This is a genomic window from Azospirillum thiophilum (genome assembly GCF_001305595.1).
GTDB classification, from domain to species: Bacteria; Pseudomonadota; Alphaproteobacteria; order Azospirillales; family Azospirillaceae; genus Azospirillum; species Azospirillum thiophilum.
Genome location: NZ_CP012404.1, coordinates 57,672 through 170,022, shown reverse-complemented (window position 1 = coordinate 170,022; position 112,351 = coordinate 57,672). Strand labels below are relative to the sequence as shown.

Sequence of the window (112,351 nt, the reverse complement as noted above, 5' to 3'; positions counted from 1 at the left end):
CCTTTCGAGGAGACGATGACGCGGCTGGCCGGGCGCTTCGGCACCGCGGCCGGGCGGCTTGGCTATCTGCTCGACCTCGGCGCCAGCCCCTACGGCCGCAGCAAGGTCAGCACCGTCATCCAGCATGTGGCGACAGAACTCAGCCGCGTGAAATCGGCGGCGGAGCTGGCCGCCCCCGGCGTCTCGATGCAGGAGGTGCGCGACGGGCTGGGCCGCCGCCTGCGCGCCGCCGGCATCCCGCGGGCCCTGGCCGACGGGCTGATCGCCAAGATCGCCGCCATCCCCGACGACCAGCGCCTGTCGGTCACCGGCAGCGGCGTACTGGCGGGCCAGCGGCCGGCCACCGGGACCACCCTCGGCACCGCCCCACGCCCGATGGACATGACGGTCGACGCCCACGCGCCGCCCGCACCGCCGATGCCCCGCCTGACGCTGAGCTACCAGGGGCGGACGGTGACGTTGCCGGATGTCGGCGGCGAGGTCGTGATCGGCCGGTCCGCCGACTGCGCCATCGTGCTCGACCATGCCTCCGCCTCGCGCCGGCACGCGGCGGTGCGGATGCAGGGCGGGAACTATGTGCTGGAGGATCTCAGCCGCAACGGCACCCGCGTGGCTCCGCGCGGCGGCGACCAGCGGGTGCTGAAACAGGGGGAGACGGTTCCGCTGGCCGGCCGGGGGGAGATCGTCATCGGCTCCCTCGACCTCGGCGAGCACCCGGCCCGCATCGCCTGGGAGCTGTCGGGGCGGTAACCCCTCAATCGCTTGCCCTCTCAACCTCCGGCGCAGGCCGCCGCCAGCCGGTTTTCCGTCATGCGGTCGTCCAGCATCGCCACCGCCCACACCGCCAGCCCGCCCAGCGCCAGCGCGGCGCCGACCCAGCCGGTGGAGGTCCAGCCCCAGCCGGCGGCGATCGCCATCCCGCCCAGCCACGGCCCCAGCGCATTGGCGGCGTTGAAGGCGCTGTGGTTCAGCGCCGCGGCCAGCGTCTGCGCATCCTCCGCCACGTCCATCAGCCGGGCCTGCAGCGGGGTGCCCAGCCCGCCGCCGCAGCCGATCATGAAGACGACCACCGACACCGCCCAGATGTTGCCGGCGGCGAACGGGTAGAGCGCCAGCGACCCGGCGCTCCACAGCAGCACGGCGGCGACGGTCGGCATCAGGGCGCGGTCGGCGGCCCAGGCGCTGACCAGCGTGCCGACGGTCATGCCGGACCCGAACACCGCCAGCACGACCGGCACCATCGCCGGGGAAACCTGCGTCACCTCCATCAGGGTCGAGGCGACATAGGTGTAGACGGCGAACATCCCGCCGAAGCCGATGGCGCCGATGCCCAGCGTCAGCCAGACCTGCCGCCGCTTCAGGGCGCCCAGTTCGCGCAGCGGGCTGGAGTCCGGGTGCGGCCGGTCCTTGGGGGCGAAGGCTGAGACCAGGGCCACCGTCAGCAGGGCCAGCAGCCCGACGACGCCGAAGCCCCAGCGCCAGCCCAGCGCCTGCCCGATCCAGTTCGCCATCGGCACGCCGACCACGGTCGCCACCGTCAGCCCCAGCATGGTCCGCGCCACCGCCTGCGCGCGGCGCTGCGGCGGCACCAGCGAGGCGGCGACCAGGGCGGCGACACCGAAATAGGCGCCGTGCGGCAGGCCGCTCAGGAAGCGGAAGACCAGCATCCAGCCGTAGGACGGCGAAAAGGCGCTCGCCACGTTGGCGACGGCGAACACCGCCATCAGCCCGATCAGCAGCGTCCGCCGCGACAGCCGCGCCGCCAGCACCGCGATCACCGGCGCCCCCACCACCACGCCCAGCGCATAGGCGCTGATGACATGGCCCGCGGTCGGCTCGTCGATGCCGAGGCCACGGGCGAAATAGGGCAGCAGGCTCATCGTCGCGAACTCGGTCGTTCCGATGGCGAAACCACCCATGGCGAGCGCCAGGAGCACCAGGCCCGGATGGGTGGCCGCACCCTGCCCCGCCGCCTGCTCCTGTGCATGCGTGTTGCCGTGATGGCCGGCCGAAGCCATGGTCGTTTCTCCGCTGTCGCCGCTCGATGATGGGACCCGGCGGACAAGGGAACGGAATGCGGCCGGGGCGAGGTCAGGATATTTGCCGCGGGCATGATGAGGCAATCCGCCGCATGCCGCCAATTCCGCAGGTGCGAGATGAGCAGCGGGCATGGCTCGGCGGCGGATCGCCCGGGTCGGAGCCTCAGCGGCTGACGGTCGCCATCAGCCCGCCGATGCCGACGAAGGTTCCGCCGGTCACCCGGTTGAACCAGCGCCCATGGCGGGAGAGCCAGGGGGCGATGCGCTGGGCGGTGCCGGCCAGCACCAGCTCATAGCAGAATTCCGTGAAGGCGAAGGTGCCGCCCAGCACCGCGAACTGCAGCCAGAAGGAGGCGCCCGGCACCATGAACTGCGGCAGGAAGGCGGCGAAGAAGATCAGCGCCTTGGGATTGGAGACCGCGACCAGGAAGCCCTCGGCGAACAGCCGCAGCGGACCGGTCCGGCCCCCGGCTTCAACGCCGGCGTCGGTGCCCACGGCAGCGGCCGGTGCCCGCCACAGGCGGAAACCGAGATAGACGAGATAGGCCGCGCCGAGCCACTTGGCGATGGTGAAGGCGGTTTCCGACGTTGCCAGCAGCGCGCCCATTCCGGCCAGCGACGCCGCCACCAGCACCAGGAAGCCGCAGACGCCGCCCAGCACGGTGAAGACGGTGCGGGCGAAGCCGAAGCGCACGCCATGGGTCAGCGACAGCAGCCCGTTCGGCCCGGGCGTCACCGACAGGCCGACCGCCGCGATCACGTAAACGATCCAGATTTCCAACGTCACGGCGACCATCCCCATTTGCCGGCCAAACCCGCCCCACTATGGCACCGGCAGGCCCGATCCGCCACTCTCACCCCGGCCCCACCGGAGGGCCGGGAGGCAAAATGGCGGGCGGCGGAACGGAGGGCGGCCCGTCTCCAAGCAGGGCGATCCGGCCGATGCCGGGAAGCTTGACCGCGAGGTCGAGCGGGTCGATGCCGACCGTCAGCCCCAGCAGATTGACCTCCACCCCCTCCTCCCGCGCCAGCAGCAGGCCGGCAAGGCCGAACAGGCTGACCTGCCAGCCGGTGCCGCTCGGCGCCCGCGCGAACAGGCCGGTGCCCAGATAATCCTTGCCGAGCGCCGTTGAGGGCAGGTCGAGCCGCAGCTCCGGCACGGCGCGGGCCACCCAGGCGGCGAAGGTGTTGCTGTTGGGGCCGGGCCAGACCCGGTACTCGCCGGCAAAGGGATAGCTGGCGGCGGCCTCGGCGATCCGCGGGATGGCCGCCGCCGCCGCCGCGCCGCGCAGCTCAGCCAGCACCACCGGCGGGGCGCCGAACCAGCGGCCGTCGGGGTCGCGGTTGCTGACCGACACCGCCGGCAGGCCGCGGTAGGCCCGCCAGCCGATCACCTCGTAGACGGTGTAGCGCCGCTCGCCCGCCGGCTTCACCGCGAACCAGGGGTGCACGCCGAAGGCGCCGCGCCAGGACAGGGCGCGGGCGGCATAGACCTGGACGACCGCCTCGGGCGTCGTCGCCGGATCGGGGGCGAGGCCGACCGGACTGCGGTCGGCCCGGCTCCAGTCCACCGCCAGCGACACGGTTCCCGACGCGACGACGAAGGCCGGCCCGGCGAGCAGCAGGACCAGCGTCAGCAGGCAAACCAGCAGCACCTTCACCACCCCATGCGCCCCGTCCGGCCTCTCTGCCGCATGCTACCACCGCCGGAGCGGATCTCCCGAGCGGATCTCGCCGGCACGCCGCCGGCCGCTCACCCCACCGGCGGCATGCGGTCGATCAGCTTGTCCAGCGTGACCGGGTAGTCGCGCACGCGGATGCCGGTTGCGTTGTGGACCGCATTGGCGATGGCGGCGCCGACGCCGCACAGCCCGAGCTCTCCCACCCCCTTCGCCTTCATCGGCGAGGACATCGGGTCGGTCTCGTCCAGGAAGACCACCTCCTGTTGCGGGATGTCGGCATGGACCGGCACTTCATAGCCGGCAAGGTCGTGGTTGACGAAGAAGCCGGTCCGGGGATCCACCGCCAGCTCCTCCATCAGCGCCGCGCCGACGCCCATGGTCATGGCGCCGATCACCTGGCTGCGCGCCGACAGCGGGTTCAGGATGCGGCCCGCCGCGCAGACGGCCAGCATCCGCCGGACGCGGACCTCCGCCGTCGCGGCATCGACGCCGACCTCGACGAAATGGGCGCCGAAGGTCGATTGCTGGGCCTTCTTCGCGAGGTCGCCATACTCGATGGCGTCCTCGGCCGACAGCCCGCTTTCGCCCGCCGCCTGGGCCAGCGGCACGCTGCGGTTGCCCGACCGCACCAGGCCGTCGGCGAACTCCGCATCGGCCGAGTTGACGCCAAGCGTCCGCGCCACCGCCTCGCGCAGCGTGACGCAGGCGGCATAGACGCCGGCGGTCGAATTGTTGGCGCCCCACTGCCCGCCCGACCCGGCCGACACCGGAAAGCTCGAATCGCCCAGCCGCACCAGCACCTTGTCCAGCCCGACGCCCATCATCTCCGCCGCGGTCTGGGCGATGATGGTGTAGCTGCCGGTGCCGATGTCGGTCATGTCGGTCTCGACCGTCACCACCCCGCGCCTGTCCAGCCGCACCCGCGCCGCCGATTTGGTCAGCAGGTTGTTGCGGAAGGCGGCGGCCATGCCCATGCCTATCAGCCAGCGCCCGTCGCGCACCCGTCCCGGCTCGCCGCTGCGTTTGCTCCAGCCGAAGCGCTCGGCCCCGGTGCGCAGGCACTGCACCAGCTGGCGCTGCGAGAAGGGGCGCTCCGGCTTCTCCGGGTCGACCTGGGTGTCGTTGAGGATGCGGAACTCCACCGGGTCGATCTTCAGCCGCTCCGCCATCTCGTCCATGGCGATTTCCAGCGCCATCAGGCCCGACGCCTCGCCCGGCGCCCGCATGGCGTTGCCTTCCGGCAGGTCGAGATGGGCAAGCCGCGTGCCGGTCAGCCGGTTGGCGCCGGCATAGAGCAGGCGCGTCTGGTCGGTCGCGGTCTCCGGCTTGCCGTCCTCCAGGTTGCCGGACCAGCTTTCATGGGCGATGGCCAGGATCTTTCCGTCCCGTCCGGCGCCGATGCGGATGCGCTGGATCGTCGCCGGCCGGTGGGTGGTGTTGTTCGCGATCATCGGCCGGGGCAGCGCCACCTTGACCGGCCGCCCGGCCGCCCGCGCGCCCAGCGCCGCCAGCAGGATGTCGGCGCGCAGGAACAGCTTGCCGCCAAAGCCGCCGCCGATGAAGGGTGAGATCACGCGGACCTTCTCCTTCGGCATCTCCAGCGTCTCTGCCAGATCGGTCGCCGCCCAGTCGATCATCTGGTTGGAGGTCCACACGGTCAGCCGGTCGCCCTTCCAGGCGGCGATGGTCGCGTGCGGCTCCATCATCGCGTGGCTCTGGTCGGGGGTGGTGTAGGTCTCGTCCAGCTTGACCGCCGCCGCCGCAAAGGCGCCGGCGAAATCGCCGACGGTCGAATCCTCCGTCTTGTGTTCGGCGGAGTCGCCCATGGCCTCCCTGGCATGCGCCAGATCGAAGGCGCCGCCGCCGCTCTCATACTCGATGCGGATGCGCTGCGCCGCGGCCCGCGCCTGCTCGAAGCTCTCGGCCACGACCAGGGCGACCGCCTGATGGTAATGGTCGATCTCCGGCCCGCCCAGCAGCGGGGCGGCATTGCGTTCGGCCTTGCCGAGCTTGCCCGCGGTCCGGTGGGTGACGACGGCCAGCACGCCGGGGGCCGCCTCGGCTTCCTCCACCGACAGGGAGGCGATGCGCCCCTTGCCGATGCCGGCGCCGACCGGATAGCCGTAGGCCTGGTCCGCCACCACGTCGTGGCGTTCATAGGCGTAGGGCGCGGTGCCGGTCGTCTTCAGCGGCCCGTCGATGCGGCTGGTCGGCTTGCCGATCACCGTCAGCCGGTCGATGGGATTGGTGGTGGCGGGGGTGTCGAACTTCATGGCTCAGCCTTTCGCTTCGGCCAGCACCGAGCCGAGCGTGCGCTCGACCAGCGGCAGCTTGAAGGCGTTGTCGTGCGTCGGCTTGGCGCCGGCCAGCAGCTGCGCGGCGACGGCCTTCGCTCCCTTGGGCATCTCGGCCTCCGCCGCCTCGATCCGCCACGGCCTGTGCGCGACGCCGCCCAGCGCAACCCGTCCGCTGCCGTCGGGCTGCACGATGGCGGCGACGGAGACCAGCGCGAAGGCGTAGGAGGCGCGGTCGCGCACCTTGCGGTAGATGTGCCGGCCGCCGGCCGGCCGCGGCAGGGTCACCGCGGTGATCAGCTCGCCCGGCTCCAGCGCCGTCTCGATGTGCGGGGTGTCGCCGGGCAGCCGGTGGAAGTCGGCGATGGGAATGCCGCGGCGGGCGCCGTCGGGCCGCACCGTCTCGACCGTGGCGTCCAGCGCCCGCATCGCCACCGCCATGTCGCTGGGATGGGTGGCGATGCAGGCATCGCTGCCGCCGATCACCGCCAGCTGCCGGCTGAAGCCGCCGATGGCGGCGCAGCCGCTGCCGGGCTGCCGCTTGTTGCAGGGCTGGGCGGTGTCATAGAAATAGGGGCAGCGGGTGCGCTGGAGCAGGTTGCCGGCGGTCGTCGCCTTGTTGCGCAGCTGGCCCGACGCGCCGGCCAGCAAGGCCCGCGACAGCAGGCCATAGTCGCGCCGCACCCGGTCGTCGGCGGCAAGGTCGGTGTTGCGCACCAGCGCGCCGATGCGCAAGTCCCCCTCCGCCGTCGCCTCCACCCTGTCGAGCGACAGGCCGTTCACGTCGATCAGATGGACCGGCGTCTCGATCTCCAGCTTCATCAGGTCGAGCAGGTTGGTGCCGCCGGCGATGAAGCGGGCGCCGGGGGTCCGGGCGGCCGCCGCAGCGGCCTCGGCCGGATCGCGGGCGCGCTCGTAGCTGAAGGGCCTCATGCTTCCCTCCCGGCGACCTCGGTGATCGCGTCGACGATGTTGGAATAGGCGCCGCAGCGGCAGATGTTGCCGCTCATCCGCTCGCGCAGCTCGTCGGCGGTCAGCCGGGGCGCCGCGGTCAGGTCGGCGCTGACATGGCTGGGGATGCCGGCCTCGATCTCCTTCAGCACGGCGACCGCCGAACAGATCTGGCCGGGCGTGCAATAACCGCACTGGTAGCCGTCATGCTTCACGAAGGCGGCCTGCATCGGGTGCAGGCTGTCGGGCATGCCCAGCCCCTCGATGGTGGTGATGCTGTCGCCCTGGTGCATCAGCGCCAGCGACAGGCAGGAATTGATCCGCCGCCCGTCCACCAGCACGGTGCAGGCACCGCACTGCCCATGGTCGCAGCCCTTCTTCGGCCCGTTCACGTGCAGCTGTTCGCGCAGCGCGTCCAGCAGGGTCGTCCGGGTGTCCAGGGTCAGGTCGTGGGGCTCGCTGTTCACCGTGAAGGATACGGTCGAGATCACGGGCGCAAGGTCGGGGGGCGTGGCCTTTTGCGGGACGGCCGCTCCGGCGGGCATCGGAAGGACGCCCGCGGTCAAGGCGGCCGTTGCCGCCGTGCCCATCAGCAGGCCACGCCGCGTCACGTCGAGGTCGCCGGGATGATGCATCGCGTGCCTCCCTCCTGTTCGTCGAAAGTCTGTCGGGAAATCCCGTCGGCCGGGGCGGACATCGTCCGCCGCCGACGCATTCCCAGGCAAACTAAGGCGTCAAGGAGCCCCGATCAGTCCCCCGGCGGAGATGGTGCCCATGATCCACGCTCATGAAACCAAATCGGCTCCGCCACGGTTGTAGGGAGTTCCGCATTTTTTCCGGGCCGCTTCGCCGGTTCAGATGCTGTAGTCGCCCTGCTGCAGGCTCTGGTCCATGGTCAGGGCCGGGGCCGGCTCGTCGCGGCACCAGCCGACGACCTTGGCCGGCACGCCGGCCACCGTGGCGCAGCCGGGGACGTCCTTCAGCACGACGCTGCCGGCGCCGACCTTGGCGCGGGCGCCGATGGTGATGTTGCCCAGCACCTTGGCGCCGGCCGCCAGCAGCACGCCGTCGCGGACCTTGGGATGGCGGTCGCCATGCTCCTTGCCGGTGCCGCCCAGCGTGACGTTCTGCAGGATCGAGACATCGTTGCCGATCACCGCGGTCTCACCGATCACCACGCCGGTGCCATGGTCGATGAAGACTCCGCGCCCGACCGGCACCGCCGGATGGATGTCGACGGCGAAGGCTTCCGACACCCGGCTCTGCAGGAAATGGGCGAGGTCGTGGCGCCCGCCCCGCCACAGCCAATGGCCGACGCGGTGCCATTGCAGGGCGTGGAAGCCCTTGAAGTAGAGGAAGGGCGTCAGGCAGCCGTCGGCCGCCGGGTCGCGCGCCAGGATGGCGGCGAGGTCGGCGGCGGCTGCGTCGACGATGGCCGGGTCGGTCTCCATGGCGTCGCGCACCACGGCTGCCAGCCGGTCCTCCGGCATGGCGCGGTCGGCCAGCTTGCGCACCAGCAGGGCGGCCAGCGCCGGGCCGAAGCCGTCGCGCGCCAGGATCGCGTCGTAGAGGAAGGGCGCCAGCCCGCTTTCCTCCGCCGCGACGCGCACGGCGTCGTCGCGCAGGCGGCGCCACAGCGACTGTTCGACCGTCTCCGCCGGTTCGCGCGTCATGACGTCCAGGCTGTCCATCGCCATCACCCTTTCCAGCAGAAACATCCCGTCCCGCAACCCCCGGCAGACGGCTGCTACTGTGGTGAGGAGCCCCCAGTCCGGTCAAGGCCATTGCCGTCAAGGCTGCCCCCCGCTCCACCGGCCCCCATGGCGTCCTCGACGTGCGACCGCCGGAAGGCCTGGGGCGAGCGGCCCTCGCGCCGGCTGAAGAAGCGGGAGAAATAGGCCGGATCCTCGAAGCCCAGCGCATAGCCGATCTCCGCCATGCCGTGGCCGGTATAGATCAGCGAGCGCTTGGCCTCCAGCATCAGCCGGGCATGGACCAGCTGCAGGGTCGACAGGCCGGTGACGCGGCGGCAGGCGGCGTTCAGCCGGCCGGGCGTGACCCCCAGTGCGGCGGCATAGCGCTCCATCGGCCAATGGTCGCGGAAATGCTCGTCGACCATCGGCCGCAGCCGGGCGAGCAGCCGCAGGTCGGGCGACGGCCCCTGACCATCCCGCCCCCGTTCGGCCACCCCCCGTTCGGCCGCCGACCGCGCCGCCCCCAGCCGCAAGGCGGCGACCAGCATCAGCGTCACATGGGCGGCGATGGCGCTGGCACGGCCAGCATGGTGGGCGCGGAACTCCGCCCTGATGTCGGCGAAGCCGCGGGCCAGCGCCGCCGCCTCGCCGGTGTCCTCCTCCAGGTCCCAGGCCCGCGGCAAGGCCGGCGCGGCGCGCAGGTCGGCCTCCGGCGCGGCGGCCAGCAATCCTGCCAAAAACCCTTCCGACATGGTCAGCACATGCCCGTCGGTGCCGGGATCGAAGCGGAAGCCGTGCACCACCTGCGCCGGCACCAGGATGAAGGCAGGGGCGCGGAACGCCGTTTCCGTGCCGTCCGCGGTCAGCAGCCCGCCGCCGGCGTTGACCAGCAGGGCATGGCTGAGGCCATCGTGCCGGTGGGGCCTGACCTCCCAATTGTGCAAGCGCATCCGCTCCGGGATCGTCTCGATATGGACGAAGCGCAGCTCCGGCACCGCCGGCGGCTCGCCATACAGCCAATAGCGGGGAATGGGTTCGGATGCTTGCAGGCTGTGGGCGGACATCGCACGGGCTCCGGCGGTCTGGCGATGAAAAGTACAAGGCTTTCGCCGCTTCGTCTATGTCCGGCCCTCCGCCCCATGGATTAGCATCACTACGAATGATTGGCGCAACGAACAAAAGCGCCATCCCACGTCCCCGACAGTTCCCCCGAGGAGGGCGAGAGACATGCAGACCACCAAGGCGACCCGGACCCAGGTCGCCATCGTCGGTGCCGGCCCGGCCGGGCTGTTCCTGTCCCACCTGCTGCACCGGCAGGGCATAGAGTCGGTGATCCTGGAGCACCGGACCCGCGAGGAGATCGAGGGCACCATCCGCGCCGGCGTGCTGGAGCAGTGGGTCGTCGACCTGATGAACGGGATGGGGCTCGGCGGGCGCATGATGCGCGAGGGGCATTTCCATTCCGGCATCACGCTGCGCTTCGACCGCCGCAGCCACCACATCGACATGGCGGAGCTGACCGGCGGCAAGCGCGTCACCGTCTATGCCCAGCACGAGGTGATCCGCGACCTCGTCTCCGCCCGGCTGGAGGATGGCGGCAGCATCCTGTTCGGTGTGTCGGACGTGCAGTTCCACGATCTCGACGGCAAGGCGCCGCGCGTGAGTTTCCGCCGCGGCCCTGACGCCCCGCCGGAGGAACTGCGCTGCGACTTCGTCGCCGGCTGCGACGGCTTCCACGGCCCGGCGCGGCAGGCGATCCCCGCCGCCGCCCGCGCCGAATACCAGATCGTCTACCCCTTCGGCTGGCTCGGCATCCTGACCGCGGCACCGCCATCCCACCCCGAGCTGATCTACGCCAACCACGAGCGCGGCTTCGCCCTGCTCAGCACCCGCTCGCCGGAGGTGCAGCGGCTCTACCTCCAGGTCGATCCCCGGGACGACATCGCCAACTGGCCGGACGACCGAATCTGGTCCGAACTGCATCGCCGACTGGAGGAGGATGCCGGCTGGTCGCTGACCGAGGGGGCGATCTTCCAGAAGGGCATCATCGCCATGCGCAGCTTCGTCTGCGAGACGATGCAGCATGGCCGGCTGTTCCTTGCCGGCGACGCCGCCCACATCGTGCCGCCCACCGGCGCCAAGGGGCTGAACCTGGCGGTGGCCGACGTGCTGGTGCTGTCGCGCGCCATCGATGCCTACTACAAGTCCGGCGGCATGGAAGGGCTGGAGGGCTACAGCGCCACCTGCCTGCGCCGCATCTGGAAGGCGGAGCGCTTCTCCTGGTACATGACCACCATGCTGCACCGGAACGAGCAGGACTCGCCGTTCGAGCAGCGCGTGCATCTGGCCGAGCTTGATTATCTCGTCCATTCCCGCGCCGCCATGACCGCGCTGGCCGAGAATTACGTCGGCCTGCCGATGGAGTGAGGAGGTGCGGGCTGCCCCTTCCACAGCCCGGAAATCCCCATCCGCCCACTGGCATCCGCCCCCTTGCCGCGTCATCCTGTCCCCCGACCGACAGCCAGAGGGAAAGCTATCGCGATGAAGCAGGTGATGTTCGTGGAACTCGGCATGGGGGTGGACCTGCACGGGCAGGACGTGACCAAGGCGGCGGTCCGTGCCGTGCGCAACGCCATCGAACGCAACTCGATGCCCGGCATGCGGGCGCTGGTGGACGGCGACACCGGCCGGATGCAGGTGCGCGTCCACCTCGCCGTGCCGGCCGACGCCGACCGGCTGGACCAGGAGGCGGTCAAGGCGGTCTTCCCCTACGGCGCCGTCACCATCCATGTCACCAGCGGCGGCATGCTGGCGCCGAGCGGCATCTTCCTGGCCGACAAGAACGACCGCAACGAGCAGATCTATGTGGTGAACGCCGCCGTGGAGGTCGGCATCTGATTGTTCGGATGCGTCCCCCCCCCTGCTTCAATTTGCTATGCGGTATACGTGATTTCCCAGCTCGCGCGCACCGGATCGTTCCTGAAAACGCCAATTATGGGCGCGTTTTCTTTCCAGCATCTTGCGCAATGAATGGCTTATCCGTTCCCTTCTCCCAATCGGCCAAGTACTCTGCCTTCTTCATATCCACGCTCTGCATGTTTGCCCGAGCCCAATCATGCGAAGCGGGGGTGTTTTCGACCCATGTGCAAGCTTTCAGGTCGCTCTCGAGATCGGAGGACGAAGCGGGAACCGGTTCCAGAGAAAAGCGGGCTTTCCACATTCCGAAGCGTGGAGCAATTCGAGCGTAATAGACTTGATCGGTTGCTAAATCCGCGTCCATGAAGTCGGCCGACTCCCCCACAACCATCAGGCGATGCTTGCCTGCGGGAGTTTCGTAAGCAATTTTCTTCCCGGCAGATACGATACCAATAAACTCTGATTTTCCTGACGTTATGTCATAGACCGACGATTGAATGGCTCCTCCGAACATCGACGGGCGCATCAGGACAAGTGTCGCTGAGTTTTCAGAGGGTTTGGTCGCCGCGACCGGTTCCGATGCATCCCGCATATGCGGACTGGCACAGGCACTGAGCAACAACAGCGTGCTTACTGCCAAGAGCGCCGCACGAAATCTGCTCGCTATCATGGATTTTCCCCACTACCATTATTTTTCACGGGGCCACTGCGTCCGCATAGCTATGGTCTGCAGCGAAGCACCCATAACCCACCGTAAGTGGTAATCCCAAGTAGCGCAACCACGCGGAATCAAGCGCCTGAATCGTGGACGCTCAACGGCCAATCGACGGCCAATCGGCTTGATGATCCCAAACAAACGGATGGTGTTGTTTGTACGTTGGCGGGTCCAGGGCCTCCTGCGGCCTTCGTCAAGCTGCATGTGCAACGATCCGTCGGATGCGCGCCGCCAAGCTGGTTTTTCCGAACTCGGCCGAACTCCGCCGACATATGGGCGGGCTCGAAATTCTAGGCGCGCATCCTGGCCGGCGACACCCCGAACCAGCGCCGGAAGGCGCGGCTGAAGGCGCTGACCTCCGAATAGCCCAGCAGGGCGCCGATGTCGGCGATCGGGACATGGCGCTGGCGGATATGGATCGCCGCCAGATCGCGCCGCACCCTCTCCACCAGATCGGAGAAGCTGAGCCCCTCGTCGGCCAGCCGGCGTTGCAGCGTCCAGCGGGCGATGCCCAGCCGGTCGGCGATGTCCTCAACATGGGGCGGGCCGTCCGGCAGGCAGGCCCGCACCTCCGCCCGCACCCGGTCGAGCAGCGGCGGCGTGCCGGTGCCACGCGCGATGTCGACCAGGGTGCCGCACAGGCCGGTCAGCCGGGCCATGTCGCCGCCGGGCATGCGGCGGTCGAGATGGCGGTCGCGCAGCAGGAGGGCGTTGGTGCGCTGGCCGAAATGGGCCGGGGCGTCGAACAGCGCCTCGTGCTGGCGCCAGCCCTCCGGCCTGGGGTGCTCGAAATGCACCTCCTCCGGCATCCAGCCGGGACCGAGGCAGGCGCGCACCACATTGGCGAACATGCCCATGGTCAGCTCGGCATCCTGCCGCCGCTCGACGATGCCGCCGTCGAGGATGCGGTATTCCAGCCGCAGCAGCTCGCCCTCGCGGACGAAGCGGGTCTCGGTCGCCTGCTGGTGGAAGGGAAACAGCCGGGCCAGATGCTCCAACGCCGCCCCCAGCGTCGGCGCGGCCAGCGCGATGGAGCCGATCAGCCCCAGCATCTCCGGCTGGAACTGGCGGCCGAACAGCAGGCCGAAATTGTCGTTGCCGGTTTCCGCCGCCGCCTCCTCCATCATCGCCACATAGGCGCCGAGGTCGAGCGCCAGCGTCGGCTGGCCCAGCGCCCGCTCCTCCACCCCGGCGCGCAGGAACACCCGGTCGGCGCAGCCGCCCTGCGCGGCGATGAAGCCGGAAACCCCGCAAGCCGCCGCGGCCAGGATGTTGTGCTGCACAGTTCCTGTGCGGCGGTCGGCAGTCTGCCCAATCTTCGGTCGGTGCGGCGTCATGACACAGCCTCTCGCAGCCGGTTTGCCGCAACGCAGCAAACATCATGCCGTTCTCAAGCCTGCCAGAGACCGCTCAGGTCGTGAATTGTACGATATGCCTACGATTCCGGGATGGGCGTGCCGCTGGTATCAGTTGTTGCGGCCGAAGTCGGACCCGCGCGCCGGCTCCTTGAAATAGAACATGTCCCGGTCGAAGGTGACGTCGGTGCGCGGGTTGAGCAGCGCCACCTCGGTGGTCAGTCCCTGGGCATCCAGCACCCGCCATTTGCGCAGCTGGAAGGGGCGGTCCTCGAACACCAGCGTCAGGGTGCCCTTGCCGGGATCCTTGGTTTCCAGCAGGCTGACCTCGATCACGCCGGGGGCCTGGAAGACCTCGGTGACGGTGACGTCGCCCGACAGGCGGATGGTCTTGCGCAGGATGAAGTCGGCGAGCGTCGAACCGATGGGCGCGCTCGACTGCTGGCGCATCTCGCCGTCCCAATAGAAGACGAAGCTGCCGTCGGCGACGATGAAATCCTTCAGCGGCCGGTCATACTCCAGCCGCATCTTTCCCGGCCGCGACAGATAGAAGGTGCCGGTCGCCTGCCGGCCGTTGGGAGCCACCTGCAGGAACTTCGACTGGAGATTGACGATCCCGTTCAGATACTCCTCCACCTTGGCGACGGTGGCCTCGTCCTGCGCCGTCAGCGCGACGGGGACCGCCGGCGCGGCGATCGCGGCGGAGGCGGCGAACACGGCCGGAAGCGTGGCCGCAAGAGGGGCCAGCAGCGCGGCGGACAGCAGGGCGGCGGAAAGGCGGCGAAGCACGGTCTTCATCCTCGGTCTTTCAGGAGCTTCGGTCGTTCGGCGCCCGGATCCCATTGGGCGACGAGGCGGACATAAGGCGTCCGCCCCCCGCTGCCAAGGACCACCGACGGAGATGAGCCGGGGAAGGAAGGATCAGAGCGGCAGCCCGCGGATCATCCGCGGCAGGTCGCCCACCACCCCCATGGCGTGCTTCATGAAGAAGCGCTTGACCGGCGGCAGCCGGTTGATCACCGCCATCCCCAGGTCGCGCGCCAGCTTCACCGGCGGGATGCTGTTGGAGAACAGATGGACCAGCCCGTCGCACACCGCGGCCAGCAGCACGGTGTCGAAGCGGCGCCAGCGCTGGAAGCGCGCCAGCACCTCCGGCCCGCCGACATCCAGCCCCAGCCGGTAGGCGTCGACCACCACCTCGGCCAGCGCCGCCACGTCGCGCATGCCGAGGTTCAGCCCCTGCCCGGCGATCGGGTGGATGGCATGGGCGGCCTCGCCCACCAGCGCCAGCCGGTCGGCGACGAAGCGCTCGGCCAGCAGCACCGACAGCGGCCACGCCTCGCGCCGGGTCAGCAGCGAGATCTCGCCGAGATAGCCGCCGGACCGCCGGGTCAGTTCGTCGATGAACTGGTCCTCGGGCAGCTTCAGGTAGGTGTCGACCAGCGAGGTCTTCTCGCTCCACACGATGGAACAGCGGTTGTCGGTCATCGGCAGCACGGCGAAGGGGCCGTTGGGCAGGAAATGCTCGACCGCGACGCCCTTGTTCGGCTCGGAATGGCGGATGGTGCAGATGATGGCGCTCTGGTCGTAGGACCAGCGCCTCACCTTGATCCCGGCGCTGTCGCGCGCCAGCGACCGCCGGCCGTCGGCGCCGACCAGCAGCCGGCCGCGCACCGTGCGCCCGTCGGCCAGCCGCACCGACACGCCGGTCCGCGTGCGCTCCACCGTGATCGCCTTGGCCGGCGCCAGATGGACCAGCCCCGGCAGCTCGGCCGAGCGGGTGAACAGGGCGCTGCGGATGTCCTTGTTGTCCAGGATCCAGCCGAAGGGCTGGTGCGTGCCCTCCATCGCCAGTTCGGTGTGGTCATAGTGGATGAACAGCGGCGAGAACTGGTCGGCGATGCGGATGTCCAGCATCGGCCCGGCCCGCTCGGCCATGTGGTGCCAGACCCCCGCCGACTCCAGCACCATCTTCGAGGCGTAGGAGATCGCGGTGGTGCGGATGTCGAAGCCGTGGCTCTCCATGCGCTCGGGGCTGTCCTGGTCGATGCAGACCACCGGCACGCCGGCGCTGGCGAGCGCCGCCGCCATGGTCAGCCCGGCCAGACCGCCGCCCAGCACCACGACCTCGGTGGTGATGTCGCCGCCCTGCGGGGGGACGGACGCTTTGCCCGATTCGGTGCCAGATACGGCCATGATGCTCGTTGCCCTCTCGCCTCTGCATGGCGCGGCAGTCAACCGGTCCCGAAAACCGGACGGGTCCGGACCGGGCGGCGCCGCGCGCGATCAAACAATTGTCCCATGGCGGCGTCCTGTCCAGTGTCCTGTCCGGGCGCCGCCCCGGCAACCCGGGCCGGCCATGCCCGACTGGCGGCCGGATGGATCATAAATGGTCGTATTTTAGGCACATGATGGCTTTTTGAGCGCCCAATCAGCAGGCACATCCCGGTTGCCGCGGCGGATTTCAACCGGCACGATTCTTGTAGTCATTGCTTTTTGCGGTCGACGCGAACAGGCTTGGCCATCGGCGGGAGGACGGGACGGCGTTTGGCCGGACCGGAACCGCAACGGGGCGGCCACAGCCTCATCCGCGGCCGGAACAACGCTTTAAGGGGAAGCCACATGAAACTGGTTATGGCCATCATCAAGCCGTTCAAGCTGGACGAAGTGCGCGAGGCGCTGACTTCGCTCGGGATCCAGGGCCTGACCGTCAGCGAGGTCAAGGGCTTCGGCCGCCAGAAGGGCCAGACGGAAATCTACCGCGGCGCCGAATATTCGGTGAGCTTCCTGCCCAAGGTGAAGGTGGAGGTCGCCGTCTCCGACGACCAGTACGAGCAGGTGGTCGAGGCGATCCAGAAGGCCGCCAACACCGGCCGCATCGGCGACGGCAAGATCTTCGTCCTGGAGATCGCGCAGGCCGTGCGCATCCGCACCGGAGAAACCAACTCCGAGGCGCTGTAAGGCCGACGGCGACGGCGGGTCCGCTCCTCATCCGGGCGGGGACGGACCCGGCCGGCGCGCATCCGCGCGCCCGCCGTCCAGGGTCAGCCCGCTGGGGTCAGCCCGCCGCGGCCGGATCGCCTGAAACGGCACCGGGAACGGCAAAGGCATCCGCCGCCAGCGCGCGGGCATAATCGCGCACATCCGCCGGCCAGTCCGCCGTCAGACCATCGAACAGCAAGCGATCGGCCGCATAGAGCGCCCGCACCGCCTCCTCATAGCCCGGCCGGTCGCCGGCCAGGGCCGACATCACGCAATAGGCGGCCTCCTGCGCGCGGCGCATGCGGTCCTTCGCCTCCCCCTCCTTGCGCGCCTCGTCCACCAGCTTGCGCAGCGCCACCGACGCCCCGCCGGGCTGGGCGTTCAGCCAATCCCAATGCCGCGGCAGCAGCGTCACCTCCCGCGCCACCACCCCCAGCTTCGGCCGTCCCGGCCCGCGCGGCGTATGCGGAGCAGCAAGCTCCCCGCCGGTTTCCCGCAAATCCAGATCGACGGCCCGCCCGGTCGCGTCGTCGAAGACCAGGACCAGCGGCCCGTCCGGCTCCGCGGCAAGCGCCGTCCGCAGCGCCCGCGCGACGGACGGCGCATCTCCGGCGGCAAGGCGACGGTCGCCGCGGAAGGCGGTGCAAGGGGTTTCGGCGGTGACGGACATGGGCTGGCCTCCGGTTGTGACGCCGTCTTTTTACCCGGATGAAAACCGGGAGTCAATATCACCCGGATAAAATAAGCCGCCCTGCCGGCCGCGGCCTGTGACCGTTCGGCCACCGGTCCCGCCCGCCGGGTTCTGGGTGCTTGTGCCCCCCGGGCGGCGCCGATAGGATCGGCCGCGCATGAGATGCGGCCGCTCCCCGATTGGCCGGGGCGCGGCATCCGGGGTGGGAAGAGGGTTCCGGTCGTCATGGTCCTTGCCGATTTCAGCGTCAACAGCGGTGCCGTCTTCACCGAGGCGATCGGGAACGACCGGCTCGACCGGCTGACCGATTATCCCTTCACCCGGCTGGCCAACCTGCTGGCGCCGATCACGCCGCGGGCCAACGTCGCCCCGATCCTGCTGACGGTGGGCGAGCCGCAGCACACCCCGCCGGCGATCATCGACGAGACGCTGCGCGCCAACAGCGCCGGCTGGGGCAAATACCCGCCGGTCGGCGGCACGCCGGAATTCCGCGCAGCGGCCGGCGACTGGCTGACCCGCCGCTACGAACTGCCTGCCGGGCTGCTGCATGCCGACAGCTCGATCCTGCCGCTGTCCGGCACGCGCGAGGCGCTGTTCATGCTGGCCCTGCTGGCGGTGCCGACGCAGAAGGCCGGGCGGCAGCCGGCGGTGCTGATGCCCAACCCCTTCTATGCGCCCTACGAGGGGGCGGCGGTGATGGCGGGGGCGGAGCCGGTATTCCTGGCCGCGACGCGCGAGACCGGTTTCCTGCCCGACCTCGACGCCCTGGCGCCGGAGCTGCTGGAGCGCACGGCGCTGTTCTACCTGTGCACGCCCGGCAATCCGCAGGGGGCGGCGGCCACGCCGGCCTATCTCGCCAAGGCGATCGGGCTGGCGCGGCAGTACGGCTTCGTGCTGGCGGTCGACGAATGCTATGCCGAGATCTGGCTGGACGCCCCGCCGGTCGGCGCGCTCCAGGTCGCGGCCGGCATGCCGCAGCAGGACGGCAAGCCCTGGGCCAACCTGCTGGTCTTCCACTCCCTGTCCAAGCGGTCGAGCGCGGCCGGCATGCGCTCCGGCTTCGTCGCCGGCGACCCGGCGCTGATCGGGCGCTTCTCCCGCCTGCGCAGCTACGGCTGCGCCGGCATGCCGCTGCCGATCCTGGCGGCCAGCACCGCGCTGTGGCGCGACGAGGCGCATGTGGAGGAGAACCGCGCCGCCTATCGCGCCAAGTTCGCGGCGGCGGAGGCCGAGCTGGGCGGCCGCTACGGCTATTACCGCCCGGCCGGCGGCTTCTTCCTGTGGCTTGACGTCGGCAACGGCGAGGAGGCGGCCAAGCGGCTGTGGGCGGAGGGGGCGGTCCGCGTGCTGCCCGGCGCCTACCTGTCGCGCAGCAATCCGGGCGAGCCGAACCCCGGCGACGCCTATATCCGCGTGGCGCTGGTCGAGAGCGCCGATACCGTCGCCCAGGCCTGCGCCTCGATCGTCCGCATTCTCGGCTGACCCGATCCAGGTTGGCCCAAGTCCGATTGACCGGCCCGCCCGGTTTTCCGCCCGTCTCCACGGTTTCTGCAGCACGAGGTTCCGTCCCATGGCCCGACCCGCCGGCCCTTCCTCCGCGCGCCCCCGGCCCAGCCTGGGGCGGACCGCCGCCGGCCCACGCAAGGGCGGGTCCCGCGACGGCGGCAAGGAGGCTGGTAAGGAGACGGGCAAGGATCCGGGTCGGGACCGCCTGCGCGCCGGCCGCGGCCGGGCGGAGAAGCCCCCCTTCTTCTCCCCGGCCATGCGCGCCTTCGTCGTCGCCCGCGCCCGCGAGGCGATGGGGTTCGTGCTGGGGCTGTTCGGCCTGCTGCTGATGGTGCTGCTGGGCAGCTACGACCCGCAGGACGCTTCGCTGAACTCGGTCCCCGCCGCATCGGGGGGCACGCACAATCTGTTCGGCACCCCCGGCGCCTATGTCGCCGACCTGCTGATCCAGTCGCTGGGCTGGGCCTCCTTCGTCATCGCGCTGGTGCCGATGTTCTGGGGCTGGCGCCTGGGGGCGCAGCGCCGGCTGGGCAACCCGCTGTTCCGCACCGTGCTGGCGCTGTGGGGCGTGATCCTGGGATCGATGGCGCTGGCCGGCCTGACCGACGCCTCGACCGACCCGCTGGCCCCGCTGCCCGGCGGCAGCATCGGCCAGGTCCTGCTGCGCGGCGTCGGCAACCTGTTCGGGGCGGAACCGATGGTGGCGACCGCCGCCGCGGTCGGTGCCGGGCTGGTGCTGTTCCTGGCCGCCGGCCTGTCGATCGGCGAATGGATCGCCAGCTTCCGCGCGCTCGGCCGCGGCAGCGTGAACGGCGTCCGCCTGATCCGCCAGGGAACCCGCAACGGCATCGACGCCCTGCACCGCCATGGGCGCAACGCGGCGCAGGCCGCGGTGCAGACCGCCTCGATCGCCGTGGACGACGCGCTGCGCGGCGACGGCGCCCCCAAGCGCGACCGGCCCCGCTTCGACGATGCCGTGCGCGTCGACCCGCTCCCCCCCGCCGGCCTCGATGCAAGTCCACCCCCGTCGCCCCCTCCGTCGGCCGGCCCGGCCTCCGCCGGGCAGGGCACCGACAACCGGCCGCTGCGCCCGATCCCGGTCATCGCCCCGCCGAAATCCACCGCGTCCGAACGCGAGGCCGCAAGGACCGACCCGCGCCAGCCTCGGCTGCCGCTGGGCGAGGAGGACGGCCCGCCGGGCTACGAGCTGCCGCCGCTCGACCTGCTGCAGGTACCGCCCGCCGGCATCCGCGGCGAACAGCTCGACGAGACGGCGCTGCAACGCAACGCCGGCCAGCTCGAAGGGGTGCTCGGCGATTTCGGCGTGCGCGGCGAGATCCAGAAGGTCCATCCCGGCCCGGTCGTCACCCTGTACGAGCTGGAGCCGGCGCCCGGCACCAAATCCTCGCGCGTCATCGGCCTGGCCGACGACATCGCCCGCTCGATGAGCGCGGTGTCGGTCCGCGTCGCCGTGGTGCCCGGCCGCAACGTCATCGGCATCGAGCTGCCGAACGCAAAGCGCGAGACCGTGCTGCTGCGCGAGCTGATGGCGGCGGACGGCTTCGACAAGCATGGCGGCAAGCTGGCGCTGGCGCTCGGCAAGGACATCGGCGGCCAGCCGGTGGTCGCCGACCTCGCCCGCTTCCCCCATCTGCTGGTCGCCGGCACCACCGGCTCGGGCAAGTCGGTGGCGATCAACACCATGATCCTGTCGCTGCTCTACCGGCTGCCGCCGGAGCGCTGCCGCTTCATCATGATCGACCCCAAGATGCTGGAACTGTCGGTCTACGAGGGCATCCCCCATCTGCTGACCCCCGTCGTCACCGACCCCAAGAAGGCGGTGGTCGCGCTGAAATGGACGGTGCGGGAGATGGAGGACCGCTACCGCAACATGTCCAAGCTGGGGGTGCGCAACATCGAGGGCTACAACGCCCGCCTGCGCGAGGCGCGCGAGGGCGGCGAATCGCTGACCCGCCGCGTCCAGACCGGCTTCGACCCCGACACCGGCAAGCCGCTGTTCGAGGAACAGCCGCTCGACCTCACCGAGCTGCCCTACATCGTCGTCATCGTCGACGAGATGGCCGACCTGATGCTGGTGGCCGGCAAGGACATCGAGGCGGCGATCCAGCGCCTCGCCCAGATGGCGCGCGCCGCCGGCATCCACCTGATCATGGCGACGCAACGTCCCTCGGTCGACGTCATCACCGGCACCATCAAGGCCAACTTCCCGACCCGCATCAGCTTCCAGGTGACGTCGAAGATCGACAGCCGCACCATCCTGGGCGAACAGGGCGCCGAACAGCTTCTCGGCCAGGGCGACATGCTCTACATGGCCGGCGGCGGCCGCATCACCCGCGTCCACGGCCCCTTCGTCTCCGACCACGAGGTCGAGCAGATCGTCCGCTTCCTCAAGGCGCAGGGCGAGCCCAACTATGTCGACGCCATCCTGGAGGACGAGGAGGGCGGCGAGTCCGTCGACGACGGCGGCCTGCCGGGCTCCGGCGGCGGCTCGGGCGACGACCTCTACGACAAGGCGGTGGCGGTGGTCTGCCGCGAGCGCAAGGCGTCGACCAGCTTCATCCAGCGCCAGCTGCGCATCGGCTACAACTCCGCCGCCCGCCTGATCGAGCGGATGGAGACCGAAGGGGTGGTCAGCAAGCCCAACCACTCCGGCAAACGCGAGGTTCTGGCCCGCAACATCGATGAGTGAGTGTTTTTTCCCGGCCCGTTGACAGCGGCGGGGTGCGGCACCAATATCGGGGGTAGGCGGGCCGGGGACTGCAATTCCCCGGTCCGCCCGCCCGATCTTAGTGCATCAGAAGGTCAAGCAGCCGCTTGACGATCTCCAGCACCAGGATCAGGAGAGTGAGGAAGCGTTCCATCCTCAAACCCTCCGTTCGTGCGGCGGCGATGGCGGCCCTCCCGCCATCGCGTCCGCCCGCGCACTATGGCGCAGGCGGAAACGCCCGAAAACGGGAAATTCATACGGATTTATTCTTTTCCTGATTGCAAGCGGCGCCGTCAGCGCCGCAAGGGCACCAGCGATCCCAGCAGGAACAGCGCCGCCGCGGCCACCACCACGCTCGGCCCGGCCGGCAAATCCCAGTTCAGCGAGGCCAGCAGCCCGGCCACGACCGCCGCCACGCCGATGACCGAAGCCAGCGCCGCCATCGTTTCCGGCGTGCGGGCGAAGCGGCGGGCCGCCGCCGCCGGAATGATCAGCAACGACGTGATCAGCAGGATGCCGACGATCTTCATGGCGATGGCGATCACCAGCGCGATCAGCAGCATGAAGGCCAGCCGCAGGGCGTCGACCGGCATGCCCTCCACCCGCGCCAGATCCTCGTCGACCGTCACCGCCAGCAGCCGGCGCCACAACAGCGCCAGCCCACCCAGCGCCACCGCCCCGCCGCCATAGATCGCCATCAGGTCGCTGCCGGTCACCGACAGGATGTCGCCGAACAGATAGGCCATCAGGTCGATGCGCAGCGTCTCCAGGAAGGCCAGCGTCACCAGCCCCAGCGACAGCGACCCGTGCGACAGGATCCCCAGCAGCGTGTCGGCCGCGAGCGTGCGCCGCCGCTGCAGGGCGACCAGTGCCAAGGCCAGCGCCACGCACACCGCCATCACCCCCACCATCGGGTTGACGCCCAGCAGGAAGCCCAGCGTCACCCCCAGCAGGGCCGAATGGGCCAGCGTGTCGCCGAAATAGGCCATCCGCCGCCACACCACGAAGGAGCCAAGCGGCCCGGCCAGCAGGGCGATGCCGCCGCCGGCCAGCAGCGCGCGAACCACGAAATCATCCATGGCAGCAGCCCCCGTCATGGTCATGCACGACCTTGCCGTCCTCGGCATGGGCGTGGTCGTGGTGGTGCAGGTAGACAGCGAGATCGGCGGCATGGCCGCCGAACAGGGCATGGTATTCCGGATGCCGGCTGACATCCTCCGGCCGGCCGGAACAGCAGACATGCCCGTTCAGGCAAATCACCCGGTCGGTGCGCGCCATCACCGTGTGCAGGTCGTGGCTGACCAGCAGGACGCCGCAGCCGCGGCGCTGCCGCACCTGGGCGATGCGGTGGAACAGCTCGGCCTGCCCATGGACGTCGACCGCCTGGTCCGGCTCGTCCAGCACCAGCAGGTCAGGCTCGCCCAGCAGGGCGCGGGCCAGCAGCACCCGCTGCATCTCGCCGCCGGAGATGGTCTGCACGGCCGAATCGGCGAGCCGCGCCACCCCGGCCTCCTCCAGCGCCGCCTCCACCCGCTCGGCGGTCACCGGCCGCCACAGCGCCAGGAACCGGCGCACGGTCAGCGGCAGCGTCTGGTCCACCGCCAGCTTCTGCGGCATGTAGCCGACGCGCAGCCCCGGACGCCGCAGCACCCGCCCGCCGCCGGGCGCCACCAGCCCCAGCACCGCGCGCACCAGCGTCGTCTTGCCGGCGCCGTTGGGACCGATCAGCGTCACCACCTCCCCCGGCTGGACGGCGACGTTGACGCGGTCCAGCACGGTGCGGCGGCCGAAGCGGACGGTCAGGTCCTCGGTCCAGGCGAGCGGGCCGGCAAACAGGTCGCTGTCGAGCTGGTCGGATTTATCGCGCTGCGGGCTGGATATTGACATGTTACGTTATAACGTGACACCAGTTGAGCATGGCTTCCCTATGCGCTGAAATCCAGCAGCCTGTCCAGCAAGTCGAGAGGATCCCTCCCATGCGCCTCAACGCGCTGTCCGCCGCCCTCCTGTCCGCCCTGTTCGTCTCCCCGGCGCTGCCGGCATTGGCCGATGCGCCGAAAGTGGTGGTGTCGATCAAGCCGATCCATTCGCTGGTCGCCGCGGTCATGCAGGGCGTCGGCGAACCGGCGCTGCTGGTGCGCGGCGGCGCCTCGCCGCACAGCTACGCGATGAAGCCATCGGACGCCAAGGCGCTGTCGGCCGCGGACCTCGTCGTCTGGGTCGGGCCGGAGCTGGAAAGTTTCCTGGAAAAGCCGCTGAAGGCCAACGCCCCGAAGGCCAGGCTGCTGACCCTGATGGAGCTGAAGGGGCTGACCCTGCTGGAAAGCCGCGAGGGCGGGGCGTGGGAGGCCCACGACCATGGCCATGAGAGCCACGACCATAAGGGCCACGACCACAAGGCGCATGACCACAAGGACCATGACCACGGTGACGAGCATGAGGAGCTGAACAGCCACATCTGGCTCGATCCCGCCAATGCCCGCGCCATCGTCGTCGCGACGGCGGAGGCGCTCGCCGCCCGCGATCCCGCCGATGCCGAGGCCTACCGCACCAACGCCGACCGCACGCTCCAGGCGCTCGACGCGCTGGACGCCGAGTTGAAGGCGACGCTGGCGCCGCTGAAGGACAAGCCCTTCGTCGTCTTCCACGACGCCTACCAGTATTTCGAGGCGCGCTACGACCTGTCGGCGGTTGGCTCGATCACCGTCAGCCCGGACCGCCGTCCTTCAGCCAAGCGGCTGTCGGCGATCCGCGCCAAGATCGGCGGGCTGGGCGCCGCCTGCGTCTTCGCCGAGCCGCAGTTCGAGCCGGCGCTGGTCCAGACCGTGGTCGAGGGCACCAAGGCCAAGACCGGCGTGCTCGACCCCGAAGGGGCCGATCTGGCGGAGGGCGTGGCGCTCTACCCCACCCTGCTGCGCAACCTCGCCGCATCGCTGCGCGGCTGCCTTGGCGCTTAAGCCGGGGCGGAGCCTGTGCTAAACCGCTGGCAGCGGGGAAGCCCGGTTCCGGATGCTCGAACAAGGGATGTGCGTCATGAAGATCGGTATCGTCGGCTGCGCGGGGCGCATGGGGCAGATGCTGGTGCGCGAGATCGCGGCCACCGCGGGCTGCACGCTGGCCGGCGGGACCGAACGGACGGGCGGCCCGGCGCTGGGCAAGGATCTGGGCCTGCTGGCCGGCATCGACCCGCTGGGCGTCGCCGCCATCGACGATCCGGTCGCGCTGTTCGCCCAGTCGGACGCGGTGATCGACTTCACCAGCCCCGACGCGACCGAACTCCATGCTGCGCTCGCCGCCCAGTCGGAAACCGTGCTGGTCGTCGGCACCACCGGCCTGAACCCGTCGCAGCAGGCGGCCGTCGCCACCGCCGCCACCCACACCGCCATCGTCCAGTCGCCGAACATGTCGCTCGGCGTCAACCTGCTGCTGGCGCTGGTCGAACAGGTGGCCCACACGCTGGGCGACGATTTCGACATCGACATCCTGGAGATGCACCACCGCCGCAAGGTGGATGCGCCCTCGGGCACCGCGCTCGGCCTCGGCCGGGCGGCGGCAGCCGGGCGCGGCGTCGCGCTGGAGGATGTCTGGCAGAAGGTCCGCGACGGCCACACCGGCGCCCGCCCGGCCGGCGAGATCGGCTTCGCCACACTGCGCGGCGGCGACGTGATCGGCGACCACACCGTGATGTTCGCCGGCGACGGCGAGCGGATCGAGCTGACCCACAAGGCGTCCGGCCGCCAGATCTACGCCAAGGGCGCCGTCCGCGCCGCCCTGTGGGCCCAGGACAAGACGCCGGGCCTCTATACCATGCGGAACGTGCTGGGGGTCTGATACCAGGGTCAGAAAGTTCTGGCTTCTGACCCTGGTATCGGCCGCGACGGCGGCCGCGCGGGCCCATGCCCGCGAAGCCAAGGCCCGCGGACGTGGGCCGCCCGGCGTCTGAGGGGCCGGAAAGTGCCGACCAAAGGTCGGAACTTTCCGGTACTGGTATGCCCCCCCGGCACGCAAAAGCCTCGCGTCACGCCGTCCGTTTCCAGGCGACGGTCAGCAGGCCGGCGCCCATCAGCAGCGACCCGCCGACCCGGTTGACGGTGCGCTGCACCGACGGCGTCCGCACCGCGCGGCGTGCCGCCGAGGCCAGCAGGGCATAGCCGGCGGCGTTCAGCGTCGCCAGCACCAGGAAGGTCGCCTCCATCACCACCATCTGCCCAGCCAGCGGCCGGCCGGTGTCGAGGAACTGCGGCAGGAAGGCGACGAAGAAGACGATGCTCTTCGGGTTCAGCGCGGTGACGGCGTAGGTGTGCAGCATCATGCGCCAGGGCCGCACCGGCTGATCGTCGGCCACCGCCTCGCCGGTCCCGACCGGCGCCCGCCACAGCTTGAGGCCGAGATAGACCAGATAGGCCGCCCCCGCCCATTTCAGCAGGGTGAACAGCGCCGCCGAGGTCGACAGCAGCACGCCCAGCCCAAGCATCGAGGCGGTCATGGCGGTGAAGTCGCCGAGCGCCACCCCGGCCACCGTCGCCATGGCCGAGCGCCGGCCATGGCCCAGCGCGTAGGAAACGACGATCAGCACCGTCGGGCCGGGGATCATCAGCATGACGGCGGAGGCGGCGGCAAAGGCGAGCCACAGTTCGGGCGACATCGGGCGGGTCTCCAGTTCGGCAAAGACCCGCCCATCAATCCACAGCAGCCCGCCCCATGCAACTGGGGAGTGCGATCAAATCCGCCGCAGTGGTCGCCGGGCACTCCACAGCCCGGCCAGGAAGGGCAGCGCCAGCAGGACCTGCAGGCCGGCCCAGCCCAGCGCCTCCCAGTTCGGGCGGCTCCAATCGACCTCGTGCAGGGCCTCCATGAAGGGCAGCTGGCCGTAGATCAGCGATTCGAGCGGCACGAAGCCTTCGGCAAGCACGGTCAGCAGCGCGGCCAGCAGCAGGCCGAAGGCCAGCGCCGCTTCGACCGGCAGGCGGCGGACGGCGCCGCACAGGCCGCGCGGCCCGCCATCGTCGTCGGTGGCGGCGGCGGGCACCGCCGGGCGGAACAGGCCGGCGATGCCGAGCGCATCTCGGACCCCGGTCCCCACCGGCCGGCGGGCGGCGCGGACCAGCCCAAGCGCCGGCAGGGCCAGCGCCGGGATCAGCAGGTAGGGGTTGGGGAAGTCGCGGTAACGGCCGTCATAGACGATCAGCAGCGACCAGACCAGCGCCACCGCGCCCAGCGCCACGGCGCTCCACCGCCCCACCCGCTCGGTGCGGGTCAGGGCAGGGCGGGCGTGGCGCAGGCCGACCAGCGGCTCGCGCGCCAGACCGCCGCTCGCCAGCGTGCGATGGGCGGTCAGCAGCACCGCCAGCGCCAGCGCCGCGGTCAGCGCCAGCATGGCGATGGCCAGCGTCGTGTCCTGCCAGTAATGCTTGCCGTGGGCGGCGACGAAGGCGGCGCGGACATAAAGAGTGGACAGCGCCTGGGCCAGCAGGATCAGCACGGCCCAGCCGGTGCCCGGCAGGTGGCGGCGCAACAGCGCCAGCCCGCCCAGCAGCACCAGCGCCAGCCCGCTGGAGACCGCGAACAGCCAGGGCCACGCCACATTGCCGACCACCGGCCCAGCCAGCGAGAATTTCGGCGAGCGGTCGGCATTGTAGAGGCCCCAATGGCCGCCGACGGTGCCCTCGAGCTTGGCCTTCCATTCCTGGTCGAAGGCCTCGATGACGTTGTAGTCGAAGCCCTCCTGCTCGGCCATGCGGACGAAGGCGTTGACGAAGGTAGCCTTGTTGACCAGCCCGGGCACCGCGGCGCCGCGCGACCGCCCCGCGGTCGGCCAGCCGGTCTCGCCGACCAGGATCGGTTTGCCGGGAAAGCGCTGGGCGATGATGCGGTAGCTGTGGCGGATGCGCTCGGTCGCGCCCTCGACGCCGGCCGGCACATCCTCCCAATAGGGCAGCAGATGGATGGTCAGGTAGTCGACGTGATCCGCGATCTGCGGGTATTTCAGCCACCACTCCCACACGTCGGCATAGGACACCGGCTGTTTCACCGCCGCCTTGACCCGGTCGATGTAGCCGGTGACCTGCTCCGGCGTCAGCTCGCGCCGCAGCAGCACCTCGTTGCCGACGATGACGCGGGTGATGACGTCGGGATAGCGGTTGGCGAGGTCGATCAGCGAGGCGATCTCCGCCTCGTTCTTCTCGGTCTTGGAGGACAGCCACGCCCCCATGGTGACCTGGATGCCATGCTTGCGCGCCAGTTCCGGCACCACCTGCAAGCCTTCCAGCGAGGTGTAGGTGCGCACACCGGCGACCTGCGGCGCCAGCGCCGCCAGATCCTCCTCGATCTGGGCGGTGGTCGGGAAGACCTGGGTCAGCGGGCTCTGGCCGTCGCGGAAGGGGGCGAAGGACACGCTGCGCAGCTTGCCGCCCGGCGGCGGATCGAGCGGCACCGGCCGGTTCGGCAGGGACCAGACGGCGAGATTCGCGAGGCCGGCGACGAGGATCGCGGCAAGGATGAGGATCGGGCGCATGGGCGGGATGTCTACACCAAAGGCTCGGCGGTTTGAACGGCGACGGTCGCACCAACAGGCCGGACGGCGTTTTTATTCACCGGCCCCGCCATGAAAATGGGCGCGCCCCCCAAAGGAGGCGCGCCCGCCAGTCGGTCAAGGATTGAGTGACGTGCCTTCGTCACAGAGCGGTAAACGTGCGGAAGCGGGGATTATTCCGGAAAGGGCCGTGACATTATGTGGACGCCCGCGTGCCCCCTCCCCATCCCTCCCCCGCTCTCGGCCGGCCGAAGGCCGGTCCGATCGCGGGAGAGGGGGCAGGATTTTTGCGAAGGTGCAGCGGAGTTCCCTCTCCCGCAAAGCGGGGGAGGGTCAGGGAGGGGGCATCGTCAGCCGACACCCCCCTCCACCCTCACCGCTCGACGAACGCCTTCTCGATGACGAAGCCGCCCGGCTCGCCGTTGGTGCCCATGAAGAAGCCGCGGCGCTCCATCATTGCGGTGGTCTCGGCCAGCATGGCCGGGCTGCCGCAGATCATCACCCGGTCCTTCTCGGCATCGAGCTCCGGCAGGCCCAGGTCGCTGTACAGCTGGCCGGTCTCCATCAGCGTGGTCAGCCGGCCCTGGTTGCGGAAGGGCTCGCGCGTCACGGTCGGGTAGTACAGCAGCTTCTCCTTCACCTGCTCGCCGAAGAACTCGTTCTCCGGCAGGGCGTTGTGGATCAGCTCGTCATAGGCCAGCTCGGCCACCGTGCGGGTGCCGTGGGTCAGGATCACCCGGTCGAACTTCTCGTACATCTCCGGGTCCTTGATGATGCTGAGGAACGGCGCCAGGCCGGTGCCGGTGCTCAGCAGATACAGGTTCCGCCCGGGAAGCAGGTTGTCGGTGATCAGCGTGCCGGTCGCCTTGCGGTTCACCAGCAGCGTGTCGCCTTCCTTCAGGTGCTGCAGGCGCGAGGTCAGCGGGCCGTCCTGCACCTTGATGCTGAAGAACTCCAGCGTCTCCTCGTAATGGGCGCTGACCAGGCTGTAGGCGCGCAGCAGGGGCCGGCCGTTGACCTCCAGCCCGATCATGGTGAACTGCCCCGGCAGGAAGCGGAAGGACGGATCGCGCGTGGTGGTGAAGCTGAACAGCGTGTCGGTCCAGTGGTGAACGGTCAGCACGCGTTCTTTGATCAAGTTGCTCATGGGGGCGTTCCAAAACCTGCAGTGCCAAGTCGATCTTGGCGGCGTTAAATGCCGATGTCCGGGACGCTGCGTTCAGGTGGCCGATGCACGGGTGACAAGCGGAGCTGCCGCGACGCAACGGCCGGACCCTATCAACAAAGCCGGCCGAAGGCCATGGGTTTATACCAGTCATTTGACGGGCTTTCCGGCAAACAACACAGTCTTTGCCGTACAACATTGATCCCGGTCAATCCGCCGCCTATTCGGCACTGGGCGGGGCGAACAGGTAGGGGGAGAGGCCGCGCAGGTTCTCGTCGACGATAAGCCGATGATTCAGCGGCGGGAACGCCCGCTGCGAACAGTCCAGCCGCGGGCAGAGCCGGCAATTCACCCCGATCGGCGTCGCCGCCTCGGTGTTGGACAGGTCGAAACCGTCCGCATAGGTGACTTGCGCCGCATGCTGGACGTCGCAGCCAAGCGCGACGGCGAATTGCTGGGGCGGGCTGCGGTGGCCGCCGCCGGCCTTCACCACCGTGCGGGCGATGGAGAAATAGGCGGTGCCGTCCGGCATCTCCGCCACCTGGCTGTGGATCTTGCCCGGCGTGCGGAACGCCTCGTAGACGATCCAGCGCGGGCAGCCGCCGCCGAAGCGCGCCAGATGGAAGCCGCCGCCGGAAAAGCGCTTCGACACGTTGCCGGCGCTGTCGACCCGCATGAAGAAGAAGGGCACGCCCTTGGCCCCCGGCCGGTGCAGCGTGGTCAGCCGGTGGCAGACCTGCTCGAAGGAGGCGTCGAAGCGCCGCCGCAGGATCTCGATGTCGTAGCGGAGCTGGGTCGCCGCCTCGTGGAAGCGGGCATAGGGCATCAGCACCGCCGCGGCGAAGTAATTGGCCAGCCCGATGCGGGCCAGCCGCCGCGCCTCGTCCCCCGACAGGGCGGCGGCGTCGACGATGCCGTTCAGCAGGTCGCGGTGGCGCAGCAGCGCGATCTGGCAGGCGAGCTGGAAGGTGCGGCCCGACGGCGCCAGCATCTCCGACAGCAGGATGCGCCGGCTGTGGCGGTCGAAACGGCGCACGGCATAGCCCATCACCTCCGACGGCAGCAGGCGGACGCGGACGCTGTGCTGGGTGTTCAGCCAGTCGGCCAGCCCGCGGTAGAGGTCGCCGCGCTCCAGCCTGCCGTCCTGCCACAGCGCCTCGGCCGCCGCCTCCAGCTCGGGGAAATGGTTGGAGTGGGCCTGGAACAGGTCGCGCACCTCGTCCTGCGGGAAGCCGGTGTTCTGCACCAGATGCAGCTTCTCGCGGTCGGCCACCCGCTCCGCCAGCGCCTGGAGGTCGTCGCGCGCGCCGCGGAAGCCGCGGTAGAGCGCCACCACCGCCTGCCCCAGCGTCGGCGCCACCGCCGCCAGCTCGCGGAAATCCTGGTTCTTGATGTCGGAGCCGGCGAACAGCGGGTCGGCGAACACCTCGCGCAGCCCCGCCACCAGCCGGCTTTCCTCATCCTCGGCGAAGGCCTGGAGGTCGACGCCGAACTGCTGGCCCAGCTTCAGCAGCAGCGGTACGGTGACCGGGCGCTGGTTGTGCTCGATCAGGTTCAGGTAGCTGGGGGAGATGGCCAGCTGCTCGGCCATCTGCGCCTGGGTCAGCCCGCGGTCGCGGCGCAGGCGGCGCACCTTCGGACCCAGCATCGCCTTCTTTTCCATGGTCGCCACCGCCGGCCCTCCTGGCCCCCGCCCCGATTTCGGCTTTACAAGATTTACCGATTTACAGGCTTTGTGAAACGGCAGTTTACAAACGGACCTTTTTACAAACAAGGGCTTATTGCAACGCACTCGGGCCCGGTTTAACTCTTGGTCCACGGCCGCGCTGTAAAGCGCAAGCGGCCCCGAAGACGGCCAGAGGCAGCAGAAGACGGCGGGAGGAAACGCCGCTGCATCCAGGCCGCGGGGGACCGACAAAAGGCCCGCCCCGAGACCCCAGTTCCGCCCCGATCGACCGGGCGCACCGGACAAAAGGAACCTGACCCATGTCGCTCGACGAAAAGACCAAGACCGCCATCCACGCCGCCCGTTACGAGGGCATCCGCCGCGACTTCACCATGGACGACGTCAAGCGTCTGAGCGGCTCGGTCAAGATCGAGTACACGCTGGCCGAGCTGGGTGCGCGCCGCCTGTGGGAGCTGCTGAACACCGAGCCCTACATCAACACGCTGGGCGCGCTGACCGGCAACCAGGCGATGCAGGCGGTCAAGGCCGGCCTGAAGGCGATCTACCTGTCGGGCTGGCAGGTCGCCGGCGACGCCAACACCGCGGGCCAGATGTACCCGGACCAGAGCCTGTATCCGGTCAACTCGGTCCCGGCGGTGGTCGAGCGCATCAACAACACCTTCAAGCGCGCCGACGAGATCCAGACCTCCGAGGGCAAGGGCGACACCTACTGGTTCGCGCCGATCATCGCCGACGCCGAGGCCGGCTTCGGCGGCCCGCTGAACGCCTTCGAGCTGATGAAGGCGATGATCAAGGCCGGCGCCGCCGGCGTCCACTGGGAAGACCAGCTCGCTTCTGAAAAGAAGTGCGGCCATCTCGGCGGCAAGGTGCTGATCCCGACCCAGCAGCACATCCGCACGCTGAACGCCGCCCGTCTGGCCGCCGACGTCTGCGGCACCTCGACCCTGGTGATCGCCCGCACCGATGCCGAATCGGCGCAGCTCATCACCTCGGACATCGACGAGCGCGACCATCCCTTCATCGACTTCGACAGCGGCCGCACCACCGAGGGCTTCTACCGCCTGAAGAAGGGCCTGGGTGTCGAGCATTGCATCGCCCGCGGCCTGTCCTATGCGCCATATTCGGACCTGATGTGGTGGGAGACCTCCAAGCCGAACCTGGACGAGGCACGCCGCTTCGCCGAGGCCGTGCACAAGCAGTTCCCGGGCAAGATGCTGGCCTACAACTGCTCGCCCTCCTTCAACTGGAAGGCCAACCTGGACGACGCCACCATCGCCAAGTACCAGCGCGAGCTGGGCGCGATGGGCTACAAGTTCCAGTTCGTCACGCTGGCCGGCTTCCACAGCCTGAACTACTCGGCCTTCACGCTCGCCAAGGGCTACGCCGAGCGCGGCATGGCCGCCTATTCCGAACTGCAGCAGGCCGAGTTCGCGGCCGAGAAGGACGGCTACACCGCCACCAAGCACCAGCGCGAAGTCGGCACCGGCTACTTCGACGCGGTCGCCACGGCGATCTCCGGCGGCACCTCCTCGACCACCGCGTACAAGGACAGCACCGAGGCTGACCAGTTCCATTGATCGCAGGTTCCGATCAAGGGGATTGGTCCGTGATCCGGTGTGCGAGCCGGATCTTTTCGAACGGCTGATGCTTTGACTTGCCGACGGCCGGGGGCCTTCCCCCCGGCCGCTTTTTTTTGCCCGGCCATCGGGCCGATTTTCCCCCGCCCGGCAGGGCAGCCGGTTCTTTGGGAATAATCCGTCGACGCAGCCACGCCCCCATGGTATGGCAGCCTTGCGCGGCATCAACCCGTGGTGCCGCCCGGCTTGGCCGAAAGTCTTGAACGGGGCTGGAAAATCACCGTGGATACCACCGTCCCCCGGTGGTTGCGGCCGGCTGCGGCCCGCGACAGCCTTGGGTGCGCCGCGGAATCCCTTGTTGACTTGGGGCCTCATCGGGACCAATTAAGTCCGCATGCTGAAAACAAACCGATCCGGGACGTAAAGGTCCCACACGCCGGCACCCGACCTCGGGCCACCGGCGGGCGGAACCGGCTGCCGCGCATCCCTGTTGCGCGGCGATGGCCGTTTCCAAACCGCCTCTGCCCCGGCGGGTTCTCCCCCCGGCAGAATCTCCTCTCGTGGAGATGCTCGCATCGGAGATGTTCCGGCGTCCTTGGTGAAACGATGAAAGGACATGACAGTATGGATCATACGCTCGCAGGAAAGTCGATCGCCATCCTCGTCTCCAACGGCTTCGAAGAAGCGGAGATGACCGAGCCGCAACGCGCCCTGATCAAGACCGGGGCGACGCTGCGCACCATCTCCACCGAGACGGGTCTGGTCAACGGCTGGCACGGCAAATCCTGGGGCCATTACTTCCCGGTGGACAAGCATCTGAGCGAGGCGCTGGGCGCCGACTTCGACATGCTGCTGCTGCCGGGCGGTGAGCGCAGCGTGGCGAAGCTGCAGCAGTCGGCCCACACCCGCCGCATCGTCGGCCATTTCCTCGATGCCGGCAAGCCGATCGCCGCCATCGACCAGGGCATCCAGCTGCTGGCGATCCCCGGCAAGCTGCGCGGCCGTTTGCTGGCCGCCCCGGAGGCCTACCGCGCCGACCTGACCGCCGCCGGCGGCCGGATCAGCGAGGACGCGCTGGTCGTCGACGACGTCACGGTCTCGGCGCTGGGCCAGGACCAGCTGAACGAGTTCGTCGAAGCCGTCGTCAAGCTGTTCTCCGAGCTGGGTTCGGTTCGCAAGGCCGCCTGACCTCCATCCTCAGCCGGCCCCGAAACGGCCGCCGCACCCTCGGGTGCGGCGGCCGTTTCGTTTTGGCGCCTGTGACCAATGCCGGATCCTGCAGGAAATCACTCATCTTCCGCGTTGATTATTTTAAACATTCATATTAGTAACGTTGAGTGTCGAACAATTCTGTCGGCCAAGGCGTCCTGTTGTCGGCGGATTGGTGGAAGGATGGGCAAAATGGCTGGAATTCGTGCATTCGGGCGCCTCACCATCCGGACCAAGATCATCTCTGCGGTGCTGGGCACCGTGGTCATGGCCGGCGCCTTCGGCCTGTTCACGCTGAGCCGGCTTGAAATACTAAACAATGCCGCCGAGACCATGCGCAGCCGCTCGCTGCCGGCGACCCAGCTGGCCGGCCAGCTCGCCGCCGCGGCGCAGGGCCACCGCATCGCCGAGGCGGCCTATGCGCTCGCCACCAACGAGATGCAGGTCAACCAGGCGGAAAAGGGCTGGACCGAGGCGGCGGCGGAGGTCACGACCCGGCGCGAGGCCGCCGGCACCCGCTTCAGCGGCGGCGAGGGGGCGGCACGGCTCGCCGCCTTCGACGAGGCGTGGACCGCCTATGCGTCCGCGGCCGGGCGGGTGCGCGGCCTCGCCCGCGACGGCAACGCCCAGTCGGCCGTCAGCGTCTTCAAACGCCCGAGCGCCGTCGCCTTCACCCGCGTGCAGGAGGCGCTGGACGCGCTGGTCGACGGCACGATGGTCGATGCCGGCGCGGTCGCCGACCAGGGGGCGGAGGTCTACCGCAGCGCCCACGCCATGGTGCTGGGCGGGGTGACGCTCTGCACCCTGCTGGCGCTCGGCTTCGGCGCGGCGCTGGTGCGCGGCATCTCCCGCCCGATCCTCGACGTCGCCACCGCGCTGGAACGGCTGGCCGCCCGTGATTTCTCCGCCGATTTCGGCTCCGAAGAGGGCCGCCGCGACGAGATCGGCCGGATGGCCAGGGCCGCCCGCGTGTTCCGCGACGGCATGCTCGACGCGGAGCGGCTCCAGCAGGAACAGGAACGGCTGAAGGCCGCCGCCGCCGAGGAGCGCCGCCAGGAGCTGCGCCGGCATGCCGACGGTTTCGAGGCGACGGTGAAGCGGCTGGTCGAGGCGCTGGCCGCCTCCACCACCGAGATGGCCGCCGCCTCCACCGCCATGGCGCAAGGCGCGGGCGAGACGGCGAGCCACTCCGACGCGGTATCGTCCGCCGCCGGCCGCGCCTCGACCAACGTCGACAGCGTCGCCGCAGCCACCGCCGAACTGTCGGCCAGCTTCGGCGGCATCGCCGGGCTGGTCGCCTCGACCGCCGGCATCGCCGCCGACGCCACCCGCGACGCCGAGCGCAGCACGTCGGTCATGGGCAGCCTGGCCGCGGCGGCGGCCGAGATCGGCAAGGTCGTCGACATGATTTCCGGCATCGCCGGCCAGACCAACCTGCTGGCGCTGAACGCCACCATCGAGGCCGCCCGGGCGGGTGAAGCGGGGAAGGGCTTTGCCGTCGTCGCGTCGGAGGTCAAGCAGCTCGCCGGACAGACCGCCAAGGCGACCGGCGAGATCCAGGCGCGCATCTCCGAGATCCAGGCCGCGTCCGGCACCGCGGTCGACAGCATCGGCGCCGTCACCCGCACCATCGCCCGGCTGAACGAGATCGCCGCCGAGGTCGCCGCGGCGGTGGAGCAGCAGACCGCCGCGGTGGGCGAGATCGCCGCCAACATCCAGGACGCCGCCGACGGCACCCGCGCCGTTTCCGACAACATCGCCGCCGTCACCGCCGCCGCCGCATCGGCCGAACAGGCGAGCGGCGTGATGGTGCGCTCGGTCGGCACCGTCACCGCCGATGCCGGCCGCATGCGGCAGGAGGTGGACGGCTTCCTGTCGGCGCTGCGGGCATCGTAGGGGTTGGACCCCCACCTGTCCTCCCCCGCTCTCGGCGGACCTATGGTCCGCCTGCGGGGGAGGGACTGCCGCCGCTTTTCTGATCAAGCACTTATCCCCTCCCCCGCCCAGCGGGGGAGGGTCAGGGTGGGGGTCTAACGCAGCCCAACTTTCACCCCCACCTCCCTCACGCCTGCTTGGCGTCGATGATCCCCCGCCGGATCGCGCGGGTCTTGGTGAAATGGTCCTGCAGCTGCTCGCCCTCGCCCCAGCGGATGGCGCGCTGGAGCGCGGTCAGATCCTCGGTGAAGCGCTGCAGGATCTCCAGCACCGCCTCGCGGTTGTTGAGAAACACGTCGCGCCACATCACCGGATCGCTGGCGGCGATGCGGGTGAAGTCGCGGAAGCCGCCGGCCGAGAACTTGATGACCTCGGACTTGGTGTCCTCCTCCAGGTCGGATGCGGTGCCGACGATGGTGTAGGCGATCAGGTGCGGCAGGTGGGAGGTGATGGCCAGCACCCGGTCATGGTGGTTGGCATCCATGATCTCGACGGTGGAGCCGGCGCGGCGCCACATCTCCGTCACCCGCTCCAGCGCGTGGCGGTCGGCGCCGGGCGGCGGGGTCAGGATGCACCAGCGGCCCTGGAACAGGCTGGCGAACCCGGCCTCCGGCCCCGAATGCTCGGTGCCGGCCACCGGATGGCCGGGGATCAGGTGGACGCCGTCCGGCAGGTGCGGCCCGATGTCGCGCAGAGTCGCCTGCTTGACCGAGCCGACGTCGGTGACGATGGTCCCCTTTTTCAGCAGCGGCCCGATGGCCTCGCCCACCGCGGCGAAGCTGCCGACCGGGGTCGCCAGCACCACGAGATCCGCCCCGGCCAGCGCCGCCGCCAGATCGGTGGTCGCCTCGGCCACGATGCCCAGCTCCAGCGCCTTGGCGCAGGCATCCGCGCTGCGGTCGGCGCAGACGACCTTGCGGGCGATGCCATACTCCGTCAGCGCCCGCGCCAGCGAGGAGCCGATCAGACCGATGCCGACGATGGCGACGCGGTCGAACAGGAGGGCGGTGTCGGTCACGGCGGAAGACCCGGCGGGGGGCATGGCGGGAGGCATGATCAGGGTGTCCCGGAAACGGGGTGGACTGCGGAAAAAACCGCTCCGTTTAAACCATCTCGCCCCGGCCGGACCAAGCGATTCTTTCCGGCGGCGAGGCGGTCAATGGCGCAGGGCCCGCCGTCCGGCGTCCGGCCGCGGCGCGATGTGGCGGAAGAACACCCGCTTCACCGTCTCCACCAGGGCCAGATAGGTGACGACGGCCGCCGCCAGGAACAGATAGAAGGACGGCGGCGGCGCCACGAAACCGAAGAAGGGGGCGAGCGGCGTCAGCGGCAGCAGCGCGCCGATGGCGGCTGCTCCCAGCGTCAGCGCGGCGAGGACCGGATTGGGCCGGCTGCTCCACGGGCTGCGGCGGGTGCGGATGACGAAGATGACCAGCACCTGGGTGGCGAGGCTCTCCACGAACCATCCGGTCTGGAACAGCGCCTCGCCGGCGTCGAACAGGTGGAGCAGGGCGTAGAAGGTCAGGAAGTCGAACAGCGAGCTGACCGGCCCCAGCACCAGCATGAAGCGCTGGATCAGCCGCAGGTCCCACTGCACCGGCCGGGCGAGCGCCTCGGCCTCGACCTCGTCGAGCGGAACCCCGGCCTCCGACGCGTCGTACAGCAGGTTGTTGAGCAGCACCTGGGTCGGCAGCATCGGCAGGAAGGGCAGGAACAGCGAGGCCCCGGCCATGCTGAACATGTTGCCGAAGTTGGAGCTGCTGCCCATCAGGATGTATTTGGTGACGTTCTGCACCGTCCGGCGCCCTTCCATCACCGCCTCGTGCACCACCGACAGATCCTGGTCGAGCAGGATGATGCCGGCCGCCTCCTTGGCGACGTCGGCGGCGCTGTCGACCGAGATGCCGACGTCGGCGGCATGGATGGCCGAGGCGTCGTTGATCCCGTCGCCGAGGTAGCCGACCACCCGGCCGGACCGCTTGCAGGCCAGCAGCACGCGCTCCTTCTGCGCCGGCGTCACCCGGCAGAACACGTTGACGTCGGCGAGGCGGGCGCGCAACGCCTCCTCGCCCATCGCCTGCAGCTCGTCCCCGGTGATCAGCCCGGTGACGGGCAGGCCGAGCTCGGCGCAGACATGGCGGGTCACCCGCTCGTTGTCGCCGGTCAGGATGCGCACCGCCACCCCGGCCCCGGTCAGGGCGCGGATCGCCGCCATGGCGCTCGCCTTGGGCGGGTCGAGGAAGACGGCGTAGCCGGCGAAGGACAGCTCGCTCTCGTCCCCCAGCGCGGCGGAGACATGCTCCGGCCCCATCGCCCTGGAGGCGATCGCGAGCACCCGGAAGCCGTCCTCGCCCAGCGCCTCGAACTGGGCGCCCAGCCGCGCCCGCGCCGCCGGGTCGAGCGGCAGCTCGACACCCCCCTCTCCTTCGTAGTGGGTGGACTGGCGCAGCACGTCCTCCGGCGCGCCCTTGACCACCAGCAGCCGTTCGGCGCCATCGGTGACGAGGACGGAGACGCGCCGCCGCTCGAAATCGAACGGCACCTCGTCGATCTTGCGCCAGCCGGACAGGTCCAGGCTGCGGAAGGCGAGGATCGCCTCGTCCAGCGGGCTCTTGATGCCGCTCTCGAAACGGCTGTTGAGGTAGGCCAGCCGGAAGACCCGGTCGCTCTCCCCGCCGCGGGCATCCAGGTGGCGGACCATGTGGATCGCCGCTTCGGTCAGCGTCCCGGTCTTGTCGGTGCACAGCACGTCCATGGCGCCGATGTTGTGCATGGCGGCCAGCCGCTTGACGATGACCCGGCGCTCGGCCAGCCGCATCGCGCCGCGCGCCAGCGTGACGGTGACGATCATCGGCAGCAGCTCCGGCGTCAGCCCGACCGCCAGCGCCAGGGCGAACATCAGCGAGTCGAGCCAGGGCCGGTGGAACAGCACGTTCACCGTCAGCACGAACAGCACCAGGAAGATGGTCAGCCGCAGGATGAGGAAGCCGAACCGGCGGATGCCCAGCTCGAAGGCGGTGGTCGGCGGCGGCGCCTGCAGGGTGCCGCTCAGCCGGCCGAACGCCGTGGCGTCGCCGGTGCGGCAGACCACGGCGATGGCGCTGCCGCTGATCACCGAGGTGCCCATGAGGACGGTGCCCGGCGCCTCGCCGCGATCCCCGGCCGGAGCCGGGGCCGCCGGGGTGTCGGCATGCTTTTCCACCGGATAGGGTTCGCCGGTCAGCATGGCCTGGTTGACGAACAGGTCGCGGGCTTCGATCAGGCGGCAGTCGGCCGGCACCAGATCCCCGGCGGCCAGACGGACCACGTCGCCGGGAACCAGCTGGTCCACCGGTTCCGAAACCTCGACGCCGTCGCGCCGGACCTGCGCACGCACGGCGACGGTGCGGCGCAGCGCCTCGACTGCGGTCTCGGCCCGCATCTCCTGGACGAAGTCCAGGGTGACGCTGAGCACCACCATGGCGATGACGATGACGAAGCTGGCGACGTTGCCGGTCGCCGCCGACAGGCCGCTGGCGAACAGCAGGATCAGCACCAGCGGGTTGAGGAAGCGGGCGAGGAACTCCAGCCACAGCGGCCGGCGGCGGTGCGCCGAGGGCCGGTTGGGGCCGTAGCGCCGGCGGCGGCCATCCGCCTCGGCCCGGCTCAGCCCGGCGGAGGTCGTGTCCAATGCGGCGAGCAGGTCGGCGAGCGGTCGATCCTGGAACCCGTCAGGGATGGTGCCCTGGTCCAAGGCCGTTTCCTCGGCAATGCGGCATGCCCCACATGCTAGGCCACGGCCGGGGATGGGGAAACGGCTCTTCCGGCATGGCGCCCTCTACCCCGCCCCCGTCATCTCCTGGCGCAGCGCCGCCGCCAGTCGCTGGCAGGTCTCCTTCCGGCCCGAGGTGCGGCGCCAGGCGAGCGCGATCCGGCGGCCCGGGCTGCCCCCGGCCAGCGGCCGCACCGACAGGTCCAACCCGCGCAGGATGCCCGAATCGACAGCCATCTGCGGCAGCAGCGTCACCCCCAGCCCGTTCGCCACCATCTGCACCAGCGTGTGCAGGCTGGTGCCCTGGAAGGCGGTGTTGTGCGGGGTGGCGTCCAGCGCGCAGGCGGCCATGGCATGGTCGCGCAGGCAGTGGCCGTCCTCCAGCAGCAGCAGATCCTCCGACGGCACCGTGACCGGCAGGGCCGGATCGCCGGCGCTCAGCCGGTGGCCGGTCGGGCAGACGAAGGAGAAATGGTCCTCGGCGATGTCCTCGGTCTCCAGGTCGCCCATCGGATAGGGCAGCGCCAGCAGTGCGGCGTCCAGCTTGCCGGCGTTCAGCTGGCCGAGCAGCCGCGCCGTCTGGTCCTCGCGCAGGTAGAGCCGCAGGCGCGGGAAGGCCTCGCGCAGGGCCGGCATGACGCGGGGGATCAGGAAGGGACCGATGGTCGGGATCACCCCCAGATGCAGCGAGCCCGACATCGGGTCGGCGGCCGAGCGGGTGATGTCCACCAGCTCCTCCGCCCCCTTCAGCAGCTGGCGCGCCCGCTCGGCGATCTCGCGGCCGAGCGGGGTCGGCAGCACCGAGCGGCGGGTGCGTTCCAGCAGCGTGGCGCCCAGCAGCTCCTCCAGCTCCTGGATGCCGGCGCTCAGCGTCGACTGGCTGACCAGACAGGCTTCCGCCGCCTGCCCGAAATGGCAGCGGTCGACGACGGCGACGAGGTAGCGGAGCTGGCGCAGGGTGGGGAGCGGTTTCATGCCCGGTTATGTAATCGGATTTATCGATCAATTCAATTGGTATTTTCTACTTCTCTTGATCACAGATTTCCCGTATTCCTCCTCGGGTCAACCGGACACGGAACACCGCCCCACCCCGGCCACCTTCAGGCGGCCCCTTGTTCGACAGGGTGCGCCGCACTAAGTCGGACACGCCACGGCCGAAGGCCGGGGATGGGGCGAACCCAATCATCGCACTCCATCGGAGAACACTTATGTCCTTGATCAACAGCGAGATTAAGCCCTTCAAGGCAACCGCGTACAAGAACGGCAAGTTCATCGACGTGACCGACGCCGACCTGAAGGGCAAGTGGTCGGTCGTGTTCTTCTATCCGGCCGACTTCACCTTCGTCTGCCCGACGGAGCTTGAGGATCTGGCCGACAACTACGCTGAATTCGAGAAGCTGGGCGTCGAGATCTACAGCGTCTCCACCGACACCCACTTCTGCCACAAGGCCTGGCACGACACCTCGCCGGCCATCGGCAAGATCGGCTACACCATGATCGGCGACCCGACGCTGGCGATCAGCCGCAACTTCGAGGTCCTGATCGAGGAAGTCGGCCTGGCCGACCGCGGCACCTTCGTCGTCGACCCGGACGGCAAGATCCAGATCGTCGAGATCACCGCCGGCGGCGTCGGCCGCGACGCCAAGGAGCTGCTGCGCAAGATCAAGGCCGTCCAGTACGTCGCCTCCCACCCGGGCGAGGTCTGCCCGGCCAAGTGGCAGGAAGGCGAGAAGACCCTCGCCCCGTCGCTCGACCTGGTCGGCAAGATCTAAGGTTTTCCGGGGGTTTCCCCGGAAACCCTCGGATCGGGGGCCGGCTTCGGCCGGTCCCCACCCCGCCCGCTCCGCGGCGGGCTTGGATGCAGCATCTCCCCGGACCTGTGCCTCGCGGCATGAATGTCCCGCCTGCCTTGCGGCAGGATATCCCGCGGCCGGCCAGTTCCGCCGCCGCCCGTGATCGGTTCGCGATCGGTTCCTCATCGGTTTCCCCATCCCCGCGAAGGCGGGGACCCAGACGCGCAGTTTGTCGCAGTCTTTTCCCGGACCTGGATCCCCGCCTGCGCGGGGAGGACGATGAGGCTTCGAACTCTTCACTGTTTCCAGAACCGGACCGGCCTTCCCGGACCGCCTCCCCTCTGCCCCCCTCCTCCCCCGAAAGGGGCCCCCATTCTCCGCCCGGACCGCCGCAGACGCAGGCGATCCGCCCCGGACACGAAGACGTTGGGAACGAAAGCCATGCTGGACGCCAATCTGAAGACGCAGTTGAAGGCCTATCTGGAGCGCATCACCCAGCCGATCGAACTGGTCGCGTCGCTCGACGGCGGGCCGAAGGCGCAGGAGATGCTGGGCCTGCTGGAGGACATCGCCTCGCTGTCGGACAAGATCACGCTGGTCCGCGACGGCAAGGACGAGCGCCGGCCCTCCTTCGCGATCAACCGGGTCGGCAGCGACATCGGCGTCACCTTCGCCGGCCTGCCGATGGGCCATGAATTCAACTCGCTGGTGCTGGCGCTGCTCCAGGTCGGCGGCCATCCGTCGAAGGAATCGGCCGAGCTGCTGGAACAGATCCGCAACCTCGACGGCGATTTCCGCTTCGAGACCTACTTCTCGCTGACCTGCCAGAACTGCCCGGACGTGGTGCAGGCGCTGAACCTGATGAGCGCGCTGAACCCGCGGATCAAGCATGTCGCCATCGACGGCGCGCTGTTCCAGCAGGAGGTCGAGCAGCGGCAGGTGATGGCCGTGCCGACCGTCTACCTGAACGGCGAGCCCTTCGCCCAGGGCCGGATGGACGTGGCGCAGATCGTCGCCAAGCTCGACACCGGCGCGGTGGCCCGCGCCGCCGAAAAGATCAAGGCCAAGGCGCCGTTCGAGGTGCTGGTGATCGGCGGCGGCCCGGCCGGCGCAGCCGCCGCGGTCTATGCCGCCCGCAAGGGCATCAGCACCGGCGTCGCGGCCGAGCGGTTCGGCGGCCAGGTGCTCGACACCATGGCGATCGAGAACTTCATCTCGGTCTCCCACACCGAGGGGCCGAAGCTGGCGGCGGCGCTGGAGCAGCACGTCAAGGACTATGACGTCGACATCATGAACCTGCAGACCGCCACCGCCCTGGTGCCGCCGACGCAGGAAGGCGGGCTGATCGAGGTGAAGCTGGCCAGCGGCGCCTCGCTGAAGTCGCGCACGGTGGTGCTGTCGACCGGCGCCCGCTGGCGCTCGATGAACGTCCCGGGCGAGGCCGAGTACCGCAACAAGGGCGTGGCCTACTGCCCGCACTGCGACGGTCCGCTGTTCAAGGGCAAGCGCGTGGCGGTGATCGGCGGCGGCAATTCCGGCGTCGAGGCGGCGATCGACCTCGCCGGACTGGTGGCGCATGTCACCCTGATCGAGTTCGACAGCCAGCTGCGCGCCGACGCGGTGCTCCAGCGCAAGCTGCACAGCCTGCCGAACGTCGACGTCATCGTCTCGGGCCAGACCACCGAGGTGCATGGCGACGGCAGCAAGGCCGTCGGCCTGTCCTACAAGGACCGGACCAGCGGCGAGCAGAAGCGGATCGATCTGGAAGGCATCTTCGTGCAGATCGGTCTGGTGCCCAACACCGAATGGCTGAAGGGCTCCATCGCCCTGACCCCGCGCGGCGAGATCGAGGTGGACGCCCGCGGCCAGACCTCCATCCCCGGCGTCTTCGCTGCCGGCGACGCGACGACGGTGCCTTACAAGCAGATCGTCATCGCCATGGGCGAGGGCGCCAAGGCGGCGCTGTCGGCCTTCGACCACCTGATCCGCACCGTCCCGGTCGAGGAATCGCGCCCGGCGGCGATGGAAGCGGCGGAGTAAGGAGGACGTAACAGAAAAGCCGGCGGTCCCTCCCAGGACCGCCGGCTTTTTTTGCTGTCATCCGCGGAGCGGGGCGATCAGCCCCCCTTCGCCGCCGCCTTCTCCTTGTCCACCGCTTCCAGGATCCGCTGCAGCGCCTCGGTGCCGAGCGGCGAGTCCATGGTCAGCCCGTCGGCGAACTTGCGCAGCGCGCCGATGGTGCGGCGGCGGGTGACGAACTCGTCGTCGCCCGGCTCGAAGGGCTCCACCACCGGCCCCTTGTAATAGCCGCCGCGGAAGCCCCACTGGCGCCGCCCGTCGGCGCGCCACTCGCTGCCGTCTGACAGCACCATGCAGCGGCCGCCTTCGGTGTAGCGCTCCACCGTGGCGATGGATTGCGGAATGGACTGGCCGGTGCGGATGGTGACGCGGTCGCCGACGCGGAAGCTGGCGGCAGTGAACATGCTTTCTCCATGAATGGCGCCCCGGCCCGACCGATGGGTTCCGATCGCTGGCCGCGGCGCCGCAAAGATGCCGAAGACGCTGTTTTCCCCCAAGCGCCCCGCCGGATCCAGCGCCTTGTCGCTGTCCCGTCCCAACAGGCTCCAGCCACGCAAGCAGCTGCCTCACCCCAGCTCGAAGCTGGTGATCCCGAACAGCCGCGCCAGATCGACCGCAGGCGCCGGCCCCCGATACATCCGCGCCGTCTCGAACTGCGGCGACAGCCCCAGTTCCCCGGCCAGACGCACCGCCGCGCCGTTCGGTTCCGGCACGTCGAGGAACAGCGGCCCCTCACCAGCCGCCCGCCCCAGCGCCAGCAGCAGATCACGCGCGACGGCGCCGCCGTCGGCGTAGAGCGGCCCGATTTTCCACCCCTGATGGCACGGGCGGACGACGCCGAAGCCGCGCAGTCTGCCGTCCTCGACGGCGGCCAGCGCGGTGGCGCCCGGCAGGGCGATCCAGTTGGCGAGGAACCCGGGGCGCGGCGCCGGGAACAGGCCGGCATCCAGCGCCATCAGCCTGTCGAACGGAATCGTCCGCGCATCCACCACGGCGACGGACGCCGCCTCCCCGCCGCCATCCGGCAGCCGACCGCCGAACCGGATGTTGCGGTGGGCCGGGGCGAAGCCGGATTTCCGGTAATTCTCCTGCTGGGCGACCACCCCGTCGAGGCCGACGGTGCAGCCCTTCAGATGGCGCAGCCCCGCCTGCCACAAGTGCCAGCCATAGCCGCGCCCGCGCACCTCCGGCCGCACGATGTAGAAGCCGAGGAAGCCGAACTTCCCCGGATAGCGGACGACCGACAGCGACGCCACCGGCCGGCCGTCCAGCAGCCCGGTCAGGAAACCGGCGGGATCGGCGGCGTGGAACGCGCCCGCATCCTGCAGGCCGGGGTTCCAGCCCTCCTCCCGCGCCCAGTCCACCGCCAGATCCAGCTCGGCCCGGCTCATCATGCGAACGCGATAGCCCTCCGTCTCCCGGCCCGCCGCCTGTTGCCCCGCCTGTTGCCCCATCAGGTCCATCTCCGCCCCTCTCCATCTTGCGGGCCGTCCTCTTGCCGGCCGCCGGCAGGGGACCAGCGTAACGTCCGGCCTTACGGCTGCACAATCCGGACGGCGCGTCTGCAAGGAGGGATTTTCCACCCGCCCTTTCCCCTCCCCGGCGACCATGATAGGAATTATTGGCTCGTCCCAGGCGATGCCTGGTATTGCCGCCAGGGAGACTCCGTGCCACCCCCGACGTCTGAAAACCTCCGGACCCATTTGATCAAAGCACGGTTCCACGTCCGGGGCGTGCCCGCGGTCGGGCTGGCGGATGGAACATGGAACAGGTCTGAATTCCTGTTTCATCCTGTTCCATCCGCCCCGGAACACCGGGCGGCACGCGATGCCCACGGCTGCGGACCGCAAGCGGCACGGTCCCAGGTCCGGGACGTGCCCGCCGTCCGGCCGGAGGATGGAACATGGAACAGGTCCGACTTCCTGTTTCATCCTGTTCCACCTGTTCCATCCACCCCGGAACACCGGGCGGCATGCGATGCCCACGGCTGCGGACCGCAAGCGGCACGGTCCCAGATCCGGGACGTGCCCGCCGTCCGGCCGGAGGATGGAACATGGAACAGGTCCGACTTCCTGTTTCATCCTGTTCCACCTGTTCCATCCACCCCGGAACACTGGGCGGCATGCGATGCCCACGGCTGCGGACCGCAAGCGGCACGGTCCCAGGTCCGGGACGTGCCCGCCGTCCGGCCGGAGGATGGAACATGGAACAGGTCCGACTTCCTGTTTCATCCTGTTCCACCTGTTCCATCCACCCCGGAAGACCGCGCGGCATGCGATGGCCGCGGCTCCGGACCGCGCGCCGTTGCTTTCGCGGCGGGAGTGCGGTTAAGTCCCCGCCGGTTTCCGCAATTTCCCGCCGAGTTCATGGACGTCACCGCGTCGCGCCCCACTTCCTCCAGTCCCGCCGCCGACCGCCCCACCACCGGCCGGCCCGATGCCGTGCTCCGGCACCTCGCCGCCGCCGCCGCCCTGGTCCTCGGGCCGCTGGCGGCGCTCGCCCCTCGCGGGATGCCGGTGTGGGCGGTCGCCGTCTTGGCCCTGGCGCTGGCCGGACTGGCGCGGCGCGGCGCCTTCGGCCGCATCCTGCGGGTGACGCCGCCGGTCGCTGCGGTCGCCGCCTTTCTGGCGCTGGCCCTGGCATCCTGCCTGTGGAGCCCGTCCGACCGCGCCGCGGCGACGGTGGGGGAGATCGCCTACATCGCGCTCGGCGCGCTGGCCGGCGGCGCCTGGGTGGCGGGAATGCCGGCGGCGGACGTGCGGCGGCTGGCCCGGCTGTTCCTGGCCGGCGGGCTGGCCGGCGGGCTGCTGTTCGCGGTCGAGGCGGCGCTCGACTTCCCGCTGAACCGCTGGTGGAACGCCGTCCCCGACGACCAGCTGCCCAACCTGCTGAACGGCAACGTGCCAAAGCGAACTGCGGCGCTGCTCTGCCTGCTGGTCTGGCCGGCGGCGCTGGCGGTCGACCGCTTCGGGCGCCGGGCGGCGGCCCTGCTGGTGCCGGTGGGCTATGCGCTGGCCTGCCTGCCGCTGACCAGCCGCTCGGCCATGCTGGGCATCGGCGCCGGGCTGGTCACGCTGGCGGCGGCGCGCGCCTCGGCCCGTTGGACCCGCCGGCTGTTCGCCGCCGGCCTGACCGCCGCCTTCCTGCTGGTGCTGCCGGCAGCCCTGCTGTTCGCCGGGCCACTCGACCTCGACCATTCGGCGCTGCTGTTCCGCTCGGCCCAGCACCGGGTCGAAATCTGGGGCCATGCGGCGGAGCGCGCCCTGCGCACGCCGGTCCTCGGCCAGGGCATCGACGCCTCGCGCTCGCTGCCGCCGGAAGGGGCGGTGTCGGACTTCTCGCCCATCGGCGACAGCCTGCTGCCGCTGCACCCGCACAACGCCTTCCTCCAGGTCTGGCTGGAAACCGGGGCGGCCGGCGCGGCGCTGGCGCTGGCCGTCCTGCTGATGCTGCTGGCCGCCACCGCGCGGCTCGACCGCCGGGCCCAGCCCTTCGCGCTGGCGCTCTACGCCACCGCGCTGGCGATGGGCAGCACCGCCTACGGCATCTGGCAGCCCTGGTGGATGGCGGGATTCCTCGCCGCCGCGCTGATGCTGCGGCTGGCGGCCCGTATCGGGGAACAGACACGATGAGCAAGCGCCCGCTCCGCATCCTGGTCATCAAGCTGGGCGCCTTCGGCGACTTCTTCCTGGCCCAGACCACCTTCGCCGCGATCCGTCGCCACCATGCCGGCGACCGGCTGACCCTGCTGACCCTGCCGTCGCTGGCCCCGCTCGCCCGCATGAGCGGCCTGTTCGACGAGGTGCTGGAGGATCCGCGGGACCGCTCGCTGTCGGCCTATCTGGCGATCCGCAAGACGTTGCGCGCCCACCGGTTCGACCGGGTCTACGACCTCCAGGCGCAGACGCGCACCGACCTCTACCACCGGCTGCTGTTCCCCGGCCCCTGGCCGGAATGGTCGGGCACCGCCAGCGGCGCCTCCCACCCCGACCGTTACGAGGGGCGGCGCAAGGTGCCGGTGCGCGAGCGCTACGTCCGCCAGCTCGCCCCCTTCGGCATCGTGCCGGACGCGGCGCCGGACCTGTCCTGGCTGGATGCCGACATCTCCGGCTTCGGCCTGCCGGAGCGCTTCGCCCTGCTGGTTCCGGGATCCTCGGCCGGACGGCCGGACAAGCGCTGGCCGGTCCGCCGCTATGCCGAGGTGGCGGCGGCGCTGGCCGGGCGCGGCATCGTCCCGGTGGTGGTCGGCACCGGCAGCGAGCGCGACCTCGCCCGCGCCATCGCCGAGACCTGCCCGCAGGCGGTCGACCTGACCGACCGCACCGGCGTGCCGGAACTGGGCGGGCTGGCGCGGCGGGCCTGGGGGGCGGTCGGCAACGACACCGGCCCGACCCACCTGATCGCGTCGGTCGGCTGCCCGACCGTGGTGGTCTTCTCCGACGCCTCCAACCCGATCCACAGCACCGGCCCGCGCGCGCTGATCCACCACCGCCCCGACTTCGCCGACATCGACAGCACCGGCGTCCTGGAGGCTCTGGACCGGGCGCGCGGGGAGGGGGGCTAACGGCAGAAGGGAAACGGCGCCATCTTGGGCATGTAGATCGGGATCCACTCGCAATGGGTGACCGGGTTGGGCAGCCTGCGGGTCTCGATCAGCGGCCAGGCATGGGCCGCGACCACCACCAGCGCCACGCCGCCCAGGATCCAGCGCCGCGGCCTGGCCCGGTCGAGCAGCTCCGGCATCCGCGCCAGCACCCAGGCGGCCGACAGGATGGCCAGCGGGTCGGTGTAGGCGGCATAGGCGCGCTGGAAGCCGCGCAGCGAGAACAGCGCCTCCAGCCCCCAGGCGACCAGCAGCAGGAACAGCGCCTGCACCGCCGCCAGCCGCCGCCCCCGCCGCCACAGCACGAGCGCCCCGGCGATGGCGAACCACTCCACGACGATGGTCTGCGGGATGTTGTCGGGATGCAGGACGATGGTGCGGATCGCCAGCGTGCGGCCGATGCCGGCCAGCAGCAGCGCCAGCGTCCCCTCCCCCACCACCTGTCCCTGCCCCTGCAGCGCCGCCCCGTGGCGCCAGGTGGAGAAGACGAACATATGCTCGACGAAGTTCGCCACGGCGATGGCGTTCTGCTCGTTCCAGCGGATGTCGAGCGCCAGCAGCCCGACCGCCAGCCCCAACGCCACCGCCGCCGCCCCGGCCACGGCCCTTGCCGCCGGCACCCGGTGGACCGCCGCATGGACCAGCATGCCGACCAGCACCCAGCCGGCGACGATGGCCTGGTAGCCGCCGCCCGACAGCCCGCCGCCGACGGGGGTGTAGGGGTAGACCGCCCGGCCCCAGCCGGCCAGCCCGGCCGCGATCAGCCCATAGGCCGGCACCGCCGCCACGGCCGCCGCCAACCCGACCAGCGCAGCCACCCCCCAGGAGGCCCCCGCCGCCGGCCGGCGCCCGAACAGGATCGCCGCCACCGGCAGCCCCATCGCCAGGAACACCGCCTGCACCTTGGTCACCATGGCCAGCCCGACCAGCAGCCCGGCCAGCGCCAGTTGCAGCAGCGACGCGCCGCCGCACTGCCGGCCCTCGGCCGGCCGCACCGCCCGCAGCACCAGCAGCAGACCCAGCACGACGAAGCCGGCCGACAGCAGGTCGGTGCGCATCTGCCGCCCCTGCGCCGTCAGCCCGACGCCGAAGGCCAGCAGGATGCCGGCCAGCAGCGCCACCCGCCGGTCCGTCACCAGCCCGCGCAGCAGCGTGGTGTAGGCGACGGCAAGGCCGGCGGTCAGCAGGATCGACAGCGCCCGCCCGGCCTGGACCAGCGACTGCCATACCGCCTGCGTCGCCGCGACGTCGGTCCCCGGCGGCAGCGCCGACAGGGTGGCGACCGGCAGCAGCCCGACCGCATGCAGCAGCCGGTACCAGAGGTCGATCACCAGGAAATAGCCGTAGCCGGGATGGTCGAAATACTCCTGCGGCAGCCCGTCGCCGAACAGCAGCCCGTGATAGGCCAGCACCAGATCCTGGTCGGCATGGACCCAATAGGGCAGCCGGAACCCGACCAGCAGCACCGACAGCGCCATCGCCGCGGCCAGCCCGGCGCACAGCAGCCACCAGGGTGCCGCCGCGACGCGGTCGAGGACGGACGGACGGGTGGCTGGGGCGGCGGGCGTCATGGATGCTGCGCTCACGGTTCGGGTCGGCCGGCGCCTTGTGGCATGGAATGCGCCGGTTGGGAACCACCTGCCGTTCCCTGCTGTTGCCGCCATGCGATGGCGGAGCCGCGAGTCTCCGCCTCTTCCGTGGTGCCTCGCAGGAGTGGCTTTGCAACGTTGGCGGGACGCTGCCACAAAATACGGTATGGCAGGCCCGCTCGGCAGTGGAATGGGCAGTGGAATGGGGGACTTGATGGCCGATACCGACGACATCCAGGAGCGTATCCGACGCCGCGCCCATGAGCTGTGGGAAAGCGAAGGCCACCCGCAAGGCCGCGATGCCGACCATTGGGCCCAGGCCGAAGCGGAAATCCGCGGTGCCGGCGCCGTGGCGCCGACCGAAAAGGTGGCCGGCTCACGCAGGAAGGCGGCCGCTCCCAAGGCGACGGGCAAGAGCACCCGCGCCGCCGCCGAATCCCTGTCGGAAGTCGCCGGAACCCCGGCGGAGGGTGCCAAATCCGAAGCGCCGAAGTCAGAGCCGGCAAGGCCGGAAAAGGCCGCCCCCCCTGCCAAATCCGCCCGCGCCGCGAAGAAGAACGGCGGCAAGACCGCGTCGCCCGGCTGACTATTCCATCACCGCCGCCTCGTCCGGCGCCGGAGCCCCCGCCTTCGGCCGCCGGAGCAGCAGCAGCATCGGGATCACCAGCAGCGCGACATACATCATCAGCTTGAAGTCGTCGATGTAGGCGATCATCGCCGCCTGCTGCGTGACCTGGGCGTTCAGCATCGCCAGCGCCGCGGGCGAGGCGGTCACCTGTTCCGTCAGCGTCTGGGAGAAGGGCGTCAGGTGCCCGGCCAGGCTGGCGTGATTGATCTGGGTGTTCTGCGACAGCAGCGTCATCACCACCGAGATGCCGACGCTGCTGCCCAGGTTGCGCACCAGGCTGAACAGGCTGGCGGCGTCGGTGCGCAGCCGCGGCTCCAGCGTGGCGAAGGCGATGGTGCTGAGCGGCACGAAGACGAGCCCGAGGCCGAGGCCCTGCACCACGCCGCTGACGATGATCGGGCTGCGGTCCATCACGATGGTGAAGCCGGTCATCGACCACAGCGACCAGCTCGTCGTCAGCACGCCGGCCAGGATCAGCAGCCGCGCGTCCACCTTGCGCACCAGCCGGCCGACCACCAGCATCGAGATCATCGTGCCGACGCCGCGCGGCGCCAGCACCAGCCCGGTGGTGACCGTCGGGTAGCCCAGCAGGTTCTGCAGCATCGGCGGCAGCAGCGCCATGGTCGCCAGCAGGATCACCCCGATCACGAAGATCAGCACCAGCCCGGTGACGAAGTTGCGGTCGCGCAGCAGCGCCGGGTCGATGAAGGGTTCCGTCCGGGTGCTGCCATGGGCGGTGGCGATGTGGACGGCGAAGATCCAGAAGGCGCAGGCGGCAAGCGCCGTCTCGATCCAAATCTCGGTCGCTCCGAACCAGTCCAGCTGCTCGCCGCGGTCCAGCAGCATCTGGAAGGCGCCGACCGCCAGCCCGAGCATGGCGAAGCCGAAGAAGTCGAAGCTCCGCTGACGGCCCCTGGTCTCGTGCAGGAAGATCGCCATGCCGGCGAAGGCCAGCAGCCCGACCGGCAGGTTGATGTAGAAGACCCAGCGCCAGCTGAAGCCGTCTGTCAGCCAGCCGCCGAGCGTCGGCCCGGCGATCGGGCCGACCATGATGCCGGCGCCCCACAGCGCCATGGCCTGCCCGTGCCGCTCCTTCGGGTTGATGTCCAGCAGCACCGACTGCGACAGCGGGACCAGCGCGGCGCCGAAGACGCCCTGCACCAGCCGGAAGGCCACCATCTGCGTCAGGCTGCCGGCCAGCCCGCACAGCACCGACGCCGCGGTGAAGCCGGCCACCGCGATCAGGAACAGCCGCTTGCGCCCGAACCGGTCGGCCATCCAACCGGTGGCCGGGGTCGCGATAGCCGCCGCCACGATATAGGAGGTCAGCACCCAGGTGATGCTGTCCTGCGCCGCCCCCAGGCTGCCCTGCATGCTGGGCAGGGCGACGTTGGCGATGGTGGTGTCGAGCACCTGCATGATGGTCGCCAGCATGATCGAGACGGTGATCATGCCGCGATGCTTGACCTCATGCGGAGCGCCGGAGGTCTGTGCGGAGGATTGGGCGGCAGCCATGGGAACTCTCCGACAAGCGATTACCGGATCGCCGCGACCGCGTTGCCGATCGCACCCGGCAGCGGCCGGCTGTAATGCGTGTCGACCTCCACCTCGGCGCTCAGGCCGGTGCGCAGCGGCACCGCGGCGGCGGGATCCGCGTCCCGGCTCCCGTCGATGCGCAGGCGGACAGGCACGCGCTGCACCACCTTCACCCAGTTGCCGGTGGCGTTCTGGGCGGGCAGGACCGAGAATTCCGACCCGGTGCCGGCACCGATGCTTTCGACATGGGCGGACAGGGTGTGGCTGGAATAGGCATCCAGCACCACGGTCGCGCTCTGGCCGACCGCCATGTGGGTCAGGTCGGTTTCCTTGAAGTTGGCCTCGACCCAACTCGACCCGCTCATCACCAGGCTGACCATCGACAGGCCGACCGTTGCGTATTGCCCGGCCAGGAGCCGGTCGGTCTGGCTGACCACGCCATCGGCCGGCGCCGTCACCACCGTGTGGTCCAGGTCGCGCTGGGCGGTCGCCTTCTTCGCCAGCGCCTCCAGCACCGTCGGGTGGCGGTCGGTGGGAATGTCGGGATCGCCGCCCAGGGCGGCACGGGCGCTGACCACCGCCTGCTTTGCCGTGTTCAGATCCTGCTGCGCCGCCTGCAGGTCGTGGCGCACGGAATCGTAGGTGGCACGCGCGGCAACGCCGGTCTTCAGCAGATCCTGCTGGCGCTGGAACTCGCGCTGCTCGAAGGAGACCTTCTCCTCGGCGGCGGCCTGCTTGGCCAGCTCCTCGCCCAGGTCGGCGCGCAGTTGTTCCACCTTCAGGCGGGCCGAAGCCAGAGCGGCGTCGGCCTGCCGCAAGGCCAGCCGATATGGCTCGTCGTCGATGCGGAACAGCAGGTCGCCGCGATGGACCGGCTGGTTCTCGCCAACCGCCACCTCGACGATGCGGCCGGAGATGTCGGGGCTGATCGTCACCTTGTCCTGCTGGACATAGGCGTTGTCGGTCGAGACATAGCGCCCGCCCACCACATACTCATAGCCGCCGCCGATCGCCACCAGCAGCGGCAGGGCGGCCATCAGCAGCCAGCGGCGCCAGCGCGGCCGGCGGGCGGGGGTGCCGGCCGCGGGGCGGTTTGCGGCGTCACGGTCGGTCACAGGATCGGATACGGCGGTCATTGCGGTCTGGTCCCGAAGAGAAAACAGCGTGGGTCAGGATTTCGCGGCGGCTTTTTCGGCCGAATCGGCCCGGCGGTCGGACAGGTTGGCGCGCATGTGCGCCAGCATCTCCACCAGCTGCGCCTCGGCATCGGGCGGCAGACCGGACAGCGCCTCCGCATAGATGCCGGTGGCCACCGCCCTCCCCCGCTCCAGCACCGCATGCGCTTTCGGCGTCAGGCGCGGCAGCCGTGCCCGCCGGTCGCTGGGGTCGGGATGCCGCTCGATCCAGCCGCCCTCCTCCATGCGGTCGATCTGCCGGCACAAGGTGATCGGCTCGATCTCCAGCAGGTCGGCCAGGGCCGTCTGCCTGATCCCCTCGTTCCGGGCCAGCGTGGCGATCACCGACCATTGGGCGCGGGTAAGCCCGAGATGGCGCGCGCGCTGGTCGAAGCGGACGCGCATCAGCCGCGCCGTGTCGTTCAGGACGGCGCCCAGAGTCATGGAATGGAGATTGGTGGACTGGGGATTCGCGGCGGAGGACATCGGGCATTCACAAGCTTGCTTATCACTTCGGAAGATCTAATAAGCTAGCTTATCATCGGCAATCCTCGCGGCGTGCATGGCAGGGCCACGCCGCTGTCGCGCCTCTGGCATCCGCGACAGGAGATTGCTAAGGTGCCCACCCGTTTCGTTCCATTCCTTTCGCCAACTCGCCCGAATCGACCAGCTGAGGACCGATCCATGCCGCACTACCGCTCCCGCACCTCAACCCACGGCCGCAACATGGCGGGCGCGCGCGGCCTGTGGCGGGCGACCGGCATGAAGGACGGCGATTTCGGCAAGCCGATCATCGCCATCGCCAATTCCTTCACCCAGTTCGTGCCCGGCCACGTCCACCTGAAGGATCTGGGCCAATTGGTCGCGCGAGAGATCGAGAAGGCCGGCGGCGTCGCGAAGGAGTTCAACACCATCGCGGTTGACGACGGCATCGCCATGGGCCATGGCGGCATGCTCTACAGCCTGCCCTCGCGCGAGCTGATCGCCGATGCGGTCGAATACATGGCGAACGCCCACTGCGCCGATGCGCTGGTCTGCATCTCCAACTGCGATAAGATCACGCCCGGCATGCTGATGGCGGCGATGCGGTTGAACATCCCGGCGATCTTCGTCTCGGGCGGCCCGATGGAGGCCGGCAAGGTCAAGTGGCGCGGCAAGACCAAGGCGGTCGACTTGATCGACGCCATGGTTGCCGCCGCCGACCCGACCGTCTCCGACGAGGAGGCGGCTGAGATGGAGCGCGGGTCCTGCCCGACCTGCGGTTCCTGCTCCGGCATGTTCACCGCCAACTCGATGAACTGCCTGACCGAGGCGCTCGGCCTGTCGCTGCCCGGCAACGGCACCATCCTCGCCACCCATGCCGACCGCAAGGAGCTGTTCCTGGCCGCCGGCCGCCTCGCCGTCGACCTCTGCCGCCGCTGGTACCAGGAGGAGGACGCCACCGCCCTGCCGCGCGGCATCGCCACCAAGGCGGCCTTCGAGAATGCGATGACGCTGGACATCGCCATGGGCGGCTCGACCAACACCGTGCTGCACATCCTGGCCGCGGCGCAGGAAGGCGAGGTCGACTTCACCATGGCCGACATCGACCGGCTGTCGCGCAACGTTCCCAACGTCTGCAAGGTCGCCCCGGCCGTCGGCGACGTCCATATCGAGGACGTGCACCGCGCCGGCGGCATCTTCGGCATCCTGGGCGAGTTGGACCGCGCCGGTCTGCTGAACCGCACGGCTCCGACCGTCCACGCGCAGACCCTGGGCGACGCGATCGACCGCTGGGACGTGATGCGCACCCAGGACCCGGCCGTCCATACCCTCTACAAGGCCGCCCCCGGCGGCATCCCCACCGTCGTGCCCTTCAGCCAGGAGCGCCGCTGGCCGGACCTGGACCTCGACCGCGAGAAGGGCGTCATCCGCAAGTCGGAGAAGGCCTTCAGCCAGGACGGCGGTCTGGCCGTGCTGTACGGCAACATCGCGGAGAACGGCTGCATCGTGAAGACGGCAGGCGTCGACGCCTCCAACCTCGTCTTCGCCGGGCCGGCCCGCGTGTTCGAAAGCCAGGACGATGCCGTCGCCGGCATCCTGGGCGACGTGGTGAAGGCCGGCGAGGTCGTGGTGATCCGCTATGAGGGTCCGCGCGGCGGCCCCGGCATGCAGGAGATGCTGTACCCGACCAGCTACCTGAAGTCGAAGGGGCTGGGCAAGGCCTGCGCCCTGGTCACCGACGGGCGGTTCTCCGGCGGCACCTCGGGCCTGTCGATCGGCCATGTCTCGCCGGAAGCGGCGCAGGGCGGCGCCATCGGCCTGGTCGAGAACGGCGACCGCATCGAGATCGACATTCCCAACCGCATCATCCGGCTCGCCGTCGGCAACGAGGAGATGCAACGCCGCCGCGACGCGATGAATGCCACGGGCGTCGATGCCTGGAAGCCGGTCGGCCGCGAGCGCATGGTGTCACCGGCCCTGCGCGCCTATGCCGCTCTGACGACCAGCGCGGATCGCGGTGCCGTGCGCGATGTGACGCAGGTCGAAAACATCGCTGTTCGCCGGTGAGCCCGCCCCGCTTCCACGACGGGGCAGGCATATCCGGCACATATCACAAGTAATTATAGAAGCGCCGCGCAAGTTGCGGCGCTTTTTTTGCCAAAGGCAACATACTAAGGTATGTCACATTCCACCTGCACGAAAATCTTGGGTGGATGCATCGCTCGGATGTTCGCAAAATTCAAAATGCATGCTCTAATATGTCAACGCGAATTCCGCGAGGGGGGCGGACATGGCGGACACACTGTGGAGCGCAGCGACGGACGGCAGTCGCCCCTGGCAGGACGCCTCACGTCTGCCGGGTGAGAAGCCGCGCGAACGCAAGGTGGTCACGGCGATGTTCGTGGATATCGTCCGTTCCTCCGCAATGGTGGCCGGCCGCGACCCGGAGGATGCCGACGACCTGCTGCTGTCGATCCTGACCCGGATAACGGAGGCGGTGCCACGCTTCGAGGGCACGGTGACCCAGATGCTGGGCGACGGCTTCCTGGCGACCTTCGGTGCGCCCGGCGCCAAGGAAGACCATGCGCTCCGCGCCTGCCTGGCCGCCCAGGACATACTGAGCTCCACCCGCGACGAGCAGGGCCGGCCCATCTTCCAGATCCGCATCGGCATCAGTTCCGGCGATGCGGTGGCCCATGTGGTGACAAACGGCCTGTGGACCGACTACCGCGCAGTGGGCGAATGCGTGCACATGGCCGCCAAGCTTCAGCAGCGTGCCGCCGCCGACAGCGCCCAGCTCAGCCGCGACACGCTGGACCTCATCCCGGTGGGGGTGGCTGTGCGTCCGATGGGAAGCCTCCGCCTGTCCGAAGAGGTAGAGCCGATGCCGGCCTTCCTGCTCGATGGCGCCCGCGCCGTGCGCCGCACCGCAACCGACCTGCTGTCGGCCACCGACGCTCCTTATGTTGGGCGGGAAAAAGAGGTGGCAGCCCTGTTCGCGATCGCGGATTCGGTGGAGGCTGGGAGACCGGCCCAACTCCTGCTGCAGGGCGAGGCCGGGATCGGCAAGTCGCGGCTGGTCGGTGAATTCCTGCGCGATCCGCGCAGCCGGCGCTGGACTCTGCTGCAATGGCCGCAGATGCCGATCCGCCGGCTGGCCGATCCCGACGACCTGGAAGCGGTGGCGCTGAGCCTCGCCGAACAGGTTGCCGGCTGTGCCAGCGAGGAGGGTATAGGCTGGGTTTGCGATGCCGCCAACCGCCGGACAGGAACGCTGGCCGGCGATGCCGTGCGCGCACTGTTCGGCCGACCGGCCGCCGATCCGCTGTGGATCGGGCTGGATCCGGCACAGCGCCTGTCGCTGGGAATCGAGGGGCTGGTGGGCGCGGTCCTGGAACTCGCTTCGCCCAAGGCCGCCGCCGGGGGCGGTTCCGGTGCGCTGGGGCGGCCTCTGCTGGTATTGGTGGAGGATGGGCACTGGGCGCGGCCGGTGATGGTGCGCCTGCTCGACCGGCTTGTCGGATCGCTGCCGGGCAGCGACTCCCGTCTGCTGCTGCTCGCCACCCGGCGGCCGCCTCCGCTGGGGCCCGAGTCCCAGGACCAGGGCTGGAACGGCCGGCCGGGCGGACGCCGCATCGATCTGGGCATGCTGTCGACGGAGCAGGTCCAGGCTTTCCTGTCCCACTGGCTGGGATCCGACTGGTCGCTGGTCGAGTTGAAAACCCAGGTCGCCGCCCGCTGCCAGGGCGTTCCGCTCTATCTGGAAGAGGTGCTGCGCACACTGGAGGCATCCAACGCCATCGAAGGCGCGCCCGGTGCCTACCGGCTGGTCGATCCGCTGGTGGTGAACAAGCTGCCGCGCACGCTGCATGCGCTGCTGGCCGAACGCATGGACCTGATGACGCTGGAACGCCGTCGGCTGCTGATGAACGCGGCGGTGATCGGCATCACCTTCGATGTCGGGCTGCTCCAGGCATTGACCGGCCTGCCGATGCCGAAGCTGACCGACTGCCTCGCCTATCTCGAGCGCGCAGGCTTCGTGCTGCGCACCCGCCTGCTGCCCAACCTGGAATATTCCTTCAAGCATGCGCTGGTCCAGGAGGTCGCCTATGCCACCCTGACCAAGGCGGATCGCCGTGCTCTGCACGCCCGCGTGTTGGAGGCATTGCGCCACCGCCGCGACCACGACCTGCCCAATCGTCTGGATCTGCTGGCCCACCATGCTTTCATGGCTGAGAACTGGCCGGCTGCCCATCTGTTCGGCCGCCGGGCCGGCGTAAGGTCGGAACTTCGCTCCCGGCTTGAGGACGCGGGCCGGCATTACCGAAATGCCCTGGACGCGCTGGATCGGTGTCCGGACCTGCCCCGCAAGCCGCTGCAAAGGATCGACACGTCCATCGCGCTCGCGCGGGCAAGGATGCCGCGCGGCTTCACCGACACATGCCATCTGCTGGAACATGTCCGGGATCTGTCTCTTGCCGTTGGCGATCCGCGACGTTATGCGCGCGCCTCTTCGATGCTGGCCGCAGTGGAGTGGTCGAACGGCAACATCGACCGGGCCATCCAGTTCAGTCGCGAGGGATTGCAGGCCAACGACGGCAGCTTCGACCGCAAGACGCAGATTCAGCTGCTCGGGCGGCTTGGCGGAATTTTGGCGGAGAAAGGGCACTATCCGGAAGGATGCAGCGTGCTGCGGTCGGCACGGCACATGTTGCCCACCAACAGCCTGCGCGAACGTTTCGGACTGGCGGTGGTCGGCGAGGTCGGGATTTGCGCCAACCTGGCACGGAACTGCGCGGAGATCGGCCACGAAAGTGAAGCCGTCAGCACGGCACGGGATGCCGTCGAAGCTGCGGATGCCAGCCAGCACAACTTCTCACGGCTCTACGCGTATGAGCATATGGGCTGGACCTACCTCCTGCTTGCGGAACCGGAGAAATCGATCCCCTACCTCGAAACGGCACTCGAGCTGTGCGATTCGATCGATTCAAAGCTCCACAAGCCTTTCCTGTTGGGGGCAACCGCGTATGCCCGGGCTTGCACAGGCAAGGTCCAAGATGGACTGCGGCTCTTCAAGCGGGGGCTGGCCATCGCCGAACAGGAGCGGGTCAACGCCTACATCAACCAAGTGCATCTCTGGCTCGCCGAGACCTACCTTCTGGTCGGCGACGTCGCGAATGCACGACAGCGGACGCAACTCGTTCGGCAGCTAGCCTGTGCGTCGGGTCGGATCGGTTACCTGGCGAAGGCGCAGGCCCTGGACGCCGAGGCGGCGTCCATTATGCGCGACGGTACGGAAGACGCCGATCAGGCTCTGCTGCGTGCTGAGCAGAATGCACGCCGCCTATCCCTGGCCCGGGTCGCAGCGAGATGCGCCGAGCTACGCGCCTGCTCACCCGGCCAGCACCCGGCACCGATCATTCATCGTTCAATGGCCGGGCGGACGTAAGGAAAATTTCTCCAGCGGGCCATAGGCTTGGTGAAATCTGCTTAGCGGGCGCCCGTCTGCCTGAAATAATCCAGCACATAGCTGCGAATCGCACTGGTCAACGGGATCGTCGACGGCCGCGAGGAATCGACCTCCTGGCAAAGATCACGGACCGGCCGTTCCTCTTTCTTAGAAATCTCGTCCAGTCCGCTCCAGATCGCCATTTCCAGACGGAGCTTCGCACGCCGGTCGGTCAACGGGATCGTGCGCGAAGCCACCGACGGCCACACCATGAGGCTACGCAGATCGGGGCCGTACGCCATGTCTTCGAAGGATTTCTTTTGAAGCTGCATCGGGCCGCTCTCCGGTACCGAACGGAATGAGAAAGTAGAGGGGCTATCTACACCGACCCCGTCCCCCGCACTGTGAAGTTCTTCACAGCCGCCCACCCCTTCGAATGCGAAGAGTTTTCCCGTCATCAAACTTCCCAAGGAAAAGTTCAATGAACGTTTCGATCTCCCAGGCTTCGATGATCCGTGGCGCCGATGGCCGTCTCTATTCCGTAACCGCGCACGGCGTCTCGGAAATCGCCGACACCGCCATCGCCACGGCCCGTACCCATATCCGTTCGGGCGACCGCGCCGGCTTCGAAACCGCCGACCATGAAGCCGCTCGCACCATGATCGCCCCGGGCGCCTGATCAGGTTCCCGGTTTCTGTTCTTCGGACCGTGGCCACCAGCACCGGCAAGGCGCTGACCGGCCACGGACCCGGGAACGGGATGCCCCCTTCGATATTCCTCCGCCCCGGACAAGCCGCGATGCCCTTCGATCTGCTCGATGTCAAAGCCTCGGTCTCGGATGCGGTGAAGGCCCACACGGTCGGCACCCACCGGGTCATGGCGCCCGAACGGACCCTGGCGCGGGTCACCCCGTTCCTGCCGATCATGGGGATCACCCGGGTCGCCAACGTCACCGGGCTGGATGCCATCGGCATACCGGTGGTGATGGTGACGCGACCAAATTCGCGCTCCGTTTCGGTGTCGCAGGGCAAGGGGGTGACGCTCGCCGCCGCCAAGGCATCGGGGGTCATGGAATCGATCGAGAGCTACCATGCCGAACGCATCACCCTGCCACTGAAGTTCGCCAGCTTCGAGGAGCTGCGCTGGACCCATCCGGTGGTGGACGTCGACCGCCTGCCCCGGCTGTCGACGAGCAGCTTCAATCCGCATAGCCCCATCCTGTGGATCGAGGGGCAGGATCTGCTGAACGGTGGCCCGAAATGGGTACCGTTCGAGATGGTCCACCTGAATTTCACAGTGCCGATGGCTCCCGGCAACGGTGCTTTCCTGGCAGGGTCCAACGGGCTGGCCTCAGGCAACCACAAGATGGAGGCAATCAGCCATGCCATCACCGAGTTGGTGGAGCGCGACGCAACCACCCTGTGGCGTCTGGCCGGCCCCGCAACCCAGACGGCGACGCGCATCGACCTGGACAGCATCGACGACCCGGTCTGCCGTTCGTTGATCGACCGGTTCGAGACGGCCGGCGTCGCCGTCGGCGTGTGGGAGACCACCAGCGACATCGGCCTACCGGCCTTCCTCTGCCGCATCGTCGAGCGTGAGGAGTTGCCACAGCACTCCATCCGCCCAGCCACCGGCATGGGATGCCACGCCGCACGCGAGATCGCCCTGTCCCGTGCCCTGACCGAGGCGGCGCAGAGCCGCCTGACCTTCATCGCAGGCGCCCGCGACGACATGCCGCGCGCCGAATACGAACGTCACCTCGACCCTGTCCATCATGCCCGCTGGAAGGCCGCCATCACCGGCGGCACCGGCCGGCGCTCCTTCTCAGACTGCCCGACCCGCACCGCCCCCACCATCGAGGCCGACCTGGCCCACCAGTTGGACCGGTTGCGCGCCGCTGGCATCGAGGAGGCCGTGGCCATCGACCTGACCAAGCCCGAATTCGGCATCCCCGTCGTGCGCGTCGTCGTCCCGGGACTGGAGGGTGCCGACGAATCCCCCGATTACCTGCTGGGTGACCGCGGCCTGCGTGCGCTCGGCTCCCATTCGATGGAGAAGGCGGCATGAGCGGCGTCTATGTTTTTCTCGGCCCCACCCTGCCGCACGAGGACGCGGCGGCGCTTCTCGACGCCACCTACCTGCCGCCGGTCGCCCAAGGCGACGTGCTGCGGCTGTGCGCGGAAAAGCCGGCTGCCATCGGGATCGTCGACGGCTTCTTCGAAAGCGTGCCGTCGGTCTGGCACAAGGAAATCCTCTACGCCATCCATGCCGGCATCCCGGTGTTCGGCGCCTCCAGCATGGGGGCGTTGCGCGCAGCCGAATTGTATCCGTTCGGCATGATCGGCGTCGGCGCCGTCTTCGAAGCCTACCGCGACGGGCGGCTGGAGGATGATGACGAGGTGGCGGTGATCCATGGCCCCGCCGAATTGGGTTACACCGCCCTGTCGGAAGCGATGGTCAACATCCGCCGCACCCTGTCGGACGCGGTGTCCGAGCGCGTGGTGACCGCTGAAACGGCATTGCGCCTCGAATCCATCGCCAAGGAACTGCCCTACCGTGAACGCGGCTATGGCCGAATGCTGCGGCTGGGGAGCGACATCGGCCTGCCTGCTGCCGAATTGACCGCCTTCCGGACATGGCTACCGCAAGGCCGTTTCGACCAGAAGCGGGATGACGCCAAGGCGATGCTACGCCAGATCGCGCGCCGGCTGGGCCGCGCGCCGGCCAACGACGCCATGCCGGAAGCCCGCTTCCACTTCGAGCACACCGTCCTGTGGGACCGGGCCCTCCGGGACACCACCGCGCCCGCCGGATCGCTCGCGATGTGAGAGCGTATCGGCTACACTGATCGCGCTGCAGTGGCGAATGCCGCCATTGTGGGGCAAAACGGTGTCTGGACGGACGAATGAACGCGCCGATCGATATCGCGGCAGTGTTGCGGCGCAACCGACTGCTCGGAGAGCTCGATTCCGGACAGATGGCGGAGTTGCTGGGGCTGGGGCGCATCGCCCGCTTCGACGCCGAGCAGATCATCTTCGACAAGGGTGATCCAGGCGACTGCCTCTTTGCGGTGCTGAAGGGGCAGATCGCCATACGGACCTCCTCGGCAGACGGCAAGACCATGCTGCTCAACATCCTGGAGGTCGGCGACGTCCTGGGCGAGATCGGGCTTATCGACGGACGGGAGCGGATGGCCGCCGCGGTCGCCCTGCGTCCGGTCGACCTCTACCGTATCGACCGCGCCGACTTCATCCCCTTCTTGGAACGCCATCCGCGCCTGTGTACCCGCATGATGGTTGTCCTGTGCGAGCGGCTGCGCTGGGTGTCGGAGAACATCGAGGACGCTGTTTTCCACGATGTACCCCGCCGGCTTGCCCGCCGCCTGCTGCTGCTGTCCGAGAGCTATGGGCAGGCGACTCCGACGGGTCTGCGCCTGACCCTGCCGCTGTCGCAGGAAGCGCTCGCCAACATGCTGGGCGTCACCCGCGAGATGGTGAACAAGTGCCTGGGCGCCCTGCGCAAGACAGGCGCAGTGACATATGCCAAAGGGTTTATCGTCATCAACGACCTGTCTCTTCTCAAGGACATGGCCGGAGATCCCGAACGTTCTCCTTAGGGGGAATCCTTACCTGCCTAAAGTTTTGTTCCCAAAACCGGTTGTGGTCGCGTTATAGTGTGTGGGCGGTGGGGAGATCGCACAGGTAGTACGAGGATTTTTCGGCATGTCAAGCGACGGGAACAGTTCTGCTTGCGTTGGTCAATCCATGGGCGTCGCCTCATTGACATCCCGCACGCTGAGATTGTCCGGGCGTGAATTCACGGTCAGGTTGGAGCCATCCTATTGGGAAGGGCTCGATGAAATTTGTCACCGAGAAGATCTGACGGTGGACGAATTGTGCGCCGATGTCCGCGAACGGATGGAACAGCAGAGTCGCCGTACCGCCCAATCCGGCGTATCGCTCGCCAACGCACTGCGCGTATTCGTTGTCGGCTATTACCGACAGGCGGCAACGGAACGCGGCCACGCCCGTGCCGGTCATGGTCAGGGCCGTCCCTTCATCGCCACCCCGTTCGACACGATTCCCGCATCCAGCGGCAACTGAAAAAGCGGGGCAGGCCTTGCGGCCCACCCCCGACGACCTCACTGCGCCGTCCAGCCGCCATCCATGGTCAGCGCCGCACCGCGCATGTTTCCGGCCGCGTCGGAGCACAGGAACACCGCCAGTTCGCCCAGCTGTTCCGGCGTGACGAAGGACTTTGACGGCTGCTTCTCGCTCAGGAGTTCGCGCCCGGCCTCCTCGATCGACACGCCGCGGCTTGCGGCGAGCGCGTCGATCTGCTTCTGCACCAGAGGTGTCAGCACCCAGCCCGGACAGATGGCGTTGCAGGTGATGCCCGTCTCCGCCAGTTCCAGCGCCGTAACCTTGGTCAGCCCGATCACGCCATGCTTGGCGGCGACGTAGGCCGACTTGTTGACCGATGCCACCAGCCCGTGGACCGAAGCGATGTTGATGACGCGGCCCCAGCCGCGCGCCTTCATGCCCGGCAATGCTGCGCGGGTACCGTGGAAGACGGCCGACAGGTTGATGGCGATCACCGCATCCCACCGTTCCACCGGGAAGGCATCGACAGGCGACACATGCTGGATGCCGGCATTGTTGACCAGCACGTCCAGCCGGCCATAGGCCGTCTCGGTCGCGGCGACCATCGCCTCGATCTCCGCCGGCTTCGACATGTCGGCGCCGTTGTGGGCGACACGGACGCCGAATTCCGCCGACAGCGATTGGCACAGCTCCGCGATGTAGGACGCGTCGCCGAAGCCGTTCAGCATCAGGTCGGCGCCCTGCGCCGCCAATTGCCGTGCGATTCCAAGGCCGATCCCGCTGGTGGACCCAGTGACGAGCGCGGCCTTCCCCTTCAGATTGGTCATTCTTCTTACCCTTAGAGCGACATGGAACGGAGATCCGGGGCGACGATCAGCTCGCACCCGGTGTTTGCGATCACCTGCTCCACCGTGACACCGGGGGCGGTTTCCTTCAAGACGAGGCCGGCATCGGTCGGCTCGATGACGGCGAGGTCGGTCACCACCAGATCGACCCGGCGGACGGAGGTCAGCGGCAGCGCGCAGCGCTCGACGATCTTCGGTTCGCCCTTGGCGCTGTGCTGCATGGCGACGATCACCCGGCGGGCGCCGGTGACCAGATCCATGGCGCCGCCCATGCCCGGCACCATCTTGCCCGGCACCATCCAGTTGGCGAGCCGCCCCTCGCGGTCCACCTGCAGGCCGCCGAGCACGGTGACGTCCAGATGGCCGCCGCGGATCAGCCCGAAGGAGAAGGCGCTGTCGAAGGACGCCGCCCCCGGCAGGGCCGAGATGGGCGAGCCGCCGGCATCGGTCAGGTCGTGGTTCTCCGCCCCGGTGATCGGGCCGGACATGCCGACGATGCCGTTCTCCGACTGGAAGAACACATGCCGTCCGGCGGGGACGTAGCGGGCGACCAGGGTCGGCAGGCCGATGCCCAGGTTGACGAGGTCGCCGTCCAACAGCTCCAGCGCGACGCGCTTGGCGATCAGGGTCTTTTCATCCATGGCTTTCTACTCCCCGATCAGCGCGGCTTGGCGGTGACGATGTGGTCGACCAGCACCGACGGCGTCATAACCGCGTCGGGCGGAATGCAGCCGACCGGCAGGATGTCCTCGGCCTCGGCGATCACGGTGGCGCCGGCCATCGCCATCAGCGGGTTGAAGTTGCGGGCGGTCAACGCATAGGTGAGGTTGCCGTACAGGTCGGCCTGCTTGGCGGCGACCAGCGCGAAATCGGCCTTGATCGGCATTTCCAGCAGATAGGTCGTGCCGTCGATCTCGACCGTGCGCTTGCCCTCCTCCACCGTCGTGCCGACGCCGGTGGGGGTCAGCACGCCGCCCAATCCGACGCCGCCGGCGCGGATGCGCTCGGCCAGCGTGCCCTGCGGCACCAGCTCGACCTCGATGGCGCCGGAGATCATCTGCTTCTGCGTCTCGGGGTTCAGCCCGATGTGGCTGGTGACGACCCGGCGCACCAGCTTCTCCACCACCAGCTTGCCGAGCCCGTTGTCGGGCCGGGCGGTGTCGTTGGCGATGATGGTCAGGTCGCGCTTGCCCTGGCGGATCAGCTCGTCCACCAGCCGGTTGGGGCCGCCGACGGCCATGAAGCCGCCGATCAGCAAGGAAGCACCGTCGGGAATGCGCGCGACTGCGTCTTCCAGGGAAATGAGCTTGTTCTTCATGATCAGACGATCCCGGTCAGGTAATAGACGGCGATCACGAAGAAGACCGCCAGCGTCTTGATACAGGTGACGGCAAAGATGTCGCCGTAGGATTGCCGGTGCGTCAAGCCGGTGACACCCAGCAAGGTGATGACGGCGCCGTTGTGCGGCAAGGTGTCCATGCCGCCGCTGGCCATGGAGGCGACGCGGTGCAGCACCTCCATCGGGATGCCGGCGGCGTTGGCCGCGGTGATGAACTGGTCGGCCATCGCCGCCAGCGCGATGCTCATGCCGCCAGATGCCGACCCGGTGATGCCGGCCAGCGCGGTGACGGTCACCGCCTCGTTGACCAGCGGGTTCGGGATGGCAGACAGGGCGTCGCGGATGATCAGGAAGCCCGGCAGCGCCGCGATGACCGCACCGAAGCCGTATTCCGACGCCGTGTTCATGGCGGCCAGCAGCGACCCGCCGATGGCGGCCTTGGTGCCTTCGGCGAAGCGCTGCGACACCGGCTTCCAGGCGAAGGCCAGCACCATCAGGATGCCGCAGAGCAGCGCCCCTTCAACCGCCCAGATGCCGGCGACCGACGACACCTGCGTTACCAGCGGCTTGGCGCCGGGGGTCAGCGCCACTTCGCTGGTGGCCCCATAGACGCTAGGGATGCCAAGCGTGAACAGCTTGTTCAGCACGCCGACCGCGACCAGCGGCGACAGCGCCAGGATCGGGTTGGGCAGCGCTTCCGCCGGCACCGGCTCCGGTTCGTTGCTGTGGCCGCTACCGTATCCCTCGCCCCGCGCGATGGCCGAGCGGACGCGCCATTCCAGATAGACCAGCCCCAGCGCCAGGATGAAGGCCGAGCCGATCAGGCCGAGCCAGGGGGCGGCATAGGCGTCGGTCTTGAAGAAGGTGGTGGGAATAATGTTCTGGATCTGCGGCGTGCCCGGCAGCGCGTCCATGGTGACGGTGAAGGCGCCGAGCGCGATCACGCCGGGGATCAGGCGCTTGGGGATGTCGCCTTGCCGGAACATTTCGGCGGCGAAGGGATAGACCGCGAAGACCACGACGAACAGCGACACGCCGCCATAGGTCAGCAGCAGGCAGACCAGGACGATGGAGGTCACCGCACGCTCGCGCCCGACCAGCTTGATGACGGCCGAGACGATCGACTTGGAGAAGCCGGACAGCTCGATCACCTTGCCGAAGACCGCCCCCAGCAGGAAGACCGGAAAGTACAGCTTCACGAAGCCGACCATCTTGTCCATGAACAGGCCGGTGAAGATCGGCGGTACGGCCGACGGGTCGGTCAGCAGCACGGCCCCCAGCGCCGCGACCGGCGCGAAGAGGATGACGCTGAAGCCCCGATAGGCGACCAGCATCAGGAACGCGAGCGCTCCCACGCAGATCAGGAAACTCATTTGGACGATGCTCCCTCGGTTATTCTTGTCGGACGCTTGGCGTCGCTGATGTCGTTTCGGGCGTCGTTTTCGGGCATCACGGATGAAGCAGCCCGCGCAGCCGGGCCATGCCGGCATCGTAGAGATCGCGGACGAACCGTTCGGCCTCCGCCTCCGGGTCATGGAGCGGATGGAAGGTGGCGGTCCAGTGCAGGGCGGCGCGCCCGTCCCCGTCGTCGCCCAGCCGGATCTGGGCCAGCAGGTCGGCGACCGGATAGGGCCCGTCGATCACAGCGTAGGTGTAGGCGTTCTCGATCCGGCTGACATGCTCCAGCCGATGGACCACCGGCGACCCGTCATAGAGCCGCAGGCGCCGCAACGCTCCCTTTTGCGTTCCGTCCACGGTCATCGAGACGGCGCCTGGATACCAGTCGCCCACTGCACCGTCCCACCGCACCAGCGGCCATACGCGGCGCGCCGGAACGGGCAGCAGGGTGGTGGAGGTGACCAGCGGCATCGCGGCGCTCACTCTTTGCCGATCCCAGGGGCGGGATTCATGCATGGATCAGAGCAAGGCATATGCCAGGATTGCGAGGACAGGATGTCGCAAGCCAACCATTTGGTAAGTCTTGGTTATTGCGATGCCGCCAGGAACTGTCCGCAGCACGGCCTGTCTCGATTCAAAGACATAGTGCGGAACGAAATGTATTTTATTCGAGACACAATCTCTTTTTCGAGACTTGCTGCCAGAGAGAGCGAGCCTGAATGCCGAAGGTCGAGCAGGCCTGCGGAAAGCCGCTTGACCTTCCTATCGCTGGAAGCTGCAGCCTTCCCCTATCGTGCGCAACCGCTCTTCAAGGGAAATGCCCCATGCTGACGCTGAAAGTATCCGGAATGAGCTGCGGCCATTGTGCCCAGACCGTGACCAGAGCCGTGGAGGCGCTGCCCTCGGTCGACCGTGCCCTGGTCGACTTGAAGGCCGGCGAGGTGTCCATCGAAGGAACCGCCGAGGAAGCCGCCATCCGCCAAGCCATCGAGGATGCCGGCTACGAGGTGCAGGGGCAGGCGTGAGAGACCGCCGGATCCGAAGCGGCATTCAAAAACGGAATGGGCGCCGGGCCATTGCGGCCGGCGCCCATTCCCGGTGACGTTTTTCCCGGAAGGTTCTTTGAAGAGGTTTTATTTGGTGAGGATGAGCTTGTTGGCGCGGGTCACGCGCAGGCGGTAGCTCTGCCCGGCGTGCTGGATCACGATCTCGCGGCTGCCCGACATCAGGCGGGCGGATTCGACCACCGGCAGGGATGCGGCGACGAAGGAAGCGTGAGCGGAGACGGCGCTGTCGTGCATGGCGTGTCTTTCTTGCTGGACGGACGGTGCGGTCGGCGATGCCCGGGCGTGAACCCTGAAAAGGACGATAGCCGCAGCCGGAACTAATTGCAAGTCATTCTCATTCGCTTTCGGCGCGATCTTCGAATCTGCTTGGCGGCGACAGGTCCAGCACCCGGTCGGCCAGCGCCAGGGTGGCCGGACGGTGGCTCGCCACCAGCACGGCGGCGCCGCGGGCGCGCAGGTCGGCGAACAGGGCGGCCTGGACATCCTCGTCCAGCGCGGCGGTGGCCTCGTCCAACACAAGGATATCGGGCACGGGGCCGTTGGATCCGCGGGCCAGCGCGCGGGCGATCAGCAGCCGCTGCACCATTCCCGCCGGAAAGGCCCCCTCGGCCACCAGGGTCTGGATTCCCATCGGCAGCGCCGCGATGTCGGCGTCGAGCCGGGCCAGCCGTGCCGCCTCCCACGCGCGTTCGGCCGGTAGCGGCGACATGCCCAGGATGACGGAACGGATCGTCTCCACCCCGATTTCCTCATCCTGCAGGACGGTGCCGATCCGGGCCCGGTAGGCGGCGGCATCCAGCGTGGCAAGGTCGCGGCCGTTGACCCGCACCACGCCCGTTTCCGGCCGTAGCAAGCCGAGCGCCAGGGAAATCAGCGTCGATTTCCCGCTGCCCGACGGCCCGGCGACCGCAACCACCTCCCCCCGTGCAAGGCTGAGCGAGACAGCGCGCAGACAGGGCGAGGAAGCGCCGGGATGGGTGAAGCTGACACCGCACAGTTCCAGCCGCTCGACCGGGCCGGGGTCGGGAGCGCCGGGCGGGCTGTCTGGAGGCGCCTCCAGCAAAGGGCGTAACGGCTCCAGGCGTTCCCGATCCGGCAAATGCCCGAAGGCGGTCGCCAGCCGCAACACCGCCCTTGCCGCCGGCAGTGTGGCCAGGGCCGCGCCGGCAGCATTGGGCACCCCAAGCCCCTCACCCAGCGCCAAGCCGGCGACGAGCAGCGGCGCCCCCAGCGCCAGCGCATGGCCCAGCGCATCGGCGTCGGCCTCGCGCTCCGCCGCCCGGCGCACCTGCGCGGCGGAACCGCGCAGAGCCGAAACCGCAAGATCCGCCACCCAGGGCGCCGCTCCCAGCAACCGCAGTTGCGGCAGGCCAAACGCCGCCAGTTCCAGCCGGTGCCAGGATACCGCCATGGCCATGGCCCCGGCCCGCCGTGCCGCGTCGGACCGGCGCAGCAGCCAGCCGCGCGCCAGCCCCCCCGCAACCATCAGCCCGCCGCCCGCCAGTGCCGGCCCGGGCGCCGCCCACCCCATTACCGCCAGCACCGGACCCAGCGCCGCCAGGGCCTGGACGGCCGACCGGCGTCGGGCAACGGCGCGCTGCATCGCTGTGACGCCGTCCCGCAGCCGCTCCACCTGGACGGCGGCCGGCACCGCCTGCACGAGTCCCAGCGGAACGGCGAGCAGCCGTTCCCACAGCACGGCATGCAGGCGGAGGTCGGCCGGCGCCGCCTCCCGCGCCGATGCCACTCGCCGCACCCGCTCGCACAGGCCGGCGGCCAGCGCTGCCAGCGGCAGGACCGCCGCCAGTGCGCCGATCGCCGTCCCATCGCCAGCCAGCGCCCGCTCTCCCACGGCCTGCAGCGCCGCCCCCGGCAGCGCCATCGCGATCCCGCCGCCCAGCGCCGCCGGCAGCGCCAGCCCCTGGCCGGTCCCCCCGGCCCTGGCGCGACTGTGCCAGCCTGCCGGCGTCAGCGCCCCGGCCCCGCCGCCGACCACCGGTGCACAGGCTTCCGCGGACAGCGTAACGGCCAGCGCGGCGTCCACCGGGTGGACCTCATCGCCGGCCCCCTCCAGACGATAGCCGCCGCTGCCGTCGGGCAGCAGAAGCACCGGGCTGCCGTCGGCGCGACGGAAGCCCAGCAACGGGCCATGGTCGCACCGCCACCATGGCTCGGTCCCCTTGTGGCCGGGCCGCAGGCGGACACGGCGCAGACGCAGCCCCAAAGAGGGGGCCGCCGCACGCAACGCCGCTTCGCCGCCATCCGCCTCAAGGATCAGGCGGCGTAACACAACGGCAAGATCGCCGCCCGTCACGATGCCGCCTCCGCCACGCCGAGCAGCAGATGGCGCTCGCAGCCCTCCAGTGTCTCCGGTCGGCGGCCGACCACCAGAAGGATGCGGTCCGGCCGGTGCAGACGGTCAAGAATCCTGGCGGCCAGCGCCGGTTCCAGCGCATCGAGGGCTTCGTCGATCACCAGCAGCACCGGGTCGCGCAGCAACGCCCGCGCCAACGCCAGCCGGCGCCGCTGGCCGCCGCTCAACTCCGTACCGCCGCGGCTCAGCGCCAAGGACAGGCCGCCACGCGGCTCCAGGTCCGTCCACAGCTCCACCAGTTCCAGTGCCGCCACCAGCGACGCGTCCGCCAACCGCTCGTCGCCTGCCCGCAAGTTCCCGGCCACCGTGCCGCCGGTGACCGGGCTGGCGCGGTCGACCAGCACCACCGCGCCGGGACAACGCTGCGCCACCGCCGCCACCGGCTCCCCGGCCAGCGATATGGAACCAGCCGAACACTCCAGCAGGCCGCAGGCGAGCTTGGCCAACACCGACTTGCCGGAACCGGAAGGGCCGAGGATCGCCAGCCGCTCGCCCGGTTCCAGCCGCAGCGTGATGCCGGACAACAGCGGCGGCGCCTGCGGTGAGGGTTGGAAACCGGCATCCTCGAAGGACAGGCCGGCGGCCGGCGGCCTCGCGGACTTCAAGACGACAGGCGATGGATCGGGCCCGGCCGTGGCCGACTCGGCGTCGTCCAGCCGGTACAGGGCGTCCTTTATCGATTGAAGTGCCGGCCCTGCCCGGTCCAGCCGGCCGAGCGGCCGGTGAACGGCCAGCGCCAAGGCGGCCAGCGTCAGCACCTCGCCCGGAAGAAGCCGTCCGGCAGCCAGACCGGCCAGCCCCAGCACCAACGCCAATCCAAATCCAAGACCGGCGAGACCGGCGCGCAGTCCGGTCAGGCCGGCATGGCCGGCGGCGGCCTTCTGCGCCACCACGGTGAGCCCGGCGTGGCGGCCGGCGAGCCGGGCGATCAACTCCCCTTCCCGCCCGCCGGCCTTGTGGCAGCCGAGCGCCGCGACCGTCCCCTCGTCCGGCACCAGCGGTACCGCAGCCGCGGCGCCCAGCCGTGCCACCACGCCGCCGCGCCGGCCATGCACCAGGCTGAGCGCCGCCAGCGCCGCCAGCAGCGTCAGGCCCACTGCCGCCCCGGCCTGGACGTCGATCCACAGCACCGCCGTCAATGGCAGGACCGGGAGGGGAAGTTCGGCCAAACCCGCGACCGCGCCGATCCGGCGCTGGAGCGTACCGCCCGCCAGAGGGGCCGCCAGCACCTGCGCGCCCGACCGGCGGGCGAACCAGCCGGGAGGCAGCCGTCGCAGACGGTCGAAAGCGGCGGCGGCGGTCGCATCTGCCAGCCGGCCGCCGAGCAGCGCCGTCGCCCGGTCGCGCGCCCAGCCAGCCAGAACAGTGGCGGCGAGCGCCGAACCCAATGGAAGGAAACCGGACCGGCCATCCACCCAGGCCCCCGCAGCAAATGCCGCCGCGACCGCCGCGACCCGCATCGTGATGGCAAGCCCGGCAATGGCGGCAACCAGCCGCCGCTGCGGCGCCAGCCTTTGCACCAGCATCCGCACCGGCGTCGGCGGGCGCCGGCCGGAGGGTGCGGCCTGGACGTCGAAGGCCGGTGGCTGGACGGTGATGGCGATGCCGGTGAAGGAGTCCGCCACCTCGTCCCAGCCCATGACCAGCGGGCCGCAGGCCGGGTCGTTGACCAGAAGTCCTTCGGCGGTCGCCGCCTCGACGACCACGAAATGGATGAACCGGCAATGGATGATCAGCGGGAAACCGAGCGCCGCCAGCCCCTCCGGCTCCTTGCGGAAGGCGCGGGCCACCATGCCGTGCCGGCGGGCGATCTGGATGAGCGTGCGGGCGGTGACGCCCAGCCGGGTCGATCCGGCCTCGGCCCGCAACCGCTCCAGCGGGACCGGCCGGCCATGATGGGCCAGCATGATGGCGAGCGCGGCCAGCCCGCATTCGGTGGTCTCGCCCTGGCGCAGTTCGGGAGTCGCCGCCCGGCGGCACAGCACATCCCGCAAGTCGGAGACGCTGCGCCGGCGCCAGTGTTTCAGGATGGCCGGAATGGCTGTGGACTTTCCAGGGAAGGATACGCCGCTCCGGCCCTCGCTCGAAGGCTGCAAGGCTGCGGGCGGCGGCATCTGCCCGGATGCCGCCGCCTCGACGGTCGTTCGATGGCCGCACTCACTCGAAAGCGACGTGCCCACCGCTCTTCTTTGATTGCGGCATCATGGGAATGCCGCCGGCGACCAGATCCAGCTCCTCGTCGCTCAACTCGGCATGGGCGTCCTCGGCCGGGACCGCGGTGAATTCGCCATCCACCACGGCCAGGCGAAGCGGGACCGGCAGATCCACATCGTAGTGACGCTTGATCGCGGCGTTTAGGTCGGTTTCAGCCTCGGCGCGGAAGGCGTCGTCGGTCTTCAGCCGCTCGGCCACCGCGGCGATGGCGTCAAGGCCGAACAGGCTCTTCAGGTCGGTGGTGCTCATCTCGGAAAGGCTCCCATGGTTGAAAAAGGGCTGCGGGTCATCTCGAAGGTTTCGTCCACCCGCAGCGAGATCGGGGCGAAGCGCCGCCGGACCAACGCCATCATCCGGGGGAAAACGGTGGCGAACATGGCGATGGAGGCCGGCCCGAAGGCCTCGGCCTGCCGGGCATAGGCGTGCCAATAGGCGCCGACCAGCATGCCGGTGTGCCAGAGCCGCCGCGCCAGATAGGCGCTGCGGTAATGGATCGCCGGGCGGTCGCGGCAGCCGTCGAGCGGAACCCGCTCCGCCCGTTCGCCCAGCACCCAGCCGACCAGTGCGCCATGCCGCCGCACCGCGACGGAGCAGGCGGGCACGACATGGTCGGCGCGGATGTCGGGATGCATGTGGGGCAGATGCTCCGGCTCGGCGGCCAGCGCGGCGATGGCGGCGCGGTCGGCCGCGTCCGGCGTCCGCCACGCCTCAAAGGCGAAGCCGTCCGGATCGCGCAGCCGCCCGGCGACCGACGGCCAGCGACCGACCGCCTCCACCATCGGCGCCGTCTCCCCGATCGCCCAGACCTGGGCCAGCCGCGGCGGCGTCCAGCCGACGGCCGACAGGGTCGCGGCCAGCGCGGCCCGGCCCGGCAGATGTTCGGAGAATCCGGCGCGCAGGCGGACGGCGCCGGCGGCGACCGCAGCCTCCTCCCACCCCGCCGCCAGCAGCCGGCCGATGCCGCGGCGGCGCAGGCTGCGCGCGACCGTCAGCGACAGCAGGGTCGCCTCGCCGTCGTGGATCTGCCCCAGCGCCAGCCCGGCCGGCACTCCTCCCACCCGGGCTCCGACCGCCAGCCATGGCGGCGACAGCCGGGCCAGCACCGGGGCCAGCCGCGGGAATCCCAGCGGTGCGAAGGCGGCGGCGTTCCCGGCCAGCACGGCGATATCGAGACGAGCGACGGCCGATGGGGCGATGGCCAGCCCAACACGATCGATCCCGTCCATGAGTTCTCCCGAAACAGGCGGCCGATCAGCAGCGAATGCTGGCAACGCGCTCCATACAGCAACTATTATGCGTATGCTCAAAAAGGTGGCAAGAAAGAACGCGTGTCGGAATGGACATAAACTTGTTTCAGAATGACAATTTAATTTCTTCCTCGCCAACGCCTGCTGGCGAAAGCAACAGGGAAAACCGATGACATCCACTGCACCGGAGCCGCAGGGGGGCGGCCGCATGTTCCGGCGCGAGGCGCTGGACAGCCTCGGCGCAACCGAGGATTTGGACCAGCCGCCGACGCTGGCCAGCCCGCGGGGGCTGCGCCTGCAACTGGCGCTCGCGGCTCTGTGCCTCGCAGCGGCCGTCGCGATTCTCATGGCGGCCGCGGGCGGCTGACGCTCCCAGTCAGCCCTCCACCGCGCGGTGGACCAGCCAGCGCAGGCTCGCCACCAGCAGCTTGTTGTACTCGTTGACCAGCAGGTTGGCGGTGCCCGGCCACAGCCACCACTCGTCCAAATGGACGGTGGGGGCGACCACCGGGTGGGGAACCAGTTCCATGTCTGGCATCGCCATCGACAGTTCCAGCAGGCTGCGGCGCATGTGGTAGTTGGCCGTCACCACCCGCAGCGACCGGAATCCCTGGTCACGCATCCAGTCCGCCGTCTCATAGGCGTTGCCGATGGTGCTGTCGGCGGAATAGCCCAACGTGATGCAGCACTCCATCTCGGTCGGGGAGTGGCGCGACAGCTTCAGCAGTTCCTGCACCTCCACCCCGTCATAGACGCCGGAGACAAACAGCTTGCGCGCCCGCCCTGCGGCCAGAAGCTCCAGGCCGGTCCCCAGCCGGTTGCTGCCGCCGGTCAGCACGACGATGGCGTCGGTCGTTCGTCCCGCATCGGGGCCGATGACGGGGGAGATGCGCGGCACGTCGGCGGCATACCAGATCAGGCCGGCCAGCCACAGCACCGCCAGCACCACCGCTCCGGCCAGCAGATTCCCGACCGCCCGGGCCATCGTTCCGCCGTCGCGCCGCCGATGCACCGGTCTCATCGCGGGGCCCTCGCGGACCATCCCATCATGGCCCATACTCTCATGGCATGGACTCCAGCGTCCGCAGCACGGTCCAGCGCGCGGTCGCCAGGGCCAGCAGGGCCAGCGCCCCCGGCACCAGCAGCAGCACCGCCCATTGCCAGGGCATCAGCGCCAGATCCGGCAGCAGGCTGGCCCTTAGCCCCTGCGACGCTCGGTGCAGCCCGAACAGCGTGCCACCGGCCAGCAGCAGCCCGATCCCGCCGCCGCGCAGGCTCAGGCCCACCACATGCCGCTCGAACTGGCGCGAGACATAGCGGTCGGTGGCTCCCATCAGGTGCAGCAACTCCACGACCGGCCGATGGATGGCGAGGCCGGTGCGCACGGCGAAGACCACGGTCATCACTGCCGCTCCGCCGATCATCACCACCACTCCCAGCGCCGCCAGCCGCACCGCCCCGGCGAAGGAGCGCAGGTCGGCGAGCCACACCGCATGGTCGTCCAGCGTCGCCCCCGGCGCAGCGGAGGTCAGCCGCAGCCTCAAGGCCGCGATGTCGACCGGCCCGTCGGTGGCGACGTCGACCAGCCGCGGCATCGGCAGCAGCGGATCCGCCGCCCCCACCCCCAGCCAGGGTTCCAGCAGCCGGGCAATCTCGCCGCCGCCCAGCACGGTCGCCGACCGGATGCCCGGGAAGGCACGCAGCACGGTCAGCGCCGCCTCCACCCGCTCGTCCAGCGGGGCGACGGGAGCACCCGGCATCGGCGCCACCTGGACGGTCAGCCCGCCGGCCAGCCCGCTGTCCCAGCGCCGCGCCATGTCCGACACCAGCATTGCGCCGGCCAGTGCCAGCACGGCCAGGAACACCATCAGCGCGGTGATCCAGCCGAGGAAGCGCGAGGAGGGATCGACCGCCAGCGGCAGGTCGGACCGGGGACGGACCGGGCGCAGCGCCATGCCGCTACTCCCCACCGGGGGGGCGCGTCTCGTGCGCCCGGCTGCCGCGCGACGGCAGCACCAGCAGCCGGCCGTTGTCGAGATGCAGGCGCGGGTGGTCGAAACGGCGGATCAGCGCCTCGTTGTGGGTGGCGATCACCACGGTCGTCCCCAGCTTGTACAACTCCTCGAACAGATAGAGCAGGCGCATGCCGATGCCGTCGTCGACATTGCCGGTCGGCTCGTCGGCCAACAGCAGCCGCGGCCGGTTGATCACCGACCGGGCGATGGCCACGCGCTGCTGCTGCCCGCCCGACAGGGTGGAGGGCAGGGCATGCAGGTGATTGCCCAGCCCCACCCAGCGCAGGATCTCGGTGCAGTGGGCAACGACGTCGGCCTCCGGCGTGCCGGCCATGCGCAGCGGCAGCGCCACATTGTCCAGCGCCGACAGATGGTCGAGCAGCGCGAAGTCCTGGAACACCACCCCGATCTGCCGCCGCAGTTCCGGCAGGTCGCGGCGGGTCGCCAGCGCCATGTCGCGGCCGAACAGGGTGACCAGACCGCGAGAGGGACGATGGGCGAGATACATCAGCTTCAGCAGCGACGACTTGCCCGCCCCGCTGGCGCCGGTCAGGAAATGGAAGGATCCGGGCAGCAGGGTGAAGCTGATGTCGCGCAGCACTTCCGCCTCGCTGCCGTACCGCAAGCCGACATTCTCGAAACGAATCACGGTCCCACCACAGCCTCGCCATCCCTCCACGCCGGGGACAATGCACCCGCGGCCGGACGGAGTCCACCCTGCCCCGCTGCCTATGCCTGTGCCGCCCCGCGGCCGCCGGTCACCTCCGGCCGCGCGGAATACTTGAGAAGTCGGCAAAGACCTGACAAGTTGCCGCCCATGATCTGGATCCGGTCCCTCGCCTTCAACATCGCGTTCCATCTCTGGACCGCGCTGATGTGCTTCGCCCTGCTGTGGATGCTGCTGCTGCCGCGGCCGCGGATGATAGCGGTCGTCGTGTGGTACCTGCGCAGCGTCGGCTGGCTGGAACGCACGCTCGCCGGCATCCGCTACGAGGTGCGCGGGCGCGAGCACCTGCCCGACGGGCCCTATCTGCTGGCAGCCAAGCACCAGTCGGCGTGGGAGACGATGAAGCTCCACCTGCTGGTCCAGGATCCGGCGATCATCCTGAAGCGCGAGCTGATGTGGATCCCGATCTGGGGCTGGTACGCCGCCAAGGCGAAGATGATCCCGGTAGACCGTGGCGCCGGCGGGGCGGCGATCAAGTCGCTGATCCGCAACTCCCGCCCGGTGCGGGACGAGGGGCGCCCCATCGTGATCTTCCCCCAGGGCACCCGTGTCGCCCCCGGCACCTACAAGCCCTACCGGATCGGCGTCGGCGTCCTCTATGAAAGCCTGAAAATTCCCATCGTGCCGATGGCGCTGAACGCCGGCCTCTACTGGCCGCGCCACAGCTTCCTGAAGCGCCCGGGCACCGTGGTGGTGGAGTTCCTGCCGCCGATCCCTCCCGGCCGTCCCCGCGCCGAGGCGATGCGCGAGTTGGAAGACCGGCTGGAGGCCGCGAGCGACCGCCTCGTCACCGCCGCCGGCGGCCCGCCGACCATCCGCCCAGCCGAAGCCGAAGCAGAACCGGCGCGCGCCAAGCAGCCGGCGACCGCGGCATCCTGAGGCTGCCGGCACACCGGCACATCAAGGACGGCGGGCACGGGAGGCCATGACCGCCCGCAAGCTCACACCTCGCAGCCGGCCCTGTAGCGGTCCATCGCGGCGCGGATGTCGTCGGGGATCGGCACGGCGGCGAAATCGTCCAGCGAGGTGGTGACCAGCGTCAGGCTGCCCGACAGCCGCACCTGCCCCTCATGCTCGCCGTTGATGCGCAGTTGCAGCGAGCTGCGGCCCAGCCGCTCCAGCAGCACCCCCAGCGTCAGGGTGTCGCCCATCCGGCTTGGGATCAGGAAGTCGCACTCGGCATGCACGATCGGCAGGCCCAGGCGCCGCTCCAGGATCATGCTGGCATAGTCGATATCCAGACCCTGGGTAAACCAGTCCTCCACCGCCCCGTTGAACATGTCGAAATACACCGGGAAATAGACGATTCCGGCCGGATCGCTGTGGGAAAAGCGAATGGGCCGCTGCACCCGGAAGCAACCCGGCGGCAGCGGCCGGTGGCTGGGATGGTCTTCCGGGCGGTGCGGCCGCTCGCTGTACTCGTGCATCTCTCGGTCAATCCTTGTTCCGCGCAGGGGCCGGACACCGCAAGGTGGCCGGTCGGAGCGGTCGCCGCGTTTCGCGCCGGCGGTCCATAGTTGTGGCTATTCCAAACAATCCGGGAAAAGCACCTTTCGTTCAACGGCTTCCTGCGGATATAGGGGGCGCCCCCGATTTTCGCACCTGCCGCTGTTGCGGAAATGCTGCACTGCAATCACGGCAACGGCCAGAGCTGCCGTCCGGTCCGCTTGCCCGCAATTTGTCGCAGTTTCCGTGTTTTCGGTCGGAAACATCACACAAAGATCCCTCAAATCCCGGCCATCCTCCCGCACGCATCCGGGTTCAGGCCCAAAACGAACATCAGGCCCGAAGGCTCCCAGGGACCGACGGGCACATCAGGCGAGGACACCGAACCGATGGCCACCTCCACCTCCAAGATCGTCGTGAACGCCCAGGGCAAGGCCGCAGGCGGAACGAACGCGCATTTCACCCTGCTGGTCGACGGCCAGAAGGTGGGTGAAGGCACCGCCGGCACCACGGCGAAGGATTTCGTATTCACCCCCGTGCTGACGTCCGGCGTCGCGCACAAGGTGCAGATCCAGTACGACAACGATGCGGTGATCAACGGCCAGGACCGCAGCCTGACCGTCAACAGCATCAGCATCGGCGGCAAGACGATCGCGCCGACCGCCGGCATCGTCAGCTACGACAAGGGCGCGCTCGACGGCAAGGACGTCGTCGCCGGCCAGTCGAACCTGTGGTGGAACGGCACGCTGGTCGTCACTGCCGACAAGAGCTATTTCCCCGCCGCCTCGACCTCGACCCCGGTGGCAACGGGGGCCAAGGATACCATCGTGGTCAACGCCTCCGGCACCCCGGCGGGCGGCGTGAACGCCCACTTCAAGGTGCTGGTCGACGGCAAGCAGATCGGCGAGACCACCGCCGGTACCACCGCCAAGAATTTCAGCTTCACCACCGACGCCGCCGACGGCGTGGCGCACAAGGTGCAGATCCAGTACGACAACGATGCGGTCGTCAACGGCCAGGACCGCAGCCTGACCGTCAACAGCATCTCGATCAACGGCCATAGCTACGCACCCACCAGCAGCGCCGTCACCTACGACAAGGGCGCGCTCGACGGCAAGGACGTGGTGGCCGGGCAGAAGGGGATGTGGTGGAACGGCACGCTGGTGGTCAACGCCCCGGCCTCCGACTTCCCGGCCGGCACCACCACTCCCACGACACCGGCCACCCCCGAGACGCCGACCGGCCCGGCCTTCTTCGTCGCCACCAACGGCAAGGACAGCTGGTCGGGCAAGCTGGCCGCCCCCAACGCCGACGGCACCGACGGCCCCTTCGCCAGCCTGGCGAAGGCTCAGGCAGCGATGCGTGCCGACAGCAGCATCGACACCACCTATGTCCGTGGCGGCGACTATTACCTGAAGAACGGGCTGTGGCTGGACGGCCAGGATTCCGGCGTGACGTTCACCGGCTACGGCAGTGAGAAGGCGGTGATCCACGGCAGCGCGCAGGCTTCGGTATCGTTCGGCCTCGGCGGCGCCAAGAACGTGACCATCGAGGGCCTGACCTTCGCCGATGGCGTCGTCGGCGGCCATTATGTCTACGCCGACAACGCCGCCGGCCTGACCTTCGCGAACAACGTGGTGAAGGGCGGCGGCTACGGGATCACGGTGCAGAACAGCGCCAACAGCCAGGTCGTCGGCAACCAGTTCGAGAGCACCGGCGCCGAATCCATCTTCGTGAAGGCCGGCTCCAACTTCACGGTGGTGTCCGACAACCTGATCAAGCATCCGAACGCAGCCGACCGCGGCGATGCCGGCATCTGGATCAACGGCAGCTCCGACGTCAAGGTCACGCACAACCAGATCGAGGATTCGCCGGAGAAGGCCATCGCCGTCGGCTCGGTCCAGACGGACGGCAGCGACGCGACCTACCGGGTGACCGTCGCCTACAACAAGGTGATCGATGCCAACCTGGAATCGAACGACGGCGGCGGCATCTACCTGATCAACCGTCAGCAGGATCTGGGCAATCATACCGTCGTCAACAACGATGTGACCGGCACCACCGCGACCAACCCCACCGGCGACGTGTCGAGCTGGGGCATCTATCTCGACGACTGGACCAGCGGCGCCACGGTGAAGGGCAACTACGTCCACGGCAATGTCGGCGGCATCTTCCTGCATGGCGGCTGGAACAACACCGTCACCAACAATCTGGTCGCCGGCAACACCGGTGACGCTATCGGCCTGCAGCAGGACGTCGCCTGGAGCGGCTGGAAGGGCAAGGTTATGGCGAACAACCAGATCTTCAACAACGTGCTCGACACCTCGAAGGGCGACGCCGTGGAGATTTACGGTCCGGGCTCCTCCGGCAGCTTCCACGACAACGAGTATTCGGGCGCCAGCGCCAATGCCCAGCTGTTCCATGCCTGGCCGCAGCTGATGTCCAGCGGTTATGGCGGGACGCTGCAGAACTGGCAGGCTGCCGGCTACGACAAGGGGTCGGAGTGGATGAACCCCCACTTCACCAACCCGTCGGCCGGCGACTACACCCTCGCGTCGGATTCGCCGGCCTACGGCCAGGGCTTCGAGGCCCTGCCTTACGACCAGATGGGCCTGCTGCACGCGTAACATAAGCCCTCCGTCTTGCCCTGGCCGCCGGTCCCAAGACCGGCGGCCAGGGCAGGGACCGGCTGGAACCTTGGGATAGGCAAGACGTTATCGCCTTTGAAAAGCCGCTCGGCCTGAAGCCGGGGGATCTTGAAGACGAGAACAGCCACCCCAACCTGTCAGTTCGTCATGCTGCCCCGACCATGAAAGATGGAACGCGGAACTCGCCACATGAAGCACATGGGACGACCCGCCTGACTCCGGGGAGGCCTGTCGTGGGCTTGGTCGGCGTCCTGCCGACGGTCAGCCAATTCAAGAGGAAAACATGAATCTCCGCGAACAGTGGATGAAGGACCCGGAACTGAAAGCCGCCTACGAAGCGCTCGGCCCCAATTTCCGCCGCGAGGTTGAACTCGCGCAGCAGCGCCGCGGCCAGCGCACCTTGCAAGGTGCGGCCATTGCCTCACACAACGGTCGCACCACCGACCGCCCGCGCCGCTCCCACGCCGCTCCGGGCAATTCTGCCCGTCGCTGATGCCGATAATCGGCGAAACCTTGCCGGCCGATTCCCACCCGCCCGGCGGACCGTGACTGGACCCACGGAGAAAAACGGATTTAAACTCGGCGACTCGCCGTTTCGTCCACCCGTTTCTCCTCGCTTCCGGCCCATCACATGTCCTCTGCCGATCGTCCTCGCCACGCGCTGCCACACCGGCTGCGCCGTCCCCGCTTTGTCTGGATGTCCCCAAAAAGTTGGCGGCGACGCCTGCTGTTCTGGACGGGCGCCGGCGTCGTCGGGCTTGTCGCCGTACTGTTCGCCATCGGCGCCGATCATGCCCAACATCTGTTCCGATTGGCGGTCGCGGCATTTCCCTGGCTACCGTTCCTGCTGACGCCACTGGGGTTAGGCTTTTCGGCCTGGGTGGCTCTGCGCGTGGTGCCAGGATCGCAGGGGAGCGGCATTCCCCAGGCCATCGCCGCGCGGCATGTCCAGGATCCGGCCGCCAAACACCGCCTGCTATCTCCGCGGATTGCCATTGGCAAGATCCTGCTGACCCTGGTCGGGCTTGCCTGCGGCGCTTCCATCGGGCGCGAGGGGCCGACGGTGCAGGTCGGCGCCTCCATCATGCTGATGGCCGGCTCCATCGCCGGATTGGGCAGGGAGCCGGGACTGATCCTGGCCGGCGGTGCGGCCGGCGTTGCCGCAGCCTTCAACACGCCGCTGGCCGGCATCGTCTTCGCCATTGAGGAGATGGCCCGCAGCTTTGAAAGGCGGACCAGTGGCCTCGTGCTGATCGCCGTGGTGGCAGCTGGTCTGGTCGCCGTCGCCATGCTCGGCAACTACGCCTATTTCGGCCACACCGCCGCGTCGGCAGACTGGCATGATTGGAAGGCTGTTCTGGCGACCGGTATCGTGGGCGGAGTGGCAGGCGGCGGATTCAGTGCCTTGCTGCTCTGGCTGTCGGCCCGGATCCGAGGCAGCCGATTGTGCGGCCGGCCGGTGATGGTCGCCATGGGCTGCGGCCTGGCGCTCGCCACCATCGGTACCGCCTGTGGCGGGCTGACCTTCGGTACCGGTTATGAGGAAGCGCGCGCCGTTCTGGACGGGGTGGAGACGCTGCCCTGGTACTATGCCCCGGCGAAACTGCTGGCAACGGCGCTGTCAGGGGTCTGCGGCATTCCCGGCGGTATCTTCTCTCCCTCCTTGTCGGTGGGGGCAGGCATCGGCTCCGTCATCGGCGGACTGCTGCCGGACAGCCCGTTGGGTGCCGTGGTGCTGCTGTCGATGGTGTCCTATTTCGCCGGCGTGGTGCAAGCGCCCCTGACCGCCGTCGTCATCGTGACGGAGATGAGCGCCTCCCCCGACATGCTGCTGCCGCTGATGCTGAGTGCGGCGATAGCCACCACCCTGTCCCGCCTGATCTGTCCACGGTCACTCTATCACACCATGGCCGACAGTTTTCTGGAGCTCTTGAAGGCGGATGCGGCCGGCACCGAACCGGCCACACGCAAGGCAACGGCGCTTCCCTCGCCTTAATATGCGCTCGCCCGGTCCAGCCCTTCGATGTCACCGGCGTCCAGGCGCAGGGATGCAGCGGCGATCAAATCCCCCATCTGTTCCGGTCTCGATGCGCTCACGATGGGCGCGGTCAGGCCGGGATGGGCGATCAGCCAGGCGAGCGCCACCTGCGCCGGGGTGGCCTCATGGCGGCCAGCGACCTCGTCCAGCGCCGCCAGGATCGCCCGGCCGCGGTCGTTCAGATACTTCGACACCGCTCCCTGCCCGCGGGCGCTCTTGCCGGCATCGGCAGCGGAGCGGTACTTGCCGGTCAGGAAACCGCTGGCCAGGGAATAGTAGCTGATGACGCCCAACCCGTTTTCCCGGCACAGCCCTTCCAACTCCCCCTCGTAGCCCTTGCGGTCGTGGAGATTGTATTCCGGCTGCAGGGTCTCGTAGCGCGGCAGACCGGTGCGGGCGCTGACCTCCAGCGCCTCGCGCAGGCGGGGGGCGGTCAGGTTGGAGGCGCCGACGGCCCGGATCTTGCCCTGGTCGATCAGCTCCTTGTAGGCGCCGAGCGTGTCCTCGAACGGCGTCGCCGGATCGTCCCAGTGGGACTGGTAGAGATCGATGCGGTCGGTCTGGAGCCGCATCAGCGAATCCTCGACCGCGGTCCGGATCCAGGCCGGGGACAGGCCCTTTTTGCCCGGCCCCATCTCCGACCCGACCTTGGTCGCCAGCACGATGCGGTCGCGGTTGCCGCGGCTCTTCATCCAGTTGCCGATGATGGTTTCGGATTCGCCGCCCTTGTTGCCCGGTGCCCAGGCCGAATAGACGTCGGCCGTGTCGATGAAGTTGAATCCGGCATCGACGAAGGCGTCGAGCAGCCGGAAGGAGGTCGCCTCGTCGGCGGTCCAGCCGAACACGTTGCCGCCGAAGCAGAGCGGGGACACTGTCAGGCCACTGCGGCCGAGCGGACGTCGATCCATTGCGTCGTCTCCTTGCAGTCGTTCAGGCGGGGTGCCGCCCGCGGAATTCGGTCAGGTAGAACAGCAGGCCCAGCGCCGGAAAGGCGAAGCCGATCCAGGTCACCGGTTCCCATCCGCCGACGGCGAAGGCATAGCCGGCAAGCGCCGAGCCCGCCGCACCGCCCAGGAAGAAGATCGCCATATAGATGGCGTTCATCCGGCTGCGAGTCTCCGCCCCCAGCGAATAGATGGCCCGCTGCCCCAGCACCATGTTCATCTGCACGCCCATGTCCAACAGCAGCCCGGCCAGAACCAGCAGGGCGATCGAGCCCTCCCCGGCGCGCGCGACGAAGAAGGACAGAGCCGCCATCGCCAGCGCGAACCCGGTGGCGGGCCGGGTCCAGCCACTGTCGGCGATCCGCCCGGCGATGGGCGCCACCAGCGCGCCCGCCGCTCCCGACAGGGCGAACAACGCGATACCCCGCTGGGTCAGGTGGAAGGGCGTACCGGCCAGCAGCAGCGGCACGGCGGTCCAGTAGAGGCTGAAGGCCGCGAACATCATGGTCTGGTAGGCAGTGCGGCGCTGGAGCACCGGCGTGCGCACCAGCAGCCGCCCGAGCGATCCCAGCAGGGCGCCATAGCCGGATCCGCCCCCCGGCGGCCGCTGGGGCAGACGCTGCGGCAGCACCCGCCACAGCAGGACCGCAAAGCCGACCATCACCACCGCCGACAGGCCGAACACCGCACGCCAGCCAAGGCTGTCGGCGATCAGGCTCGACACCGGCCGGGCCAGCAGGATGCCCAGCAGCAGGCCGCTCATGACCGTACCGACCACCTGCCCGCGCGACGCCTCCGGCGCCATGTGGGCGGCGAGCGGCACCAGCATCTGCACGGCGACCGACGTGACGCCGATCAGGAAGGCCGCGGCCAGGAACAGGGATGCGGTGGGAGCGACGGCGGCCACCAGCAGCGCCGCCACCGTGCTGCCGAGGGTGACGACCACCAGCCGCCGGTTCTCCAGCAGATCGCCCAGCGGCACCAGCAGGATCAGTCCGGCGCCATAGCCGATCTGGGTCAGTGTGACGACCAGGCTGGCGGTCTCCGGCGACAGGCCGACCGCCGGGCCGATCAGCCCGACCAGCGGCTGCGCGTAATAGATGTTGGCGACCACCGCCCCGCAGGCCAGCGCCATCAGCAGGATCAGCGTGCGGGACAGGACCGGGTGCGTGGCGTCCCCGGCGAAAGGGGAAGCACCGGGGGGTACGGTGGGCGGCATCGCAAGGATCCTGTGGGGTCGCAATGTTCGAGGCGGCTCTTGAGGAGCGGCCACCCTACGTCGGCACCCGCACGCCACACACCACCGATTTGCGCACCGGTGATTTGCGCAATGGGAACCCATTCACCCGGCTTCCCCGCACATGGCCCCACACATGGCATAGAGCCAGCTGCGGAAGGGGGCGAAGCCGGCATCCTCGCGGCGCGAGGCACGGCAGACCAGATACCAGGAATGCGCCATGGGAACCGCCAGCCCGAAGGGGACGGCCAGACGGCCGGCGGCGATATCGTCCTGGATGTAGAGCCGCGGTGCCAAAGCCACCCCGACACCGTCGATCGCCGCCTGCAGGGTCATGGCGTAGCTGCCGAAGGAAAGCCCCTTGGAGGCCACCTCCGGCACGCCGGCGGCACCGAGCCAGCGCGGCCAATCCTGGCCCCAGTGGGAGACGTGCAGCAGCGTCGCGCCAGCCAGATCCGCCGGCTCCCGCAGTTCGGCCGCCAGCCGCGGCGCACAGACCGGCTGCATGGTGGAGGAGAACAGCCGCTCCGCCTCATAGCCCGGCCATTGGCCGTCGCCCAGCAGAACCGCACAGGTCCAGTCGTCGCTCATCGGTGCGCCCGCCCCGCCGGTGGCGATCCGCACCTCGATCTCGGGATGGTCGTGATGAAAACCCGACAGGCGCGGGATCAGCCAGCGCACCGCCACCGTCGCCCCCATCCCAACCGTCAGCACCGGCCCGGCCCGCATCGCCGACACCTGCTCCACCCGCCGGGCTATGGCGTCGAAGCTGTCGGTCAGCGTCGGTTGCAAGGCCCGGCCGCGCTCGGACAGCACCAGCGCGTTGGCCCGGCGGTCGAACAGGGCGAATCCCAGCCGCTCTTCCAGCAGCTTCACCATCCGGCTGACCGCAGCCTGCGAGACGTGCAGCTCGGCCGCCGCAGCGGTGAAGCTGCCATGGCGGGCCGCCGCCTCGAAGGCGCGCAGCCCGTTCAGGGAAGGCAGGCGCCGCATGATCCCATCCTTACCATCCTTACCCGACCCCAATTTTTCCTGGGGGTGAGCATCGAACAATGCTGTTTGCCGCACAAGCGCGGGCATGGGAGTTTTTCAGCCTGATCACCGACATTCGGGCTGTTTCATGCTGACGCTGCCGCTGATGGTGGGGCTTGGCCTCACCGTGCTCGTGACCTCGTTCCTGTCGGGCCTCTTCGGCATGGCCGGGGGCATGGTGCTGATGGGTCTGTTGCTGATTCTGCTGCCGGTGCCGTCCGCCATGCTGCTGCATGGTGTGACCCAATTCGCCTCCAACGGCTGGCGGGCCTGGCTGTGGCGGCAGCATGTGGTCTGGCCGGTTATCCTGCGATTCGCGCTGGGCGGATCCGGGGCAGGCTTGCTGTTCGCCCTGGCCGGCGCCATACCGGATCGGGCGGTGTCGCTGCTGATTCTGGGAATGTCGCCCTTCCTGGCGCTCGCCGTGCCCGCAGGCTGGGCACTGAATGCACAAAAGCCGCTGCATGGTTTCCTGGGCGGCTTCCTGTGCATGGGGGTGCAATTGATCGCCGGCATTTCCGGCCCGCTGCTCGACGTCTTTTTCATTCGCAGTGCCATGAGCCGTCAGAGCATCGTCGCCACCAAGGCGACCATCCAGGTGGTCGGCCATGCGGTGAAGGTCGCCTACTTCGCCCCCCTGGTTGCCGGCGGCACCGATGAGACGGTGGAACTCACCGTGATTCTCATGTCGATCGCCATGGCGCTGCTCGGCACGAATCTCTCCCGCCGCGTGCTCGACCGCATGAGCGACGCCCAGTTCCGCCTGTGGAGCCGCTATCTGGTGATGGGAACCGCCGGAATCTATCTGGGACAGGGGCTTTTCCTGCTGGCAGCACACTGAAAACGGACAGGATAATCCGTTATTTTTCAGTGAGATAAGCCATCCCCTCCCGTCTTCCTTACGGCTTGGGGGCCAGATCCGGCTCCAGCCCCATCCATCGGCCCGCCCTCCGATCCTTACGGCTTGGGGGGAGGGCTTCCTTACATCCCGGGGGCATTCAAGCCCTTGGAGATCCTTACCTGACGGTATCGGAAACTCGATAAAGCCGTTGAATTGGCCCATCCTTACTCCTTGGGGGCCTGGATCCGGTATGGACTGCCCCCGAGCCGTAAGGAAGGCGCTTATGCAGACCCTCTCGAATAGCAGAAACTGCAGACTGCCCCCACGGAGTAAGGATGGCGCTATGCGGGTCGAAGCCGTCGACGGGACTCGAGTCGGACCGATTCGTCCTATGTAAGGACGCGCAGAGGCTGAGGAAGGGTGGATTCTCACCGCGAAACCCGTTGCGGATCCGGCACTTGGCTGGTGTCGGCGACTCCCTTTCCCTTTTAAGAGGATTCGTCGGTCCGAAAAGCCAAGAGAGTCCGCGAGTCGCATCGAATCTTCCTTACAGCATGGGGGAAACGGCCTTACCGGGTGGGGGCGAGTCGCACACGCCCCGGGGTGTAAGGGTTTTTCCCCCAGGATGTAAGGATGAACAGGAATTTGCGGCGCGACCCTTTCCTTACTTGTTTTTCTGGTAAGGATTGATTTAGCCTCCCTCGATTTCGGCGGAGGATGGCGATGGCGGTTGTGGGGCGCAGGAAGGCGCGTGGCGCGGTGGCGGAGGAGTCCGTCCCGTCGGACGCGGCTGCGCCCTTGCAGGCGGAAGCAGCGAAGACTGGTTCGGGTCTGGTTGTGCTGGGGCCGGAGGATCTGGCCGGCGGTGCGGTCATCGACGGCGACGGTGCTGCCGCCAGCCTGCCGGCCGTCGGGCCGGAAACCAGCGCTCCGGTCGCCGGCCTGACCGCCCGCGTCGCCAGCGCGACCTTCGAGCGGGACGGCTACAAGCACCTGATCAAGGCGGCGGAGGCCGTCTACAGCTATCCGGCCAACGGCACGCGGCTGTCGCTGCCGGCGCAGAAGATGCTGAACTTCATGATCCATCTCGCCGGCAGCCAGAATTTCGCCAACAAGCTCTACCGCCTGCCCAAGCGGGTGGTGCGCGGCAATCACAAGGGCAATGAGCGCATCTTCGATGCGCTGAAGGAAATCTTCGATTCCAGTTTGGTGGTCATCGGTCCCTTCCGCGGCCGGCGGTCGCGTGCCGAACTGCGCATCCTGTCCAGCTATGTCCGGCCGGAGGAGGAGGAGGACAGCGACGCCGCCGACATCCATTTCCAGTTCACCGACGCCTTCCTGGAAATCCAGCGCTCGTCCCAGCTGTGGGCCAAGCTGTCGGGGCCGGCGATGGTCAAGGTCACCAGCACCTATGCGCTGAAGCTCTACGAGATCGGCATGCAGCGCTACCAGATGGACTATCCGTCGCTGGAGCTGGACATCGACACGCTGCGCAAGCTGATGAACGTGCCGGAGGGCGCCTACAAGGATTTCGGCATCCTGCGCACCCGCACCATCGACCGCGCCATCTCCGAGGTGAACCAGCTCGCGCCCTTCCGGGTCAGCATGCCGGAAGACAAGATGAAGCGGAAAGGCCGCAAGATCGAGGCGGTGACCCTCGACTTCAACGCCAAGGACGAGGAGGAGGCGGCCGAAACCTATCTGGAGCGCGAACGCCACAGCGCCGGCCGCCGCGCACGCCGTATCGGCAAGGTCGACACCGTCGCCCCGGCCGATCCGGTGGAGGCCGGCCTCGCCGATCTCGGCCCGCTGCCCGATGCCGACGACGTCACCGCGCTGTGGGCCGCCGTCCTGCACGCCCTGAAGGGCAAGGTTCCCGCCCCGCTGCTGGCCGAGCTGGAGCCGGACCGGGTCGAGGAGGCGCCCCAGGGCGGCCGTCGGCTCGTGCTGAAGGCCAGGAATCCGGCGGTTGCCGACACCGCCCGCATGAACCACTGGCCGAGCCTGAAGTCCGCGCTGTCGTCGCTGACCGGCGGGATGATCGAGGACGTGACCTTCGAAGTGCCGGCCCGCAAGGGGAAGGCCGCCAAGGCGACCTCCCCCGGGACGTAAGGATCGGCTCATCCTCCCCCGAGCGGTAAGGGTCAGCCCTGCTTGGACTTCAGCGCCGCCAGACGGTCGGACAGGCTGGTGGCCGCCGGCTTGCCGGAGGCCGCGGCGAGCGCGGCGGCGATGTTGGGATCCTCCTTTTCCGGAGAGGACGGGTGCAGCAGCTTGGCCTTGGCCTTGGCGGCCTCGGCGGCGGCCAGATCCTTGGCCGCGGTGTCCTGCATCGCCTTGAGGGCGACGGTCAGGCCGCTGGTGGCTCCGGCGAGGCCGGCGGCCTGGCGGGCGGCCTCGGCCTGGCGCTCGGCCATGGCGCGCTGCTGGTCGGCGCGGCCCATGTCGCGCTCGGCGCGGGTCAGCTCGGCGCGGGCGGCCTTCAGCTTGGCGCCGGCATCGGCGTAGTTCTTCTCCAGCATCTCCAGGAACTCTCGCGCTTCGACGGCGTCCTGGACCTCGCGCTCGATCTCGGGAGCCATCTCCTCCAGCATGGCGACGACGGTCTCCAGGCTCTTTTCCAGGCCGGCCTTGCGGGACGGGTCGGTCTCGCCGTCGATCTGGCGCTGGAGATGCTCGGCCGCGGCCATGCGCTGGCCCGACAGCGCCTTGATCGCGTCGGCCTCGCGCTGCTCGCGGTCATGGATGGCGCGGGCTTCCGCCACCTGCCGGCCCAGACCGTCGAGATGCTGTTCCATGGTGCGCAACTCGGCCTCCGTCGCCGACTTCGGATCCCAGCGGACCAGCGCCTCCATGGCGCCCTGGACGGCCTGGTCGGTCTTGACACCCATAAGGTTGCGGATGAAGGCAAGCATGGCTGATTCCTGTCGAAGGAGGGTTGTTGGAGGCGCCCCGGAAGGCGCCCCGGAAGCACAGATGGGGAGGCGCCGCGGCGCTGACCAGCCCCCCATCCTTACCGCTTGGGGGCCGATTATCCGGCCAGGGCGGCGGCGTTGATCAGCGCGACGCCGAGTTGCACCCCGACCAGGGTGGCGGCGGAGGCGACGTTGCCGGATTCGATCTGGCCGCGCAGGTCGCGGATCAGCAGCGCCGCGACGGCGAAGGCGACCAGCTGGAGGATCAGCGCCACCACGCCCCACAGCAGGATGTCCAGCACATAGGCGCTGGTCGCCAGCGTCGCCGCCAGCGGGATGGCGAGCGCGACGATGGAGCCGCCCAGCGTCAGGCCGCCGGCGGCGTTGCCGCGCGCGACCAGATCGCGTTCGTGGAAGGGGGTGATGCGGGTGTAGATGGCGACGCCGACCGCCAGCAGCGCCAGCGTGACGGCGAGCTGGACCAGCAGCACCGGAAGCCCGGTGCCGAGCGCGGTGAGGATGGAACCGAAGGTGCTTTCCATGGGGCCGGCACTCTTGTCGTGAGGGGTTGGATCAGGACAGCGAGAGGGAGGCGGGATTGACGTCGATGCCGGCCGAGATCTCGACCGAGGCGCGGCCGGACCGCTCCACCGCCTCCACCAGGATATATTCGGTGGCCGGGGCCGGATCCGCCGCGCCGGTGGGAGCGCCGTAGAGCATGGCCTGGCTGGTCACCGTCTCGGTGCCGCGCAGGGTCTGGCGCGCCTCGCTGAGGGTGAAGGGCTGGATCCGGCCGGTGCCCGGCTGCCAGACGCGGGGATAGAGCTTGCCGTCCCTGGTCTGGAATTCCGGCCAGCCGATCATCCCCTCGGCATCGTCCAGCCAGAAGCCCCACTCGTCCTCGTCGGCCGGGGTCACGCTGTCGATCGGGGTGAAGTAGCGGCATTCGTCCGGCTGGCCGTCGGGGCCGAGATGGATCTGGAAGAAGCCGCCGGGGGTTCCGGAAGCCGCTCCGGGGCCGGCCGGCAGATGCAGCCGGTAGACGGTGGCCGGGCCGGAGGTGACGGTGCCGACCGCCTCGATCGACACCAGCCGGTCGCTGCCGGTGTCCGGCGCCTTGACCTTGGTGGCGCCCTCCGCCAGCAGGAAGGGGGCGGGGTCGATGGTGACCGCCATGCCCAGCCGGAACAGCGACGGGCTGTAGCCCTTGCCGCCGAGCTTCTGGTTGACGTAGTTGCCGAGCGTTCCGAACAGGGGCACGTCCGATCCTCCCTTTGAAACTGGACCCGATTTGGCGGCGGGCGCATCCATCCGGCGCCGCGCCCGCCACAGCAGGAACAGCACCGCGACGCCCAGCAGCAGGATGCCCCACCACCAGAATCCGCCGAGGCCGGATCCGCCGGAGCCTGACGCCTGCGCCGCGTTCGCGCTGTCGACGGAGCTGGCCGAGCCGGCAGCCCCGGTGCGGGCCAGATCCGCCGGGATGTCGGGCGGCAGCCGCCCGGCCTCGCGCGGGGTGCCGGCCTGGGCGGCCACCGACTGGTCGAGCTGGTCCAGCTTCGCGCGCAGATCGGCGTTGTCGCTGGCCAGCCGGTCGGCCTCCTGCCGCCATTGGCGATAGCCGGGGTCGTCGGCATTGTCGTGGAAGAAGGAGGCATGGCCCGGCCGGGTCAGCGTGTCGAGCATGAACCACAGGAACAGCCCGTCCCAGATGCCGAAGCGGCGCGGGGTGTTGTAGGCGTAGGACGGCGGGCTCCAGCCATACCGTCCGTAGGGGTTCGCCGGCGTCGGCCGGGTCGAGGGGGTGCGGTAGGATCCGCCGCCCGATCCCCAGTTCCAGCCGGAGTTGCCGGAATTGGCGTTGCCACCGGCGGTGCGGCCCTGGCCGGATGCCGCGGCAGGCGGCGTGCCAGGCTGGGCCGGCGGCGTGCGGTCGGCGTCCTGCCGGTTGCGGTAGCGGTTCAGCGCATCGGCCGAGCCCTGCTGGCTGAAGGCCCGGTCGCCGGCCGAAGCGGGCGGCGCGGCGACCGACGGGGCGCTGTTGCCCGGCCGGGCATAGCCGCCGCTGGAAGTGGAGCCGGAGCTGGACGGGCCGCTGGAGAACCAGCCTCCGCTTGATGAGCCTGTCGAGGGGGTGCGCGGGGCGGAGGGGCGGGCATAGCCGCCGCTGCCGCCGACCGACGGGGTGCGCGACGGCCGGGAATAGCCGCCCGACGACCGCCCCCTGCTGCGCGAGCCGGCGCGGGCTTCGGCCTCGGCCGCGGTGAAGGCGACCGCCGTGGCGGCGGCGACGGCCAGGGACGGCGGCGATATCGGGGCCGTGAGGATGGCGCCGACGGGCGCCGCCAGCGGCTGCACCGCCATCAGAAGGGCGACGGCGGCGGCACGCAGGCGTTGGGGCCACCGGGGGTTCGCGGTCTGCGTCATCCGTCCTCTCGCGTCATCCGGAGCCGGCGCAACCGGCCCTCCCGACGATCCGTTGCCGGGAGCCTAGGCAGGTACGCCACACTTCTCAAGCGCTGAACCGCCCCGGCCCGCGCCGGCCGGTGAAGGGTGCGGCCGTCCGGTGCGGTCGGGGACGGGAGCGTCTGGAACATGGTGGAACAGGATCCGGCGCCCTGTTCACCGGTCCATCCGCCTGCCTGCCGGCGGCGGGAGCCGCTATCGGATCGGCCGGTGTCGGTGCATCGCTGCGGTCGGGACAAGCGACGGTCTCCGTGATCGGGAACGGGCCGCTCCTTCCTATCATGGCGGGGGCGGACGGGTAAGCATCGGGTGAAAATCCCCCAGACCCCTTGTCCGCGGCCGGGGGCGGCGGCTATCACAGCGGGACCGGGGCCTTGCCGGGCCCCCTTGCCTTGCATCACGGACCCCCATGGACGACCTCGACCGGCGCCTGATCGATCTGCTGACGGTGAATGCGCGCACCAGCACGGCGGCGCTCGGGCGGGCGCTGGGGCTGTCGCGCTCCACCGTGCAGGACCGCATCGCCCGGCTGGAGCGGCTGGGGGTGATCGCCGGCTATACGGTGAGGCTGGGCGATCCGGCGCCGCGGCGCGGCGTGTCGGCGCTGGTGATGATCAGCGTCAACGCCAAGCTGGCCGACCGCGCCGTCCATGCGCTGCGCAGGATGCCGGAGGTGATCCGCCTGCACAGCATCAGCGGCCAGTACGACCTGTGCGCCACCGTCGGAACCGAGACGCATGACGCGATGGATGCGGCGCTCGACGCCATCGGCCGCCTGCCGGGGGTGGAGCGGACGATGTCGTCGATCGTGCTGTCGACCAAGATGGAACGATAGGCAGGATGGAGCGGCAGCCGGGCCGCCGCTCCGTCCTAGATCGGATCGCGTAAAATCGGCATCGATTTGAAGCGTGAATCCGATCGCCAGACATAAGGCTAGAGTTTCGTGCGTTTCATATCAAACGCACGAAACTCTAGCCGTCAGGGCTTGGCGTCCATCTGGATGACGCGCAGGTTGTTGGTGGTGCCGGCCTGGGCGAAGGGGATGCCGGCGACGACGACCATGGTGCCGGTCGCCCCGGCGAACCCCTCGGCGCGGGCGGTGGCGATGGCGCGGTCGACCATCTCCTCGTAGGTGCGGATGTCGTCGGACAGAATGCTGTGGGCGCCCCACAGCAGGCAGAGCCGGCGCGAAACCGCGGTGTCGGGGGTGATCGCCAGGATCGGCACCTCCGGCCGCTTGCGGGCGATGCGCGCCGCGGTGGTGCCGCTGGAGGTGAAGGCGACGATGGCCGAGGAATGGATGGTCTGGGCCAGGTCGGCGGCGGCGGCGGCCACCGCGTGCGGCGGGCTCTGCTCCTCGCCCGGCTGGGTCGCCTGGACCAGCGAGTGATAGAGCTTGTGCTGCTCGGTCGAGCGGATGATGCGGTCCATCATCGTCACCGCTTCCACCGGATATTGGCCGGAGGCGGATTCGGCCGACAGCATCACCGCGTCGGCGCCGTCATAGATGGCGGTCGCGACGTCCGACGCCTCGGCCCGCGTCGGGGTCGGGGCGGAGACCATCGAATCGAGCATCTGGGTGGCGACGATCACCGGCTTCACCGCCAGCCGGCAGGCCCGCACCAGCTCCTTCTGGCGGCCGGGCACGTCCTCGTGCGGGATTTCGACGCCGAGATCGCCGCGCGCCACCATCACCGCGTCGGACAGGCGGATGATGTCGTCGATGCGGTCGAGCGCCTGCGGCTTCTCGATCTTCGCCATGATGCCGGCGCGGTCGCCGATCAGGCCGCGGCCCTCGATGATGTCGCCCGGCTTCTGCACGAAGGACATGGCGACCCAGTCGACGCCCAGCTCCAGCCCGAAGGCGAGGTCGGCGCGGTCCTTGGCCGTCAGCGGCGACAGGTCGAGCACGGTGCCCGGCAGGTTGACGCCCTTGCGGTTGGAGATGGTGCCGCCGACGACGACCTTCGCCTCCATCCAGTCGTCGCCCAGCTCGACGACCTCGACGCGCACCCGGCCGTCGTCGATCAGCAGATGATGGCCCGGCAGGATGGCGGCGAAGATTTCCGGATGCGGCAGCGGGATGGAGCGCTTGTCGCCCTCGGTGCCGGTCAGGACGAAGCGGATCGCCTCGCCGGTGGCGACCTGGATCTTGCCGTCGCGGATGGTGCCGACGCGGATCTTCGGCCCCTGGAGATCCTGCAGGATGCCGATGGGACGGCCGACCTCGGCCTCCAGCTCGCGGATGGCGCGGTGGACCTTGGCGTGGTCGTCGTGGGTGCCGTGGCTGAAGTTCAGCCGGAAGGTGTCGACACCGGCCAGGAACAGGGTCTTCAGCATCTCGGGAGTGTTGCTGGCCGGTCCGACGGTGGCGACGATCTTGGCGCGGCGATGACGGCGCATATGGTTCCGGCCGGGGGGCCGTCCTCTGTTGGCTTGGCCGTCCGGTGGGCCGGCAGGGCGGCGGCCACCATGGCAGGACGGCGCGGGTGACTGGTCAGCAGCGGAACGGCTGGGGGCAGGCGCCCGTCCGGGCGGCCCGTCGACCGTTCGCATGCCCGAACAAGGTGTCGCCATCGCGCCCGGAATGCAAGGCGGCTCGCGGACCGGCGGCTGGATCGGCGGCTGGAACGGCGTGAAACAGTCCCCGGCCCGGTGTTCCATCCCGCCGCCTGCCCTGCCTCTGCCCTCCCTCTGCCCTGCCCGCTCGCTCGTCGCCCGCCTACAGGCGCCGGGAGAAGGCGCCCGAGCCGCGACGGCTCACCGGGCCGGGCGCGAGGTTGGGAAACGCATCCTCCGGGGTGAGGGTCCAGGGATAGACGCCCTTCGGGCCGTCCGCTTCCGGCCGGGCAAGGATGGCGGCGACGATGGCGGGATGGGGCGGCGTGCGCTCGCGCAGCAGGCCGGGGCCGTCGTCGTCGAGTTCGGGTACGGCGGCCCGGGCGGCCCCGGCGGCTGGGGCGGGTTCGGGCTGCCGGGACGGTCGCAGGCCGGGACCGGCGACGGCGTCGAGGCCGGCGAACAGGCCGAGCCGCTCGGCCAGCCAGCGCACCGTCGCCGGATCGCCGGCCGCGACCAGCCGCTCGATCTGCTCGGCCACCAGGGCACGCAGCGAGGACAGGCGCAGCTCGGCCTCGCGGTTCAGCGCCTCGCGCTCCCACCACACGCGGACGCGGAAATCCTTCGAGCCGTAATAGGCCCGCCACAGGGTGGTGCGGCTGCATCCCATGGCGCGGGCGACCTGGAGGAAGGAATTCCCGCGCGCCAGCATGCCGGCGGCCATGATCCATTGTTCCTCATGGAACTGCGAGCCGGGGACCAGCGAGCCAGCGGCCGGAACCGGCGGCTCCTCCGCCCAGCTGGGGAGGCGGTCGTCTTTGAGGGTGCTGGCGTCGATCGGCATGGCGGGGCTCCGCAAGTGAGAGGGCTTGCGGGGGAGTTTATGGGAATTATTTCCCTTTTGGGAATTTTTGTGCAAAGGCGGCCGACGCCGTCCCGTCCGGGATCTTTACGCGATCCGATCTGACCGAAAGCAGCCATCGCGGTGGAAATCCCGCCTCTTGCCTTCTGCCTTTCCAACGGGCGGATGGGCATCGGACTCCATGCGGCAAGCCGGACCGCAGCCTGTCCTATGACGTGACGTCGATGACGATTTTACCGAATGGTCCCCGGTCCAGATGGTCGAACGCGGCAGGAAGGTCGGCGAGCGAATAGCGCGAATCGACTGGCGCGGTTCCGATCCGCCTATCCGGAGGTCCGCCTGGATCTCGTGATCGACAACGACATCACGGATGTGGTTGCGCAGGGCTTCGATGCCGGTGTCCGCATCGGCGGCCAGATCAGTCGCGATATGGTCGCGGTTCGCATCACTCCCGATCTTCGAATGGCGGTTGTCGGCGCCCCCGCATATTTCGCCGACCGGCGGCGGCCTGAAGTCCCGGCCGACCTGAAGGACCACATGTGCCTTACCTACAAATGGAAGAATACGGGAGCTCTGTATCCATGGCGGTTTTCCGACGCCGATGCTGTGATCGACGTCGATGTCGGGAACGTGCTTACCGTCAATGACACGGATCTGTTGCTGGCAGCCGCATGCGAGGGGCTTGGGTTGGCCTACCTGATCGAAGATTTGGTGCTACCGTCCATCGAGAACGGAAAGCTTCTGCGGGTGCTCGACCCGTGGTGCAAGGTCTTCCCAGGCTTCCATCTCTACTATTCGGAGCGGACGCACATGCCCGCTTCGGTGAGAGCCTTCATCGACCTCATGAAGATTGCGGGTTGCTGATCAAGCGCAGCTGACAGTCGGGATATCCGTCGGCCAGGGCTTTTGATGGTGACCCATCAAAAGCCGCAGGATATCCGAATGCCCGGCGCCGTGCCTCACTCATACACGGCGTCGCGCGGGCCGGTATCTCCCAACGCCATTTTGACGAAGGCGTCGGCCGTCAGGTCGGCGTCGAGCAGCGCGCCATGGTGGGCGAAGCGATCACTCCGGTCGAGCCACAGCCGATCGCACAGCGCATCGAGCGAGCCGGAAGCGCCGGGGAAGGCCGCGTGCGACATCTCCTTGGTGCAGATGAACCGGCCGGCCGAGAAGGTGTCGGCCCCCCATGCGGCGCGTCCGCAGCGCGCGAACTCGTAGTTCAGGAAGTCCATCTCGTTCTCATAGGCATGCGCGACCAGAAGATCCTCGCCCAGGAAGGCGAGAAGCGCATCGGCCACCTCGGGAAAGCGGGGCGCCGCCTTCAGGTCGGCGGGCTTGATGCCATGCACCTTGATGGCGTCGGGATGGAGAGGGGCGTCGGGGTTGACACGGGACTCCCAGGTGCGCGCCTTCCTCCAGGTCTCGCCCTCACGGATGATCTCAAGACACCCGAGCTCGATGATGATGCCGGGCTGACGCAGGCCCTTGGGCGCCTTACGGATGTCCTGGAGGCTCGGCAGGCGCCGTCCGGTCGTCTCGATGTCGATCGCGACCAGCCGGTCACGGCCTTCCCATGGCTGCATGTTCATTGAGATCCAATCTTTCATCGGTGGAGCCGCCTGTGGCACGGATATGACACAAGGACAAGGCTCCGTCACCCCGCCCAGAGTAGCATGGCGGTAGCGCCATGACCGACGCGACCGCTGGTGAGCAAGGAGCATCGCCGTGAAAATCCCCGGCCCCGGGCATCCCATCACGATCATCCCCAACCCGAATCGGATCCGTGTCGTCTTCGCCGGGCGGGTCGTCGCCGAAACCGCAAGCGCCCTGACGCTGGCGGAGGCGAAGTTGCCCGCGGTCCACTATATTCCCCGCGCGGATGCCGACATGACGGCCTTCGAGCGCACGGCGCACACGACGCATTGCCCTTACAAGGGCGATGCCACTTACTACAGCCTGCGTGTGGGTGATCGCATCGCGATCAATGCTGTCTGGACCTACGAGACTCCCTATCCCGCCGTGGCCGCCATCCGCGAATATTTGGCGTTTTATCCGGAACGCGTCGATTGCATCGAAGAGCACGCGGCCACATAGCGGCAGCCGGCGGAAGGCTCCGCATGCGGTGTGGTTCCCATCGCAATGCCGGCTTCGTCGGCTCTTGGTGCAAAGCAGACCTCAAAGAGCCTTGCGCCGCGCGACCACGGCACCCGCGACCGGTGCGGTGATCTCGTAGTGATCGGCCTGGGTCACCTCCAGGATCAGGCGCGGCCGGTAGGCGACGGCGTTGACGCCGCCGCGGTGGCGCAGGCTGTCATAGGCGATGCCGGCGGCCTGCCCCGCCCGGCGCACCTCCTCGCCGAAGGACTGGGAGGCGCGGTAGTCGCCCATCGCATAGAGGTCGGGCCGCGCCGCGCCCTGGCCGCGGAGGTCGAGGAAACCGCCGTCGAGACGCGCGTTGTAGAGGCGGTAGGTCAGCCGCATCTCGGGGAGCCGGCGGTACACGGCCTCGCGGCGAAGGTGATGGGCGACCTCGGCGATGGCGGTCTTTAGCGCCCACGCTCCGTACCAGGCGCCGAGCTCGCCGCTGTTGAAGCGCCCGCCGGCGGGGGCGGCGTGCAGGAAGGCGGCCATCACCACCGAGGCGTTCGGCACGCCGTAGACCCACTGGTCGCGGGGAAGCCGGGCGACGCGCTCGCGGACCAGCCGGTCGTTGGTCCAGCCCTCCAGCTCCATGACGGCCTCCAGATCCTCCGGCCGCGTCACGCCGTCGAAGGCCGGGATCGGCGGGAAACGCGACGGGATCAGGCGGTGCGTCGGCTGCGGAATGGCGATGGTGGTGGTCACGGGGCTCACAGGATCACGATGTCGTCGTCGCCGTAGGGAGGGCTCGCCTCGTCCATCGGACCAGGCGGGCCGAAGACGCCCCCCCGCGCGGCGTCGAGGTAGCGGCGCACCAGCATGGGACCGTCCATCGTGCCGTTGACGACCAGCGCCATCGGCGGCTGGCCGCCGAAGGACGGCCCGTCATGCGGGCCGGTCAGCCAGTCCAGGGCCGCCGGCTCCGAGCCGAACAGGATCATCAGCGCCTTGTGGATGCCGAGCACGGCGGAGATGCGCAACAGCACGTCGACCGGCAAGGTCAGATCCTGGCCGTCGCGCGCCTTGGCGATCCAGCCGAAATAGGTCGAGCGGCCGGGCGAGCCCAGCACCAGCAGGCGCTCGGCCTCCGTCCAGCCCCAGCGGTCGGCGATGGCCAGGAAGGTCCGCAGCCCCGGCGCGCCGAGATGCCGCCGCCTTGCCGGGGCGAAGCGGTCGGGCAGCAGGAGGGACGGTTCCGCGGCGGTCGGGCCGGAAGCCGGGCCGGCGATGCGGCGGCCACGGGCGCGCAGGGGAGCGGGCATGGCGGAACCTCCTCTTGTCCATAGTCGGATCATGTGGTCCGGATATGGACAACGTCAAGCCCGGCAGCGGGTTCGGCGTGAGCCGGTTCATCCCCTTGCGAGGTCGATCAGCAGGCTGGAGGCACGGGTCGTCGCGCGGGCGGGCGACGATTTCAGCCCGAAGCGCCGGACGAGCGGCGGATCGAGCGTGACGATGCCAAGGCCCCTCCGCTTTTCCGGCAGCGTCGATTCCGGCACGATGCCGACCCCGGCGCCCTCCCGCACCAGGGCGATGGCGCTGGCCCAGTCGCGGACCTCCACCCGTATGTCCGGCAAGGACAGGCCGGCGGCCTCGGCGAGCGTGCGCGCATGGACATGACAGCCGCCCGTCGCAAGCACGAAGGGTTCGGCGGCAAGCGCCGCAAGCGAGAGCGTGCGGCGTCCGGCGAGGGGATGGCCCGCCGGCAGCACGCCGACCCAGGCGTCCTGGCCGATCAGGATCGCATCGCCGTCGGCGGGCGGGTTCAGAACCACGCCGAGATCGACGGTCCCGGCCTCCAGCCAGGCCATGACCTCCCGGTCGTCGGTTTCCAGCGCCACCACCTCGATGCCGGGGTGGCGGGAGCGGAAGCGGCGCAGGAGGGGCGGCAGGACCGTCGCGAACACGCTGGGAAAGGCGGCGATGCGGATCGCGCCGCTTTCCTCGCCCATCGCGTCCGCCGCCTCCCGCCGGATCGCGTCCAGATGCGCGACGGCGGCCCGCGCATGGACCAGCGCCCGGTCGCCGAAGGCCGTCAGCTCGACGCCGTGCCGCCGCCGCACCAGCAGCTTGACGCCAAGCGACTCCTCCAGCGCCGCAAGCGCCTGGCTCATGCCGGATTGGGTGACGCCGACCGCCTCGGCGGCGGCGGTGACGCTGCCGGCTTCGGCGACGGCGATCAGGCTGCGGAGCTGTGTCAGGTTCATAGTAGGAAAACTTATACCATGTTTCTTTGGCAGTGATTTTCCTTCTTCCCGGCGATCCGCCATTCTCCGCCGCGACACCCAGAGCGGCGGAGAGTCCCCGATGAAGCTGTATTTCGCACCCGGCACCTGTTCATTCTCGCCCCACATCGTCCTGCAGGAGCTGGGATTGTCCTACGAGCTGGTGCGGGTGGACAACTGCAGCAAGCGCATGTCGGACGGCGGGGATTTCCTGGCGGTCAATCCCAAGGGCTATGTCGCGGCCCTGCGGCTCGACACCGGCGAGGTGCTGACGGAAGGCCCGGCACTGGTCCAGTATCTCGCCGACCTGAGGCCGGAGGCAGGGCTGGCGCCGCCGAACGGCACGCTGGAGCGGGTGCGCCTGCAGGAATGGCTCAACGTCATCGCCAGCGAGATCCATGCGGGTTCGGCCCCGCTGTTCAACAAGTCCCTGCCGGACGCCGTGCGGCAGCTGTTCGAGAGCCGGCTGTTCACGCGCTTCGGCTGGATCGAGGCGAGGCTGGAGAGGACGCCGTACCTGATGGGCGACGGCTTCACGGTGGCGGACGCCTATCTGTTCACCGTGCTTGGCTGGATGCCGGGGTTCGGCATCGACCTCGCCCGCTGGCCCGCCGTCGCCGCCCATGTCCGGGCGATCGCGGCGCGGCCGTCCGTGGCCGCGGCGCTGGCCCGGGAAGCCGGGAGCCCGGCGGTGGCATGAGGGCGGTCCGGCATGACGGCGGGAGCGCGCTCAATTTCTGAACCATAAGCCGCGCGCCGTCACGCACGCCGCATCGTCACGACCAGCACGTCGCGGAAAGCCGGATGCGCCGGATCGACGGGGTCGACCGGCGTCACGCCGTGAAACACCCGGGCGTCGTCCACGACCGCCGATTCCAGCGGATGACGCAGGGTGAAGCTGCCCAGCGGCCGGCCGGCGAGATCATGGATGCTCGTCGTGCCGCTGGAGACGTTCTCGCGCCGGACCAGCATGACCAGGACCCAGTCGACGCCGTCGCGATGCATCCCTTCCGGGGTGGGCCGTCCGGTCTCGCCGGCGCTGGCTTCGATCCGGAACTGGTGGACTTCCGTGTGCCAGACCTCCGGCCTCGTGCCGGCGGGGGTGAGCGGATCGAACAGGGCGAAACAGGTTTTCAGGACCGCCTCCAGGGCGGGGTGGGTTCCGGTCGCCTCCGTGATCGGCTCGAACCAGCGTTCGAGGCCGCCGTTCAGCGGGTTGTAGTCCCGGCTCTGGTAATGGGGCTGGTGCGGCTTGCGCCGGATGCCCCCGGCGGACAGCGCGAAGGCGGCATGGCGCCGGCGGCGGTAGCGTCCGCCGTCCGCCATGTAGCTGTCCAGGCCCAGATCGTTCCAGCTGGCGCTGAACCCCTCCCAATCCCGCAAGCCGGCCGCGTCGAGCAGGGCCTGCATGGGGACGGCCTCGACGAAGGAGAAGCCGTCCGCCGCCACCGCGTCGCCGACCTTGCGCAGAATCGTCGTCATGTCGCCTGTCCGCTCCCAAAAGCGATACCGTTTTCCTGACTCTGCGATGCGACGGCCGCCTTGTCGATGACCGACCAGACGACCCCGATGCGATCGTCACGAAACCCGGAGAAGACATTCTCGGCGAACCGCCCCCGCTTGCCGTTGACCGGGATGCCGAACAGGCGCCCCATCCCCGTGTATACGGCTCATCGGGGCGGAAATACTCCTTGCCGCCATTCTCCTGGCGGCCGTGGACCCGGCGCACCCACGCCATCGACCTGCTGCCGATCCTGGATCACGGTATCTCACAGCTCCCCAAGCTGGTCGTGCAGATCCTCGATGGCGCGGATGCGGGCGCGGCCGGCCTCGCCGGTCAGCGGGATCAGCTCGGCGGCGAGCGCGTGGATCACCGCCATCGCCGCGACATGGGTGTCGAGCGCGGCGAGGCTGCGCGTCTCGCAGCGGAAGGTCAGCGGCGGCGCCGGGCCTTCCAATGCCGAGTGGCTGTCGGCGATCAGCAGGGTCGGAATGCCGCGCTCCCGCACCGCATGCAGCAGCCGGACGATGGCCGGCGGGCGGCGGCGGATGCCGACCAGCACCAGCAGGTCGCCGGGGCCGAGGTCGGCCAGCGTCTCCGCCATCGTCTCGCCGACCGCCGCCAGCTGATGGACTTCGCCGCGCACCTGGATGAACTGCCAGCGGGCATAGCCGGCCAGGAAGGCGCTGTTGCGCGCGCCGCAGACCCAGATCCGCCGGGCGTCGGCAAGCGCCCGCGCCGCCTGGGCCAGCAGCGCCGGGTCGGTCTGGCGCGCGGTGGCGGCAAGCGCCTCCGCACTGCGCTGGAAATGGGCCTCCAGCGGCGGCAGGGCTGCTGCCGGCGGCATGCCGCCTTCGGCAGACGGAGGACCGCCGGGAGGCAGCAGGAACAAAGGCGAGCCCCAGTCGCCACCGTGCCGGGCGGCAAGACGCGCCTCCTCGAAGCCGGCATAGCCGAGCCGGCGGACCAGCCGCGACACCGTCATCTTCGACACCCCGGCCCGGCCCGCCAGCTCGGTCGCCGAATAGCCCGACAGCTCGCCCGGACAGGCCAGGATGACGTCGGCAAGCTGCCGCTCCATCCGGCTGAGGTCGCCGTAGCGGTCGCGGATGCGCGCGGTCAGGGACGGATCCGCCGGGTCGGCGGCGGCGGATGCGGCAGAGGATGTGGCGGATGATCTGATTGCCTGTTTCATGGGCGGTTCGCCTCGCAATGCCGGCATTTGCGCAAAATCGGTGCAGCTTGGTCCTGGCCGTTTTTATGTTACATCTGTAACGGATGCTGCTCATGTTGGGATAAACGTAACATTTCCGCCCTTTGGCGCACAGCCGGATTCGTATGACCGAAGTGGCACGCCGTTTGAAGTGGAGAGATCCATCGTCCTTCGGTTTGGAGATCAGGTGCCATGCGGTTTGCTAAGATTCTCGGTGTTCTCGGCCTTGCCTCGGCGGTCCTGGCGGGGGGCCTGTCCGCCACCGTCCCCACGGCGGCGAAGGCCGACGCGCTGGAGCGCATCGCCAAGGAGAAGGTGCTGCGCGTCGCCGTTCCGCAGGACTTCCCGCCCTTCGGCTCGGTCGGCACCGATTTGAAGCCGGTCGGCTATGACATCGACACCGCCGCGCTGATCGCCAAGGAAATGGGCGCCAAGGTCGAGCTGGTGCCGGTCAGCAGCACCAACCGCATCCCCTACCTGACCACCGGCAAGGTCGATCTGGTCATCTCCAGCCTGGGCAAGAACGCCGAGCGCGAGAAGGTCATCGATTTCACCACCGCCTACGCCCCCTTCTTCAACGGCGTCTTCGGCCCCGACGACATCAAGGCCGAGAAGGTCGAGGATCTGGAGGGCAAGTCCGTCGGCGTCACCCGCGGCTCGGTCGAGGACATCGAGCTGTCGAAGATCGTGTCGGACAAGGTGACCGTCCGCCGCTATGAGGACAACAACGGCACCATCTCCGCCTTCCTGTCGGGGCAGGTGCAGCTGGTCGCGACCGGCAACGTGGTCGCCGCCGCCATCTTCGAGCGCAACCCGCCGCGCCAGCCGATCATGAAGTTCCTGATCAAGAACTCGCCCTGCTTCGTCGGCCTCAACAAGAACGAGGGGCCGCTGCTGGAAAAGGTCAACGCCATCATCGCCAAGGCGAAGACCGACGGCTCGCTGGACGCCATCGCCAAGAAGTGGTTGCACGCGCCGCTGCCCAAGGATCTGTGACGAAAATTTGCCCTCTCCCGAGAATCCCCCTCTCCTCCCCGGGGAGAGGGCCGGGGTGAGGGGGAGGCACCGGGTCGAGTCAGGGGGGAACGGACAGCGCGCTATGCTTGAAGATCCTCGCCATGCATCCCCCTCACCCTAACCCTCTCCCCGGGGGGGAGAGGGGATTATTCCGGTATCGCGGGAGGGGGCACACCACCGACGGACATCGCCCATGGCCTATAGTTTCGATTTCTCGTCCCTGTTGGACTATACGCCCGTGCTGGTGAACGGGGTGGCGACCACGGTCGTACTCACCGCCGTCAGCACGGTGCTGGGCGTCGCGCTCGGCATCGGCGGGGCGGCGGCGCGGACGTCCACGGTGAAGCCGCTGGCGCTGGTCGTCGGCGCCTATGTCGAGCTGATCCGCAACACCCCCTTCCTGGTGCAGCTGTTCTTCATCTTCTTCGGGCTGCCGTCGCTCGGCATCCGGCTGGCCGAATGGCAGGCGGCGGTGCTGGCGATGGTGATCAATCTCGGCGCCTATTCGACCGAGATCATCCGCGCCGGCATCGAGGCGACGCCCAAGGGCCAGATCGAGGCCGGGGCCAGCCTGGGCATGACCGGGCCGCAGATCTTCCGCTACGTCGTGCTGGGCCCGGCGCTGGGCAAGATCTGGCCGGCGCTGACCAGCCAGGTGGTGATCGTCATGCTGGGCTCGTCGGTCTGCTCGCAGATCGCGGCGGAGGAGCTGAGCTTCGCCGCCAACTTCATCCAGTCCCGCAACTTCCGGCCCTTCGAGGTCTATTTCCTGGCGACCGCGCTGTATCTGCTGCTGGCGGTGGCCCTGCGTTGGATCCTGAGCCGGCTCGGCGAGCGGATGTTCGCCAAGGGGGTGTCGCGTGCTTGAGTTCACCCTGTGGGACATCCTGTCCAACCTGCTGCTGGCGGCGCGCTGGACGGTGCTGCTGTCGGCGATCGCCTTCGTCTCGGGCGGGATCGCCGGGCTGCTGCTGCTGGTCGCCCGCGTGTCGCCGCTGCCGCCGCTGCGCGTCGCAGCCAAGCTGTTCATCGAGCTGTTCCAGGGCACCCCGCTCTTGATGCAGCTGTTCATCGTCTTCTTCGCCTTGCCGCTGATCGGCATCGAGACCTCGGCCTGGACCTCGGCCGCGGTCGCGCTGACCCTGTTCACCGCCGCCTATCTCGCCGAGATCTGGCGCGGCTGCGTCGAGGCGGTGCCGAAGGGCCAGTGGGAGGCCTCGGCCAGCCTCGCGATGAATTTCGGCGAGCAGATGCGCCACGTCATCCTGCCCCAGGCCCTGCGCATCGCCGTGCCGCCGACCGTCGGATTCTCGGTCCAGGTGGTGAAGGGGACCGCGGTGACGTCGATCATCGGCTTCGTCGAGGTGACCAAGGCGGGCACCATGATCACCAACGCCACCTTCCAGCCCTTCCTGGTCTACGGGCTGGTCGGGCTGATCTATTTCGCCCTGTGCTACCCGCTGTCGCTGTCGGCCAAGGCGCTGGAAAGGAAACTCAATGTCGCCCGCTAAGAAGCCTGCCGGCAGGCCCCTGGTGAAGCTGTCCGGCATCCGCAAGTCCTTCGGCCCGGTCGAGGTGCTGAAGGGCGTCGACATGACGGTCGGGGAGGGACAGGTCGTCGCCATGATCGGCCGCAGCGGCTCGGGCAAGAGCACGCTGCTGCGCAGCATCAACGGGCTGGAGCGCATCGACGGCGGCGTCATCGAGGTGGACGGCGAATGCGTCGACCCCGGCCAGATCGACCTGCGGGCGCTGCGGCTGAAGGTCGGCATGGTGTTCCAGCAGTTCAACCTGTTCCCCCACCTGACCGCCGGCGAGAATGTCATGCTGGCGCTGAAGGTGGTGAAGAAGCAGGACAAGGCCGCCACCCGCGCCGCGGCGGAAGCGGCGCTGGCCAAGGTCGGGCTGGGCAACAAGTTCGACGCCTACCCCTCGCAGCTGTCGGGCGGCCAGCAGCAGCGCGTCGCCATCGCGCGGTCGCTGGCGATGGCGCCCAAGGTGCTGTTGTGCGACGAGATCACCTCGGCCCTCGATCCCGAGCTGGTCGCCGAGGTGCTGTCGGTCGTCCGCAAGCTGGCCGAGGAGGGCATGACGCTGATCCTGGTGACGCACGAGATGCGCTTCGCCCGCGAGGTCTGCGACAGCCTGGTCTTCATGCATGGCGGCCGCATCATCGAGCAGGGGCCGCCGGCCGCGCTGTTCGACCGGCCGGGCACGCCGGAGCTGGCGCAGTTCATCGGCATGGTGGAGGCGCGCTGAGGCCGGGACGGGGCGGGCGTCCCCGCCCCGCCTCCCGGGTTTCTGCTGGCCGTATAGTAGGAATATAATCTGTAAAGAATGGCGTCTCATCGGGGGCTGGAGAGCAAGGGGCAATCGCCGGTCTTAACGTTTTTGCGGGCGCATATGGGGAAATTCCGCCCAATCATCCCCCTTTCGGCGTAACACCGATCGATGAACATGTGCCCGGTTTTGGCCCGGAAATTTCAAATATCTCTGGCATGAATCCGTCGCTTTCAGCGGTATTTTGGAAACTATCTGCCGATGACATGGGGTGTACATTAAGAATAACCCTTTTGATATTTTCATGGTTTTCTTTTATATGGATAGTAGAGGCAAGTGAAGATTGTTTCGTTCATTGAAAGACTGGACAGAGTTCGGCGAATCCTGTGACCAAGATGGGATATAGTGTCTCGTCCCGATCCACGCCCCTTGACGGACCCTGTGATCCGCCGCGCCAAATTTGCCACAAGCTTCGGGAAAAGCCAGCCGGATTTGGAAAGGTTTCATTAACCATTGGAACCCCAGCATGGCTTCAACGAAACGAAATTAGGATCAAAGTCATGAGCACGACCACCATGTCGAGCAGGATCGTCGTCAACGCCTACGGCCAGTCCCAGGACGGCGTCGCGCCGAATTTCAAGCTGCTGGTGGATGGGCAGGAGATCGGGACGGCCGATGCGGACAGCGCCACCTCGAAGGCCTACGGCTTCACCGCCGACCTCGCGGCGAACACGGCGCACAGGATCCAGGTCGTCTTCGACAATGACACGGTGAACAGCGCCAACCGCGATCTCTATGTCCAGTCGATCGAGGTGAACGGCCACAGGCTGGTGCCGACCGACGCCATCTATGAACGCCATGACGATGCCGCCCCGGCGCCGACCCAGGCCGGGCAGGAAGGCATGTGGTGGGACGGTGCGCTGACCTTCGGCACACCGGCCGACTATTACGCCGTGGCCACCACTCCCGCCGCCGCGCCGGCCGCGCCCGCCGCTCCGGCCGCCGGGACCGCGCAGAACGTCATCACCGTGAACGCCGCCGCCAACGCGGCCGGCGGCGAGGGCGCGCACTTCACCGTCCTGGTCGACGGCAAGCAGATCGGCGAAGGCACCGCCACCAGCACCGACGCCAAGGATTTCAGCTTCGCCACCAGCCTGACCCAGGGCGCCGCCCATTCGGTGCAGGTGAAGTACGACAACGACGCCATCGTCGACGGCGCCGACCGCAACCTCTATGTCCACAGCGTCGCCGTCGACGGCAAGAGCGTGGCGGCGACCGACGCCGCCATGTCGGTCCACCGCGACGACACCGGCACCGACATCGGCGCGACCACCGATCTCTACTGGAACGCCACGCTGACCGCCAGGCTGGATGCCGGCCATTTCGATGCCTCGACCGGCAACAGCGGCGGCGGCACGCCCGACACCCCCGCCGACACCCCCGCCGGCGGCACGCCGGACAATGCCGGCAGCGGCACCAGCGGCGGCTCCACCGGCGGCAGCACCCCGGCCGTCACCGTCGGCAACATCACCGTGTCCGATCCCGGCATGGTCCAGAGCAGCGGCTCGATCAACGGCTTCCTGCACACCGAAGGGAACCAGATCGTCGACGAGAGCGGCAACAATGTCCGGCTGACCGGCGTGAACTGGTTCGGCGGCGAGGGCTACAACTATGTGCCCTCCGGCCTGTGGGCCGACAGCTACCAGAACCATGTCGACAGCATGAAGGAGCTGGGCTTCAACGTCATCCGCCTGACCTGGTCGGACGACATGTTCGAGAGCGACGCCGTCACCAACGGCATCGACTATTCCAAGAATCCGGACCTGAAGGGGCTGACCCGGCTGGAGGTCTACGACAAGGTCATCGACTATGCCGGCAAGACCGGGATGAAGGTGATCCTCGACCACCACCGCAACGACGGCGGCGCCGGCACCAACGAGCACGGGCTGTGGTACACCGACAAGAACCCGGAATCGACGGTGATCGACCATTGGCAGACGCTGGCCAAGCGCTATGCCGGCAACGACGCGGTGATCGGCGCCGACCTGCACAACGAGCCGAGCGTCAGCGCCACCTGGGGCGACGGCAACCAGGCCACCGACTGGGCCGCGGCGGCCGAGCGCATCGGCAACGCCATCCAGTCGGTCAACAAGGACTGGCTGATGCTGGTCGAGGGCACGGAGTGGAGCAGCACGCTGGCCGGCGTGAAGGACAACCCGGTCGAGTTCGACGTGCCCAACAAGCTGGTCTATTCGCCGCACGCCTACGGCCAGAGCGTCTTCGACTTCTCCTGGCTGCAGGACGCGAACTTCCCGAACAACCTGCCGGCCCAGTACGACAGCATGTGGGGCTACATCTACAAGAACAACATCGCCCCCGTCCTGCTGGGCGAGTTCGGCGGCCACATGACCAGCAGCGCCGAACAGAGCTGGGGCAACGCGCTGATCAAGTACATGAACGGCGACTGGAACCTGGACGGCACCAGCGACATCGCCGCCGGCCAGCAGGGCATGAGCTGGACCTATTGGGCCTGGACGCCGGAATCGGGTGACGTCGGCGGCCTGCTGCAGGACGATTACAAGACCGTCGACCCGACCAAGATGAACGTCATCAAGGCCGGTCTGGCCGCCGGCTCCGGCAGTTCCGGCACGGTGGCGGGCAGCGATCAGGCGGTCTTCACCGTCCAGCTGGCGAACGCGGTGACCACCGCCACCACCATCGACTACGCCACCGCGGACGGCACCGCCAAGGCCGGGTCGGACTATGCCGCCGCCAGCGGCAGCCTGACCTTCCAGCCGGGCGAGACGAGCAAGACGGTCAGCGTCCACATCACCGGCGACGGCGCCACCGAAGGCACCGAGACCTTCCTGCTGCACCTGAGCCACGACAACACCCAGATCGGCACCGCCACCGGGACGATCCTCGACCTCGCGGCGTAACGCGCCGCAGTCCGCGCACGATAACCGGCAACGGGGCCGGCAACGGGGCCGGCAACGGGGCCGGTCCGCACCTCACGGGAGCGGGCCGGCCCCTTGCTGTGCCTGCCGGGCCAGCAGCGCGTCGGCATCGGCGACCGACAAGGGGCGGGCGAACAGGTAGCCCTGCGCATAGTCGCAGCCGATGCGGGTGACGACCGCCCGCTCGGCCTCGGTCTCCACCCCCTCGGCCACCACGTCCAGGCCGATGGTGTGGGCCAGCTCGACGATGCCGCGCAGCAGCGATTCCTGCCGCGGATCGCCGCCCAGCGCGCTGATGAAGCTCTTGTCGATCTTCAGCACGTCGAAGGGCAGCCGGCTGAGATGCGACAGCGAGGAATAGCCGGTGCCGAAATCATCCATGCACAGCTGCACCCCCAGCGCATGGAAGCGCTCCAGCGTGGCGCGGGCCTGGTCATGGTCGGTGACGGTCATGCTCTCCGTCACCTCGATCTTCAGCCCGGCCGCCCGGCCGTCGGCCAGCATGGCCAGCAACTCCTCGATATGACGCTCGTCCCACATCTGGCGGGCCGACAGGTTGACGTTGACGGTCAGCCCGCCGCCGCCCGCCGCCGCCCGCCAGCGGCCGAGCTGCGCCACCGCCTGTTCCAGCACATGCCGGCCGAGCGGCAGGATCTGGCCGGTTTCCTCGGCGATGGGGATGAATTGCGCCGGACTGATCGGGCCGAGGTCGGGATGGCGCCAGCGCACCAGCGCCTCGAACCCGACCAGACGCCCTTCGGGCAGCGTGACGATCGGCTGGTAGACCAGGAAGATGTCGCCGTCGTCGATCGACCGCACCAGATCCTGCTGCAGGCGGTTGCGGATCAGGATCGCCTCGCGCAGGGAGGCGTCGAACAGGACGGTCTGGCGCCTGCCGCGTTCCTTGGCGCGATAGAGCGCGATGTCGGCGTCCCGCAACAGCCGGTCGGGATCGCCGCCGGTCCCGTCATCCACCGCCAGCCCGATGCTGAGCCCGACCCGCAATTCCATGCCGCCGACGCAGAGCGGGCGCTGGAAGGCGGCCTCCAGCGCCTGCGCGCGGGCCATCGCCTCCTCCTGCCCGGCCGGAACCGTCAGGACGAACTCGTCGCCGCCCAGCCGGGCGACGAACTCCCCGGGGGCCAGCAAGGCCGAGATGCGGTCGGCCGTGGCGATCAGCACCATGTCGCCGACCGCATGGCCCAGGCTGTCGTTGATCGTCTTGAAGCCGTCGAGGTCGAGGAACAGCAGCGCCAGCCCGGCCCGCTTCTCCGGCTGCTCCTCCGACTGGCGGTCATGCAGCCAGCGCACCAGGAAGGCGCGGTTGGGCAGGCCGGTCAGGAAATCATGGGTGGCCTGATGGACCAGCCGCGCCTCGTAGTCCTTGCGGTCGCTGACGTCGGCGGCCGAGCCGGCCAGCCGGACCAGCCGGCCGTCCGTCCCGCGGGCGACGATGCCGCGCAGATGGATCCAGGCTTCTTCGCCGCCCGGCGATGCCATTTGCTCGCCGCTCTGCTGCTGCGGGGGCGGGGGCACCCGGAACTCGATCTCGAAGACGGTGCCGTCGGCCCCCCGTTCGCCCTGGCGCAGGGCGGCGAGGAAGGCGCGGCGGTCGTCGGGATGGATGCGCGCCAGCAGCGGCTCCAGGCAGGGGGCCACGCCCGGCCCCAGTTCGGTGTCCAGATCGAATCCCGGCGCTGGCGGCGGCGCATCCTCCGGATCGTCCGCGCCGCCCTCCGGCAGATGCAGCATCCGGCGCAGCCGGGGCGACAGGTACAGCGAATCGGTGAGGACATTCCAGTCCCACAGCCCGTCATTGGCGGCGGCGGCGGCCATGGCATAGCGGCGCTCGCTCTCGCCCAGGCGGCGGGACTTCTCCTCGATGGCGAAGAACAGGTTGCGCAAGGCCGCCCGGCTGCCTTCCAGGCTGCGGCCGAGCAGCCCCAGCTCGTCATGCCGGGTCCACAGGAACGGATGGTCGAGGTCGCGGCGGGCCAGCCGGCGGGCATCCTCCATCAGCCGGCCGAGCGGACGGAGGATGCGGCTGCGGGTGAACCACACCGCCGCCCCCGCCAGCCCGAGCACCAGCACGCCGATGATGCCGCCGCCCATCGTCATCATCCGCTGAAGCTGTTCGATTCCCGTCAGGTTGGCGGCGGTCAGCCGGGCGCGCTGCAGGCTGAGATGGCTGTTGAGCGCGGCCAGCCCCTTGACCGCGTCGCGGCGGCAGGCGTCGAAGGCCTCGGCGGAGATGGCGCCTGCCGGATCGGTGAGCTGCACCTCGATGGCGTCGAGGAAGGCGGCGATGGCGGCGATCGCCTTCGCCTCGTCCTCCGTCGGCGTGGCGATGTCGCGGTAGATGCCCAGGTTGGCGCGGGCGAGATCCAGCGACCGCTCCAGCTCCGCCCGTACCGCGGGATCGGTGGCGGCACGGCCCTCCTGGAACCGGTCGATGACGCCGCCGAGACCGAGATGCCCGCGGACCTCCGACAGGGCGTCGGACCGGGTGGCGGCCTGGAGATCATAGTCGCGCCAGCCGTCGGCCACCGACTCCATGCCGCGCACCAGCTGGACACCGACCGCCAGCATCACCACCAGACAGACCACCAGCGCCGTCGTCAGCAGCAGCGACGACCGCGCGATGGTCAGGTTGAAGCGCCGGCCCCGCGCTGCCGGACGCGACTCCGGAGGGGCCTGCGGACGCCCCTCCTGCCTGCCGGACGGCCCATGCGCATCTGGGAGCGCGGCGTGCGGTGAAGTGGCGGGCGGCGAACTGGACGACGGGGGTCCGGCCACGGCCGCGATGGCGTCGTCCCTGGTGATATCGGTCACGCTGCCGTTTCCTTCCTCACCCCCGCAGGGTGTCCGAGAGGCGGTGCGTCGCGGCCTCCAGCCGCTGCGTCTCGCCGCCCAGCGATTGTGCCGCGGCAAGCATGCCGTCCGCAACCGTGCCGGCCTGTTCGGCGGCCTGCGCCACCTCGGCGATGGCGACGCTGACCGCACCGGCGGTGCCGGCCGTCTCCTGGATGTTGCGGGCGATCTCGCGCGTCGCCGCGTCCTGCTGGGTGACGGCGTCGGCGATCTCGCGGGCGATGCGGCAGACCTGCTCCAGGCTGCCGCCGATCCCCTGGATGGCGCCGACCGCGCCGTCGGTGGCGCTGCGGATCGTCTCGATCTGGCCGGTGATGTCCTCGGTCGCCTTCGCCGTCTGGCTGGCGAGATTCTTGACCTCCTGCGCCACCACGGCGAAGCCCTTGCCGGCCTCCCCCGCCCTTGCCGCCTCGATGGTGGCGTTCAGCGCCAGGAGGTTGGTCTGGCTGGCGATGGCGTTGATCAGCCCGACCACCTCGCCGATCCGTTGCACCGCCTCCGCCAGGCTGGCGACGGTGGCGGACGAGCGTTCGGCCTGCCCGGCGGCGGTCGTCGCCATGTCGACCGAGCCATGCACCCGCTGGCCGATCGCGGCGATCGAGGCCGACAGCTCCTCGGTCGCGGCGGCGACGGCCTGGACGGTGTCGGCGGTGCGGGCGGCGGCGGCGGACACCTCCTGCGTGCCGGCGATGGTCCGGCCGGAGGACTGCGCCAGCGTCTCCCCCGTCCGCCGCAGGGTGCCGGCCCGTCCGGTCAGCGCCCCGGCCAGCGTGCCGATCTCCGTCTCGAAGGCGCGCAGGCCGCGCTCCAGCTCCTCCTGGCGGCGGCGGTCGCGCTCGGCCTCGGCGCGCTCGCGCTCGCCCGCCGCGCGCAGCTGCACCAGCCCGTCGCGGAACACCTGGACGGTGCCGGCCATGGCGCCGATCTCGTCGCGGCGGCCGGCCAGCGGCACCTCCCCCTCCAGGTCGCCGCCGGCAAGCCGCTGCATCGCCGCGGCCAGCCGGGCCAGCGGGCGGACGATGCGGTGATGGGTGAACCAGAGGAACAGGCCGGCGATGGTCAGCAGCAGCGCCAGCGCCAC

Annotated in this window: 100 protein-coding genes (2 of these 100 only partly in view); 40 read left to right on the top strand and 60 right to left on the bottom strand. The window is 69.2% G+C overall.

Annotated elements, in window-relative coordinates; all coding sequences use genetic code 11:
* Positions 1 to 750, top strand: the 3' end of a protein-coding gene (locus AL072_RS23640) for an FHA domain-containing protein (protein ID WP_045583663.1). 1,134 nt of this gene lie to the left of the window's left edge; the window shows 750 of its 1,884 coding nt (coding positions 1,135-1,884); its start codon lies beyond the left edge, outside the window; the stop codon is at positions 748 to 750.
* Between the two features lie 20 nt (positions 751 to 770).
* On the opposite strand, the gene AL072_RS23635 is transcribed toward AL072_RS23640, so the two are convergent.
* The 8 genes from AL072_RS23635 to AL072_RS23600 form a co-directional block, all read right to left on the bottom strand.
* Entirely contained in the window at positions 771 to 2,018 is a 1,248-nt protein-coding gene (locus AL072_RS23635; protein ID WP_200909925.1) for an MFS transporter, read from the bottom strand.
* A 184-nt stretch (positions 2,019 to 2,202) separates the two neighbouring features.
* The gene (locus AL072_RS23630) at positions 2,203 to 2,826 is read right to left on the bottom strand and encodes a LysE family translocator (RefSeq protein ID WP_045583978.1); all 624 of its coding nucleotides are present in this window, start codon (positions 2,824 to 2,826) and stop codon (positions 2,203 to 2,205) included.
* 67 nt (positions 2,827 to 2,893) lie between these two features.
* A complete protein-coding gene (locus tag AL072_RS23625) occupies positions 2,894 to 3,694 on the bottom strand; it encodes a DUF3750 domain-containing protein (protein ID WP_063840374.1) in 801 nt (266 codons plus the stop codon).
* A 98-nt stretch (positions 3,695 to 3,792) separates the two neighbouring features.
* On the bottom strand, positions 3,793 to 5,994 hold the full coding sequence (gene paoC / locus AL072_RS23620) for an aldehyde oxidoreductase molybdenum-binding subunit PaoC (protein WP_045583665.1): 2,202 nt from the start codon (positions 5,992 to 5,994) through the stop codon (positions 3,793 to 3,795).
* A 3-nt stretch (positions 5,995 to 5,997) separates the two neighbouring features.
* Positions 5,998 to 6,948 (bottom strand): FAD binding domain-containing protein, encoded by a 951-nt coding sequence (locus tag AL072_RS23615; protein ID WP_045583666.1) that lies wholly within the window; start codon positions 6,946 to 6,948, stop codon positions 5,998 to 6,000.
* Entirely contained in the window at positions 6,945 to 7,601 is a 657-nt protein-coding gene (gene paoA, locus AL072_RS23610) for an aldehyde dehydrogenase iron-sulfur subunit PaoA (protein WP_045583667.1), read from the bottom strand. Before paoA ends, AL072_RS23615 begins: the two co-directional genes overlap by 4 nt.
* A 219-nt stretch (positions 7,602 to 7,820) precedes the next feature.
* Complete coding sequence (gene cysE, locus AL072_RS23605; RefSeq protein WP_045583668.1) at positions 7,821 to 8,663, bottom strand: serine O-acetyltransferase; 843 nt, start codon at positions 8,661 to 8,663, stop codon at positions 7,821 to 7,823.
* 50 nt (positions 8,664 to 8,713) lie between these two features.
* Entirely contained in the window at positions 8,714 to 9,724 is a 1,011-nt protein-coding gene (locus AL072_RS23600; RefSeq protein WP_045583669.1) for a helix-turn-helix domain-containing protein, read from the bottom strand.
* A gap of 163 nt (positions 9,725 to 9,887) precedes the next feature.
* Here AL072_RS23600 and AL072_RS23595 point away from each other — a divergent pair, with 163 nt between their 5' ends.
* Both AL072_RS23595 and AL072_RS23590 read left to right on the top strand, forming a co-directional pair.
* Positions 9,888 to 11,087 carry a 4-hydroxybenzoate 3-monooxygenase gene (locus AL072_RS23595; RefSeq protein WP_045583670.1) on the top strand — a complete coding sequence of 400 codons (1,200 nt, stop codon included), beginning with the start codon at positions 9,888 to 9,890 and terminating at the stop codon, positions 11,085 to 11,087.
* 114 nt (positions 11,088 to 11,201) lie between these two features.
* Positions 11,202 to 11,558, top strand: a complete 357-nt coding sequence (locus tag AL072_RS23590; RefSeq protein ID WP_045583671.1) for a Lin0512 family protein — start codon at positions 11,202 to 11,204, stop codon at positions 11,556 to 11,558.
* Between the two features lie 94 nt (positions 11,559 to 11,652).
* On the opposite strand, the gene AL072_RS34475 is transcribed toward AL072_RS23590, so the two are convergent.
* The 4 genes from AL072_RS34475 to AL072_RS23575 all read right to left on the bottom strand — a co-directional run bounded on the left by AL072_RS34475 (position 11,653) and on the right by AL072_RS23575 (position 15,842).
* A complete protein-coding gene (locus AL072_RS34475) occupies positions 11,653 to 12,246 on the bottom strand; it encodes a hypothetical protein (RefSeq protein ID WP_144428356.1) in 594 nt (197 codons plus the stop codon).
* Positions 12,247 to 12,581: 335 nt separating this feature from the next.
* On the bottom strand, positions 12,582 to 13,628 hold the full coding sequence (gene qhpR / locus AL072_RS23585) for an AraC-like transcriptional regulator QhpR (RefSeq protein ID WP_045583672.1): 1,047 nt from the start codon (positions 13,626 to 13,628) through the stop codon (positions 12,582 to 12,584).
* Between the two features lie 129 nt (positions 13,629 to 13,757).
* The gene (locus tag AL072_RS23580) at positions 13,758 to 14,444 is read right to left on the bottom strand and encodes a LolA family protein (RefSeq protein WP_045583673.1); all 687 of its coding nucleotides are present in this window, start codon (positions 14,442 to 14,444) and stop codon (positions 13,758 to 13,760) included.
* 123 nt (positions 14,445 to 14,567) lie between these two features.
* Positions 14,568 to 15,842, bottom strand: coding sequence for a UbiH/UbiF/VisC/COQ6 family ubiquinone biosynthesis hydroxylase (locus AL072_RS23575; RefSeq protein WP_045583674.1), 1,275 nt, complete (start codon positions 15,840 to 15,842; stop codon positions 14,568 to 14,570).
* Between the two features lie 426 nt (positions 15,843 to 16,268).
* Here AL072_RS23575 and glnK point away from each other — a divergent pair, with 426 nt between their 5' ends.
* A complete protein-coding gene (glnK, locus tag AL072_RS23570) occupies positions 16,269 to 16,607 on the top strand; it encodes a P-II family nitrogen regulator (protein ID WP_014189833.1) in 339 nt (112 codons plus the stop codon).
* A 97-nt stretch (positions 16,608 to 16,704) separates the two neighbouring features.
* Here the strand turns inward: glnK and AL072_RS23565 are convergent, their stop codons facing one another.
* Positions 16,705 to 17,298 carry a DUF2239 family protein gene (locus tag AL072_RS23565; protein ID WP_045583675.1) on the bottom strand — a complete coding sequence of 198 codons (594 nt, stop codon included), beginning with the start codon at positions 17,296 to 17,298 and terminating at the stop codon, positions 16,705 to 16,707.
* Between the two features lie 246 nt (positions 17,299 to 17,544).
* On the opposite strand from AL072_RS23565, the gene AL072_RS23560 reads away from it, so the two are divergent.
* Together AL072_RS23560 and AL072_RS23555 are read left to right on the top strand one after the other, a co-directional pair.
* Entirely contained in the window at positions 17,545 to 18,801 is a 1,257-nt protein-coding gene (locus tag AL072_RS23560; protein WP_045583676.1) for an aminotransferase class I/II-fold pyridoxal phosphate-dependent enzyme, read from the top strand.
* Positions 18,802 to 18,889: 88 nt separating this feature from the next.
* Positions 18,890 to 21,535 (top strand): DNA translocase FtsK, encoded by a 2,646-nt coding sequence (locus tag AL072_RS23555; RefSeq protein WP_245636995.1) that lies wholly within the window; start codon positions 18,890 to 18,892, stop codon positions 21,533 to 21,535.
* 311 nt (positions 21,536 to 21,846) lie between these two features.
* On the opposite strand, the gene znuB is transcribed toward AL072_RS23555, so the two are convergent.
* Both znuB and znuC read right to left on the bottom strand, forming a co-directional pair.
* Positions 21,847 to 22,632 (bottom strand): zinc ABC transporter permease subunit ZnuB, encoded by a 786-nt coding sequence (gene znuB, locus AL072_RS23550; protein ID WP_045583677.1) that lies wholly within the window; start codon positions 22,630 to 22,632, stop codon positions 21,847 to 21,849.
* Positions 22,625 to 23,440 (bottom strand): zinc ABC transporter ATP-binding protein ZnuC, encoded by an 816-nt coding sequence (gene znuC, locus AL072_RS23545; protein ID WP_200909924.1) that lies wholly within the window; start codon positions 23,438 to 23,440, stop codon positions 22,625 to 22,627. The genes znuB and znuC overlap by 8 nt, the downstream gene beginning before the upstream one ends.
* Positions 23,441 to 23,529: 89 nt before the next feature.
* Between znuC and znuA the strand changes: the two genes are divergently transcribed.
* Positions 23,530 to 24,510, top strand: a complete 981-nt coding sequence (gene znuA, locus AL072_RS23540) for a zinc ABC transporter substrate-binding protein ZnuA (protein WP_045583678.1) — start codon at positions 23,530 to 23,532, stop codon at positions 24,508 to 24,510.
* Positions 24,511 to 24,586: 76 nt separating this feature from the next.
* Complete coding sequence (gene dapB / locus AL072_RS23535; RefSeq protein ID WP_045583981.1) at positions 24,587 to 25,384, top strand: 4-hydroxy-tetrahydrodipicolinate reductase; 798 nt, start codon at positions 24,587 to 24,589, stop codon at positions 25,382 to 25,384.
* 187 nt (positions 25,385 to 25,571) lie between these two features.
* On the opposite strand, the gene AL072_RS23530 is transcribed toward dapB, so the two are convergent.
* The 4 genes from AL072_RS23530 to AL072_RS23515 all read right to left on the bottom strand — a co-directional run bounded on the left by AL072_RS23530 (position 25,572) and on the right by AL072_RS23515 (position 30,913).
* Positions 25,572 to 26,198, bottom strand: a complete 627-nt coding sequence (locus AL072_RS23530; protein ID WP_045583679.1) for a LysE family translocator — start codon at positions 26,196 to 26,198, stop codon at positions 25,572 to 25,574.
* Between the two features lie 75 nt (positions 26,199 to 26,273).
* Entirely contained in the window at positions 26,274 to 28,067 is a 1,794-nt protein-coding gene (locus AL072_RS23525; protein ID WP_045583680.1) for a glycoside hydrolase family 17 protein, read from the bottom strand.
* A 391-nt stretch (positions 28,068 to 28,458) separates the two neighbouring features.
* Entirely contained in the window at positions 28,459 to 29,232 is a 774-nt protein-coding gene (locus AL072_RS23520) for a ferredoxin--NADP reductase (RefSeq protein WP_045583681.1), read from the bottom strand.
* 238 nt (positions 29,233 to 29,470) lie between these two features.
* On the bottom strand, positions 29,471 to 30,913 hold the full coding sequence (locus AL072_RS23515; protein ID WP_045583682.1) for a helix-turn-helix domain-containing protein: 1,443 nt from the start codon (positions 30,911 to 30,913) through the stop codon (positions 29,471 to 29,473).
* 323 nt (positions 30,914 to 31,236) lie between these two features.
* On the opposite strand from AL072_RS23515, the gene aceA reads away from it, so the two are divergent.
* The 3 genes from aceA to AL072_RS23500 all read left to right on the top strand — a co-directional run bounded on the left by aceA (position 31,237) and on the right by AL072_RS23500 (position 35,619).
* Complete coding sequence (gene aceA, locus AL072_RS23510) at positions 31,237 to 32,514, top strand: isocitrate lyase (protein WP_045583683.1); 1,278 nt, start codon at positions 31,237 to 31,239, stop codon at positions 32,512 to 32,514.
* A 624-nt stretch (positions 32,515 to 33,138) separates the two neighbouring features.
* Positions 33,139 to 33,702, top strand: a complete 564-nt coding sequence (locus tag AL072_RS23505; RefSeq protein ID WP_045583684.1) for a DJ-1/PfpI family protein — start codon at positions 33,139 to 33,141, stop codon at positions 33,700 to 33,702.
* A gap of 213 nt (positions 33,703 to 33,915) precedes the next feature.
* Positions 33,916 to 35,619 (top strand): methyl-accepting chemotaxis protein, encoded by a 1,704-nt coding sequence (locus AL072_RS23500; RefSeq protein WP_045583685.1) that lies wholly within the window; start codon positions 33,916 to 33,918, stop codon positions 35,617 to 35,619.
* Positions 35,620 to 35,785: 166 nt separating this feature from the next.
* On the opposite strand, the gene AL072_RS23495 is transcribed toward AL072_RS23500, so the two are convergent.
* The 3 genes from AL072_RS23495 to AL072_RS23485 all read right to left on the bottom strand — a co-directional run bounded on the left by AL072_RS23495 (position 35,786) and on the right by AL072_RS23485 (position 40,384).
* Positions 35,786 to 36,712, bottom strand: coding sequence for a prephenate/arogenate dehydrogenase family protein (locus AL072_RS23495; RefSeq protein WP_245636994.1), 927 nt, complete (start codon positions 36,710 to 36,712; stop codon positions 35,786 to 35,788).
* A 102-nt stretch (positions 36,713 to 36,814) separates the two neighbouring features.
* Positions 36,815 to 39,391, bottom strand: a complete 2,577-nt coding sequence (mgtA, locus tag AL072_RS23490) for a magnesium-translocating P-type ATPase (RefSeq protein ID WP_052710174.1) — start codon at positions 39,389 to 39,391, stop codon at positions 36,815 to 36,817.
* An 84-nt stretch (positions 39,392 to 39,475) separates the two neighbouring features.
* Positions 39,476 to 40,384, bottom strand: a complete 909-nt coding sequence (locus AL072_RS23485; RefSeq protein WP_045583687.1) for a hydrogen peroxide-inducible genes activator — start codon at positions 40,382 to 40,384, stop codon at positions 39,476 to 39,478.
* A gap of 233 nt (positions 40,385 to 40,617) precedes the next feature.
* On the opposite strand from AL072_RS23485, the gene ahpC reads away from it, so the two are divergent.
* Together ahpC and ahpF are read left to right on the top strand one after the other, a co-directional pair.
* Positions 40,618 to 41,181 carry an alkyl hydroperoxide reductase subunit C gene (gene ahpC, locus AL072_RS23480; RefSeq protein WP_045583688.1) on the top strand — a complete coding sequence of 188 codons (564 nt, stop codon included), beginning with the start codon at positions 40,618 to 40,620 and terminating at the stop codon, positions 41,179 to 41,181.
* A gap of 462 nt (positions 41,182 to 41,643) precedes the next feature.
* Positions 41,644 to 43,242, top strand: coding sequence for an alkyl hydroperoxide reductase subunit F (gene ahpF / locus AL072_RS23475; RefSeq protein ID WP_045583689.1), 1,599 nt, complete (start codon positions 41,644 to 41,646; stop codon positions 43,240 to 43,242).
* A gap of 77 nt (positions 43,243 to 43,319) precedes the next feature.
* Here ahpF and AL072_RS23470 read toward each other — a convergent pair whose 3' ends face one another.
* Positions 43,320 to 43,685: a hypothetical protein gene (locus AL072_RS23470; protein ID WP_045583983.1), complete on the bottom strand. Its 366-nt coding sequence runs from the start codon at positions 43,683 to 43,685 to the stop codon at positions 43,320 to 43,322.
* Positions 43,686 to 43,847: 162 nt separating this feature from the next.
* Entirely contained in the window at positions 43,848 to 44,744 is an 897-nt protein-coding gene (locus AL072_RS23465; protein ID WP_200909923.1) for a GNAT family N-acetyltransferase, read from the bottom strand.
* A gap of 903 nt (positions 44,745 to 45,647) precedes the next feature.
* Here AL072_RS23465 and AL072_RS23460 point away from each other — a divergent pair.
* Both AL072_RS23460 and AL072_RS23455 read left to right on the top strand, forming a co-directional pair.
* On the top strand, positions 45,648 to 46,913 hold the full coding sequence (locus AL072_RS23460; protein WP_245636993.1) for an O-antigen ligase family protein: 1,266 nt from the start codon (positions 45,648 to 45,650) through the stop codon (positions 46,911 to 46,913).
* Entirely contained in the window at positions 46,910 to 47,845 is a 936-nt protein-coding gene (locus AL072_RS23455) for a glycosyltransferase family 9 protein (RefSeq protein ID WP_045583690.1), read from the top strand. Before AL072_RS23460 ends, AL072_RS23455 begins: the two co-directional genes overlap by 4 nt.
* On the opposite strand, the gene AL072_RS23450 is transcribed toward AL072_RS23455, so the two are convergent.
* Positions 47,842 to 49,455, bottom strand: coding sequence for a phospholipid carrier-dependent glycosyltransferase (locus AL072_RS23450; protein ID WP_045583691.1), 1,614 nt, complete (start codon positions 49,453 to 49,455; stop codon positions 47,842 to 47,844). The genes AL072_RS23455 and AL072_RS23450 overlap by 4 nt on opposite strands.
* Positions 49,456 to 49,687: 232 nt before the next feature.
* Between AL072_RS23450 and AL072_RS23445 the strand changes: the two genes are divergently transcribed.
* Positions 49,688 to 50,059, top strand: a complete 372-nt coding sequence (locus AL072_RS23445; protein ID WP_045583986.1) for a DUF2934 domain-containing protein — start codon at positions 49,688 to 49,690, stop codon at positions 50,057 to 50,059.
* On the opposite strand, the gene AL072_RS23440 is transcribed toward AL072_RS23445, so the two are convergent.
* From AL072_RS23440 to AL072_RS23430, 3 genes are read right to left on the bottom strand one after another with little or no spacing between them, the layout of a single operon-like run.
* Entirely contained in the window at positions 50,060 to 51,616 is a 1,557-nt protein-coding gene (locus AL072_RS23440; protein ID WP_045583692.1) for a DHA2 family efflux MFS transporter permease subunit, read from the bottom strand.
* Between the two features lie 20 nt (positions 51,617 to 51,636).
* Positions 51,637 to 52,773 carry an HlyD family secretion protein gene (locus AL072_RS23435; protein ID WP_045583693.1) on the bottom strand — a complete coding sequence of 379 codons (1,137 nt, stop codon included), beginning with the start codon at positions 52,771 to 52,773 and terminating at the stop codon, positions 51,637 to 51,639.
* 33 nt (positions 52,774 to 52,806) lie between these two features.
* The gene (locus AL072_RS23430) at positions 52,807 to 53,298 is read right to left on the bottom strand and encodes a MarR family winged helix-turn-helix transcriptional regulator (protein WP_052710175.1); all 492 of its coding nucleotides are present in this window, start codon (positions 53,296 to 53,298) and stop codon (positions 52,807 to 52,809) included.
* Between the two features lie 198 nt (positions 53,299 to 53,496).
* Here AL072_RS23430 and ilvD point away from each other — a divergent pair, with 198 nt between their 5' ends.
* Both ilvD and AL072_RS23420 read left to right on the top strand, forming a co-directional pair.
* Entirely contained in the window at positions 53,497 to 55,362 is a 1,866-nt protein-coding gene (gene ilvD / locus AL072_RS23425; protein WP_045583694.1) for a dihydroxy-acid dehydratase, read from the top strand.
* Positions 55,363 to 55,585: 223 nt separating this feature from the next.
* Positions 55,586 to 58,744 carry an ATP-binding protein gene (locus AL072_RS23420; RefSeq protein WP_082109109.1) on the top strand — a complete coding sequence of 1,053 codons (3,159 nt, stop codon included), beginning with the start codon at positions 55,586 to 55,588 and terminating at the stop codon, positions 58,742 to 58,744.
* A gap of 41 nt (positions 58,745 to 58,785) precedes the next feature.
* Here AL072_RS23420 and AL072_RS34470 read toward each other — a convergent pair whose 3' ends face one another.
* The gene (locus AL072_RS34470) at positions 58,786 to 59,076 is read right to left on the bottom strand and encodes a ribbon-helix-helix domain-containing protein (RefSeq protein ID WP_052710176.1); all 291 of its coding nucleotides are present in this window, start codon (positions 59,074 to 59,076) and stop codon (positions 58,786 to 58,788) included.
* A gap of 149 nt (positions 59,077 to 59,225) precedes the next feature.
* On the opposite strand from AL072_RS34470, the gene AL072_RS23410 reads away from it, so the two are divergent.
* The 5 genes from AL072_RS23410 to AL072_RS33715 all read left to right on the top strand — a co-directional run bounded on the left by AL072_RS23410 (position 59,226) and on the right by AL072_RS33715 (position 62,850).
* Positions 59,226 to 59,423: a hypothetical protein gene (locus AL072_RS23410; protein ID WP_045583695.1), complete on the top strand. Its 198-nt coding sequence runs from the start codon at positions 59,226 to 59,228 to the stop codon at positions 59,421 to 59,423.
* A gap of 119 nt (positions 59,424 to 59,542) precedes the next feature.
* Positions 59,543 to 60,814 (top strand): YcaO-like family protein, encoded by a 1,272-nt coding sequence (locus tag AL072_RS23405; protein ID WP_045583696.1) that lies wholly within the window; start codon positions 59,543 to 59,545, stop codon positions 60,812 to 60,814.
* Positions 60,811 to 61,575 (top strand): TfuA-like protein, encoded by a 765-nt coding sequence (locus AL072_RS23400; protein WP_045583697.1) that lies wholly within the window; start codon positions 60,811 to 60,813, stop codon positions 61,573 to 61,575. Before AL072_RS23405 ends, AL072_RS23400 begins: the two co-directional genes overlap by 4 nt.
* Before the next feature lie 77 nt (positions 61,576 to 61,652).
* Positions 61,653 to 62,363 (top strand): Crp/Fnr family transcriptional regulator, encoded by a 711-nt coding sequence (locus tag AL072_RS23395; RefSeq protein WP_060721740.1) that lies wholly within the window; start codon positions 61,653 to 61,655, stop codon positions 62,361 to 62,363.
* 106 nt (positions 62,364 to 62,469) lie between these two features.
* Positions 62,470 to 62,850 (top strand): ribbon-helix-helix domain-containing protein, encoded by a 381-nt coding sequence (locus tag AL072_RS33715; protein WP_082109111.1) that lies wholly within the window; start codon positions 62,470 to 62,472, stop codon positions 62,848 to 62,850.
* Positions 62,851 to 62,888: 38 nt separating this feature from the next.
* On the opposite strand, the gene AL072_RS23390 is transcribed toward AL072_RS33715, so the two are convergent.
* The 5 genes from AL072_RS23390 to AL072_RS23370 all read right to left on the bottom strand — a co-directional run bounded on the left by AL072_RS23390 (position 62,889) and on the right by AL072_RS23370 (position 66,915).
* On the bottom strand, positions 62,889 to 63,677 hold the full coding sequence (locus tag AL072_RS23390; protein WP_045583699.1) for a 3-hydroxybutyrate dehydrogenase: 789 nt from the start codon (positions 63,675 to 63,677) through the stop codon (positions 62,889 to 62,891).
* A gap of 11 nt (positions 63,678 to 63,688) precedes the next feature.
* Positions 63,689 to 64,336, bottom strand: a complete 648-nt coding sequence (locus AL072_RS23385) for a 3-oxoacid CoA-transferase subunit B (protein WP_045583700.1) — start codon at positions 64,334 to 64,336, stop codon at positions 63,689 to 63,691.
* Positions 64,337 to 64,353: 17 nt separating this feature from the next.
* Positions 64,354 to 65,013, bottom strand: a complete 660-nt coding sequence (locus AL072_RS23380; RefSeq protein ID WP_045583701.1) for a CoA transferase subunit A — start codon at positions 65,011 to 65,013, stop codon at positions 64,354 to 64,356.
* A 2-nt stretch (positions 65,014 to 65,015) separates the two neighbouring features.
* Complete coding sequence (locus AL072_RS23375; RefSeq protein WP_045583702.1) at positions 65,016 to 66,407, bottom strand: GntP family permease; 1,392 nt, start codon at positions 66,405 to 66,407, stop codon at positions 65,016 to 65,018.
* Between the two features lie 76 nt (positions 66,408 to 66,483).
* Positions 66,484 to 66,915 carry an SRPBCC family protein gene (locus AL072_RS23370; RefSeq protein ID WP_245636992.1) on the bottom strand — a complete coding sequence of 144 codons (432 nt, stop codon included), beginning with the start codon at positions 66,913 to 66,915 and terminating at the stop codon, positions 66,484 to 66,486.
* 341 nt (positions 66,916 to 67,256) lie between these two features.
* Between AL072_RS23370 and AL072_RS23365 the strand changes: the two genes are divergently transcribed.
* The gene (locus AL072_RS23365; RefSeq protein ID WP_045583704.1) at positions 67,257 to 67,457 is read left to right on the top strand and encodes a heavy-metal-associated domain-containing protein; all 201 of its coding nucleotides are present in this window, start codon (positions 67,257 to 67,259) and stop codon (positions 67,455 to 67,457) included.
* 108 nt (positions 67,458 to 67,565) lie between these two features.
* Here the strand turns inward: AL072_RS23365 and hemP are convergent, their stop codons facing one another.
* The 5 genes from hemP to AL072_RS23345 form a co-directional block, all read right to left on the bottom strand.
* Positions 67,566 to 67,733, bottom strand: a complete 168-nt coding sequence (gene hemP / locus AL072_RS33710) for a hemin uptake protein HemP (protein ID WP_082109112.1) — start codon at positions 67,731 to 67,733, stop codon at positions 67,566 to 67,568.
* 100 nt (positions 67,734 to 67,833) lie between these two features.
* Positions 67,834 to 69,813, bottom strand: coding sequence for an ATP-binding cassette domain-containing protein (locus tag AL072_RS23360; RefSeq protein WP_144428355.1), 1,980 nt, complete (start codon positions 69,811 to 69,813; stop codon positions 67,834 to 67,836).
* A complete protein-coding gene (locus AL072_RS23355; protein ID WP_082109113.1) occupies positions 69,810 to 71,987 on the bottom strand; it encodes a cysteine peptidase family C39 domain-containing protein in 2,178 nt (725 codons plus the stop codon). The genes AL072_RS23360 and AL072_RS23355 overlap by 4 nt, the downstream gene beginning before the upstream one ends.
* Before the next feature lie 43 nt (positions 71,988 to 72,030).
* Positions 72,031 to 72,336 (bottom strand): hypothetical protein, encoded by a 306-nt coding sequence (locus tag AL072_RS23350; RefSeq protein WP_045583707.1) that lies wholly within the window; start codon positions 72,334 to 72,336, stop codon positions 72,031 to 72,033.
* Complete coding sequence (locus AL072_RS23345) at positions 72,333 to 73,313, bottom strand: GNAT family N-acetyltransferase (RefSeq protein ID WP_045583708.1); 981 nt, start codon at positions 73,311 to 73,313, stop codon at positions 72,333 to 72,335. The genes AL072_RS23350 and AL072_RS23345 overlap by 4 nt, the downstream gene beginning before the upstream one ends.
* Before the next feature lie 190 nt (positions 73,314 to 73,503).
* On the opposite strand from AL072_RS23345, the gene AL072_RS23340 reads away from it, so the two are divergent.
* Positions 73,504 to 73,701, top strand: coding sequence for a hypothetical protein (locus AL072_RS23340; protein ID WP_045583709.1), 198 nt, complete (start codon positions 73,504 to 73,506; stop codon positions 73,699 to 73,701).
* A gap of 9 nt (positions 73,702 to 73,710) precedes the next feature.
* Here the strand turns inward: AL072_RS23340 and AL072_RS23335 are convergent, their stop codons facing one another.
* The 3 genes from AL072_RS23335 to ftsE are packed head-to-tail and all read right to left on the bottom strand — an operon-like array spanning position 73,711 to position 75,998.
* Positions 73,711 to 74,355: a YdcF family protein gene (locus tag AL072_RS23335; protein WP_045583990.1), complete on the bottom strand. Its 645-nt coding sequence runs from the start codon at positions 74,353 to 74,355 to the stop codon at positions 73,711 to 73,713.
* 40 nt (positions 74,356 to 74,395) lie between these two features.
* Positions 74,396 to 75,289, bottom strand: a complete 894-nt coding sequence (locus AL072_RS23330; RefSeq protein ID WP_045583710.1) for a cell division protein FtsX — start codon at positions 75,287 to 75,289, stop codon at positions 74,396 to 74,398.
* 4 nt (positions 75,290 to 75,293) lie between these two features.
* Complete coding sequence (gene ftsE / locus AL072_RS23325; protein ID WP_045583711.1) at positions 75,294 to 75,998, bottom strand: cell division ATP-binding protein FtsE; 705 nt, start codon at positions 75,996 to 75,998, stop codon at positions 75,294 to 75,296.
* 168 nt (positions 75,999 to 76,166) lie between these two features.
* On the opposite strand from ftsE, the gene AL072_RS23320 reads away from it, so the two are divergent.
* Complete coding sequence (locus tag AL072_RS23320; RefSeq protein WP_045583712.1) at positions 76,167 to 76,955, top strand: lysophospholipid acyltransferase family protein; 789 nt, start codon at positions 76,167 to 76,169, stop codon at positions 76,953 to 76,955.
* Between the two features lie 62 nt (positions 76,956 to 77,017).
* Here AL072_RS23320 and AL072_RS23315 read toward each other — a convergent pair whose 3' ends face one another.
* Positions 77,018 to 77,503, bottom strand: coding sequence for an acyl-CoA thioesterase (locus tag AL072_RS23315; protein ID WP_245636991.1), 486 nt, complete (start codon positions 77,501 to 77,503; stop codon positions 77,018 to 77,020).
* A 408-nt stretch (positions 77,504 to 77,911) separates the two neighbouring features.
* Between AL072_RS23315 and AL072_RS23310 the strand changes: the two genes are divergently transcribed.
* From AL072_RS23310 to AL072_RS23300, 3 genes are all read left to right on the top strand, one after another.
* A complete protein-coding gene (locus AL072_RS23310) occupies positions 77,912 to 80,149 on the top strand; it encodes a carbohydrate-binding domain-containing protein (RefSeq protein WP_045583713.1) in 2,238 nt (745 codons plus the stop codon).
* A gap of 304 nt (positions 80,150 to 80,453) precedes the next feature.
* The gene (locus tag AL072_RS23305) at positions 80,454 to 80,663 is read left to right on the top strand and encodes a hypothetical protein (protein ID WP_045583714.1); all 210 of its coding nucleotides are present in this window, start codon (positions 80,454 to 80,456) and stop codon (positions 80,661 to 80,663) included.
* A 204-nt stretch (positions 80,664 to 80,867) separates the two neighbouring features.
* Positions 80,868 to 82,166 carry a chloride channel protein gene (locus AL072_RS23300; RefSeq protein ID WP_245636990.1) on the top strand — a complete coding sequence of 433 codons (1,299 nt, stop codon included), beginning with the start codon at positions 80,868 to 80,870 and terminating at the stop codon, positions 82,164 to 82,166.
* Here AL072_RS23300 and AL072_RS23295 read toward each other — a convergent pair.
* From AL072_RS23295 to gcvA, 3 genes are all read right to left on the bottom strand, one after another.
* Positions 82,163 to 83,116, bottom strand: coding sequence for an aldo/keto reductase (locus AL072_RS23295; RefSeq protein ID WP_045583716.1), 954 nt, complete (start codon positions 83,114 to 83,116; stop codon positions 82,163 to 82,165). The genes AL072_RS23300 and AL072_RS23295 overlap by 4 nt on opposite strands.
* 22 nt (positions 83,117 to 83,138) lie before the next feature.
* Positions 83,139 to 84,371: an MFS transporter gene (locus AL072_RS23290; RefSeq protein ID WP_045583717.1), complete on the bottom strand. Its 1,233-nt coding sequence runs from the start codon at positions 84,369 to 84,371 to the stop codon at positions 83,139 to 83,141.
* Between the two features lie 123 nt (positions 84,372 to 84,494).
* Positions 84,495 to 85,382 (bottom strand): transcriptional regulator GcvA, encoded by an 888-nt coding sequence (gene gcvA, locus AL072_RS23285; protein WP_045583718.1) that lies wholly within the window; start codon positions 85,380 to 85,382, stop codon positions 84,495 to 84,497.
* 127 nt (positions 85,383 to 85,509) lie between these two features.
* On the opposite strand from gcvA, the gene AL072_RS23280 reads away from it, so the two are divergent.
* Both AL072_RS23280 and AL072_RS23275 read left to right on the top strand, forming a co-directional pair.
* Positions 85,510 to 86,262, top strand: coding sequence for a TSUP family transporter (locus AL072_RS23280; RefSeq protein WP_045583719.1), 753 nt, complete (start codon positions 85,510 to 85,512; stop codon positions 86,260 to 86,262).
* 723 nt (positions 86,263 to 86,985) lie between these two features.
* Positions 86,986 to 88,374 carry a replication initiation protein gene (locus AL072_RS23275; RefSeq protein ID WP_245636989.1) on the top strand — a complete coding sequence of 463 codons (1,389 nt, stop codon included), beginning with the start codon at positions 86,986 to 86,988 and terminating at the stop codon, positions 88,372 to 88,374.
* Between the two features lie 32 nt (positions 88,375 to 88,406).
* Here the strand turns inward: AL072_RS23275 and AL072_RS23270 are convergent, their stop codons facing one another.
* The 3 genes from AL072_RS23270 to AL072_RS23260 all read right to left on the bottom strand — a co-directional run bounded on the left by AL072_RS23270 (position 88,407) and on the right by AL072_RS23260 (position 91,604).
* Positions 88,407 to 89,177, bottom strand: coding sequence for a hypothetical protein (locus AL072_RS23270; RefSeq protein WP_045583721.1), 771 nt, complete (start codon positions 89,175 to 89,177; stop codon positions 88,407 to 88,409).
* A 116-nt stretch (positions 89,178 to 89,293) separates the two neighbouring features.
* Positions 89,294 to 89,719 carry a DUF350 domain-containing protein gene (locus AL072_RS23265; protein ID WP_045583722.1) on the bottom strand — a complete coding sequence of 142 codons (426 nt, stop codon included), beginning with the start codon at positions 89,717 to 89,719 and terminating at the stop codon, positions 89,294 to 89,296.
* A gap of 31 nt (positions 89,720 to 89,750) precedes the next feature.
* A complete protein-coding gene (locus AL072_RS23260; protein WP_045583723.1) occupies positions 89,751 to 91,604 on the bottom strand; it encodes a DUF2491 family protein in 1,854 nt (617 codons plus the stop codon).
* A gap of 448 nt (positions 91,605 to 92,052) precedes the next feature.
* On the opposite strand from AL072_RS23260, the gene AL072_RS23255 reads away from it, so the two are divergent.
* Positions 92,053 to 92,478, top strand: a complete 426-nt coding sequence (locus tag AL072_RS23255) for an Lrp/AsnC family transcriptional regulator (RefSeq protein ID WP_045583724.1) — start codon at positions 92,053 to 92,055, stop codon at positions 92,476 to 92,478.
* Between the two features lie 143 nt (positions 92,479 to 92,621).
* Here the strand turns inward: AL072_RS23255 and pyk are convergent, their stop codons facing one another.
* Positions 92,622 to 94,046, bottom strand: coding sequence for a pyruvate kinase (pyk, locus tag AL072_RS23250; RefSeq protein ID WP_045583725.1), 1,425 nt, complete (start codon positions 94,044 to 94,046; stop codon positions 92,622 to 92,624).
* A gap of 319 nt (positions 94,047 to 94,365) precedes the next feature.
* A complete protein-coding gene (locus AL072_RS23245) occupies positions 94,366 to 95,046 on the bottom strand; it encodes a helix-turn-helix domain-containing protein (protein ID WP_045583726.1) in 681 nt (226 codons plus the stop codon).
* Positions 95,047 to 95,304: 258 nt separating this feature from the next.
* On the opposite strand from AL072_RS23245, the gene AL072_RS23240 reads away from it, so the two are divergent.
* The gene (locus tag AL072_RS23240; protein ID WP_082109114.1) at positions 95,305 to 95,928 is read left to right on the top strand and encodes a LysR substrate-binding domain-containing protein; all 624 of its coding nucleotides are present in this window, start codon (positions 95,305 to 95,307) and stop codon (positions 95,926 to 95,928) included.
* A gap of 95 nt (positions 95,929 to 96,023) precedes the next feature.
* On the opposite strand, the gene AL072_RS23235 is transcribed toward AL072_RS23240, so the two are convergent.
* Positions 96,024 to 96,656: a 3'-5' exonuclease gene (locus AL072_RS23235; RefSeq protein ID WP_045583727.1), complete on the bottom strand. Its 633-nt coding sequence runs from the start codon at positions 96,654 to 96,656 to the stop codon at positions 96,024 to 96,026.
* A gap of 136 nt (positions 96,657 to 96,792) precedes the next feature.
* Between AL072_RS23235 and AL072_RS23230 the strand changes: the two genes are divergently transcribed.
* Positions 96,793 to 97,161, top strand: a complete 369-nt coding sequence (locus AL072_RS23230) for a DUF427 domain-containing protein (RefSeq protein WP_045583728.1) — start codon at positions 96,793 to 96,795, stop codon at positions 97,159 to 97,161.
* An 81-nt stretch (positions 97,162 to 97,242) separates the two neighbouring features.
* Here AL072_RS23230 and AL072_RS23225 read toward each other — a convergent pair whose 3' ends face one another.
* The 3 genes from AL072_RS23225 to AL072_RS23215 all read right to left on the bottom strand — a co-directional run bounded on the left by AL072_RS23225 (position 97,243) and on the right by AL072_RS23215 (position 99,413).
* A complete protein-coding gene (locus AL072_RS23225) occupies positions 97,243 to 97,911 on the bottom strand; it encodes an RES family NAD+ phosphorylase (protein WP_045583729.1) in 669 nt (222 codons plus the stop codon).
* Positions 97,912 to 97,916: 5 nt separating this feature from the next.
* The gene (locus AL072_RS23220) at positions 97,917 to 98,468 is read right to left on the bottom strand and encodes an MbcA/ParS/Xre antitoxin family protein (protein ID WP_082109115.1); all 552 of its coding nucleotides are present in this window, start codon (positions 98,466 to 98,468) and stop codon (positions 97,917 to 97,919) included.
* Positions 98,469 to 98,555: 87 nt separating this feature from the next.
* Complete coding sequence (locus AL072_RS23215) at positions 98,556 to 99,413, bottom strand: LysR family transcriptional regulator (RefSeq protein WP_045583730.1); 858 nt, start codon at positions 99,411 to 99,413, stop codon at positions 98,556 to 98,558.
* A 100-nt stretch (positions 99,414 to 99,513) separates the two neighbouring features.
* On the opposite strand from AL072_RS23215, the gene gstA reads away from it, so the two are divergent.
* Positions 99,514 to 100,131, top strand: a complete 618-nt coding sequence (gstA, locus tag AL072_RS23210; protein WP_045583731.1) for a glutathione transferase GstA — start codon at positions 99,514 to 99,516, stop codon at positions 100,129 to 100,131.
* A 59-nt stretch (positions 100,132 to 100,190) separates the two neighbouring features.
* Here gstA and AL072_RS23205 read toward each other — a convergent pair whose 3' ends face one another.
* The 3 genes from AL072_RS23205 to AL072_RS23200 form a co-directional block, all read right to left on the bottom strand.
* On the bottom strand, positions 100,191 to 100,913 hold the full coding sequence (locus tag AL072_RS23205) for a 2OG-Fe dioxygenase family protein (RefSeq protein WP_045583732.1): 723 nt from the start codon (positions 100,911 to 100,913) through the stop codon (positions 100,191 to 100,193).
* Complete coding sequence (locus AL072_RS33705) at positions 100,910 to 101,086, bottom strand: ester cyclase (RefSeq protein WP_082109116.1); 177 nt, start codon at positions 101,084 to 101,086, stop codon at positions 100,910 to 100,912. Before AL072_RS33705 ends, AL072_RS23205 begins: the two co-directional genes overlap by 4 nt.
* Positions 101,087 to 101,200: 114 nt before the next feature.
* Positions 101,201 to 102,127, bottom strand: coding sequence for a MurR/RpiR family transcriptional regulator (locus AL072_RS23200; RefSeq protein ID WP_045583733.1), 927 nt, complete (start codon positions 102,125 to 102,127; stop codon positions 101,201 to 101,203).
* A gap of 210 nt (positions 102,128 to 102,337) precedes the next feature.
* Between AL072_RS23200 and AL072_RS23195 the strand changes: the two genes are divergently transcribed.
* The 5 genes from AL072_RS23195 to AL072_RS23175 all read left to right on the top strand — a co-directional run bounded on the left by AL072_RS23195 (position 102,338) and on the right by AL072_RS23175 (position 108,381).
* Positions 102,338 to 103,141 carry a transporter substrate-binding domain-containing protein gene (locus AL072_RS23195; protein ID WP_045583734.1) on the top strand — a complete coding sequence of 268 codons (804 nt, stop codon included), beginning with the start codon at positions 102,338 to 102,340 and terminating at the stop codon, positions 103,139 to 103,141.
* A gap of 214 nt (positions 103,142 to 103,355) precedes the next feature.
* Positions 103,356 to 104,030 carry an amino acid ABC transporter permease gene (locus AL072_RS23190; RefSeq protein ID WP_045583735.1) on the top strand — a complete coding sequence of 225 codons (675 nt, stop codon included), beginning with the start codon at positions 103,356 to 103,358 and terminating at the stop codon, positions 104,028 to 104,030.
* The gene (locus tag AL072_RS23185; RefSeq protein WP_045583736.1) at positions 104,023 to 104,673 is read left to right on the top strand and encodes an amino acid ABC transporter permease; all 651 of its coding nucleotides are present in this window, start codon (positions 104,023 to 104,025) and stop codon (positions 104,671 to 104,673) included. Before AL072_RS23190 ends, AL072_RS23185 begins: the two co-directional genes overlap by 8 nt.
* Positions 104,660 to 105,421, top strand: coding sequence for an amino acid ABC transporter ATP-binding protein (locus tag AL072_RS23180; RefSeq protein WP_045583737.1), 762 nt, complete (start codon positions 104,660 to 104,662; stop codon positions 105,419 to 105,421). The genes AL072_RS23185 and AL072_RS23180 overlap by 14 nt, the downstream gene beginning before the upstream one ends.
* A gap of 581 nt (positions 105,422 to 106,002) precedes the next feature.
* Positions 106,003 to 108,381 carry a cellulase family glycosylhydrolase gene (locus AL072_RS23175; protein WP_045583738.1) on the top strand — a complete coding sequence of 793 codons (2,379 nt, stop codon included), beginning with the start codon at positions 106,003 to 106,005 and terminating at the stop codon, positions 108,379 to 108,381.
* 72 nt (positions 108,382 to 108,453) lie between these two features.
* Here the strand turns inward: AL072_RS23175 and AL072_RS23170 are convergent, their stop codons facing one another.
* Together AL072_RS23170 and AL072_RS36035 are read right to left on the bottom strand one after the other, a co-directional pair.
* Positions 108,454 to 111,231, bottom strand: coding sequence for a GGDEF domain-containing phosphodiesterase (locus AL072_RS23170; RefSeq protein ID WP_052710178.1), 2,778 nt, complete (start codon positions 111,229 to 111,231; stop codon positions 108,454 to 108,456).
* 16 nt (positions 111,232 to 111,247) lie between these two features.
* Positions 111,248 to 112,351: the 3' portion of a methyl-accepting chemotaxis protein gene (locus AL072_RS36035; protein ID WP_052710179.1), read on the bottom strand. Its footprint extends 660 nt past the window's final position; only the last 1,104 of its 1,764 coding nucleotides appear in the window; the start codon falls outside the window, past its right edge; it ends in the stop codon at positions 111,248 to 111,250.

Excerpts from the sequence above, each read along its gene's own strand:
- AL072_RS23400 (WP_045583697.1), top strand. The coding sequence starts at position 60,811 with ATGAGCGGCGTCTATGTTTTTCTCGGCCCCACCCTGCCGCACGAGGAC.
- AL072_RS23335 (WP_045583990.1), bottom strand. The coding sequence starts at position 74,355 with ATGAGACCGGTGCATCGGCGGCGCGACGGCGGAACGATGGCCCGGGCG.
- AL072_RS23560 (WP_045583676.1), top strand. The coding sequence starts at position 17,545 with ATGGTCCTTGCCGATTTCAGCGTCAACAGCGGTGCCGTCTTCACCGAG.
- AL072_RS23465 (WP_200909923.1), bottom strand. The coding sequence starts at position 44,744 with ATGGACCTGATGGGGCAACAGGCGGGGCAACAGGCGGCGGGCCGGGAG.
- gcvA (WP_045583718.1), bottom strand. The coding sequence starts at position 85,382 with ATGCGGCGCCTGCCTTCCCTGAACGGGCTGCGCGCCTTCGAGGCGGCG.
- AL072_RS23200 (WP_045583733.1), bottom strand. The coding sequence starts at position 102,127 with ATGAAACAGGCAATCAGATCATCCGCCACATCCTCTGCCGCATCCGCC.
- hemP (WP_082109112.1), bottom strand. The coding sequence starts at position 67,733 with ATGCACGACAGCGCCGTCTCCGCTCACGCTTCCTTCGTCGCCGCATCC.
- AL072_RS23305 (WP_045583714.1), top strand. The coding sequence starts at position 80,454 with ATGAATCTCCGCGAACAGTGGATGAAGGACCCGGAACTGAAAGCCGCC.
- glnK (WP_014189833.1), top strand. The coding sequence starts at position 16,269 with ATGAAACTGGTTATGGCCATCATCAAGCCGTTCAAGCTGGACGAAGTG.
- AL072_RS23430 (WP_052710175.1), bottom strand. The coding sequence starts at position 53,298 with ATGTCCTCCGCCGCGAATCCCCAGTCCACCAATCTCCATTCCATGACT.
- AL072_RS23575 (WP_045583674.1), bottom strand. The coding sequence starts at position 15,842 with ATGGCCGTATCTGGCACCGAATCGGGCAAAGCGTCCGTCCCCCCGCAG.
- ahpF (WP_045583689.1), top strand. The coding sequence starts at position 41,644 with ATGCTGGACGCCAATCTGAAGACGCAGTTGAAGGCCTATCTGGAGCGC.
- AL072_RS23220 (WP_082109115.1), bottom strand. The coding sequence starts at position 98,468 with ATGCCCGCTCCCCTGCGCGCCCGTGGCCGCCGCATCGCCGGCCCGGCT.
- AL072_RS23455 (WP_045583690.1), top strand. The coding sequence starts at position 46,910 with ATGAGCAAGCGCCCGCTCCGCATCCTGGTCATCAAGCTGGGCGCCTTC.
- AL072_RS34475 (WP_144428356.1), bottom strand. The coding sequence starts at position 12,246 with ATGATAGCGAGCAGATTTCGTGCGGCGCTCTTGGCAGTAAGCACGCTG.
- AL072_RS23295 (WP_045583716.1), bottom strand. The coding sequence starts at position 83,116 with ATGGATCGACGTCCGCTCGGCCGCAGTGGCCTGACAGTGTCCCCGCTC.
- ahpC (WP_045583688.1), top strand. The coding sequence starts at position 40,618 with ATGTCCTTGATCAACAGCGAGATTAAGCCCTTCAAGGCAACCGCGTAC.
- qhpR (WP_045583672.1), bottom strand. The coding sequence starts at position 13,628 with ATGACGCCGCACCGACCGAAGATTGGGCAGACTGCCGACCGCCGCACA.
- AL072_RS23460 (WP_245636993.1), top strand. The coding sequence starts at position 45,648 with ATGGACGTCACCGCGTCGCGCCCCACTTCCTCCAGTCCCGCCGCCGAC.
- AL072_RS23260 (WP_045583723.1), bottom strand. The coding sequence starts at position 91,604 with ATGACGCAGACCGCGAACCCCCGGTGGCCCCAACGCCTGCGTGCCGCC.
- AL072_RS23590 (WP_045583671.1), top strand. The coding sequence starts at position 11,202 with ATGAAGCAGGTGATGTTCGTGGAACTCGGCATGGGGGTGGACCTGCAC.
- AL072_RS23420 (WP_082109109.1), top strand. The coding sequence starts at position 55,586 with ATGGCGGACACACTGTGGAGCGCAGCGACGGACGGCAGTCGCCCCTGG.
- AL072_RS23520 (WP_045583681.1), bottom strand. The coding sequence starts at position 29,232 with ATGAGCAACTTGATCAAAGAACGCGTGCTGACCGTTCACCACTGGACC.
- AL072_RS23355 (WP_082109113.1), bottom strand. The coding sequence starts at position 71,987 with ATGCCGCCGCCCGCAGCCTTGCAGCCTTCGAGCGAGGGCCGGAGCGGC.
- AL072_RS23195 (WP_045583734.1), top strand. The coding sequence starts at position 102,338 with ATGCGGTTTGCTAAGATTCTCGGTGTTCTCGGCCTTGCCTCGGCGGTC.
- AL072_RS23275 (WP_245636989.1), top strand. The coding sequence starts at position 86,986 with ATGGCGGTTGTGGGGCGCAGGAAGGCGCGTGGCGCGGTGGCGGAGGAG.
- AL072_RS23390 (WP_045583699.1), bottom strand. The coding sequence starts at position 63,677 with ATGACCAATCTGAAGGGGAAGGCCGCGCTCGTCACTGGGTCCACCAGC.
- AL072_RS23435 (WP_045583693.1), bottom strand. The coding sequence starts at position 52,773 with ATGACCGCCGTATCCGATCCTGTGACCGACCGTGACGCCGCAAACCGC.
- znuA (WP_045583678.1), top strand. The coding sequence starts at position 23,530 with ATGCGCCTCAACGCGCTGTCCGCCGCCCTCCTGTCCGCCCTGTTCGTC.
- AL072_RS23495 (WP_245636994.1), bottom strand. The coding sequence starts at position 36,712 with ATGCCTCCCGCCATGCCCCCCGCCGGGTCTTCCGCCGTGACCGACACC.
- AL072_RS23180 (WP_045583737.1), top strand. The coding sequence starts at position 104,660 with ATGTCGCCCGCTAAGAAGCCTGCCGGCAGGCCCCTGGTGAAGCTGTCC.
- AL072_RS23330 (WP_045583710.1), bottom strand. The coding sequence starts at position 75,289 with ATGGCGCTGCGCCCGGTCCGTCCCCGGTCCGACCTGCCGCTGGCGGTC.
- AL072_RS23320 (WP_045583712.1), top strand. The coding sequence starts at position 76,167 with ATGATCTGGATCCGGTCCCTCGCCTTCAACATCGCGTTCCATCTCTGG.
- paoC (WP_045583665.1), bottom strand. The coding sequence starts at position 5,994 with ATGAAGTTCGACACCCCCGCCACCACCAATCCCATCGACCGGCTGACG.
- AL072_RS23405 (WP_045583696.1), top strand. The coding sequence starts at position 59,543 with ATGCCCTTCGATCTGCTCGATGTCAAAGCCTCGGTCTCGGATGCGGTG.
- AL072_RS23410 (WP_045583695.1), top strand. The coding sequence starts at position 59,226 with ATGAACGTTTCGATCTCCCAGGCTTCGATGATCCGTGGCGCCGATGGC.
- AL072_RS23310 (WP_045583713.1), top strand. The coding sequence starts at position 77,912 with ATGGCCACCTCCACCTCCAAGATCGTCGTGAACGCCCAGGGCAAGGCC.
- pyk (WP_045583725.1), bottom strand. The coding sequence starts at position 94,046 with ATGCGCCGTCATCGCCGCGCCAAGATCGTCGCCACCGTCGGACCGGCC.
- AL072_RS23530 (WP_045583679.1), bottom strand. The coding sequence starts at position 26,198 with ATGTCGCCCGAACTGTGGCTCGCCTTTGCCGCCGCCTCCGCCGTCATG.
- AL072_RS23380 (WP_045583701.1), bottom strand. The coding sequence starts at position 65,013 with ATGAAGAACAAGCTCATTTCCCTGGAAGACGCAGTCGCGCGCATTCCC.
- AL072_RS23240 (WP_082109114.1), top strand. The coding sequence starts at position 95,305 with ATGGTCCCCGGTCCAGATGGTCGAACGCGGCAGGAAGGTCGGCGAGCG.
- AL072_RS23215 (WP_045583730.1), bottom strand. The coding sequence starts at position 99,413 with ATGAACCTGACACAGCTCCGCAGCCTGATCGCCGTCGCCGAAGCCGGC.
- AL072_RS23365 (WP_045583704.1), top strand. The coding sequence starts at position 67,257 with ATGCTGACGCTGAAAGTATCCGGAATGAGCTGCGGCCATTGTGCCCAG.
- AL072_RS23190 (WP_045583735.1), top strand. The coding sequence starts at position 103,356 with ATGGCCTATAGTTTCGATTTCTCGTCCCTGTTGGACTATACGCCCGTG.
- AL072_RS23395 (WP_060721740.1), top strand. The coding sequence starts at position 61,653 with ATGAACGCGCCGATCGATATCGCGGCAGTGTTGCGGCGCAACCGACTG.
- AL072_RS23270 (WP_045583721.1), bottom strand. The coding sequence starts at position 89,177 with ATGCTTGCCTTCATCCGCAACCTTATGGGTGTCAAGACCGACCAGGCC.
- AL072_RS23600 (WP_045583669.1), bottom strand. The coding sequence starts at position 9,724 with ATGTCCGCCCACAGCCTGCAAGCATCCGAACCCATTCCCCGCTATTGG.
- AL072_RS23615 (WP_045583666.1), bottom strand. The coding sequence starts at position 6,948 with ATGAGGCCCTTCAGCTACGAGCGCGCCCGCGATCCGGCCGAGGCCGCT.
- AL072_RS23280 (WP_045583719.1), top strand. The coding sequence starts at position 85,510 with ATGCTGACGCTGCCGCTGATGGTGGGGCTTGGCCTCACCGTGCTCGTG.
- AL072_RS23300 (WP_245636990.1), top strand. The coding sequence starts at position 80,868 with ATGTCCCCAAAAAGTTGGCGGCGACGCCTGCTGTTCTGGACGGGCGCC.
- AL072_RS23385 (WP_045583700.1), bottom strand. The coding sequence starts at position 64,336 with ATGGATGAAAAGACCCTGATCGCCAAGCGCGTCGCGCTGGAGCTGTTG.
- AL072_RS23565 (WP_045583675.1), bottom strand. The coding sequence starts at position 17,298 with ATGTCCGTCACCGCCGAAACCCCTTGCACCGCCTTCCGCGGCGACCGT.
- AL072_RS23345 (WP_045583708.1), bottom strand. The coding sequence starts at position 73,313 with ATGGACGGGATCGATCGTGTTGGGCTGGCCATCGCCCCATCGGCCGTC.
- AL072_RS23315 (WP_245636991.1), bottom strand. The coding sequence starts at position 77,503 with ATGCACGAGTACAGCGAGCGGCCGCACCGCCCGGAAGACCATCCCAGC.
- AL072_RS34470 (WP_052710176.1), bottom strand. The coding sequence starts at position 59,076 with ATGCAGCTTCAAAAGAAATCCTTCGAAGACATGGCGTACGGCCCCGAT.
- AL072_RS23265 (WP_045583722.1), bottom strand. The coding sequence starts at position 89,719 with ATGGAAAGCACCTTCGGTTCCATCCTCACCGCGCTCGGCACCGGGCTT.
- AL072_RS33705 (WP_082109116.1), bottom strand. The coding sequence starts at position 101,086 with ATGGGGCGCCTGTTCGGCATCCCGGTCAACGGCAAGCGGGGGCGGTTC.
- znuC (WP_200909924.1), bottom strand. The coding sequence starts at position 23,440 with ATGTCAATATCCAGCCCGCAGCGCGATAAATCCGACCAGCTCGACAGC.
- AL072_RS23555 (WP_245636995.1), top strand. The coding sequence starts at position 18,890 with ATGGCCCGACCCGCCGGCCCTTCCTCCGCGCGCCCCCGGCCCAGCCTG.
- AL072_RS33715 (WP_082109111.1), top strand. The coding sequence starts at position 62,470 with ATGTCAAGCGACGGGAACAGTTCTGCTTGCGTTGGTCAATCCATGGGC.
- AL072_RS23450 (WP_045583691.1), bottom strand. The coding sequence starts at position 49,455 with ATGACGCCCGCCGCCCCAGCCACCCGTCCGTCCGTCCTCGACCGCGTC.
- AL072_RS23525 (WP_045583680.1), bottom strand. The coding sequence starts at position 28,067 with ATGCGCCCGATCCTCATCCTTGCCGCGATCCTCGTCGCCGGCCTCGCG.
- AL072_RS23580 (WP_045583673.1), bottom strand. The coding sequence starts at position 14,444 with ATGAAGACCGTGCTTCGCCGCCTTTCCGCCGCCCTGCTGTCCGCCGCG.
- ilvD (WP_045583694.1), top strand. The coding sequence starts at position 53,497 with ATGCCGCACTACCGCTCCCGCACCTCAACCCACGGCCGCAACATGGCG.
- znuB (WP_045583677.1), bottom strand. The coding sequence starts at position 22,632 with ATGGATGATTTCGTGGTTCGCGCGCTGCTGGCCGGCGGCGGCATCGCC.
- AL072_RS23175 (WP_045583738.1), top strand. The coding sequence starts at position 106,003 with ATGAGCACGACCACCATGTCGAGCAGGATCGTCGTCAACGCCTACGGC.
- AL072_RS23485 (WP_045583687.1), bottom strand. The coding sequence starts at position 40,384 with ATGAAACCGCTCCCCACCCTGCGCCAGCTCCGCTACCTCGTCGCCGTC.
- AL072_RS23635 (WP_200909925.1), bottom strand. The coding sequence starts at position 2,018 with ATGGCTTCGGCCGGCCATCACGGCAACACGCATGCACAGGAGCAGGCG.
- cysE (WP_045583668.1), bottom strand. The coding sequence starts at position 8,663 with ATGGCGATGGACAGCCTGGACGTCATGACGCGCGAACCGGCGGAGACG.
- AL072_RS23505 (WP_045583684.1), top strand. The coding sequence starts at position 33,139 with ATGGATCATACGCTCGCAGGAAAGTCGATCGCCATCCTCGTCTCCAAC.
- AL072_RS23375 (WP_045583702.1), bottom strand. The coding sequence starts at position 66,407 with ATGAGTTTCCTGATCTGCGTGGGAGCGCTCGCGTTCCTGATGCTGGTC.
- AL072_RS23290 (WP_045583717.1), bottom strand. The coding sequence starts at position 84,371 with ATGCCGCCCACCGTACCCCCCGGTGCTTCCCCTTTCGCCGGGGACGCC.
- AL072_RS23350 (WP_045583707.1), bottom strand. The coding sequence starts at position 72,336 with ATGAGCACCACCGACCTGAAGAGCCTGTTCGGCCTTGACGCCATCGCC.
- aceA (WP_045583683.1), top strand. The coding sequence starts at position 31,237 with ATGTCGCTCGACGAAAAGACCAAGACCGCCATCCACGCCGCCCGTTAC.
- AL072_RS23500 (WP_045583685.1), top strand. The coding sequence starts at position 33,916 with ATGGCTGGAATTCGTGCATTCGGGCGCCTCACCATCCGGACCAAGATC.
- AL072_RS23595 (WP_045583670.1), top strand. The coding sequence starts at position 9,888 with ATGCAGACCACCAAGGCGACCCGGACCCAGGTCGCCATCGTCGGTGCC.
- gstA (WP_045583731.1), top strand. The coding sequence starts at position 99,514 with ATGAAGCTGTATTTCGCACCCGGCACCTGTTCATTCTCGCCCCACATC.
- AL072_RS23205 (WP_045583732.1), bottom strand. The coding sequence starts at position 100,913 with ATGACGACGATTCTGCGCAAGGTCGGCGACGCGGTGGCGGCGGACGGC.
- dapB (WP_045583981.1), top strand. The coding sequence starts at position 24,587 with ATGAAGATCGGTATCGTCGGCTGCGCGGGGCGCATGGGGCAGATGCTG.
- AL072_RS23470 (WP_045583983.1), bottom strand. The coding sequence starts at position 43,685 with ATGTTCACTGCCGCCAGCTTCCGCGTCGGCGACCGCGTCACCATCCGC.
- AL072_RS23440 (WP_045583692.1), bottom strand. The coding sequence starts at position 51,616 with ATGGCTGCCGCCCAATCCTCCGCACAGACCTCCGGCGCTCCGCATGAG.
- AL072_RS23245 (WP_045583726.1), bottom strand. The coding sequence starts at position 95,046 with ATGCCGATCGACGCCAGCACCCTCAAAGACGACCGCCTCCCCAGCTGG.
- AL072_RS23255 (WP_045583724.1), top strand. The coding sequence starts at position 92,053 with ATGGACGACCTCGACCGGCGCCTGATCGATCTGCTGACGGTGAATGCG.
- paoA (WP_045583667.1), bottom strand. The coding sequence starts at position 7,601 with ATGCATCATCCCGGCGACCTCGACGTGACGCGGCGTGGCCTGCTGATG.
- AL072_RS23445 (WP_045583986.1), top strand. The coding sequence starts at position 49,688 with ATGGCCGATACCGACGACATCCAGGAGCGTATCCGACGCCGCGCCCAT.
- AL072_RS23515 (WP_045583682.1), bottom strand. The coding sequence starts at position 30,913 with ATGGAAAAGAAGGCGATGCTGGGTCCGAAGGTGCGCCGCCTGCGCCGC.
- AL072_RS23340 (WP_045583709.1), top strand. The coding sequence starts at position 73,504 with ATGACATCCACTGCACCGGAGCCGCAGGGGGGCGGCCGCATGTTCCGG.
- AL072_RS23235 (WP_045583727.1), bottom strand. The coding sequence starts at position 96,656 with ATGAACATGCAGCCATGGGAAGGCCGTGACCGGCTGGTCGCGATCGAC.